This window comes from Streptomyces sp. NPDC041940 (assembly GCF_055589465.1).
Genome location: NZ_JBVJBP010000002.1, coordinates 177,397 through 291,084, shown reverse-complemented (window position 1 = coordinate 291,084; position 113,688 = coordinate 177,397). Strand labels below are relative to the sequence as shown.

Annotated in this window: 98 protein-coding genes, 4 pseudogenes and 1 riboswitch (1 of these 103 only partly in view); of the genes and pseudogenes, 42 read left to right on the top strand and 60 right to left on the bottom strand. The window is 71.4% G+C overall.

The genetic code is table 11. The annotated features are described in order from the left end of the window. Both ACZ6I3_RS05955 and ACZ6I3_RS05950 read right to left on the bottom strand, forming a co-directional pair. Positions 1-1,150 carry the 5' portion of a sensor histidine kinase gene (locus ACZ6I3_RS05955; RefSeq protein WP_469412083.1) on the bottom strand. The gene continues 758 nt to the left of window position 1, outside the view, so the window shows 1,150 of its 1,908 coding nt (coding positions 1-1,150); its start codon is at positions 1,148-1,150; its stop codon lies off the left edge, out of view. Positions 1,151-1,621: 471 nt separating this feature from the next. Next, a complete protein-coding gene (locus tag ACZ6I3_RS05950; RefSeq protein WP_469412080.1) occupies positions 1,622-2,887 on the bottom strand; it encodes an MBL fold metallo-hydrolase in 1,266 nt (421 codons plus the stop codon). 125 nt (positions 2,888-3,012) lie between these two features. On the opposite strand from ACZ6I3_RS05950, the gene ACZ6I3_RS05945 reads away from it, so the two are divergent. Both ACZ6I3_RS05945 and ACZ6I3_RS05940 read left to right on the top strand, forming a co-directional pair. Next, positions 3,013-4,191, top strand: coding sequence for a Glu/Leu/Phe/Val dehydrogenase dimerization domain-containing protein (locus ACZ6I3_RS05945; RefSeq protein ID WP_469412078.1), 1,179 nt, complete (start codon positions 3,013-3,015; stop codon positions 4,189-4,191). A 63-nt stretch (positions 4,192-4,254) separates the two neighbouring features. Beyond that, a complete protein-coding gene (locus ACZ6I3_RS05940; RefSeq protein WP_469412077.1) occupies positions 4,255-4,869 on the top strand; it encodes a TetR/AcrR family transcriptional regulator in 615 nt (204 codons plus the stop codon). A gap of 95 nt (positions 4,870-4,964) precedes the next feature. Here the strand turns inward: ACZ6I3_RS05940 and ACZ6I3_RS05935 are convergent, their stop codons facing one another. From ACZ6I3_RS05935 to ACZ6I3_RS05920, 4 genes are all read right to left on the bottom strand, one after another. Continuing rightward, positions 4,965-5,750: an SGNH/GDSL hydrolase family protein gene (locus tag ACZ6I3_RS05935; RefSeq protein ID WP_469412480.1), complete on the bottom strand. Its 786-nt coding sequence runs from the start codon at positions 5,748-5,750 to the stop codon at positions 4,965-4,967. Positions 5,751-5,895: 145 nt separating this feature from the next. Further along, complete coding sequence (locus tag ACZ6I3_RS05930; protein WP_469412076.1) at positions 5,896-6,612, bottom strand: DUF6250 domain-containing protein; 717 nt, start codon at positions 6,610-6,612, stop codon at positions 5,896-5,898. 178 nt (positions 6,613-6,790) lie between these two features. Further along, positions 6,791-7,714, bottom strand: coding sequence for a M23 family metallopeptidase (locus tag ACZ6I3_RS05925; protein WP_469412074.1), 924 nt, complete (start codon positions 7,712-7,714; stop codon positions 6,791-6,793). A gap of 4 nt (positions 7,715-7,718) precedes the next feature. After that, positions 7,719-7,875: riboswitch (cyclic di-AMP (ydaO/yuaA leader) on the bottom strand. Between the two features lie 312 nt (positions 7,876-8,187). After that, positions 8,188-10,281 (bottom strand): alpha-galactosidase, encoded by a 2,094-nt coding sequence (locus tag ACZ6I3_RS05920; RefSeq protein WP_469412072.1) that lies wholly within the window; start codon positions 10,279-10,281, stop codon positions 8,188-8,190. 179 nt (positions 10,282-10,460) lie between these two features. Between ACZ6I3_RS05920 and ACZ6I3_RS05915 the strand changes: the two genes are divergently transcribed. Further along, positions 10,461-11,258 carry a tyrosine-protein phosphatase gene (locus ACZ6I3_RS05915; protein WP_469412071.1) on the top strand — a complete coding sequence of 266 codons (798 nt, stop codon included), beginning with the start codon at positions 10,461-10,463 and terminating at the stop codon, positions 11,256-11,258. A gap of 19 nt (positions 11,259-11,277) precedes the next feature. On the opposite strand, the gene ACZ6I3_RS05910 is transcribed toward ACZ6I3_RS05915, so the two are convergent. The 20 genes from ACZ6I3_RS05910 to ACZ6I3_RS05815 form a co-directional block, all read right to left on the bottom strand. Next, entirely contained in the window at positions 11,278-11,397 is a 120-nt protein-coding gene (locus ACZ6I3_RS05910; protein WP_469412069.1) for a DUF6126 family protein, read from the bottom strand. Then, positions 11,394-11,999, bottom strand: a complete 606-nt coding sequence (locus ACZ6I3_RS05905; RefSeq protein WP_469412067.1) for a helix-turn-helix domain-containing protein — start codon at positions 11,997-11,999, stop codon at positions 11,394-11,396. Before ACZ6I3_RS05905 ends, ACZ6I3_RS05910 begins: the two co-directional genes overlap by 4 nt. A 67-nt stretch (positions 12,000-12,066) precedes the next feature. Beyond that, positions 12,067-13,482: an aspartate aminotransferase family protein gene (locus tag ACZ6I3_RS05900; protein ID WP_469412065.1), complete on the bottom strand. Its 1,416-nt coding sequence runs from the start codon at positions 13,480-13,482 to the stop codon at positions 12,067-12,069. After that, positions 13,479-15,374, bottom strand: coding sequence for a 1-deoxy-D-xylulose-5-phosphate synthase (gene dxs, locus ACZ6I3_RS05895; RefSeq protein WP_469412063.1), 1,896 nt, complete (start codon positions 15,372-15,374; stop codon positions 13,479-13,481). Before dxs ends, ACZ6I3_RS05900 begins: the two co-directional genes overlap by 4 nt. Positions 15,375-15,402: 28 nt before the next feature. Continuing rightward, entirely contained in the window at positions 15,403-16,560 is a 1,158-nt protein-coding gene (ispG, locus tag ACZ6I3_RS05890; protein WP_469412062.1) for a flavodoxin-dependent (E)-4-hydroxy-3-methylbut-2-enyl-diphosphate synthase, read from the bottom strand. Further along, on the bottom strand, positions 16,557-17,588 hold the full coding sequence (gene hpnH / locus ACZ6I3_RS05885; protein WP_399016807.1) for an adenosyl-hopene transferase HpnH: 1,032 nt from the start codon (positions 17,586-17,588) through the stop codon (positions 16,557-16,559). The genes ispG and hpnH overlap by 4 nt, the downstream gene beginning before the upstream one ends. Positions 17,589-17,593: 5 nt before the next feature. After that, positions 17,594-18,235, bottom strand: coding sequence for a 5'-methylthioadenosine/S-adenosylhomocysteine nucleosidase family protein (locus ACZ6I3_RS05880; RefSeq protein ID WP_469412059.1), 642 nt, complete (start codon positions 18,233-18,235; stop codon positions 17,594-17,596). Then, positions 18,235-20,268, bottom strand: coding sequence for a squalene--hopene cyclase (gene shc, locus ACZ6I3_RS05875; RefSeq protein WP_469412057.1), 2,034 nt, complete (start codon positions 20,266-20,268; stop codon positions 18,235-18,237). The genes ACZ6I3_RS05880 and shc overlap by 1 nt, the downstream gene beginning before the upstream one ends. Positions 20,269-20,390: 122 nt before the next feature. Then, positions 20,391-21,455, bottom strand: a complete 1,065-nt coding sequence (locus tag ACZ6I3_RS05870) for a polyprenyl synthetase family protein (protein WP_469412478.1) — start codon at positions 21,453-21,455, stop codon at positions 20,391-20,393. Positions 21,456-21,532: 77 nt separating this feature from the next. After that, a complete protein-coding gene (gene hpnE / locus ACZ6I3_RS05865) occupies positions 21,533-22,945 on the bottom strand; it encodes a hydroxysqualene dehydroxylase HpnE (protein ID WP_469412055.1) in 1,413 nt (470 codons plus the stop codon). Beyond that, positions 22,942-23,103 carry a DUF6380 family protein gene (locus ACZ6I3_RS05860; protein ID WP_469412476.1) on the bottom strand — a complete coding sequence of 54 codons (162 nt, stop codon included), beginning with the start codon at positions 23,101-23,103 and terminating at the stop codon, positions 22,942-22,944. Before ACZ6I3_RS05860 ends, hpnE begins: the two co-directional genes overlap by 4 nt. Before the next feature lie 173 nt (positions 23,104-23,276). Next, a complete protein-coding gene (hpnD, locus tag ACZ6I3_RS05855; protein WP_184588092.1) occupies positions 23,277-24,227 on the bottom strand; it encodes a presqualene diphosphate synthase HpnD in 951 nt (316 codons plus the stop codon). Then, positions 24,224-25,126, bottom strand: coding sequence for a squalene synthase HpnC (gene hpnC, locus ACZ6I3_RS05850; protein ID WP_469412053.1), 903 nt, complete (start codon positions 25,124-25,126; stop codon positions 24,224-24,226). The genes hpnD and hpnC overlap by 4 nt, the downstream gene beginning before the upstream one ends. Positions 25,127-25,485: 359 nt before the next feature. Beyond that, complete coding sequence (locus tag ACZ6I3_RS05845; protein WP_469412052.1) at positions 25,486-26,274, bottom strand: ABC transporter ATP-binding protein; 789 nt, start codon at positions 26,272-26,274, stop codon at positions 25,486-25,488. Then, entirely contained in the window at positions 26,267-27,196 is a 930-nt protein-coding gene (locus ACZ6I3_RS05840) for an ABC transporter permease (protein WP_469412051.1), read from the bottom strand. Before ACZ6I3_RS05840 ends, ACZ6I3_RS05845 begins: the two co-directional genes overlap by 8 nt. 106 nt (positions 27,197-27,302) lie before the next feature. After that, positions 27,303-28,175, bottom strand: a complete 873-nt coding sequence (locus tag ACZ6I3_RS05835; RefSeq protein ID WP_469412474.1) for a glycosyltransferase family 2 protein — start codon at positions 28,173-28,175, stop codon at positions 27,303-27,305. 5 nt (positions 28,176-28,180) lie between these two features. Continuing rightward, complete coding sequence (locus ACZ6I3_RS05830; RefSeq protein ID WP_469412049.1) at positions 28,181-28,960, bottom strand: CDP-alcohol phosphatidyltransferase family protein; 780 nt, start codon at positions 28,958-28,960, stop codon at positions 28,181-28,183. Beyond that, entirely contained in the window at positions 28,938-29,999 is a 1,062-nt protein-coding gene (locus tag ACZ6I3_RS05825) for an iron-containing alcohol dehydrogenase family protein (RefSeq protein ID WP_469412047.1), read from the bottom strand. Before ACZ6I3_RS05825 ends, ACZ6I3_RS05830 begins: the two co-directional genes overlap by 23 nt. Then, positions 29,987-30,739, bottom strand: coding sequence for a phosphocholine cytidylyltransferase family protein (locus ACZ6I3_RS05820; protein WP_469412045.1), 753 nt, complete (start codon positions 30,737-30,739; stop codon positions 29,987-29,989). The genes ACZ6I3_RS05825 and ACZ6I3_RS05820 overlap by 13 nt, the downstream gene beginning before the upstream one ends. Next, positions 30,736-32,541 carry a DUF5941 domain-containing protein gene (locus ACZ6I3_RS05815; protein ID WP_469412043.1) on the bottom strand — a complete coding sequence of 602 codons (1,806 nt, stop codon included), beginning with the start codon at positions 32,539-32,541 and terminating at the stop codon, positions 30,736-30,738. Before ACZ6I3_RS05815 ends, ACZ6I3_RS05820 begins: the two co-directional genes overlap by 4 nt. A 278-nt stretch (positions 32,542-32,819) precedes the next feature. Between ACZ6I3_RS05815 and galE the strand changes: the two genes are divergently transcribed. The 3 genes from galE to idi all read left to right on the top strand — a co-directional run bounded on the left by galE (position 32,820) and on the right by idi (position 35,771). Further along, positions 32,820-33,791, top strand: a complete 972-nt coding sequence (galE, locus tag ACZ6I3_RS05810; protein WP_469412042.1) for a UDP-glucose 4-epimerase GalE — start codon at positions 32,820-32,822, stop codon at positions 33,789-33,791. Between the two features lie 156 nt (positions 33,792-33,947). Beyond that, a complete protein-coding gene (locus ACZ6I3_RS05805) occupies positions 33,948-34,886 on the top strand; it encodes a cation diffusion facilitator family transporter (RefSeq protein WP_469412039.1) in 939 nt (312 codons plus the stop codon). 291 nt (positions 34,887-35,177) lie between these two features. After that, the gene (gene idi, locus ACZ6I3_RS05800; RefSeq protein ID WP_469412037.1) at positions 35,178-35,771 is read left to right on the top strand and encodes an isopentenyl-diphosphate Delta-isomerase; all 594 of its coding nucleotides are present in this window, start codon (positions 35,178-35,180) and stop codon (positions 35,769-35,771) included. A gap of 31 nt (positions 35,772-35,802) precedes the next feature. Here idi and ACZ6I3_RS05795 read toward each other — a convergent pair whose 3' ends face one another. Then, entirely contained in the window at positions 35,803-36,303 is a 501-nt protein-coding gene (locus tag ACZ6I3_RS05795; protein ID WP_469412473.1) for an ATP-binding protein, read from the bottom strand. 218 nt (positions 36,304-36,521) lie between these two features. Here ACZ6I3_RS05795 and ACZ6I3_RS05790 point away from each other — a divergent pair, with 218 nt between their 5' ends. Continuing rightward, positions 36,522-37,277, top strand: coding sequence for an enoyl-CoA hydratase/isomerase family protein (locus tag ACZ6I3_RS05790; protein WP_469412035.1), 756 nt, complete (start codon positions 36,522-36,524; stop codon positions 37,275-37,277). Here ACZ6I3_RS05790 and ACZ6I3_RS05785 read toward each other — a convergent pair. Next, positions 37,264-37,899 (bottom strand): DJ-1/PfpI family protein, encoded by a 636-nt coding sequence (locus ACZ6I3_RS05785; RefSeq protein ID WP_469412034.1) that lies wholly within the window; start codon positions 37,897-37,899, stop codon positions 37,264-37,266. The two genes, ACZ6I3_RS05790 and ACZ6I3_RS05785, sit on opposite strands and share 14 nt — an antisense overlap. 30 nt (positions 37,900-37,929) lie before the next feature. Further along, the gene (locus ACZ6I3_RS05780) at positions 37,930-38,889 is read right to left on the bottom strand and encodes a GlxA family transcriptional regulator (RefSeq protein WP_469412032.1); all 960 of its coding nucleotides are present in this window, start codon (positions 38,887-38,889) and stop codon (positions 37,930-37,932) included. Positions 38,890-39,025: 136 nt separating this feature from the next. Here ACZ6I3_RS05780 and ACZ6I3_RS05775 point away from each other — a divergent pair, with 136 nt between their 5' ends. From ACZ6I3_RS05775 to ACZ6I3_RS05765, 3 genes are all read left to right on the top strand, one after another. Further along, positions 39,026-39,895, top strand: coding sequence for an SCO6745 family protein (locus ACZ6I3_RS05775; RefSeq protein ID WP_469412030.1), 870 nt, complete (start codon positions 39,026-39,028; stop codon positions 39,893-39,895). Positions 39,896-39,976: 81 nt separating this feature from the next. Continuing rightward, the gene (locus ACZ6I3_RS05770) at positions 39,977-40,108 is read left to right on the top strand and encodes an LPFR motif small protein (protein ID WP_276327110.1); all 132 of its coding nucleotides are present in this window, start codon (positions 39,977-39,979) and stop codon (positions 40,106-40,108) included. Between the two features lie 106 nt (positions 40,109-40,214). Next, the gene (locus ACZ6I3_RS05765; RefSeq protein WP_469412029.1) at positions 40,215-42,629 is read left to right on the top strand and encodes a Tex family protein; all 2,415 of its coding nucleotides are present in this window, start codon (positions 40,215-40,217) and stop codon (positions 42,627-42,629) included. 75 nt (positions 42,630-42,704) lie between these two features. On the opposite strand, the gene ACZ6I3_RS05760 is transcribed toward ACZ6I3_RS05765, so the two are convergent. Then, positions 42,705-44,345 carry an ABC-F family ATP-binding cassette domain-containing protein gene (locus ACZ6I3_RS05760; RefSeq protein ID WP_469412028.1) on the bottom strand — a complete coding sequence of 547 codons (1,641 nt, stop codon included), beginning with the start codon at positions 44,343-44,345 and terminating at the stop codon, positions 42,705-42,707. 25 nt (positions 44,346-44,370) lie between these two features. Next, complete coding sequence (locus ACZ6I3_RS05755) at positions 44,371-45,393, bottom strand: oxidoreductase (protein ID WP_469412027.1); 1,023 nt, start codon at positions 45,391-45,393, stop codon at positions 44,371-44,373. A gap of 66 nt (positions 45,394-45,459) precedes the next feature. Here ACZ6I3_RS05755 and ACZ6I3_RS05750 point away from each other — a divergent pair, with 66 nt between their 5' ends. Beyond that, complete coding sequence (locus tag ACZ6I3_RS05750; RefSeq protein WP_469412026.1) at positions 45,460-46,434, top strand: FAD-dependent oxidoreductase; 975 nt, start codon at positions 45,460-45,462, stop codon at positions 46,432-46,434. A 139-nt stretch (positions 46,435-46,573) separates the two neighbouring features. Here the strand turns inward: ACZ6I3_RS05750 and ACZ6I3_RS05745 are convergent, their stop codons facing one another. From ACZ6I3_RS05745 to ACZ6I3_RS05735, 3 genes are all read right to left on the bottom strand, one after another. Beyond that, on the bottom strand, positions 46,574-48,298 hold the full coding sequence (locus ACZ6I3_RS05745) for a BCCT family transporter (protein WP_469412025.1): 1,725 nt from the start codon (positions 48,296-48,298) through the stop codon (positions 46,574-46,576). 81 nt (positions 48,299-48,379) lie between these two features. Then, a complete protein-coding gene (locus tag ACZ6I3_RS05740) occupies positions 48,380-49,657 on the bottom strand; it encodes a M14 family metallopeptidase (RefSeq protein WP_469412023.1) in 1,278 nt (425 codons plus the stop codon). Then, positions 49,654-51,609, bottom strand: coding sequence for a Xaa-Pro dipeptidyl-peptidase (locus ACZ6I3_RS05735; protein ID WP_469412021.1), 1,956 nt, complete (start codon positions 51,607-51,609; stop codon positions 49,654-49,656). Before ACZ6I3_RS05735 ends, ACZ6I3_RS05740 begins: the two co-directional genes overlap by 4 nt. A 199-nt stretch (positions 51,610-51,808) precedes the next feature. Between ACZ6I3_RS05735 and ACZ6I3_RS05730 the strand changes: the two genes are divergently transcribed. Both ACZ6I3_RS05730 and ACZ6I3_RS05725 read left to right on the top strand, forming a co-directional pair. Then, positions 51,809-53,332 carry a M1 family metallopeptidase gene (locus tag ACZ6I3_RS05730; RefSeq protein ID WP_469412020.1) on the top strand — a complete coding sequence of 508 codons (1,524 nt, stop codon included), beginning with the start codon at positions 51,809-51,811 and terminating at the stop codon, positions 53,330-53,332. Positions 53,333-53,428: 96 nt separating this feature from the next. Further along, positions 53,429-54,316 (top strand): arginase family protein, encoded by an 888-nt coding sequence (locus tag ACZ6I3_RS05725; protein WP_469412019.1) that lies wholly within the window; start codon positions 53,429-53,431, stop codon positions 54,314-54,316. A 46-nt stretch (positions 54,317-54,362) separates the two neighbouring features. Here ACZ6I3_RS05725 and ACZ6I3_RS05720 read toward each other — a convergent pair whose 3' ends face one another. Further along, entirely contained in the window at positions 54,363-55,829 is a 1,467-nt protein-coding gene (locus ACZ6I3_RS05720; RefSeq protein WP_469412018.1) for an amino acid permease, read from the bottom strand. A gap of 218 nt (positions 55,830-56,047) precedes the next feature. On the opposite strand from ACZ6I3_RS05720, the gene ACZ6I3_RS05715 reads away from it, so the two are divergent. Beyond that, a complete protein-coding gene (locus tag ACZ6I3_RS05715; RefSeq protein WP_469412016.1) occupies positions 56,048-56,776 on the top strand; it encodes a MerR family transcriptional regulator in 729 nt (242 codons plus the stop codon). Here the strand turns inward: ACZ6I3_RS05715 and ACZ6I3_RS05710 are convergent. The 4 genes from ACZ6I3_RS05710 to ACZ6I3_RS05695 all read right to left on the bottom strand — a co-directional run bounded on the left by ACZ6I3_RS05710 (position 56,762) and on the right by ACZ6I3_RS05695 (position 61,846). After that, complete coding sequence (locus tag ACZ6I3_RS05710; protein ID WP_469412015.1) at positions 56,762-58,948, bottom strand: 3-hydroxyacyl-CoA dehydrogenase NAD-binding domain-containing protein; 2,187 nt, start codon at positions 58,946-58,948, stop codon at positions 56,762-56,764. The two genes, ACZ6I3_RS05715 and ACZ6I3_RS05710, sit on opposite strands and share 15 nt — an antisense overlap. Positions 58,949-58,982: 34 nt before the next feature. Then, positions 58,983-60,197, bottom strand: coding sequence for an acetyl-CoA C-acetyltransferase (locus ACZ6I3_RS05705; protein WP_469412014.1), 1,215 nt, complete (start codon positions 60,195-60,197; stop codon positions 58,983-58,985). Positions 60,198-60,208: 11 nt separating this feature from the next. Next, positions 60,209-61,354, bottom strand: a complete 1,146-nt coding sequence (locus tag ACZ6I3_RS05700) for a CaiB/BaiF CoA transferase family protein (RefSeq protein WP_469412013.1) — start codon at positions 61,352-61,354, stop codon at positions 60,209-60,211. Positions 61,355-61,465: 111 nt separating this feature from the next. Continuing rightward, entirely contained in the window at positions 61,466-61,846 is a 381-nt protein-coding gene (locus tag ACZ6I3_RS05695; protein ID WP_435282654.1) for an MmcQ/YjbR family DNA-binding protein, read from the bottom strand. Positions 61,847-61,938: 92 nt separating this feature from the next. Here ACZ6I3_RS05695 and ACZ6I3_RS05690 point away from each other — a divergent pair, with 92 nt between their 5' ends. Then, positions 61,939-63,117 (top strand): saccharopine dehydrogenase family protein, encoded by a 1,179-nt coding sequence (locus ACZ6I3_RS05690; RefSeq protein WP_469412012.1) that lies wholly within the window; start codon positions 61,939-61,941, stop codon positions 63,115-63,117. Positions 63,118-63,130: 13 nt separating this feature from the next. Here ACZ6I3_RS05690 and mmpA read toward each other — a convergent pair whose 3' ends face one another. From mmpA to ACZ6I3_RS05670, 4 genes are all read right to left on the bottom strand, one after another. Further along, positions 63,131-63,277, bottom strand: a complete 147-nt coding sequence (gene mmpA, locus ACZ6I3_RS05685) for a morphogenic membrane protein MmpA (protein ID WP_469412011.1) — start codon at positions 63,275-63,277, stop codon at positions 63,131-63,133. A 93-nt stretch (positions 63,278-63,370) separates the two neighbouring features. After that, positions 63,371-64,063, bottom strand: a complete 693-nt coding sequence (locus ACZ6I3_RS05680; RefSeq protein ID WP_469412010.1) for an endonuclease V — start codon at positions 64,061-64,063, stop codon at positions 63,371-63,373. A gap of 75 nt (positions 64,064-64,138) precedes the next feature. Continuing rightward, positions 64,139-64,462 carry a plasmid stabilization protein gene (locus tag ACZ6I3_RS05675; protein ID WP_469412009.1) on the bottom strand — a complete coding sequence of 108 codons (324 nt, stop codon included), beginning with the start codon at positions 64,460-64,462 and terminating at the stop codon, positions 64,139-64,141. 69 nt (positions 64,463-64,531) lie between these two features. After that, the gene (locus tag ACZ6I3_RS05670; protein WP_469412008.1) at positions 64,532-65,635 is read right to left on the bottom strand and encodes a WD40/YVTN/BNR-like repeat-containing protein; all 1,104 of its coding nucleotides are present in this window, start codon (positions 65,633-65,635) and stop codon (positions 64,532-64,534) included. Positions 65,636-65,881: 246 nt separating this feature from the next. On the opposite strand from ACZ6I3_RS05670, the gene ssgD reads away from it, so the two are divergent. Beyond that, the gene (gene ssgD / locus ACZ6I3_RS05665) at positions 65,882-66,298 is read left to right on the top strand and encodes a spore wall synthesis regulator SsgD (RefSeq protein ID WP_469412007.1); all 417 of its coding nucleotides are present in this window, start codon (positions 65,882-65,884) and stop codon (positions 66,296-66,298) included. 4 nt (positions 66,299-66,302) lie between these two features. Here the strand turns inward: ssgD and ACZ6I3_RS05660 are convergent. Then, a pseudogene (locus tag ACZ6I3_RS05660) lies at positions 66,303-66,986 on the bottom strand (isocitrate lyase/phosphoenolpyruvate mutase family protein); the annotation flags it as partial. 15 nt (positions 66,987-67,001) lie between these two features. Beyond that, complete coding sequence (locus ACZ6I3_RS05655; protein WP_469412006.1) at positions 67,002-67,655, bottom strand: GOLPH3/VPS74 family protein; 654 nt, start codon at positions 67,653-67,655, stop codon at positions 67,002-67,004. A 293-nt stretch (positions 67,656-67,948) separates the two neighbouring features. On the opposite strand from ACZ6I3_RS05655, the gene ACZ6I3_RS05650 reads away from it, so the two are divergent. From ACZ6I3_RS05650 to ACZ6I3_RS05640, 3 genes are all read left to right on the top strand, one after another. Beyond that, positions 67,949-69,574, top strand: a complete 1,626-nt coding sequence (locus ACZ6I3_RS05650; protein ID WP_469412005.1) for an ABC-F family ATP-binding cassette domain-containing protein — start codon at positions 67,949-67,951, stop codon at positions 69,572-69,574. A 191-nt stretch (positions 69,575-69,765) separates the two neighbouring features. Further along, positions 69,766-70,542 (top strand): dimethylargininase, encoded by a 777-nt coding sequence (ddaH, locus tag ACZ6I3_RS05645; RefSeq protein WP_469412004.1) that lies wholly within the window; start codon positions 69,766-69,768, stop codon positions 70,540-70,542. A gap of 188 nt (positions 70,543-70,730) precedes the next feature. Further along, on the top strand, positions 70,731-71,711 hold the full coding sequence (locus tag ACZ6I3_RS05640; protein WP_469412002.1) for an acyl-ACP desaturase: 981 nt from the start codon (positions 70,731-70,733) through the stop codon (positions 71,709-71,711). Positions 71,712-71,788: 77 nt separating this feature from the next. Here the strand turns inward: ACZ6I3_RS05640 and ACZ6I3_RS05635 are convergent, their stop codons facing one another. Continuing rightward, positions 71,789-72,034 carry a WhiB family transcriptional regulator gene (locus ACZ6I3_RS05635; RefSeq protein ID WP_399016725.1) on the bottom strand — a complete coding sequence of 82 codons (246 nt, stop codon included), beginning with the start codon at positions 72,032-72,034 and terminating at the stop codon, positions 71,789-71,791. 222 nt (positions 72,035-72,256) lie between these two features. On the opposite strand from ACZ6I3_RS05635, the gene ACZ6I3_RS05630 reads away from it, so the two are divergent. Further along, the gene (locus tag ACZ6I3_RS05630) at positions 72,257-73,042 is read left to right on the top strand and encodes a VOC family protein (RefSeq protein ID WP_469412001.1); all 786 of its coding nucleotides are present in this window, start codon (positions 72,257-72,259) and stop codon (positions 73,040-73,042) included. Between the two features lie 304 nt (positions 73,043-73,346). Here the strand turns inward: ACZ6I3_RS05630 and ACZ6I3_RS05625 are convergent, their stop codons facing one another. Continuing rightward, on the bottom strand, positions 73,347-74,396 hold the full coding sequence (locus ACZ6I3_RS05625) for a LacI family DNA-binding transcriptional regulator (RefSeq protein ID WP_469411999.1): 1,050 nt from the start codon (positions 74,394-74,396) through the stop codon (positions 73,347-73,349). Between the two features lie 81 nt (positions 74,397-74,477). Then, positions 74,478-75,458: a multicopper oxidase domain-containing protein gene (locus ACZ6I3_RS05620; protein ID WP_469411998.1), complete on the bottom strand. Its 981-nt coding sequence runs from the start codon at positions 75,456-75,458 to the stop codon at positions 74,478-74,480. 189 nt (positions 75,459-75,647) lie between these two features. On the opposite strand from ACZ6I3_RS05620, the gene ACZ6I3_RS05615 reads away from it, so the two are divergent. Then, positions 75,648-78,125: a ThuA domain-containing protein gene (locus ACZ6I3_RS05615; RefSeq protein ID WP_469411997.1), complete on the top strand. Its 2,478-nt coding sequence runs from the start codon at positions 75,648-75,650 to the stop codon at positions 78,123-78,125. Between the two features lie 47 nt (positions 78,126-78,172). Continuing rightward, positions 78,173-80,314, top strand: a complete 2,142-nt coding sequence (locus ACZ6I3_RS05610) for an OmpL47-type beta-barrel domain-containing protein (RefSeq protein WP_469412471.1) — start codon at positions 78,173-78,175, stop codon at positions 80,312-80,314. Here the strand turns inward: ACZ6I3_RS05610 and ligD are convergent. The 5 genes from ligD to ACZ6I3_RS05585 all read right to left on the bottom strand — a co-directional run bounded on the left by ligD (position 80,301) and on the right by ACZ6I3_RS05585 (position 85,451). Then, positions 80,301-81,332, bottom strand: coding sequence for a non-homologous end-joining DNA ligase (gene ligD / locus ACZ6I3_RS05605; protein WP_469411996.1), 1,032 nt, complete (start codon positions 81,330-81,332; stop codon positions 80,301-80,303). The genes ACZ6I3_RS05610 and ligD overlap by 14 nt on opposite strands. 52 nt (positions 81,333-81,384) lie before the next feature. Continuing rightward, positions 81,385-83,145, bottom strand: a complete 1,761-nt coding sequence (locus tag ACZ6I3_RS05600) for a SpoIIE family protein phosphatase (protein ID WP_469411994.1) — start codon at positions 83,143-83,145, stop codon at positions 81,385-81,387. Positions 83,146-83,770: 625 nt separating this feature from the next. After that, positions 83,771-84,631, bottom strand: a complete 861-nt coding sequence (locus ACZ6I3_RS05595; protein ID WP_469411992.1) for a hypothetical protein — start codon at positions 84,629-84,631, stop codon at positions 83,771-83,773. Next, a complete protein-coding gene (locus ACZ6I3_RS05590) occupies positions 84,628-84,942 on the bottom strand; it encodes a PadR family transcriptional regulator (RefSeq protein ID WP_469411990.1) in 315 nt (104 codons plus the stop codon). Before ACZ6I3_RS05590 ends, ACZ6I3_RS05595 begins: the two co-directional genes overlap by 4 nt. 302 nt (positions 84,943-85,244) lie before the next feature. After that, complete coding sequence (locus ACZ6I3_RS05585) at positions 85,245-85,451, bottom strand: hypothetical protein (RefSeq protein ID WP_469411988.1); 207 nt, start codon at positions 85,449-85,451, stop codon at positions 85,245-85,247. A 154-nt stretch (positions 85,452-85,605) separates the two neighbouring features. Here ACZ6I3_RS05585 and ACZ6I3_RS05580 point away from each other — a divergent pair, with 154 nt between their 5' ends. The 3 genes and pseudogenes from ACZ6I3_RS05580 to ACZ6I3_RS05570 all read left to right on the top strand — a co-directional run. Continuing rightward, a complete protein-coding gene (locus tag ACZ6I3_RS05580) occupies positions 85,606-86,346 on the top strand; it encodes a DUF6879 family protein (RefSeq protein ID WP_469411987.1) in 741 nt (246 codons plus the stop codon). Positions 86,347-86,363: 17 nt separating this feature from the next. Further along, the gene (locus tag ACZ6I3_RS05575; RefSeq protein ID WP_469411985.1) at positions 86,364-87,206 is read left to right on the top strand and encodes a helix-turn-helix domain-containing protein; all 843 of its coding nucleotides are present in this window, start codon (positions 86,364-86,366) and stop codon (positions 87,204-87,206) included. 152 nt (positions 87,207-87,358) lie between these two features. Beyond that, positions 87,359-87,502, top strand: a pseudogene (locus ACZ6I3_RS05570) (N-terminal phage integrase SAM-like domain-containing protein); the annotation flags it as partial. 435 nt (positions 87,503-87,937) lie between these two features. Here ACZ6I3_RS05570 and ACZ6I3_RS05565 read toward each other — a convergent pair. Beyond that, positions 87,938-88,075, bottom strand: coding sequence for a hypothetical protein (locus ACZ6I3_RS05565; RefSeq protein ID WP_469412506.1), 138 nt, complete (start codon positions 88,073-88,075; stop codon positions 87,938-87,940). On the opposite strand from ACZ6I3_RS05565, the gene ACZ6I3_RS05560 reads away from it, so the two are divergent. Beyond that, the gene (locus tag ACZ6I3_RS05560) at positions 88,012-88,248 is read left to right on the top strand and encodes a tyrosine-type recombinase/integrase (protein WP_469411983.1); all 237 of its coding nucleotides are present in this window, start codon (positions 88,012-88,014) and stop codon (positions 88,246-88,248) included. The two genes, ACZ6I3_RS05565 and ACZ6I3_RS05560, sit on opposite strands and share 64 nt — an antisense overlap. Before the next feature lie 187 nt (positions 88,249-88,435). Continuing rightward, positions 88,436-89,500, top strand: a complete 1,065-nt coding sequence (locus ACZ6I3_RS05555; protein ID WP_469411982.1) for an ATP-dependent DNA ligase — start codon at positions 88,436-88,438, stop codon at positions 89,498-89,500. A 7-nt stretch (positions 89,501-89,507) separates the two neighbouring features. On the opposite strand, the gene ACZ6I3_RS05550 is transcribed toward ACZ6I3_RS05555, so the two are convergent. After that, positions 89,508-90,698, bottom strand: coding sequence for a zinc-dependent alcohol dehydrogenase (locus ACZ6I3_RS05550; protein ID WP_469411980.1), 1,191 nt, complete (start codon positions 90,696-90,698; stop codon positions 89,508-89,510). Between the two features lie 219 nt (positions 90,699-90,917). On the opposite strand from ACZ6I3_RS05550, the gene ACZ6I3_RS05545 reads away from it, so the two are divergent. Beyond that, positions 90,918-91,898: a DUF3048 domain-containing protein gene (locus ACZ6I3_RS05545; RefSeq protein ID WP_469411978.1), complete on the top strand. Its 981-nt coding sequence runs from the start codon at positions 90,918-90,920 to the stop codon at positions 91,896-91,898. Positions 91,899-91,921: 23 nt separating this feature from the next. Here the strand turns inward: ACZ6I3_RS05545 and ACZ6I3_RS05540 are convergent, their stop codons facing one another. Further along, positions 91,922-92,386: a MarR family winged helix-turn-helix transcriptional regulator gene (locus ACZ6I3_RS05540; RefSeq protein WP_399016704.1), complete on the bottom strand. Its 465-nt coding sequence runs from the start codon at positions 92,384-92,386 to the stop codon at positions 91,922-91,924. 207 nt (positions 92,387-92,593) lie between these two features. Here ACZ6I3_RS05540 and ACZ6I3_RS05535 point away from each other — a divergent pair, with 207 nt between their 5' ends. From ACZ6I3_RS05535 to pcaDC, 7 genes are all read left to right on the top strand, one after another. Further along, positions 92,594-93,349, top strand: a complete 756-nt coding sequence (locus ACZ6I3_RS05535) for a CoA transferase subunit A (protein WP_469411976.1) — start codon at positions 92,594-92,596, stop codon at positions 93,347-93,349. Beyond that, positions 93,349-93,993 (top strand): CoA transferase subunit B, encoded by a 645-nt coding sequence (locus ACZ6I3_RS05530; protein ID WP_469411975.1) that lies wholly within the window; start codon positions 93,349-93,351, stop codon positions 93,991-93,993. Before ACZ6I3_RS05535 ends, ACZ6I3_RS05530 begins: the two co-directional genes overlap by 1 nt. Further along, the gene (locus ACZ6I3_RS05525; RefSeq protein WP_469411973.1) at positions 93,990-95,192 is read left to right on the top strand and encodes a thiolase family protein; all 1,203 of its coding nucleotides are present in this window, start codon (positions 93,990-93,992) and stop codon (positions 95,190-95,192) included. The genes ACZ6I3_RS05530 and ACZ6I3_RS05525 overlap by 4 nt, the downstream gene beginning before the upstream one ends. 90 nt (positions 95,193-95,282) lie before the next feature. Beyond that, positions 95,283-96,056 carry a protocatechuate 3,4-dioxygenase subunit beta gene (gene pcaH / locus ACZ6I3_RS05520; protein WP_469411971.1) on the top strand — a complete coding sequence of 258 codons (774 nt, stop codon included), beginning with the start codon at positions 95,283-95,285 and terminating at the stop codon, positions 96,054-96,056. Positions 96,057-96,062: 6 nt separating this feature from the next. Further along, entirely contained in the window at positions 96,063-96,668 is a 606-nt protein-coding gene (pcaG, locus tag ACZ6I3_RS05515; protein WP_469411970.1) for a protocatechuate 3,4-dioxygenase subunit alpha, read from the top strand. Next, on the top strand, positions 96,665-97,957 hold the full coding sequence (gene pcaB, locus ACZ6I3_RS05510; protein WP_469411968.1) for a 3-carboxy-cis,cis-muconate cycloisomerase: 1,293 nt from the start codon (positions 96,665-96,667) through the stop codon (positions 97,955-97,957). The genes pcaG and pcaB overlap by 4 nt, the downstream gene beginning before the upstream one ends. Further along, a complete protein-coding gene (pcaDC, locus tag ACZ6I3_RS05505; RefSeq protein WP_469411966.1) occupies positions 97,954-99,075 on the top strand; it encodes a bifunctional 3-oxoadipate enol-lactonase/4-carboxymuconolactone decarboxylase PcaDC in 1,122 nt (373 codons plus the stop codon). The genes pcaB and pcaDC overlap by 4 nt, the downstream gene beginning before the upstream one ends. Here the strand turns inward: pcaDC and ACZ6I3_RS05500 are convergent, their stop codons facing one another. Continuing rightward, a complete protein-coding gene (locus tag ACZ6I3_RS05500) occupies positions 99,076-101,760 on the bottom strand; it encodes an ATP-binding protein (protein ID WP_469411964.1) in 2,685 nt (894 codons plus the stop codon). Between the two features lie 180 nt (positions 101,761-101,940). Here ACZ6I3_RS05500 and ACZ6I3_RS05495 point away from each other — a divergent pair, with 180 nt between their 5' ends. The 4 genes and pseudogenes from ACZ6I3_RS05495 to ACZ6I3_RS05480 all read left to right on the top strand — a co-directional run. Then, positions 101,941-103,242 (top strand): MFS transporter, encoded by a 1,302-nt coding sequence (locus tag ACZ6I3_RS05495; protein ID WP_469411962.1) that lies wholly within the window; start codon positions 101,941-101,943, stop codon positions 103,240-103,242. A gap of 4 nt (positions 103,243-103,246) precedes the next feature. After that, positions 103,247-104,401, top strand: coding sequence for an anhydro-N-acetylmuramic acid kinase (locus tag ACZ6I3_RS05490; RefSeq protein WP_469411960.1), 1,155 nt, complete (start codon positions 103,247-103,249; stop codon positions 104,399-104,401). A gap of 57 nt (positions 104,402-104,458) precedes the next feature. Continuing rightward, positions 104,459-104,542 (top strand): annotated as a pseudogene (locus tag ACZ6I3_RS05485) (DUF2510 domain-containing protein); the annotation flags it as partial. 648 nt (positions 104,543-105,190) lie between these two features. Next, positions 105,191-106,183 (top strand): annotated as a pseudogene (locus ACZ6I3_RS05480) (hypothetical protein); the annotation flags it as partial. 170 nt (positions 106,184-106,353) lie between these two features. Here ACZ6I3_RS05480 and ACZ6I3_RS05475 read toward each other — a convergent pair. Continuing rightward, positions 106,354-106,965 (bottom strand): TetR/AcrR family transcriptional regulator, encoded by a 612-nt coding sequence (locus ACZ6I3_RS05475; protein ID WP_469411959.1) that lies wholly within the window; start codon positions 106,963-106,965, stop codon positions 106,354-106,356. A 165-nt stretch (positions 106,966-107,130) separates the two neighbouring features. Here ACZ6I3_RS05475 and ACZ6I3_RS05470 point away from each other — a divergent pair, with 165 nt between their 5' ends. Next, positions 107,131-107,955 carry a phosphatase PAP2 family protein gene (locus ACZ6I3_RS05470; RefSeq protein WP_469411957.1) on the top strand — a complete coding sequence of 275 codons (825 nt, stop codon included), beginning with the start codon at positions 107,131-107,133 and terminating at the stop codon, positions 107,953-107,955. Next, positions 107,952-108,905, top strand: coding sequence for a DMT family protein (locus ACZ6I3_RS05465; protein WP_469411956.1), 954 nt, complete (start codon positions 107,952-107,954; stop codon positions 108,903-108,905). Before ACZ6I3_RS05470 ends, ACZ6I3_RS05465 begins: the two co-directional genes overlap by 4 nt. Here ACZ6I3_RS05465 and ACZ6I3_RS05460 read toward each other — a convergent pair. Continuing rightward, positions 108,895-110,946: a phosphocholine-specific phospholipase C gene (locus tag ACZ6I3_RS05460; RefSeq protein WP_469411955.1), complete on the bottom strand. Its 2,052-nt coding sequence runs from the start codon at positions 110,944-110,946 to the stop codon at positions 108,895-108,897. The two genes, ACZ6I3_RS05465 and ACZ6I3_RS05460, sit on opposite strands and share 11 nt — an antisense overlap. 169 nt (positions 110,947-111,115) lie before the next feature. Between ACZ6I3_RS05460 and ACZ6I3_RS05455 the strand changes: the two genes are divergently transcribed. Further along, positions 111,116-112,399 (top strand): MFS transporter, encoded by a 1,284-nt coding sequence (locus tag ACZ6I3_RS05455; RefSeq protein ID WP_469411953.1) that lies wholly within the window; start codon positions 111,116-111,118, stop codon positions 112,397-112,399. Positions 112,400-112,412: 13 nt separating this feature from the next. Here the strand turns inward: ACZ6I3_RS05455 and ACZ6I3_RS05450 are convergent, their stop codons facing one another. After that, positions 112,413-113,498 (bottom strand): hypothetical protein, encoded by a 1,086-nt coding sequence (locus ACZ6I3_RS05450; protein ID WP_469411951.1) that lies wholly within the window; start codon positions 113,496-113,498, stop codon positions 112,413-112,415. Between the last annotated feature and the right edge of the window lie 190 nt (positions 113,499-113,688).

Here is a 113,688-nt window from a genome sequence, read left to right as displayed (position 1 = left end):
GGAGGCGGACGTTGATGCCGTGCCGCCGGGCGAGCTGTGAGACCACGTAGAGGCCGATACGGCCGTCAGCGAGGAGCCGGGCGACGTTCACCTGGTCCGGGTCGGCGAGCAGGGCGTTCATCCGCGACTGCTCCTCGACGGGCATGCCGAGTCCGCGGTCCTCGACCTCGACGGCGAGCCCGGAGGTGACGAGGCCCGCGCGCAGCAGCACCTGGGTCTGCGGGGCGGAGAACACCGTGGCGTTCTCGACGAGTTCGGCCAGCAGGTGGATGACGTCGGCGACGGCGTGGCCGCGCAGGGTGCCCTCGATCGGCGGCACGAGTTTGACCCGCGAGTACTGCTCCACCTCGGCGATGGCCGAGCGCAGCACCTCGGTCATGGAGACCGGGTTGCTCCACTGGCGGCGGGAGACCGCCCCGCCGAGCACGGCGAGGTTCTCGGCGTGCCGGCGGATGCGGGTGGCGAGGTGGTCGACGTGGAAGAGCCCCTTGAGCAGCTCGGGGTCCTCCATCTCGTTCTCCAGCTCGTCGAGGATGGAGATCTCGCGGTGCACCAGTGACTGCAGGCGCCGGGCGAGGTTGACGAACACCTCGAGCTTCTGTTCGCTGCCCGCCTGGCTGGAGAGCTGTGCGGCCTCGACGACGGCGGTGAGGGCGCCGTCGTGCGCACGGGTCAGGTCGGCGGCGAGGAGGTCGAAGTCGTCGGCGTCCTCGGCGGGACCGCCGCGCTGCTCGTCGGGAGCGTGCCGCGGCTGGCCGTCGCCGCGGCGCAACGTCTCGACCAGGGCCCGCAGATCGGCCTCACGGCGCGTGGTGGTGCGGCGCAGGACGCCGATGCGGTCGTGCACGGACCGGGCGGCCCGGTTGGCGGCCACCGCGGCGACGACGATGCCGACGAGGGTCACCGAGACCGCCCCGGCGAGCACGGCCCACAGCGTGAGGCCCGGGCGCGCTCCGGTGGACCGGACGGTGAAGAGGACGGCGGCAGAGCCGCTGAGGGCGACGGCGATGGGCGGCAGCACGGCGAGACGCAGCAGTTGGGGCCGTATGTGGGTCTCGGGCAGCGCGGGTGCGGTGCGGGCGGCCGGCCGCCCGTGCCGCCCGCCCTCACGGCGGTCTGCGCGTGGGGCCGGGGCGCGGAGGTGAGACATCGGTGTCCTCGTGCTGGTCCGTCGGTCCGGGGTGCCAGGGGGGCTCGCGGGCGTGCGATCGGGCTCGCGTGGCCGCTTCCGCGCCCTCCGGGCCGGCTCCCCGGAGGCCACGGCCGTAGCCGTACCGGCGTCGGTGGTGCGTGGGCGGCGGGGATCCCCGTCGCGTCGACTCCCTCGTCCGCCTTGCGCCTGCACGTGCCGGTCCCCGCTCCCTGATCCGTCCTGTTTCCCGACGGCCACTGACAGTAGTCGTCAGCGCATCATGTGCGGTGGGCAGTTGACAAACTCATACGCTGAGCGTCCCGCCCTGGTATGAGGTCTCGCACGACAGCCCGATAATTCCGTCACGCGCTCGATCATGAACGGAAACAGTCCGATCCGACCTGGTCAGAAGCGGTCACACGGAAACAGCGAGGGCCGGGGAGCCTCTCGCTCCCCGGCCCTCGCCGACCGCCCGCCGTCCGCTCCCCGTCAGCCCGCCGGGAGCGTCTCGGGGTCCTCGGTGCCCTTGGCCGACCTCCCCGGCCCGTCACTCACCGTATTGGCCTGGGCCACGGCTGCCGTGTCCGACGCGGTCTTGACGGTGGCGTCGGCGAGGGCCTCCCCGGCCGGGAATCCACCCGCGGGAGCGAGCGCCACCCCACGCCACCACGGCTCTGACGGGACGGTTTCCGCCGTGGGCTCGAAGGGCTCGCCGGGGCGGGGCAGGGCGACCCGGGCGCCCACCGCGCGGGCGGCCGCGACCGTCCCCTCGCCGGGGTCCGCCCAGGGATGTGTCGCGAGGTTGAAGGTGGCCCAGTGGATCGGCAGCATCGGGCCGTGCTCCGGCCCGCCCTGGAGGTCGAGGTGGGCGCGCATGCCCTCCTCGGGGGTCATGTGGATGTCGGGCCAGAAGTCGGAGTACGCGCCGATCTGGATCATCGTGGCGTCGAACGGCCCGTGCTCGGCGCCGATCTCCTTGAAACCCTCGAAGTAGCCGGTGTCGCCGCTGTGGTAGATCCGGTGCTCCTCCCCGGCGACGACCCAGGAGGCCCACAGGGTGTGCTGAGTGTTGCGCAGGCCCCGGCCGCAGAAGTGCCGGGCCGGGGTGGCGGTCAGGGCGAGGCCGCCGATCTTCGTGGTCTCGTGCCAGTCCAGTTCGCGCAGCCGGTCGGCGGACACGCCCCAGTGCTCCAGGTGCGCGCCGACGCCGAGCGGCACGGCGAACAGCGTGTCCGTGCCGGCCAGGGCCTTGATGGTGGGCATGTCCAGGTGGTCGTAGTGGTCGTGCGAGATGACCACCACGTCGACCGGGCCGAGCGCGGCCAGCGGCAGCGGCGCCGGGTGCAGCCGCTTGGGCCCGGCGAAGGGGAACGGGGAGCAGCGCTCACCCCACACCGGGTCGAACAGGACGCGCCGGCCATCGATCTCCGCGAGCACGCTGGAGTGCCCCATCCAGGTCAGCCGCAGCCCCGTGGCCGGGGGCCTGGCGATGTCGGCGAGGGTGGTGGAGTGCAGCGGCACCGTGCCCTTCGGGCTGCGGCGGGGCCGGGTCTCCTTGTCGAAGAAGACCTTCGCGAAGTCCAGGGTGGAGCCCGAGGGCCGGGTCCGGGCGGGGCCGCCGGGGTTCTGGAAGACCCCGTCCTCGAAGTGGGGCGATCTGCGGATGCGCGCCATGCGCTCACCGCGCGGATCCGCGCCGAACGCCCCGGGCCGCAGCGCACGGAGCCCGGTGCTCAGGGAACGGAAACCGGCCACGGTACCTCCAGGTGGAGTCGGTCAGGCTTTCCATTATGGTCGGCCCCTCCGACAACACCGGGACACAGGGGTCCCTCCGAGGGTGATACTGACCGGTGATTCAGCAACCCGGCGAAGGAGCCCGCATGGCCAGCCCCCTGCTGTCCCTCACCTGGACCGACCACCTCACCGGTCACCAGGGTTTTCTGGTCGTCGACCGGCTGGTGCGCGGTGTCGCCAGCGGCGGTCTGCGGATGCGCGCGGGCTGCACCCTGGACGAGGTCACCGGCCTGGCCCGCGGGATGACCATGAAGGAGGCCCTGCACTACGACCCCGAGAGCCGCTACGTCCCGCTCGGCGGCGCGAAGGGCGGCATCGACTGCGATCCCCGGGACCCGGAGGCGTACGCCCTGCTCGTGCGCTATCTGCGCGCGATGCGGCCGTACATCGAGAGCTGCTGGACGACGGGCGAGGACCTCGGGCTCACCCAGGACCTGGTGGACCGGGCCGCCGCCGAGGCGGGGCTGGTCTCCTCCATACAGGCCGTGTATCCGCTGCTGGACGACGAGGCCGAGGCGCGGCGGCGGCTCGGGGACGCGTTCGCGGTCGAGGTGGACGGCCTCGGTCTCGACGAGCTGGTCGGCGGCTGCGGTGTGGCCGAGGCGGCCCTCACGGCCCTGGACCGGGCCGGCGTGCCGTACACGGGGACGCGGGTGGCCCTCCAGGGGCTGGGCACCATGGGCGGGGCGACCGCCCGCTTCCTCACGCGCGCGGGGCTCACGGTCGTGGCCGTCGCCGACCTCAAGGGCACGATCGCCAACGCGGCGGGCCTGGACGTCGAAGCGCTGCTCGCCGCGCGGGACGCCCACGGCACCGTGGACCGCTCCGCGCTGCGGCCCGGCGACCGCGACCTGCCCGGCGACGCGTGGCTGTCGGCCGACACGGACGTCCTGGTACCCGCGGCCGTCTCGTACGCGATCGACTCCGGGAACCAGGAGCGGATCACCGCCCGCTGGGTCGTCGAGGCGGCCAACATGCCCGTACGACCGGAGGCGGAGCTGCTGCTGGCCGCGCGCGGGGTGACCGTGCTGCCGGACGTGGTGGTGAACTCCGGGACGAACGCCTGGTGGTGGTGGACGCTCTTCGGGGACATCGGCGCCGACGCGGAGGAGGCGTTCGCCCACACCCGTGGCTCGATGCGGGCCCTGGTGGAGCGGATGCTGGCCCGTGCGCAGGCCGACGGGACGACACCGCGAGCCGCCGCCCACGCGATCGCGGCGGACCGGCTGCCGGTGATCGCGGAGCGCTTCGGCTGGTACCGCTGAGGGACCTCGAACCGGCCGAATCCACACGTCAGGAGGGTACACACGCGTGTGTAGGGTGACGGCGTGACGAGAGTCCGGTTGAGCGTGGCGGAACGGCGCGGTGATCTGCTGCGGGCCGCCGTCGAGCAGATCGAGGCGCGAGGCGTGACGGCGGTCAGGATCGCCGACATCGCCTCGGTGCTCGGTGTGAGCAACGCGCTGGTCCTCTATCACTTCTCGACGAAGGAACAGCTGGTGGCCGCCGCGTTCCGGCACGCGGCGGAGGGCGACCTCGCGCATCTGAGCAAGCTGCTGGGCCGTCGTACGTCGGCGCTGCGCCGGCTGCGGTCGGCCGTACGGTGGTACGCCCCGACGGGCCAGGCCAAGGGCTGGCGGCTGTGGATCGAGGGCTGGGCGGCGGCACTGCGCGAGCCCGCGCTGCGGGAGGTCGCCCAGGATCTCGACCGGCAGTGGAAGGCGGCCATCGCCGAGGTCATCGCGGAGGGCGTGGCGGCCGGCGAGTTCCACTGTCCCGACCCGCACGGCACGGCCCTGCGCCTCACCGCCCTGCTCGACGGGCTCGCCGTCCAGCTGACGTCCTACGAGGGCGCGGTGCCGCGGGCGCGGGCGCAGGAGTGGGTGGAGGACGCGCTGTCCCGCGAACTGGGCCTACGGTCGGCCACGTCGACCTCGCCGTAGGGTATGCGGCGTTGGTGCCGGGGCCCGGGGCGTTGCGCGGCTGCGCGAACCCGCACCCCCCGGCACGGCCCCGACCCACGACGAGACCGCAGGCGCTACGCCACCGCCCCGATCCGCATCCTGATGTCCTCCGGCGACAGCGCCCCCTTGGCCGTCACATGGTCCCCCGACGACTCCCCGCGCAACCGGCGCCCGATCCACGGCACCAGGAACTCCCGCGCCCAGTGGACATCGTCCCGCCGGACGTCGAGGGTGCCGCGGGGCGGCAGCGGGGGCCACTCCTGCTCGGGGTCGGCCGGCACCTCCAGGCCGAGCACCTGCCCCGCGCGGAGCGCCACGCGGGTGTGCCCGTCGGGCGACAGGTGCAGCCGGTCGGCGTCCCAGGCCCGGCGGTCCTGGACACTGCGCAGGGACCACAGGTCGAGCACCGGGCAGCCGTACCGGTCGGCGATGGCCCTGACATGCCCGTTGTACGTGGCGATCTTGCCGCGCAGATGTTTGAGCACGGGCACGCCACGGGTGTCGAACCCGGTCGTCACCATCACCGTGCCGGCCACCGCGGCCAGCTGGGCGATGGCCCGCTCGAACCGCTCGGCCACCTCGTCCGGGTCGGTGCCGGGCCGGATGATGTCGTTGCCCCCGGCGCAGAAGGAGACGAGGTCCGGGGCCATGTCGACGGCCCTCGGAAGCTGGTTCGCCACGATCTGGTCGAGGAGTTTTCCGCGTACGGCGAGGTTGGTGTACCGGAAGTCGCCTTCGGGCCTGCGGTCGGCGAGCAGCACGGCGAACCGGTCGGCCCAGCCGACGAACGCCCCTTCGGGGCCGGGATCGCCGACGCCCTCGGTGAAGCTGTCCCCCACCGCCACGTACGACCCGATCACTGCTCTGCTGTAACTCTTCGAATCGTCTGCCACAGCAGCTCATACTTCACCCTCGAATGTGACCTACGCGACCGTAGGAAAGGGTTGACGGGCGGTGAGATAAGCCACTCCTAAAGGGTTCGCCAACTCCGGAATAGGCCGTCCGTCAGGAATGTTGCGGGGTCAGTCGCCAGACCCGGAAGCCCGCGATCCGGAAGTGACTCCACACGGTTCGGAAGGCGAAGTGCCCGCTCGTGTACGGCTGTGGGTCGGTGTGGTCGAAGACGAGCCGCCCGTTGTTCCACCAGCGCACCGTCGACCCGTCGGAGACGATCCGGACCCGGTTCGGTTCGCCCGGGACCAGCAGCGGCCGGGTGTAGTCGTGGATCAGGGGACGCACACCGGCCTGGCCGACGTAACGCCGCAGCCGGGTCGTGGTGTTGTAGTTGGCGCCGTACCCGGCGTAGTACGTCGTCAGGTGGTCGTACTCCTCCAGCGCCCCGCCACGCGGTGTCGCGAAGAGGTCGTCCGGGGAGCGGACGTCGGTGGCGTTCCAGAAGTTGTTGAGGTCCGAGACCCGGTCGTTGGCCCCGCCCTCGGAGACGGGCGTGGCGGTGTACTCGAGGACGTACGGTCCTTCGAGGCGCCGCCGGAACCAGACGGTCGCTCCGCTCGGCACGTCGATGTCCAGGACGCCGCGTGAGGCCGTGACGGTGCCGCCGTTCTGGAGCTCGGTCGCCCACTGGGCGAGGCCGTGGCAGAAGTCGTCGTGGGCGATGAGGCGACGGTGGCGGGGTGCGGCGTTCGCGGTCGCCGTCGGGGCGAGGGCGGCCAGGGCGGCTCCGGCGGCCAGGGCTCCGAACGTTCTCCGGGTGGTCGGCACGGGACACAGCTCCTTCGGAAAGCGCTTGCGCTAACGACGGGATCACTGTGTCCCAACTGCCGCATCCTGTCGATCCCTTGAGGCGAAGGGCGTTCGACGCCCGCACACACCGAAGGCCGGACCCGGGGATCGGGGTCCGGCCTTCGGCCGCGTGTCAGGCAGGTGGTCGTGCGATCGGTCAGCCCACGGAGACGCCGTGCGAGCGCAGGTAGGCGACCGGGTCCACGTCCGAGCCGTAGTCCGGCGTGGTGCGGATCTCGAAGTGCAGGTGCGGTCCGGTCACGTTGCCGGTCGCACCGGACAGGCCGACCTGCTGCCCGGCCGTCACGGTCTGGCCGGCCGAGACGGAGAGCTGGGACAGGTGGGCGTACTGCGCGTACTTGCCGTCCTCGAGCTGGATGACGACCTGGTTGCCGTACGCGCCGCCCCAGCCGGCGGAGACGACCGTGCCCGCGCCGACGGCCTTGAGGGAGGTGCCGGTCGGGACGACGAAGTCGACACCGGTGTGGTAGCCGCTGGACCACATACTGCCGGACATGTGGTACGGGGTGCCGACGCCGGCTCCGTCCACCGGGAGGCTGAAGCCGGTGGCCTCGGCGGCCGGCTTGGCGGCGGCGGGCTTCGCGGCGGTGTCGGCCTTCGCGGACGACTCGGTGGCGGCCGACTTCTCAGCCGACGCCTTCGGCTTCTCGGCCGCCTTGGGCGCGGACGACTGCGTCTTGGGCGCGCTCGCCGCCTTCTCGCCGACCGAGAGCTTCAGACCCGGGTGGATCATCGACGGGTCGGAGCCGACGGCGTCACGGTTGTCGCTGTAGAGCTTCTTCCAGCCGCCGCTGACGTGCTGGTCGTCGGCGATCTTCGCGAGATAGTCGCCGGCCTTCACTGTGTACGTGTGGGCGCCCGTGGCCTTTTCGGCTGCCTTCTTCTCGGGTGCCGGAGCGGACTGCACGGCCTTTTCCGGAGCCGACTGCGGGGTGGCGGCGTGGGCGCCGGCGGCACCCATGAGCGGAAGGGCGAGGGCGGCCCCGCCGGTTCCGGCGACGGCGATGGAGCGGGTGAAACGCTGGGACTTCGGGCGGCGGTGCTTACCCTTCGCGGGCATGGCGAATTCCTCTCCGGCGCCTGCGAGGTGAGCTGTCGGGTGCGGGCTGGAGATGCCCGGCCGCGCCGAAGTGCGGCTGAACCCCAAGCCGTTCCGGGAACCGGAACAGGCGTCGTACCTGTGGGTCCCCCGCTCCTGCCATACACGGGTGAGTGTGTGGGGCTCCGGGCGGCGGCAGGATTAGGCGTCCGTCCGGATTGGTGTGGAACGTAAGCGACCGAGACGCAATGGGACAAGCTTGCGGTTCCCTGTGAGGGCGGTTCTCTTGACGCGTCGGCACATTTCCCGTCACCGAGCGTGGATTTCCGATCTCTGTTTTTCCGCAATGCCCCTGAATAGCGCAAGAATTACGTGAACATGACGACAACGCATCGTCACGAATATGACGATGGTCACGCACCCCGACCTCATCTCCTTTACGATCGGGGCACGTTATGCCGAAACACCTTAAGTTCCTTATTCGGACAGAAGGGCTACTTGCGCTTAAGGCGGACGACCGCGGCATCCAGGTCCCCGCGCAGGCCGACCCGCAGCCCGTGATGCGCCAGTACGGCCCCTCGGTGAACTTCGCCCGTTTCGAGGCATTCGTACGTCGCTGCCGGGTCGAGGCCCCGCAGCCGGAGCGCCGGAACGGGCTCGCCGTAGCGCTGCGCCTGGAGCCAGGCCAGGACGACGGCCTCGTCGCCGAGGACGTACTGCACCGCGCTCAGGCCGCCCTCCGGGGGCCGCAGCCGGTACAGGTCGCCGCGCTGCACCACGGGCCGGATCTCCTTGTAGAGCCCCACCCACTCGCGCGCCTCGGCGAGCTCCTCCGCCGTCCACCGCGTGAGGTCGCCGCCCACCCCGAGCACCCCGGCCATGGCGCTGACGAACCGGAACCGCAGGGAGCTGGCCCGCTGGTTGAGCATGGCGTTCGGGCTGTCGGTGACCCACGCGGCCATGACCCGGGCCGGATGGATCTGACTGAAGCCGTGCTGGATGGCGAGCCGGTCGAGCGGGTCGGTGTTGTCGGAGGTCCACACCTGGTCCGTGCGGCCCAGCACCCCGAGGTCGATCCGGCCGCCGCCGCCCGAGCAGGACTCGAAGGCCACCCCGGGGTGGGCCGCCCGCAGCCGGTCCAGCAGGGCGTACAGGGCGCGCACGTGGTCGACCCAGAGCCGCTGCGGGTAGGGGTCGTCCGGCCAGCCGGCGTCACTGAAGCAGCGGTTGAAGTCCCACTTGACGTAGTCGATCGGCGCGCTGGAGAGCAGCCCGTCGAGCTGCTCCCACAGATACTCCTGGACGTCCTCGCGGGCGAGGTTCAGCACGAGCTGATTGCGGAATTCCGTCCGCTTTCGTCCGGGTTGGTACTGCACCCAGTCGGGGTGTGCGCGGTACAGGTCGCTGTCCGCGTTGACCATCTCCGGCTCGACCCAGATCCCGAACCGCATGCCGAGGCCGTGCACATGGTCGGCGAGCGGCTTCAGGCCGCCGGGGAAGCGGTCGGGGTTGGGCGTCCAGTCACCGAGTCCGGCGCGGTCGCTGGTCCGGGCCCCGAACCAGCCGTCGTCGACCACGAACAGCTCCACGCCCATGCCGGCGGCCCGCTCGGCGAGCGCCCGCTGCTGCTCCTCGGAGATGTCGAACTCGGTGGCCTCCCAGGAGTTGAACAGCACCGGGCGGTCCCGGTCCGCGTCCGGGACGACGTGGGTCCGCTGGTAGGCGTGCCAGGCGCGGCTCGCCCCGCCGAAGCCGCCGTCGCTCCAGAGCCCGGCGAAGACGGGGGTCGTGTACGACTCGCCCGTGTCCAGCGTCAGCAGGCCCGAGTCGTCGTACCCGGCCCCGCCGGTGATCTGCACGCGCGCGTCCGGGAGTTGGGCCACCGACATCCGCCAGGACCCGGACCAGCCCAGGGCGCAGCCGTAGACCTCCCCGCGCTCCTCGGTCGCGTCGGTGTCGAGGGCGACCCAGGGCAGATGCTGGTGGGAGGTGTGGCCGCGGCGGCTGCCGATGATCTTCTCGCCGTAGGTGAGGGCCGAGCGCGTCAGCCGGGACTCGGCGCCCCAGCGGCCGTGCAGCTGGGACAGCCGCCAGGTGTCGCGGTCGGGCAGGGTCCAGGTGGCGGAGTCGGCGCGCAGCACCTCGACGGACGGTCCGTGGTTCTCCAGGGTCACCCAGCGCTCGACGACATCGGCCGCGGAGCGCATCCGGTAGTGCAGCGTGACGGCCAGGTCGCCGTCGCGGAAGCGGAGCCGCAGCTCACCGCCCTCGCCGCGCTCGGCGTCCCCCGCGTCATGGCCCTCGTAGCTCCACTCGGTGCCGCGCCGCTCGGCGGTGCGCACGGACAGGGCGGGCCGGGCGAAGCGGGGGCCGCCCTCGACCGGGTACTCCTCGCGTCCGTCGAGCGGGGACTCGAAGGCCCAGTAGTCCGGCAACGGCCGGACGGCCAGGGCCTCGGCGTCGGCGAGGCCGATCCGGGCGCCCCAGTGCAGGTGCAGCAGTTCGTCCCGGTCGGTGACATGGACGGCGTAACTGCTGGCCGGCCCCGAGAGCACCCACGTACGACCGTCTTCGGAGATCTCCAGCATCAGGCCCTCACAGATTCGAACAAGCCCGACCAGGTGCGACCAGGCACGAACATCATCAAGGGCTTCGGGGGCTTCCGGCAACGCCTGTGGACAACTCATTGCCCCTGGCAGGCATGTCGTATCGTCGAGTGGTGCCCGTCGACGAGCCGCGCCGACGGCGCCGTGTGGGAGGAGCCCCCGTGACGCAGCAGGTCCCCTCGACCGAACCCGAGCTCGCCGCAGTGCGCAATTTCCGTGATGTGGGCGGACTGCCGACCGTGGACGGACGGCGGGTGCGGCAGGGAGTGCTGTTCCGCAGCGGCCACCTCGCGCACGCGACGGGTGAGGACGCCGCCTTCCTGACCGGCCTGGGCCTGCACACGATCTTCGACTTCCGCAACGAGGCCGACCAGAAGCTCGAAGGGCCGGACGTCGAGCTGCCGGGCGTGCGCAATGTGAACCTGCCGCTGAGCGACCCCGCCGACGGCGCCGAGTTCTGGAAGCTGGTCCGCGACGGCGACCTGGAGCAGCTGCGGGCCATCCTCTCGGACGGCAAGGGAGCGGGCCGGATGATCGCCTCCTACCGCACGATCATCAAGCACCGCACCGCCGAGCACTCGAAGGTGCTGCACGCGCTCGCCGAGGACAGCGTCCCCGCGCTGATGCACTGCGCGGCGGGCAAGGACCGCGCGGGCCTGTCGGTCGCGGTGACGCTGCTCGCGGTGGGCGTCGAGCGTGAGGCGATCGTCGAGGACTACCTGAAGTCGAACGCCAAGCACCGCCGCTACAAGGTGCGGCGCAGCGGCTCCGCCGACTCGGCCTACTCCCCCGAGGTCATGGAGCTGCTCAGCCCTCTCTTCGACGCGCGCGCCGAGTATCTGACGGCCGCCTTCGACACTCTCGAGGAGACCTGGGGCGACGTCGACACCTACCTGGAGAAGGGGCTCGACCTCACTCCGGAGACCCGCGAGCGCCTGCGCGACCGGCTCCTCGACTGAGGAACGGGGCCGAACGGGGCTAGCGGGCCCCCGCCTCGAAGAGGAAGTAGACGAACGCGGCGAAGACATGCCCCAACACGAGGTAGACGAACAGCCGCACCCACAGGGCGCGCGGGAACTTGTCCTCGATGTCGCTCATGGCGTCTCTCCAGGGGTGGGGCCCAGGCACAGGGTGGCCGTCGGGCTCTGCATCAGGGTGTGGACGAACAGCAGCTCGACGCCGTCCTGGTCCTCGGCGGCGATCCGGTGCGGGGTGAGCGAGTCGAAGTGGGCGCTGTCGCCGGGCGCCAGCCGGTGGGTGGCGTCACCGAGGCGCAGCCGCAGCCGGCCTCGCAGCACATGGAGCCACTCCTCGCCCGGGTGGACGCGCACGATGTCGCCCTGGGAGCCGTACGGCACATGGACGCGCAGGGCCTGCATCCCGCGCCCGGAGGCGCCGGCCTGCCAGTACGTCCAGCCGCCCGCCGTGGTCGGTTCCATGTCGGCCGCGCGGACCACGGCGTCCCGGTCGGCGACCGTCTCACCGAGCAGTTCGGAGACGGTCGTACCGTAGACGCGGGCCAGCGCGAGCAGCATCGGCAGCGAGGGCTGGCGCTGTCCGGTCTCCAGACGGGAGAGGTGGGCGGGCGACAGCCCGGCGGCACGGGCCGCGGCCTCCAGCGTCAGGGAGGCCTGGCGGCGCAGCGCGCGCAGCTGTGGGGCTACGGCGGGCAGCTCACCAGGCTGTTCGGAGGAGCTCATGCCTCCATTCAGCCGGAGGCTTGCCCCAGCGGCAACTTTCTTGCCTCAGAGGCAAAACCGCCAGCGCCTACCGGTTGGCCACCGCCTGCTTGACCAGGGTCTTCCCGAAGTCCCACACCAGACCGCCGTTGTGCGCGTCGTCCATCACGGCGGTGAAGGCGTCGACGAACCGGTCCACCTCCCGCTCGCCGATGATCAGCGGCGGGATCAGCTTGATCACCTCCATGTGGTCGCCGGAGACCTGGGTGAGGATCCGGTGCCGCTGGAGCAGCGGCACGACGACCATCTGCGCGAACAGCCCCTTGCGCGCGGCCTGGAGCATGGCCCAGCGGCTGCGCAGCTTCAGCGACTTCGGCCGGCCGAACTCGATGCCGGTCATCAGCCCCCGGCCGCGGACGTCGGCGAGCATCTCGTACCGGTCCGTCAGCGCCGCCAGCCGGGATCTGAGCTGTTCCCCGGTGGCGCGGACGTTGGCCACCACCTGCTCGTTCTCCATCACCGACAGCACCGCCAGGCCCGCCGCCATGGCCTGCGCGTTGGAGCCGAAGCTCGCCGAGTGGACCAGGACCCGGTCCATGGACGAGTAGACCTTCTTGAAGATCCAGTCCTTGCCGAGCGTGGCGCCGACCGGCACATAGCCGCCGGAGAGCGCCTTGGCCACGCACACGAGGTCGGGTTCCACTCCGTCCTCGTGCTGGTAGCCGTAGAAGTCGCCGGTCCGGCCGAGGCCGGTCTGCACCTCGTCGGCGATGAGCAGCGCCTTGTGCCGGTGCAGCAGTTCCTGCGCGGCGAGCAGGTAGCCGGGCGGGGCGGCCAGCACGCCCTTGCCCTGGATCGGTTCGACGATCAGGGCGGCGACGTCGCCCTTCTTCAGCTCCTTCTCCAGCGCGTCGAGGTCGCCGAGCGGTACGGCCGTGTCGGGCAGCAGCGGGGCGAAGCCGTCGCGGAAGCCGGACTCGCCGTTCACGGAGAGGGAGCCGGTGGTCAGGCCGTGGAAGGCGTGCGCGCAGTACAGGATCCTGGGTCTGCCGGTGACGAACCGGGCGAACTTCAGCGCTCCCTCGACGGCCTCGGTGCCGCTGTTGCCGAAGAACACCCGGTCCAGGTGCGGGCTGTGTGCGAGCAGCTTCTCGGCCAGCAGGCCGGGCAGCGGCTGGCAGTCGAACCGGGTGAGGTCGGCGAGCCCGGCGTCCAGGACGTCGTGCAGGGCCTTGCGGACGACGGGGTGGTGGCGGCCGACGCCCATCACCCCGAACCCGGCGAGCATGTCGAGGTAGTCGTTGCCGTCCGCGTCGTAGAAGTAGGCGCCCTCGGCGCGCTCGTAGACCTTGTCGAAGCCGATGGTGCGCAGCATGCGCGGGAGCTGGTGGTTGAGGTACCTGGTGTGCAGTTCGTAGCGCTCGGCCGCGCGCTCGGCCAGCAGCTTGCCGAGGTCGAACTCCCCGGCCTGCGACGACTCCGACGCGGACTCGGCGGTTGTCATTCCAGTGGCTCCTTGGACAGCTCTTGCTTGACGGCCAGGCTCGCGCTGATCCGTCCGGCGATCTCGACGGGTGTCAGGCCGATGTCGGCGAGCACCTCGCCGCGCTTGGCGTGCGCGAGGAACTGCTCCGGGATGCCGAAGCGCCGTACCGGTACGTCGACGTCGGCGTCGCCGAGGGCCAGCGCCACGGCCGAGCCGACCCCGGCCGCGCGGCTGTTGTCCTCGACGACGGCGACCAGTCGGTGCTCGGCGGCGAGGCCCGGGAGCGCCGGGTCGACGGGCTTGACCCAGCGGGGGTCGACGACGGTGCAGTCGATGCCACGGGCTTCGAGCAGCTCGGCGGCCTGGAGGCAGACGGGCGCCATCACGCCCACGGCCACCAGGAGCACCTGAGGCTCCGGAGCACGGTGCAGCACGTCCAGTCCGCCCACCCGGTCGAGAGCCGGGACCGACGGGCCGACGGACTCCTTCGGGAAGCGCAGCAGGGTCGGGGCGTCGTCGACGGCCACCGCCTCGCGCAACTGGAGCCGTAGCTGGTCGGCGTCACGTGGTGCCGCGATCCTCAGACCGGGGACGACCTGGAGGACGGACATGTCCCACATGCCGTTGTGGGAGGCCCCGTCGACGCCGGTGACCCCGGCCCGGTCCAGGACGAAGGTCACCCCGCAGCGGTGCAGGGCCACGTCCATCAGGAGCTGGTCGAAGGCGCGGTTGAGGAAGGTGGCGTAGACGGCGACGACCGGGTGCAGGCCGCCCGTCGCCAGGCCCGCCGCGGAGACGGCCGCGTGCTGCTCGGCGATGCCGACGTCCCACACCCGGTCCGGGAACCGCTCGGCGAAGGCGCCGAGGCCGACCGGATGCAGCATGGCGGCGGTGATCGCCACCACGTCGTCCCGCTCCTCGCCGATCCTGACGATCTCCTCGCCGAACACGGAGGTCCAGGAGGGGCCGCCCGCCGGTGAGAGCGGCGCGCAGGTCAGCGGGTCCATGACGCCGACGGTGTGGAAGTGGTCCTCCTCGTGGGCGAGGGCGGGTTCGTAGCCGCGGCCCTTCTCGGTGCGGCAGTGGACGAGGACCGGCCCGTGGAACCGTTTCGCGCGCCGCAGGGCGGACTCCACGGCCCCGATGTCGTGCCCGTCGATCGGTCCTACGTACTTCAGGCCCAGGTCCTCGAACAGGCCCTGTGGGGCGAAGGCGTCCTTGAAGCCCTTCTTCGCGCCGTGCAGGGCCTCGTAGAGGGTGCGGCCGACCAGGGGCGTGCCCTGGAGCACGTCCTTGCCCCAGGCCAGGACCCGCTCGTAGCCGTCGGTCGTGCGCAGGGCCGCGAGGTGGTTGGCGAGGCCGCCCATGGTGGGGGCGTAGGAGCGTTCGTTGTCGTTGACGACGATGATCAGCGGCCGGTTCTTGGCGGCCGCGATGTTGTTCACGGCCTCCCAGGCCATGCCGCCGGTCAGGGCGCCGTCGCCGATGACCGCGACGACATGGCCCTTCTCCCCCTGCACCTGGCGGGCCTTGGCGAGCCCGTCGGCCCAGCCGAGGGCCGTGGAGGCGTGGCTGTTCTCGATGACGTCGTGCTCGGACTCCGCGCGTGAGGGGTAGCCGGACAGGCCGCCCTTGCCGCGCAGTTTGGAGAAGTCCTGCCGTCCCGTCAGAAGCTTGTGGACATAGCTCTGGTGGCCGGTGTCCCACAGGATGCGGTCGACCGGTGACTCGAAGACCCGGTGCAGGGCCACGGTGAGCTCCACCACGCCCAGATTGGGTCCCAGATGGCCGCCGGTCCTGGCGACCGCGTGCACCAGGAACTCTCTGATCTCCTCGGACAGTTCACCGAGTTCCGCCTCGGACAGCGCCTTCAGATCGCGTGGTCCCCGGATGCTCTCCAGAATCGTCACGTCGGGCCCCCTTCGGATTCCGTGCTGTTCAGCTCACGGTGACGGCGGGCTCCCCCGGCTCCGCGCCGTCCTGCTCCATCTGCTCGGCGATCTTCATCGCCTCTTCGATCAGCGTCTCGACGATCTTCGACTCGGGGACGGTCTTGATGACCTCGCCCTTCACGAAGATCTGCCCCTTGCCGTTGCCGGAGGCCACCCCCAGATCGGCCTCCCGTGCCTCGCCGGGTCCGTTGACCACACACCCCATGACGGCGACCCGCAGCGGCACCTCCATGCCGTCGAGTCCGGCCGTGACCTCCTCGGCCAGCTTGTAGACGTCGACCTGGGCGCGCCCGCAGGACGGACACGACACGATCTCCAGCCGGCGCTCCTTGAGCCCCAGGGACTGGAGGATCTGGATGCCGACCTTGACCTCCTCGGCCGGCGGCGCCGACAGCGACACCCGGATCGTGTCGCCGATGCCGCGCGACAGCAGCGCGCCGAACGCCACCGCGGACTTGATCGTGCCCTGGAACGCCGGGCCCGCCTCCGTCACCCCCAGGTGCAGCGGGTAGTCGCACTGCTCGGCGAGCTGCTGGTACGCCTCGATCATCACGACCGGGTCGTTGTGCTTGACGGAGATCTTGATGTCCCGGAAGCCGTGCTCCTCGAAGAGCGAGGCCTCCCAGAGCGCGCTCTCCACCAGCGCCTCCGGGGTCGCCTTGCCGTACTTCTGGAGCAGCCGCCGGTCCAGCGACCCGGCGTTGACGCCGATCCGGATCGGGGTGCCGTGGTCCTTGGCGGCCTGCGCGATCTCCTTGATCCGGTCGTCGAACTGCTTGATGTTGCCGGGATTGACGCGGACGGCCGCGCAGCCCGCCTCGATGGCCGCGAACACGTACTTCGGCTGGAAGTGGATGTCCGCGATCACCGGGATCTGCGATTTGCGCGCGATGGTCGCGAGCGCGTCCGCGTCGTCCTGGGTCGGGCAGGCGACCCGGACGATCTGGCAGCCGGACGCGGTGAGTTCGGCGATCTGCTGCAGGGTGGCGCCGATGTCCGACGTACGGGTCGTCGTCATCGACTGCACCGACACCGGGGCCCCGCCCCCGACCGCCACCGGACCGACCTCGATCCGGCGCGACGCACGCCGCTCGGCGATCGGCCGGGCCGGCACCTCGGGGACACCCAGCGAGATGGCGGTCATGGCATCTGCTCCCGGTTCCCGGAGACCGTCTCGCGCAGTGCGCGCAGGGACTCCTTCAGCGATCCCATGGTGGCGAGCACGGCGGTGGGCTCGTAGCCGCAGTGCGCCATGCAGTTGGCGCAGCGCGGGTCCTTGCCGCGTCCGTACTTGTCCCAGTCGGTGTCCTCGACCAGCTCCCGGTACGTCGGCACGTACCCGTCGCTCATCAGGTAGCAGGGGCGCTGCCAGCCGAACAGCGAGTAGTTCGGGATCGCCCACGCGGTGCAGGGGAAGTCGACCTTGCCCTCCAGGAAGTCCAGGAAGAGCGGGGAGTGGTTGAGCCGCCAGCGCCGCCTGTTGCCGCCCGCGAAGGCCTTCTTGAACAGCTCGCGGGTCTGCTCCACGCCGAGGAAGTGCTCCTGGTCGGGGGCCTTCTCGTAGGCGTAGGCGGGCGAGATCATCATCTCGTCGACCCGGAGGTCGTCGTTGAGGAAGTTCAGCACCTCGATGATGGTCTGCGGGGTGTCGGTGTTGAAGAAGGTCGAGTTGGTGGTCACCCGGAAGCCGCGCCGCTTGGCCTCCTTGATGGCCTCCACGGCCTCGTCGAAGACGCCCTCCTTCGCCACCGACTCGTCGTGCCGCTCGCGCAGCCCGTCGATGTGCACCGCGAAGGCGAAGTAGGGGGAGGGCTTGAACTTGTCCATCTTCTTGCGCATGAGCAGCGCGTTGGTGCACAGGAAGACGTACTTCCGCCTGGCCACCAGCTGACGCACGATCTCGTCGATCTGCGGGTGCATCAGGGGCTCGCCACCGGCGATGGACACCATGGGGGCACCGGACTCCAGCACCGCTCCGACCGCCTGCGCGACCGGCATCCGCTGCTTGAGCACCCCGGCCGGGTGCTGGATCTTGCCGCACCCCTCGCACTTGAGGTTGCAGGCGAACAGCGGCTCCAGCTCGACGATCAGCGGGAACTTGTCCCGCCGGCGGAGCTTCTGTTCAGCCAAATATGTAGCGACCTTGATGGACTGTCGAAGCGGCATGGCCATCTGGCTCACCTCCTGGGGAGCAGCAAGGAACGGTGCCATTCGAAGAAAGCGGGAAGGACGGAACGAAGGACACGGAAAGCTGATATTCCACCGCGCACCGTGCCGATCCGGACGAGTTCATGTTCTGGAGCGTCCACGACCACCCGGACGGCCGCAACCGGGCGCTCGCCCGCGCGTACGGCGCTCAGGAGCGTGACGGCGGATTCCATGTCGACCGCGATCGCGCCGGTGGCGCGGAGATCGGACCGTTCGGGACCGCGTACGACGTGGTCGGAGCCGGTGAGCGGCCCGGTGTGCACGGTCCGCCCGGGTACGGCCCGGGCCAGCTCCTTGACCAGCAGCTCGGTCCCGACGCAGACGGTCGTGCCCCGTGGGTCGCGGGTCTCCTCGGCGACGACCAGGTCACCGGGGTGCATGCCGGGCGCGAGGCCCGCGCAGAAGCCGGTGGCCAGGACGGCGGCGTCGCACAGGGCCGGCTCGGCGAGCATCCGGGTGACGGACCGCTCGGCCGCCACCGGGCCCATGCCCGTGCGCAGCACGGTGACCGGCCCGCCGGCGCCGCCTCGGTCGCCCGCGCGCAGGGCGAGCTGCTCGATGCCGAGCGCGCAGGCGATCAGCAGCGGGACCGGGGCGGGCTGGCTGCTCATCAGCTCCCCTTGGCCTTGGAGCAGGGCCTCCCGGCCTCCCCGCTGCCCTGGTGCCGGTCGGCGAAGGGCTCCCCGTGGACGTAGCGGCCGAGCGCGGTGAGCGGGAACACCTGCCGGTAGAGGTGGTAGTTGATCGAGAAGTCCCACGGGAAGCCCGTCCCCGTGAAGTACGGCTCGTCCCAGGAGCCGTCCGCCCGCTGGGTGGCGGCGAGCCACTCGACGCCGCGTTCGACGGCCTTGGAGTCCCGCTCCCCCGCCGCCAGCAGGGCCATCAGGGCCCACGCCGTCTGGGAGGCGGTCGAGGCGCCCTTGCCGCTCCACTCCTTGGCTTCGTGGTAGGAGCGCAGGTCCTCGCCCCAGCCGCCGTCGTCGTTCTGGACCGACTCCAGCCAGGTCACGGCCCGCCGGATCGCCGGGTGCGCGGCGGGGATGCCCGCGGCCACCAGGGCGGGTACGACGGACCCGGTGCCGTAGACGTAGTTGACGCCCCAGCGCCCGAACCACGAGCCGTCCGGCTCCTGTTCGGCGAGCAGCCACTCGATGCCGCGCCGGGTGCGCGGGTGGTGGGCGAGTCCTTCCACCGCGAGCATCTCGACGACGTGCGCGGTGACGTCGGCGGAGGGCGGATCGATGACCTCGCCGAAGTCGCAGAACGGCAGCCGGTTCGGGAAGGGGCTGGTGTTGTCGACGTCGAAGGCGGCCCACGCGCCGTTCCGCGACTGCATGCCGAGGGTCCAGCGCAGACCGCGCCCGATGGCCTTCTCCAGCCGCTCCGGGTCGTGGTGGGTGATCCGGCGCAGCGCGAGGATCACCTCGGCGGTGTCGTCGATGTCGGGGTAGTTGTCGTTGTGGAACTCGAACGCCCAGCCGCCGGGCGGAAGCTGGGGCCGCTTGACGGACCAGTCGCCGGGTCTGACGATCTCCTCGCCCAGCATCCAGTCCGCGGCCTTCACCAACTGGGGGTGGTCGGCGGGCAGTCCGGCGTCGGCGAGCGCGATCGCGGCGAGGCAGGTGTCCCAGACCGGTGACTGGCAGGCCTCGATCATCCGGGCCCCGTCCTCGCGCCACACGGCGAAGCGGTCCAGGGACGCCAGCCCCTCCCGCATCACGGGGTGCTGGAGGTCGTAGCCGAGCAGGTGCAGGGCGATGATCGAGTACACGGCGGGGGGCTGGATGCCGCCCCAGCAGCCGTCGTTCTCCTGCCGTTCGACGATCCAGCGGGCGGCGCTGTTCATGGCGGCCGCGCGCAGCCGGCGCGGGGCGACCTTCCGCAGGGCGTGCAGGCCCTTGTCCATCCGCTGGAATGCGCCGTCCCAACTGACCATCGGCGCAAGGGGCTTGGCGGGATTCGGGGTGGCCGGGTCGGTGTGCAGCTCGTCGAGCGGGAAGGGCGCGGGGCGTACCGGACGCTTCGCGGAGACGATCGTCAGGGGCACGATGGTCTGCCGGGCCCAGCAGCCGAAGTCGTAGATGTTGAGCGGCAGCCACTTCGGGAACCAGACGATTTCCGGCGGGAGTTCGGGCAGGTCCTCCCACTTCCACCAGCCGAACAGCGCGAGCCAGATCCGGGTGAAGACCCGGGCGGCCGCGATGCCGCCCCGCTCGCGGATCCAGGCGGAGGCCTTGGCCATGTGGGGCGCGTCGGGCGCGTCACCGGCCAGGCGGAGGGCGACGTAGGCCTCGATGCCGGCGGAGAGTTCGCCGGGGCCGCCGTGGAAAGTGGCCCAGGAGCCGTCGTCGCGCTGCTCGCCGCGGATGAAGAGGGCCGCGGCCCGGGTGGTCTTCTCGTCGCGGATGCCCAGGAACTGACGGAGCAGCAGGTCCTCGGCGTCCATCGAGACGTTGGTCTCGAGGTCGCCCTTCCACCAGCCCTCGGCGTCCTGGCGGGAGAGCAGGAAGTCGGTGGCACGCCGGGCGGCGCGTGCGGCGGCTTCTGGTACCCCGGCCGCCGCGGGGATGTCGGTGTCGTGTTCGCTGGCCGCGGCGGCGCGGGGTGGCAGGGCCCCGGTGCTTCCGTCGGTCGTCGCTGTCATGGCTTCCCCTTCGTGCAGTGGTGCAAGGTGTGCAGCTGCTGTGGGTCCGCCGTCGGCCGGTGCTCCGTGGTGCCTCGCGGCACCGGCCGGCGACTACGCGAGGGCTATTCGGCCGATAGTGATCATCTCTTTCGTACGACGACGAAGTCGGCGAGCGCCGCGAACTGGTCCCGCACCCGGTCGGGCATGTCGACGGCGTCAAGGGCTTCGATGGCGATGGTGTGCTGGCGGCGGGCCTCGTCGGCGGTCCACTCGCGCCCGCCCGCCTCCTCGATGAGGGCGGCGCGGGCCGCGAACTCCTCCTCGGAGAAGTTCTCGAAGTCGCTGCTCTTGGCGTCGGCGGCGAGGATCTCGCCGAGCCGCTCGGAGGCGGAGCCGCCCGCCGCGAGGGCGGCCACGACCGGCAGCGACTTCTTGCGCTGGCGCAGGTCGCTCCAGGTCCGCTTGCCGGTGGAGACCGGGTCGCCCCAGATGCCGAGGAGGTCGTCGACGGCCTGGAAGGCGAGGCCCAGGTGGTAGCCGTACTTCTCCAGCGTGTCGGCGGTGCGGTCGTCGGCGCCGCCGAGCACCGCGCCGATGGAGCTGGCGGAGGCGAGCAGGGCGCCGGTCTTGTTGCCCTCCATCTCCAGGCACTCCTCGACGGTGACGCGGTCGCGGTGCTCGTAGGAGATGTCCTGGGCCTGACCGTCGATCAGGGCGCGGGTGGCGGTGGTCAGACGGCGGGTGGCGCGGCCGGCCTCGACGGTGCCGAGTTCGAGGAGCACCTCGTTGGCGAGGGCGAACAGGGCGTCGCCGACCAGGATGGCCTGGGCGGGGCCGTGCACCTTCCACACCGTGTCGCGGTGCCGGCGCTGCTCGTCGCCGTCCATCAGGTCGTCGTGGAGGAGGGAGAAGTTGTGGACGAGTTCCACGGCGACGGCGCCGGGGATGCCGGTCTCGGGGGCGACGGACATGACCTCGGCGGACAGCACCGCGAGGGCGGGGCGTACGGCCTTGCCGCCGTCCCCCTCCGTGGGCCTGCCCTGGGCGTCGATCCATCCGAAGTGGTAGGCGGCAACAGTGTCCATGGGAGGTGCCAGGCGGTCGATGGCCGCCCGCAGTACCGGCATGGCCAGGGTCCGACCGCGCTCCAGGAGCGCGGCCACGTCCACCGCGGTCTCTCGAGCGGCCTTCGAGGCCGGGGGCACAGTGGGCACAGTCTCTCCTCTTGTTGCGGTACCGGAGGTGCGGGGGCCGCCTGCCGTGTGGTGCTGGTGATCGAGCATCACGCCGCCTCCTCGAACTCGAAGAGGTGGCGTGGGCGGGGCCGGCCCAGGGCGCCCAGCACGGCGTCCGCCGCGCCGACGCCACTGCGGACCGCACTCTCCATGGTCGCGGGCCACCCGGTGGCGGTCCACGCTCCGGCCAGGTAGAGGCCGGATGCCTTGGTGCGGGCACCGGGCCTGAGGCGCCCGACGCCGGGGGTGGGAGCGAAGGTCGCGGTGCGCTCCCGGGTGACGAAGAAGTCCTTCACCTCGGCGCCGCGGGTCAGAGGCAGCAGCCGCTCCAGCTCGGGCAGGTACCGCTCGCGCAGCACGGCCACGGGCTCGTCGATCTCGTCCTGGGCCGCCGACTGGGACAGGGCGAGGTACTGCCCCTCGCGCAGCCCGGACGCCTCGGTCCGGTCGAAGACCCACTGCACCGGGGAGCCGAGGGCGGTGAGGAACGGCCGGGCGAGCACCTTGCGGTCGTACACCACATGGACGTTGAGGATCGGCGCGGTGCCGATCTCCAGAAGCCGCTCGGGGGCGTCCAGGGCCCCCTCGGGCAGCAGGTCGTAGGCCTCGCGCTGCGGTACGGCGAACACCACCGCGTCCGCCTCCAGCGTCTCGCCGGGAACCTGGACGCTCCACCCGCCGTTCGTGTTCTCGACGACGGAGGTGACGCGCGTACGGAGCTCGGTGCGGACGCCCGCGGAGTCGAGGGCCGCGCGGGCCAGCCGGTCGTGCAGCTCGCCGAGCGGTACGTGCGCCCAGCCGATGTCGGCCGCGCCCGGGTCGGACAGCAGTCCGGTCTTGAACACCATCGCGGCGAGCGCCAGGGAGGCGTCGCCCGCGACCGCGTTGAGGGTGGCGACCCCGACCAGGTCCCACAGGGCCTCGACGGCACGGGCCGACTGGCCGTGCGCGGCCAGCCAGCTGCCGAAGTCCTGGGCGTCCAGCGCCGGATCGGCCAGGTCGAGACCCTTGAGCGCGAGCGCGGCCCGGCCCACCTTGGCGCGGTCGGCGAGCGACAGGTGCGGATAGGTGGCGAGGCTGCGTCCCAGATGCAGGGGCACGGGCAGCGCGTCGCGCCGCAGCCGGCCGAGCCGGCGTCCCTCGGGCCGGGCGACGTCCAGGACGGGTACGTCGAGCCGGTCCTGCAGCGGAGCCAGGGCCGCGCCCTCGATGCGGTCGAGGAACCAGCGGTAGGCGGTGCAGCAGCGCAGGTACACATGCTGTCCGTTGTCGACGGTCAGCTCGCCGCGCTGGAAGGAGAAGGCCAGTCCGCCGAGTCTCGGCCTGCCCTCCAGCAGGGTGACCCGCACTCCGGCGTCGGCGAGCGCGAGCGCGGTGGTGATGCCGGCGAGCCCGCCGCCCACCACGACGGCGTGCCGCCCGTCCGTGACCGGCCCGTGGGACCGTGTGCCGTGGGTCATCGCGCACCCTCCCCTGCGCGGCGGCCGTGCGCCGAGAGCGGTGCGGGACCGGCCGTCTCCGTCTGGGACGCGACGAGGCGACGGAGGGTTGCCCACCGCTTGTCTCCGACGGTGTGGCGGAGAGGGGCGCTGTACCCACGCCGGGCGGCCGCACCCACACCGGCGGGACCGCCGCCGGATCCCCGGCGGCGGGGGGAAGGCCCCGGCCGAACCTTCCGCACAGCACGCGGGTCGCGCGCCGCGACGGCACCGAAGGCGTCCAGCCCGCCACGGGGCTCCCGCCAGGCATGCGCCTCGTCGCCGGCGGCCTCCTCCTGGTCCTGTTCCCTCGTCACGCACGCCTCCTGACGGCCCGTCGCGTCACGTGCCGGGCGTCCAGGCCGGACAGGCCGCGTACGGCGACGTAGGCCTTCTCCCGGCCGGGGAGGGAGACGCGGCCGCGCAGCACGGCCTCCGGGTCGCGCTCGATGCGGTCGAGGAGGCGGCGGTAGATGCCGGCCATGGCGGCGACACAGGCGCCGCTGCGCCGGTCGAGCATGGGGAGCAGCCGGTAGCCCTCGGCGAACAGAGCGCGGGCCCGTCGCACTTCGAAGTGCACGAGGCCCGCGAAGTCGGAGCCCTCCGGTGGCCGTGGCCCGCTGAAGCCGGCCGAGCAGCCGAACTTGGCGAGGTCGTCGGCGGGCAGGTACGTGCGCCCTCCCACGGCGTCCTCGCGGACGTCCCGCAGGATGTTGGTGAGCTGGAGCGCGAGCCCGAGCGTGTCGGCATACTCGGGCGCGCGGTCGACGCCGCGCGCCCCCGGCTCCGTGCCGAACACCCCGAGCGAGAGGCGCCCGATGGCGCCCGCGACACAGCGGCAGTAGACCTTCAGGTCGTCCCAGGTCTCGTAGGTCTCGCCGCGGACGTCCATCAGGACGCCGTCGATGAGCTCGTCCAGACCGCCCAGCGGGATCGGGAAGGCCCCGGCCGCGTGGGTGAGCGCGACGGCGACGGGGTCGATGTCGTCCTCGTCGACCTCGCCCTCACGGATCCGGGTGAGCAGCGCCCGGGTCTCCTCCATCCTCGCGACCTTGACATCGTGGGCGAGCGCGCCGTCGCCGATGTCGTCGACCCGCCGCGAGAACGCGTACAGCGCCGACATGGCACGGCGCTGAGGCGTCGGCAGCAGCCGGATGCCGTAGGCGAAGTTACGGGCCTGCCGCCCGGTGACGGCCTCGCAGTAGCTGTAGGCGGCGAGTACCGGTGGGGACGCGTGTGGTTCCGACTCCACGGTCCGGATCACCCCTCTCCTCGCAGAGTCACGCCCACCTCACGCAGCAACCGGACCTTGCCGGGCTTGGGCGGGCCGGGAAGTACGTCGTATTCGGCGGCGGCGATCGCGTGGACGGCCGCCCTTCCCCCCGCCACGAACCCCGCGAGCAGCAGCTTCAGCCTGCCGTGGACGCTACCCACCAGGGGGGCGCCTTCATTCAGGAGATCCCGGGCCCTTTGCGCTTCGTACGCAATCAACGCACGGACCGACGCTCCGGCGGATTTCGTGGCGAGGTCCGCCTCCTGGACGTGAAATCGCTTCATGTCGGCGGCGGGCAGGTAGACACGGTCGCGGCCGAGGTCCTCGGCCACGTCCTGGAGGTGCTCGACGATCTGCAGGGCCGTGCAGATCATGTCGGAGCGGCGGATCCGCTCGGGCGTCGAGGTTCCGGTGACGGCGAGGACGAGACGGCCCACGGGGTTGGCCGACAGCTCGCAGTAGGCGAGGAGGTCGTCGTAGGTCTCGTACCGGCTGACGAGCTGGTCCTGGCGGTTGGCGGCGATCAGGCCGAGGAACGGCTCCGGGGTCAGCGAGCAGCGGCGGACGGTGGGCTGGAGGCGGCGGAGCAGGGGGTGGCGCGGGGTCGAGTCGAAGACCCTGCGCAGGTCGCCCTCGAAGGCGTCCAGCAGGACCAGCCGGTCCTCGGCGTCCTGCGGGGACAGGCCGAGCAGCCGGGCGTCGGCACCACCGGGGGCCAGGTCGCCGTCGCCGATGTCGTCGACCAGGCGGGCGAAGCCGTAGACGGCCATGAGGTCGGTGCGCCAGGCCCGGGGCAGGAAGAAGGGGGCCACGGGGAAGTTCTCGCCCGCGGCCTTGTCGAGGGTGCCGCGCTCCGGGTCGAGGACGCGCGCCGTGCCGGTTCCCGTCACCGCCGGCTGCCCGGCGCGGGGACGGCACGTGCTGCGTGGAGCTGGGGAGTATCCGTAGCCATCGCCGTCACATCTCCCGTTCTACACTGCCGACCCAATACACACTATTTCGGACACGCCGCCCAGCCGTCCGCACGGCTGCCCGACGAGCGGTGTCGCGCATTATCGCCCTGATTGCCGTGTTTCGGGACCTGTACAGCTTACGTTGTACAACGTGTCGCGGTCCGCCAGGGTGTCCCGCACATCACGAGAACACACCGATTGGCCCCAAGCTTCCTGAGATGGACCGGAGTTGACGTTTCCTTTGCAGACGCGGGGCCCCGCCGGAACAGTTGCGGCGGGGCCCTGGCCGATCCGGTCTACTTGCCGGTGAACTTCTCGTACTCCTTGAGCACCTCGTCGGTGGGGCCGTCCATCCGCAGCTCACCGCGCTCCAGCCACAGGACGCGGTCGCAGGTGTCGCGGATCGACTTGTTGTTGTGGCTGACCAGAAACACCGTGCCGGCTTCCTTGCGCAGCTCCCGGATGCGGTCCTCGGAGCGCTTCTGGAACTTGCGGTCGCCGGTGGCCAGGGCCTCGTCGATCATCAGGACGTCGTGGTCCTTGGCCGCGGCGATGGAGAAGCGGAGCCGGGCCGCCATGCCGGAGGAGTAGGTGCGCATGGGCAGCGTGATGAAGTCGCCCTTCTCGTTGATGCCGGAGAAGTCGACGATCTGCTGGTAGCGGTCCTTGATCTCCTCGCGGGACATGCCCATGGCGAGCCCGCCCAATATGACGTTCCGCTCGCCGGTGAGGTCGTTCATCAGGGCCGCGTTGACGCCGAGCAGCGAGGGCTGGCCGTCGGTGTAGACCTTGCCCTGCTCGGCGGGCAGCAGACCGGCGATGGCGCGCAGCAGGGTCGACTTGCCGGAGCCGTTGGAGCCGATCAGGCCGATGGCCTCGCCGCGGTACGCCACGAAGGAGACGCCGCGTACGGCGTGCACCTTGCGCACGCCCCGCGCCGTGTCGTCGGAGCCCCGCTTCAGGATGCGGCTGAGGGCGGCGGTGGCGCTGCCCTTTCCGGACTTGGCGCCGTTGACGCGGTAGACGATGTGGAGGTCGTCCGCGACGACGGTGGGGATCTTGGCGTCCTGCTTCTGCTCAGCCACGGCCGTACCTCTCCTCCGCCTTCCAGAAGTACACGAACCCACCGAGGGCGAAGAGCACGGCCCAGGCGCCCGCGGCCGCCCACACATGGTCGGGCAGGTACTTGGAGCTGTAGTCGTCGATGAGGGAGAAGCGCATCAGGTCCATGTAGATCGCGGCCGGGTTCCACTGCAGGACGTTCGAGATCCAGGCCGGCTTGGACTCGAGGAAGATCGGGATGGAGAACATCACACCGGACGCGTACATCCACGTCCGCATCACGAACGGCATCAGCTGCGCGAGGTCCGGGGTCTTGGCGCCCGCACGGGCCATGATCAGCGCGAGGCCGGTGTTGAAGCAGAACTGCAGGAGGAGCACCGGAACGATCAGCAGCCAGGACAGGTCGGGGTAGTGACCGAAGCCGATCGTGATGGCGAACAGCACGATCATCGAGAACAGCAGCTGCTGGAGCTGCTGCAGCGCGAACGAGATCGGCAGGGAGGCGCGCGGGAAGTGCAGGGCGCGGACCAGGCCGAGGTTGCCGGAGATCGCGCGCACTCCCGCCATCACCGAGCTCTGCGTGAAGGTGAACACGAAGACGCCCGTGACCAGGAACGGGATGTACACGTCGCGGGTCATGCCCCGGTCGGCTTCCAGGAGCAGGCCGAAGATGAAGAAGTACACGGCCGCGTTCAGCAGCGGTGTGGCCACCTGCCACAGCTGGCCGAGCTTGGCCTGGCTGTACTGGGCGGTCAGCTTCGCGCGGGAGAAGGCGAGGATGAAGTGCCGCCGGTCCCAGAGCTGACGGACGTACTCGACGAGGGACGGCCGGGCGCCGCTGACGCTCAGTCCGTGCTTGGCGGCGAGCTCCCTCGCCGTGAGTCCCTCGTCGGGCGCCGCGGACGCGCTCACCGCGACCGGGGCATCGTGCGTTGTCTCACTCACTAGTGGAAACTTTCGTCTTCGAGATGCGTGGCCTGTGCGGGCCTGCATGAGCCGGGGGCCAGGGTACGGCCCGGGTGCTCCCGGATACTCCCGGACTACGAGCTTGTCAGATGACGGGGGGCCGGCCCAGCCGGGTCAGCCGCCACACCGTACGCCACTTCATGGGCCGACGGGGTCCGCACGGGGTCGTCCAGCCTTCGCGGAATCCGCCGAACCAGGCCCGCAGGGCGGGGCGGGAGGGGCGGCGCAGCAGGGTGAGCAGCAGCCACACGCCGAGGTAGACCGGGACGAGCGGTGCGGGGAGGTTTCTGCGGGCCAGCCAGACGCGGTTGCGGGCGACCATGCGGTGGTAGACCGCGTGCCGCGAGGGAGCGGTCGTCGGGTGGTAGAGCACCATGTCGGACCGGTAGTCGATCATCCAGCCCGCGTCGAGGGCCCGCCATGCCAGGTCGGTTTCCTCGTGGGCGTAGAAGAACTCGTCCGGGAGCCCGCCGACGTCGGCGAAGACCCGGGTGCGGACGGCGTTGGCGCCGCCGAGGAACGTGGTGACGCGCGAGGAGCGCATCGGGTCGGCGGCGCGCAGCCGGGGCACGTGGCGGCGCTGGGTGACGCCGGTCTCCGGGTCGGCTATGCGAAAACTCACGATGCCGAGCTTCGGGTCGGCCTCGAAGGCCTTGCGGCACAGCGCGGCGGTGTCGTGGCTCGCGAGCAGGCCGTCGTCGTCCAGGAACAGCAGGACGTCGACGGCCCGGCCGGCCGGGCCGAAGGCCTCGATGCCGACGTTGCGGCCGCCCGGGATGCCGAGGTTCTCGGGCAGCTCGATGGTGCGGACGCCCTCGGGGACGTCCGGGACGGGCGAGCCGTTGCCGACGACGACCACCTCGACGGGGTCGCCGTCCTGCTTGGCCACCGAGTCGAGGAGGGCGCGCAGCTCGTCGGGGCGGTTGCCCATGGTGATGATGACGGCGCCGACCTTCATGCCGCTCACTTCAGCCTGCTCGAAGCGAGGATGGACACGAGGTGCAGCAGGGTCTGCACCAGCGCGATGCCCGCCATCACCGCCACGCCGAGCCGGGTGAAGAACAGGTCACCGCGGGCCTGGTCGACGATGGCCAGCACCAGGATCACCAGGGACGCCTCGATGCCGAGGATCAGCCGGTGGAAGTTCAGGGCGGCGGCGGCCTTGCGGGCCAGCGCCATGCCGGAGGAGCGCATCTCGGAGGCGGCCTCCTTGACCGGCGGCTTCCCCGACTGGTGCCGGGCGACGCCGACGAGGTCGGTCTCGGCCTTGATCAGGATGGCGCCGAGGGCGGCCAGGGTGCCGAGGAAGGCCCACAGCCAGTCGATCCGGCCGCTGCCCCACAGGTCGGCGGCGCGCAGGCCGAAGCCGACGAGCACCGCGGCGTCGGTGAGGTAGGCGCCGACGCGGTCGAGGTAGACGCCGTTGAGCGAGTACTGCTTCTTCCAGCGCGCGATCTCACCGTCGACGCAGTCCAGCAGGAGATACATCTGGACCATGACGACGCCGAGCACCGCGCCCGCGATCCCCGGCACCAGCAGGGCCGGGGCCGCGAGCACACCGAAGACGGTCATCAGGTAGGTGAGCTGGTTGGGCGTGACCCTGGTGTTGACCAGGTAGCGGTCGACCCGCAGGGACACCTCACGCATGTAGAGGCGTCCCATCCAGTGCTCACCGCTGCGCCGGTCCTTCACCCCCGCGGGGTGAACGACGGGGCGGAGTTCAGCTACCGATGGCCTTGACATAGTCGGCGTAGATGTCCTTGATCTGTTCGGTGTTCAGGTCGAGGTGTTCGATGATGGTGTAGCGGCCGGGCCGGGTCTCCGGTGCGAACTCGACGGCCCTGACGAACTCGTCCGTCGTGAAGCCGATCTCGTCCGGCAGCACGGGCAGCCCGTGCCGGCGCAGCACCTCGGCCATGTAGGCCGACTCTTCGTGCGCTCCGCGCAGCCACATGGCGAAGGCCGCGCCCAGTCCGCACTGCTCGCCGTGGGCGGCGGCCCGCTTCGGGTAGAGCAGGTCGAAGGCGTGGTTGATCTCGTGGCACGCCCCGGAGGACGGCCGTGAGTCGCCCGACACCGACATGGCGATGCCGCTGAGGACCAGCGCCTCGGCGAGCACCTGGAGGAAGTCGTTGTCGCCGATGCCGCCGGGGTGCCGGAGCACCGCCTCGCCGGCCTGGCGGGCCATGGCGGCGGCGAGGCCGTCGATGCGCTCGCCCTTGACGCGGTTGGCCAGCTCCCAGTCGGCGATCGCCGAGATGTTGGAGACGGCGTCACCGATGCCGGCGCGGACGAAACGGACCGGGGCCTCACGGATGACGTCCAGGTCGATGACGACCGCGATCGGGTTCGGCACACCGTACGAGCCGCGGCCCGCGTCGTTGTCGAGGGTGGCGACCGGCGAGCACAGACCGTCGTGCGCGAGGTTCGTCGGGACGGCGACCAGGGGCAGGCCGACACGTGCCGCGGCGAACTTGGCGCAGTCGATGATCTTGCCGCCGCCGAGGCCGACGACCGCGTCGAAGTGGCCGGCCTTTATGTCGCTCGCCAGCCGGACCGCGTCGTCGAGGGTGCCGCCGCCGACCTCGTACCAGGTGGCGCCGGGCATGCTCGGCGAGATGCGCTCGCGCAGCCTGGCGCCGGAGCCGCCGCTGACGGCGACGGCGAGGCGGCCGGAGTGCGAGATGCGCTCGTCGGCGAGGACGCAGGCCAGGTCGTCGAGGGCACCCGGGCGGATGTCCACGACGAGCGGGGAGGGGATGAGCCGGGTCAGTACTGGCACGCGATCTCCCGTCCGCGGGCGAGATCGTCGTGGTTGTCGATCTCCACCCACTTGACGTCGCCGATCGGCGCCACGTCGATACGGAAGCCGCGGTTCACGAGCTCCTGGTAGCCGTGCTCGTAGAACTGCTGCGGGTCGGTCTCCCACACGGTCTTGAGCGCGTCGGCCAGCTCGGCGGCCGCGTCGCCCTCGATGAGGGTGACGCCGATGTACTCGCCGGTGGCCTCGGCGGGGTCCATCAGCTTGGTGATCTTCGTCATACCCTTGGCGGGGTCGACGACGACCTTCATCTCCTCGTCGGCCAGGTCCTTGACCGTGTCCAGGGCGAGGATGATCTTCTTGCCGTCGCCGCGGGCGGCGAGCAGCGTCTTCTCGACGGAGACCGGGTGGACGGTGTCGCCGTTGGCGAGGATCACCCCGTCCTTGAGGGCGTCACGCCCGCACCACAGGGAGTAGGCGTTGTTCCACTCCTCGGCCTTGTCGTTGTCGATGAGGGTGAGCTTGACGCCGTACTTCTGCTCCAGCGCTTCCTTGCGCGCGTACACGGCCTCCTTGCGGTAGCCGACGATGATGCCGACCTCGGTGAGGCCGACCTCGGCGAAGTTGGCGAGGGTCAGGTCGAGAACCGTCGGTTCGCCCTCTATGCCCGCAGGACCCACCGGCACCAGAGCCTTGGGAAGGCTGTCGGTGTAGGGGCGCAGACGCCGTCCGGCGCCGGCCGCCAGCACGAGGCCGATCATGCGGGTTCTCCTTCATCGTGTACGGCGGGCGCCCCTGCGGACACCCAGAAGCGGATGCTCTCGAAGAGCACCACCAGGGCCACGGCCACGGCGAGGACCGTGAGCGCGACCGTGAACTGCGAGGCGGTGAGCAGCGCGGCGAGGACGGTGACGAGCAGCGTCCGTCCCTCGTGCCCCCCGATGGAACGCACCAGCCAGGCCGGGGACGCTCCGGCGTTGCCGCGGATGCGGTACACCGTGTCGTAGTGATGGTAGGCGACCGCGGCGACCAGCCCGAAAGCCGCGGGAAGGGCTCCGTTCACGTCGGCCTTGGCGGCGAGGACGAGGACGGTGCCGTACTCGGCGGCGCGCAGGAACGGCGGGACCAGCCAGTCGAGGGCGCCCTTGAGGGGGCGGGCGACGGCGAGGCCCGAGGTCAGGACGTAGGCGACGGCCGCGACGATCACCCAGGGTCCGCCGAAGCCGGTCAGGGCGGCCGTGAGGACGACGGCGAGAGCGCCGAGGAGGGCGATGACGGGGGCCGTGAAGCCCGGCAGCTTGCGGGCCGGCTTCTTGAGCGCCTCGGCGAGGCCCTGGGCGAGCGGCCCGCTGTCCGCGAGGTCGGCCAGCGCCTGCGCCGCCCGGTCCGTCCGCCGTGCCTTCCGCGTCAGCGACCGCAGCACCCGCCCCGCCGTCGTGTACGTCGCCGCGAAGGCGCAGCCGATGAGCAGCGCGTAGAAGGTGATGCGCGGAGTCGTGGCCGCCGTGAGGACCGCGATCATCGCCCAGCGCTCGCCGATGGGCAGGACGATCATGCGGCGCACCCAGACCGTCCAGCCGACGCTGTCGAGCTTGCCGGAGAGGGCGGCGGTGGGGCTGGTGTTGGCGGTGGCGTCGTGGTTGGCCTCGTTGAAGGAGAAGTCGACCACGTGCCGGCAGGTCTGCAGGATCATCGCGCCGAGGGCGAGGGCCCAGACGTCATCGCCGCCGCGGGCGGCGCCCAGGGCGAGGCCGGCGTAGTAGGCGTACTCCTTGGCCCGGTCGAAGGTGGCGTCGAGCCAGGCGCCGAGCGTGGAGTACTGCAGGGAGTAGCGGGCGATCTGGCCGTCGACGCAGTCCAGGACGAAGGACGCGATCAGCAGGACGCCGGCCGCCACGAAGCCGCCGCGGGTGCCGGTGGCCGCGCAGGTCGCCGCTATGAGGGCGGTGATGAGCGAGGCGGTGGTGACCTGGTTCGGGGTCAGGCCGCGGCGGGCGCACCAGCGGGCGATGTAGCGGGAGTACGGGCTGATGCAGTAGGTGGTGAAGAAGCCGTCGCGGGACTTCACGGCCGACTTCAGGCGTACGGCCTCGTCGTCGATGTCCGCCACCGACTGCCGCGCCTCGTTGCGGGCCTGCGGGTCGGCGGGGACGGCGGCGACGAGGCTGCCCAGCTCGGGGCGGTGCACCTCGGTGCCGTCGGTGTCCAGGGCGGTGAGGATGCGGTCGGCGAGGCTGTCGACCAGGGTGGTGCCGCCGCCCGCGGAGTTCTCGCGGGCCATCGCCCGGGTGAGGGCCTGGCGGCCGGCGTGCTGGGCGGTGACGGCGCCGGGGATCGCGGCGAGCGGGAAGCGGGGGTCGGTGAGACCGAGCCGCAGCGCGTGCACATGCCCCACGAACCGGGCGTCGACCAGGGCGACCCGCTCCTCGCCCGGCACCGCGGCGAGCAGGGTCTCGGCCTCGGCGGTGTCGGCCGCGCTCCGCACGTCGAAACCGAGGGACCGCAGGTCGGCCTCGATCGACGATCCGGGGACCGGCTGACCGGTGAGGATGGCGGTCGACAACCGAATTCACTCCCTGGTACCCGACGCGTCCGCGCCAGTGCTGTGCTGGGTGGGGGCGCCCGCTCCGGTGGCTCCCGGGCGGCGTGTCGGCAGAGGCTATCGGATACCGGGAAGGCCACGTTCACCGCCTGTTCGGCAGATCGATCAACGTGGTTCGCACAAGCCTTTGCCGCGATCATCATCGTGGATCCGGGGCCCGCCCCACAAACCGCGCCCCCCAGACCGGACATCGGGGACATCGCGTGGGGCCCGGTCGTGGCGGCATAGGGTGGGCGACCATGACTTGGCTGATCACAGGCGGGGCCGGCTACATCGGAGCACATGTGGCGCGGGCCATGACCGAGGCCGGGGAGCGCGTCCTCGCGCTGGACGACCTCTCGGCCGGGGTGCCCGCGCGGCTCCCCGGCGACGTCCCGCTCGTGGAGGGGTCGTCGCTCGACGGTGAGCTGCTCAAACGGGTGTTCGCCGAGCACAATGTGACGGGTGTGGTGCATCTCGCGGCGCGCAAGCAGGTCGCCGAGTCCGTCGACCAGCCGACGCGGTACTACCGGGAGAACGTCGGGGGCCTGGCGACCCTGCTGGACGCGGTCGCCGGGGCCGGTATCGAGCGCTTCGTGTTCTCCTCGTCGGCGGCCGTGTACGGCGATCCGGGTGTGGACCTCATCACGGAGGACACGCCCTGCGCGCCGGTGAACCCGTACGGCGAGACGAAGCTCACCGGTGAGTGGCTGGTGCGGGCGGCGGGCCGTGCGCACGGAATCTCCACCGTATGTCTGCGGTACTTCAACGTGGCGGGCGCTGCCGCGCCGGAGCTGGCCGACACGGGTGTCTTCAACATCGTCCCGATGGTCTTCGACCGGCTGACGCGCGACGAGGCGCCGAGGATCTTCGGCGACGACTATCCGACCCCGGACGGCACCTGCGTCCGTGACTACATTCACGTCGCCGACCTGGCCGAGGCGCATCTCGCGGCGGCCCGGCGGCTCGCCGGCGGGGACGTCGCGGGCGATCTGACGGTCAACATCGGCCGCGGTGAGGGTGTCTCGGTGCGCGAACTCATCACGGTCATCGGCGAGGTCACCGGCGACCGGCGAGCACCCCTCGTCGAGGAGCGCCGCCCCGGGGACGCCCCGCGGGCGGTGGCCTCGGCGACCCGGGCGGCCGAGGAACTCGGCTGGACCGCGCGGCGCGGGGTGCGTGAGATGGCCGAGTCGGCGTGGCGCGGCTGGCTGCTGCACCACGGCTCCTGACGCCCTGAGGGCGCCCTGACCTGCACATCGTTTCCGCAGGTCAGGGCACATGACAACGGTGTTCAGTGCCGCGTTGCACATACCCCCTCCCCGTAGTTCACTGGGGTGCCCGGGCACGAGCGGACAGACATCGGGCAGACACAGGAGGCGGCTTTCATGGGGGCTGGGCACGATCACGGGCACACGCACGGGGCGCCGGCCGGAGGTACGGCGACCTCGGCATACCGCGGCAGACTGCGGATCGCGCTGGCGATCACGCTCGGCATCGTGGTGGTCCAGATCGTCGGCGGGCTGCTCGCGGACTCGCTCGCGCTCGTCGCGGACTCGGCGCACATGGCGACGGACGCGCTGGGTCTCGGCATGGCGCTGCTCGCGATCCACTTCGCGAACCGGCCGCCCAGCGACCGGGCCACGTTCGGCTACGCGCGCGCCGAGATCCTCGCGGCCCTGGCCAACTGTCTGCTGCTGCTCGGGGTCGGCGGGTACGTCGTGTACGAGTCGGTCCAGCGCTTCATCACGCCGGCGGACACCGAGGGCGGGCTCACCGTCGTGTTCGGTGTGATCGGCCTGGTCGCGAACATGGTGTCGCTGGCGCTGCTGATGCGCGGCCAGAAGGAGAGCCTGAACGTGCGCGGCGCGTTCCTGGAGGTGGCGGCGGACGCTCTGGGCTCCGTCACGGTGATCGTCTCGGCCACGGTGATCATGCTCACGGGCTGGCAGGCCGCCGACCCGATCGCCTCGCTCGTCATCGCGCTGATGATCGCGCCGCGCACCTGGAAGCTGCTGCGCGAGACGCTGGACGTCCTGCTGGAGGCGGCGCCCAAGGGTGTCGACATGGCGGAGGTACGGGCCCACATCCTGGCGACCGACGGGGTGGAGGACGTCCACGACCTGCACGCCTGGACGATCACCTCGGGCATGCCGGTGCTCTCGGCGCATGTGGTCGTCAGCCCGGAGGCGCTGAACGCGATAGGCCACGAGAAGATGCTCCACGAGTTGCAGGGCTGCCTCGGTGACCACTTCGACGTGGAGCACTGCACGTTCCAGCTGGAGCCGACCGGGCACGCGGAGCACGAGCCCCACCTCTGCCACTGAGGTGTGGCTGATGAGGTGTCCGGGGCTGGTGGGGCGCATTCCGATTTGAGTGCGCCGGGGGATGCAGCGCTACGGCGCACGCCCACGCCCTGCCCCTCCCCGCACCGGCAGGGACGATTTTCGGCCCATCGCGACGGGCACGATCTGCTCCTGGGTCCCTCTTCCGGCGTCGAGCGGCGCCGTCCGCGCTCCGCGCTGTCGCGCGGGGACATGCGGGCACGCCGCGAAGTGCCGGGAGTGCCGGATTCGTACGGCAGACTTGGGGCGCGAAGACCGATGTGAAGGATGGGTATGCCGATCACACCTGCCACCGCGACGCACAACCCGTCGAACGGCACCGCAGACGCGATTTTGCTGGAACTGGTCGACGAGGACGGCGTGACGATCGGCACCGCGGAGAAGCTCGCCGCCCATCAGCCACCCGGACAGCTGCACCGCGCGTTCTCCGTGTTCCTCTTCGACGAGTACGGCCGGCTGCTGCTCCAGCAGCGCGCGCTGGGCAAGTACCACTCCCCCGGTGTGTGGTCCAACACCTGCTGCGGCCATCCCTACCCCGGTGAGGCGCCCTTCGCGGCGGCGGCGCGGCGGACCTTCGAGGAACTCGGCGCCTCCCCGTCGCTGCTGGCCGAGGCGGGCACGGTCCGCTACAACCACCCGGACCCGGAGTCCGGTCTTGTGGAGCAGGAGTACAACCACCTCTTCGTCGGCATGGTGCAGGCCGTGCTGCGGCCGGATCCGGAGGAGGTGGCGTCGACGGCGTTCGTGACCCCGCCCGAGCTGATGGAGCGGCATGCCAAGGACACCTTCTCGTCCTGGTTCATGACGGTCCTGGACGCGGCCCGGCCGGCGATCAGGGAGCTGACGGGCACGTCGGCCGGCTGGTGACGAGGGCCCCGGCCGCAGGGCCGGGCAGACCCTAGGAGAACGGTGCGGGCTTGAGCGGCAGGGCGGCCCAGATCACCTTGCCGCCGCTCGCGGTGTATTCGACCTCACACCTGCCGCCCGCCTCCCGGGTGACCTCGCGCACCAGGAGCAGCCCGCGGCCGCCGGTCCGGCCGTGGTCGGCCTCCAGGGCGGTGGGCCGGTACGGGTGGTTGTCCTCCACGGACACGCGCAGCCACGCCGCCCCGACGGCCACCTCGACGGCGACGGTGGGCGACAGCACCGCCGCGTGCTTCACGGCGTTCGTCACCAGCTCCGAGACGATCAGCAGCAGTCCCTGGGCCAGGTCGTCAGAGACCGGCACGCCCTGACGCAGCAGCAGGTCCCGTACGGCGTGCCGCGCCTGCGGGACCGAGGCGTCGACCGCCGGCGCGGTGAACCGCCAGACCCCCTCGTACGGCAGCGGATCCGCGGGCCCGAGGGGCACCGCGCCGCCCTGTGGACGTGGGCCGGACCCACGCCCCTCGTCGTCCATCGTCCGGTCGCCACCCTCGCGCTCGATTGTCGCCACGTCTCGAGTGTTGGTAACGATGCGCTCCGCACCCCAGGGCTGAACAGAAGTCAGCAAGTATCGAGCACTTCTGACCGTTGGCGTATGACACGGTCAGTTGTGGGACTGGTCCTGTCCCTGTTGTGCCGTCTCGGCGAACTATTCGGGTTGTACGGGTTTGCCTTCCGGATAGCATCCGGCGCATGGAGCCGCAGTTGCTGTACAGCGTGACCGACTCGGTCGCGACGGTCGTCATCCGTCATCCGGAGAAGCGCAACGCCATGACGGCCGCGATGTGGCGCTCGCTGCCGCCGCTGCTGGAGGGGCTTGCCGGGGATCCGGTCGTGCGGGCGCTGGTGCTCACCGGCGAGGGCGGGACGTTCTGCGCCGGGGCCGACATCTCGACGCTCCGGGGCTCGCCGGAGGAGGCCCAGGGTCTGGCCGTGCGGGCCGAGGAGGCGCTCGCCGCGTTTCCGAAGCCGACGCTGGCCGCGGTGCGCGGACACTGCGTGGGCGGCGGGGCGCAGCTGGCGGCGGCCTGTGATCTGCGGTTCGCCGAGGAGGGCGCGCTGTTCGGTGTGACGCCCGCGAAGCTCGGCATCGTGTACCCGGCGTCCTCGACCAGGCGGCTGGTGTCCCTGGTGGGCCCGGCCACCGCCAAGTACCTGCTGTTCTCCGGTGAGCTGATCGACACGGATCGGGCGCTGCGCACCGGTCTGGCCGACGAGGTGCTGCCCGAGGGCGAACTCGGCAAGCGGGTCGCCGAGTTCACCCGGATCCTGGTGTCCCGTTCGCAGCTGACGCAGGCGGCGGCGAAGGAGTTCGCGAACGGCGGTACGGACCGCGACGCGCACTGGGCCGGTCAGGCGCGCGCCAGCGGCGACACCGCGGAGGGCGTCGCCGCGTTCCTGGAGCGCAGGCAGCCGCGGTTCGGCTGGAGCGTGCCTACGCCTGGCTGACGTCGGCGTAGGACCGGAGCCGTTCCACGACGTGCGCGGGCGCCTTCTGCGGTGATCCGGCGTCGTAGGGCGGCTGGGGGTCGTACTCGGTGAGGAGCTGGACGAACCGGGCGTGGTCGTCGCCCGCGATCCGGCCGAGCAGGGTCAGCCCCATGTCGATGCCGGAGGAGACGCCGGCCGCGGTGACGTACTTGCCGTCGGTGACGACCCGCTCCCCCGTCGGCTCGGCGCCGAAGCGCTTCAGCTCCTCCAGGGCCAGCCAGTGGGAGGTCGCGCGGCGGCCTCGGAGGAGTCCGGCGGCGGCGAGCAGCAGGGAGCCGGTGCACACGGACGTCGTCCAGGTGGTGCCCGCGTCGGCGGCGCGCAGCCAGTCCAGGACTGGCTCGTGTTCCATCTGCGTCACCTGGCCCGGTCCGCCGGGGACTACGACGATGTCCGGGTTCGGCACGTCGGCCAGGGTACGGTCGGCGGTGAGCGCGAGGTTCCCCGACTCGTTCCGTACCGGGCCGGTCCGCTCCGCCACGAACACGGTCTGCGCGTCCGGTACCCGGCCGAGGGTCTCGTACGGTCCTACGGCGTCGAGGGCGGTGAAGCCGTCGTAGAGGACGATGGCGATCTGCATGGGATGGTCCCTTCCGGTCGGGTGCGGAGCTCAGGGCGTGGTGGCGGGGCGGAAGCGGCGGCGGTACTCGGCCGGGGGCGTCCCGAGGGCCTTGCCGAAGGCCCGGCGCATGGCCTCGGGGGTGCCGTAGCCGCTGGTGCGGGAGATCTCCTCGATGCCGTCGGTGGTGTCCTCCAGGAGACGGCGGGCGTGTTCGAGGCGGACCCGGTCCACGTACCGCCCGGGCGTCATACCGGTCTCGTCCCGGAAGGCGCGGGCGAAGTGGCGGGGTGAGAGGCGGGCCCGGGCGGCGAGTGTCTCCACGGAGAGGTCGGCGTCCGGGCGTTCGTTGATGAACCGCTGGACGTCCCGGAGGGGTTCGCGGTGAGCGGTCTGGGCTTCGAGCTGGGCGCTGAACTGGGCCTGGTTCCCCGGGCGGCGCAGGAAGACCACCAGGTGGCGGGCGATGGCCAGGGCGGCGTCCCGGCCCAGGTCCTCCTCGACCAGGGCCAGGGCGAGGTCGATGCCGGCGGTGACTCCGGCCGAGGTGGCGATGTGCCCGTCGCGTACGTAGACGGGGTCGGGGTCGATCTCGACGGCCGGGTGGTCGCGGGCCAACTGGTCGCAGTACGCCCAGTGGGTCGTGGCGCGGCGGCCGTCCAGGAGCCCGGCCTCGGCGAGTACGGCCGCACCGGTGCACACGGAGACCAGACGCACGGCACGCGGCCCGTGCTCGCGCACCCAGTCGACCAGGCGCGGGTCGGGGTTCAGGGAGCCCGGGCCGCCGGGGACGAGCAGGGTGTGCGGGTCGGACGCGCCGTCCAGGGACTCGTCGGGTACGAGGGTCAGACCGCTGGAGGTCCGCACGGGCGCGCCGCCCGGGGAGGCCGTGCGGATCCGGTACGTCCCCGGGGAGAGCAGCTCCGCGCCCGCGAAGACCTCCACGGGCCCCGTGACGTCGAGACTCTGCACGCCGTCGAAGAGGACGGCGAGAACGGTGCGCTGGGCCATGCCGTTGATTCTTCGCGGGCGCGGAGTGGGGCCGCAATGACGAGTTTCCCACCTTTCCTGCCATGAGATGCCATGGGTGCGCCCTGGGTCGGTGCGGCCATGGAGTGCATACCAAGCGGTTGGTAACCTGCCGGGCATGACGACTGCCGCCCTTGAGCCGCTCGCCGGCCGCCGCTGCCAGAACGTGCTCAACTCCCTGCACGCGACGCACTACTTCTCGCCGGATCTGGGACGGGAGGTGGGCGCTGCCGGGATCACCCATCCCCACGCCGTGAACTTCGCCGTGCGGGCCGCCGCCCTCGGACCGGTCGGGCCCGGTGCGGTGACGGCGGCCTTCTACAACTACAAGTACGAGCTGGTGGCCCGGCATGTGCCGGCGGTGTGGGAGAGCGCCGCACCCGGCCAGGTGCTGGCGGCACGCGCGCGTGCGGTCGACGCGACCCTGCGCCGGCTGCTGGGCGAAGAGGCCCTGGCGTCGGCGGAGATGGCCGAGGCCGCGCGGCTCGCGCTGCGCGCCACGGAGGCCTGTTCGCGCGGCGCGCGGCCGCTGTACGCCGCCCATGCCGACCTGCCTGTCCCCGAGGAGCCGCACCTCGCGTACTGGCACGCGGCGACCCTGCTGCGCGAGCACCGGGGCGACGGGCACCTGGCCGCCCTGATGGCCGCGGGCCTGGACGGCCTCGAGGCGATGGTGACCCACACGGCGACGGGCAAGGGCATGGCGCCGAAGTGGGTGTTCACCACCCGGGGCTGGAGCCAGGAGGACTGGGACGCGGCGACGGACCGGCTGCGTGAGCGCGGGCTGCTGGACGCGGCCGGCGAGCTCTCCGAGCGGGGCGTCGCCCTGCGCGAGGAGATCGAGCGGGAGACGGACCGGCTCGACCGGGCCCCGTACGAGCACCTGGGCCCGGAGGGCGTGGCCCGGCTGACCGAGCTGGGCGCCGGTTTCGCGCAGGCCGCGTTCGTGGCCGGGGCCTTTCCGGCGGATCTGATCGGCAAGGGCTGAGGATGTGACGCATGGTGAGGCGCTGGTGAGGTACCCGGCCTCTCCCGATCGGTGCGGTCGGGAGAGGAAAGGGGAAACACCGTGTTCCGTGCTATCGCAGACGTGCTGCGCCAGATCGGCGGCGCCATCGCCACCGTCGTGACCCTGCCCTTCCGGGCCCTGGCCCGGCTCTTCGGCGGGGCCTCGTCCGCCACCCGCAGCCGCAGGGCCTGACCCAGGGCCGGCGGCGACCTGCCGGGGGTACCGCCCTGGACCCCGAGTGTCGGTGTCACCTGCCACAATTGCCGCGCAACCTCAGTGGAGAAGGCGGTACGGGATCGTGACGACACCCGGGTCCAACGGGTCCATCAACGCAGGGACCATCGAAGGCAGGATCGCCGAGGAGCTCGGCGTACGGGAGCGGCAGGTCAGGGCCGCCGTGGAACTGCTCGACGGCGGTTCTACGGTGCCCTTCATCGCTCGCTACCGCAAGGAAGCGACCGAGATGCTCGACGACGCGCAGCTGCGCACCGTCGAGGAGCGGCTGCGCTATCTGCGGGAGCTGGAGGAGCGGCGGGCGGCGATCCTGGAGTCGGTGCGCGAGCAGGGCAAGCTCACCGAGGAGCTGGAGGCACGCATCCGGGGCGCCGAGACGAAGGCGCGCCTGGAGGACGTCTACCTCCCGTACAAGCCCAAGCGGCGCACCAAGGCGCAGATCGCCCGCGAGGCGGGTCTCGAACCGCTGGCGGAGGGGCTGCTCGGTGACCCGGGTGTCGAGCCCCTCGCCGCGGCGGCCGCGTTCGTCGACGCGGACAAGGGCGTGGCCGATCCGCAGGCCGCCCTCGACGGCGCCCGGGCGATCCTCACCGAGCGGTTCTCGGAGGACGCCGACCTGATCGGCGAGCTGCGCGAGCGCATGTGGGTGCGCGGGCGGCTCGCTGCCAAGGTGCGGGACGGCAAGGAGGAGGCGGGCGCGAAGTTCGCCGACTACTTCGACTTCGCCGAGCCGTTCACCGAACTCCCCTCGCACCGCGTGCTGGCCATGCTGCGCGGCGAGAAGGAGGAGGTGCTCGAGCTCGCTCTGGAGCCCGAGGAGGCCACTGACGGCCCCTCTTCGTACGAGGGCATCATCGCGAACCGGTTCGCGATCGCCGACCGGGGCCGCCCCGGGGACAAGTGGCTGAAGGACACGGTCCGCTGGGCCTGGCGCACCCGCGTCCTCGTGCACCTCGGCATCGACCTGCGGCTGCGGCTGCGCACGGCCGCCGAGGACGAGGCGGTGCGGGTCTTCGCGGCCAACCTGCGTGACCTGCTGCTCGCGGCCCCGGCGGGCACGCGCGCGACGCTCGGCCTGGACCCCGGCTTCCGTACGGGTGTGAAGGTCGCCGTCGTGGACGCGACCGGCAAGGTCGTCGCCACGGACGTCATCTATCCGCACGTCCCGGCCAACCGGTGGGACGAGGCCGTCGCCAAGCTGGCCCGGCTCGCGAAGGAGCACGCGGTCGAGCTGGTCGCCATCGGCAACGGCACGGCGTCCCGCGAGACCGACAAGCTCGCCGGGGAGCTGATCACCAAGCACCCGGAGCTGAAGCTCACGAAGGTGATGGTGTCCGAGGCCGGCGCCTCCGTGTACTCGGCGTCCGCCTTCGCCTCGCAGGAGCTGCCCGACATGGACGTGTCGCTGCGCGGCGCCGTGTCGATCGCGCGCCGGCTGCAGGACCCGCTGGCCGAGCTGGTGAAGATCGACCCGAAGTCCATCGGTGTCGGCCAGTACCAGCACGACCTGTCCGAGCTGAAGCTGTCGCGTTCGCTGGACGCGGTGGTGGAGGACTGTGTGAACGGCGTGGGCGTGGACGTCAACACGGCGTCGGCCCCGCTGCTCGCCCGGGTCTCCGGCATCACCTCCGGGCTCGCCGAGAACATCGTGGCGCACCGGGACAGCAACGGGCCGTTCACGTCCCGGGGCGGGCTGAAGAAGGTGGCGCGGCTCGGTCCCAAGGCGTACGAGCAGTGTGCGGGCTTCCTGCGGATCCGCGGCGGTGACGACCCGCTGGACTCGTCCAGCGTGCACCCGGAGGCCTACCCGGTCGTGCGGCGCATGGTGAAGACCAGCGGCCAGGAGGTCGCCGCGCTCATCGGCAACACCGGTGCGCTGCGCTCGCTGAAGCCGCAGGACTTCGTGGACGAGACGTTCGGTCTGCCGACCGTCACCGACATCCTGAAGGAGCTGGAGAAGCCGGGCCGCGACCCGCGTCCGGGCTTCAGGACGGCCTCCTTCCAGGACGGCGTGGAGAAGATCGCCGACCTGTCGGCCGGGATGGTCCTGGAGGGCGTCGTGACGAACGTCGCCGCCTTCGGGGCGTTCGTCGACGTCGGCGTGCACCAGGACGGCCTGGTGCACGTCTCGGCGATGTCGAAGACGTTCGTCAAGGACCCGCGGGACGTGGTGAAGCCCGGGGACATCGTCAAGGTGAAGGTCCTCGACGTGGACATCCCGCGCAAGCGGATCTCGCTGACGCTGCGGCTGGACGACGAGGCGGCGGCCTCCCAGGGCCAGGGCGGCGGTTCCGGTGAGCGCCGGCAGCGAGGCGGGCGTCCGCCGCAGCAGCGGCAGGGCGGGCGTGGTGGTGGCGGCGGCCGTAGCAGCGGTGGCGGTGGCGGTGGCTCGCGTCAGGCGCCGCCGCCCGCCAACAGCGCGATGGCCGACGCGTTGCGCCGTGCGGGCCTGGCCGATCCGAAGAACGGTCGTCGCTGACGGCTTCGCCGGGAGGCCGTGGGGAGCTGCGGGGCCGTTGTGGCTGGTCGCGCAGCTCCCCGCACCCCTGCCCCGTCAGCGCTCGGTCACCTTGCCGTCCGCGACCTCCAGGCGGCGCGTCACATGGACCGCGTCCAGCATGCGGCGGTCGTGCGTGACCAGCAGGAGCGTGCCCTCGTAGGCGTCGAGGGCCGACTCCAGCTGCTCGATGGCGGGCAGGTCGAGATGGTTGGTCGGCTCGTCGAGGACCAGGAGGTTGACGCCCCGGCCCTGAAGCAGGGCCAGGGCGGCCCTCGTGCGCTCGCCCGGGGAGAGGGTCGCCGCGGGGCGCAGGACGTGTTCCGACTTGAGGCCGAACTTGGCCAGGAGGGTGCGGATCTCGGCCGGTTCGGTGTCGGGAACGTCTGCGCGGAAGGCGTCGAGCAGGGCTTCCTGGCCGTGGAAGAGCTTCCGGGCCTGGTCGACCTCGCCGAGCAGCACACCCGAGCCGAGCGCGGCATGTCCGGCGTCGAGCGGGACACGGCCGAGCAGGGCGGCGAGCAGTGTGGACTTGCCGGCGCCGTTCGCGCCGGTCACCGCCACCCGGTCCGCCCAGTCGATCTGGAGGGACACCGGGCCGAGGACGAAACCGCCGCGGCGCACCTCGGCGTCCCGCAGGGTCGCGACGACGGCGCCCGAGCGCGGGGCCGACGCGATCTCCATCCGCAGTTCCCACTCCTTGCGCGGCTCCTCGACGACGTCCAGCCGCTCGATCATGCGCTGGGTCTGGCGGGCCTTCGCGGCCTGCTTCTCGCTGGCCTCGCTGCGGAACTTGCGGCCGATCTTGTCGTTGTCGCTGCCCGCCTTGCGGCGCGCGTTCTTCACGCCCTTGTCCATCCAGGACCGCTGCGTCTGAGCGCGGTCCTGGAGGGCCGCCTTCTTGTCGGCGTACTCCTCGAACTCGTCGCGGGCGTGCCGGCGGGCCACGTCCCGCTCCTCGAGGTAGGCCTCGTAGCCGCCGCCGTAGAGGTTGATCTGCCCTTGGGCGAGGTCGAGTTCGAGGACCTTGGTGACGGTGCGGGTGAGGAACTCGCGGTCGTGGCTGACGACGACCGTGCCGGCGCGCAGGCCGCTCACGAAGCGTTCGAGGCGTTCCAGGCCGTCCAGGTCGAGGTCGTTGGTGGGCTCGTCGAGGAGGAAGACGTCGTAGCGGGAGAGGAGCAGGGAGGCGAGGCCGGCGCGGGCCGCCTGGCCGCCGGACAGGGACGTCATGGGCTGGTCCAGGTCGATCGCGAGGCCCAGTGAGTCGGCGACCTCCTCGGCGCGTTCGTCGAGGTCGGCGCCGCCGAGGCCGAGCCAGCGCTCCAGGCTGGTGGCGTAGGCGTCGTCGGCGCCCGGGGCGCCGTCGACCAGGGCCTGGGTCGCCTCGTCCATGGTCCGCTGCGCCTCGGCGACGCCGGTGCGGCGGGCCAGGAACGCCCGGACGGTCTCTCCGGGCCGGCGCTCCGGCTCCTGTGGAAGGTGTCCGACGGTGGCGGTCGGCGGGGACAGGCGCAGTTCGCCCTGCTCGGGTGCGGTGAGTCCGGCGAGCATCCTGAGCAGGGTGGACTTGCCGGCGCCGTTGGCTCCGACCAGGCCGATCACATCGCCGGGCGCGACGACGAGGTCGAGCCCGGTGAACAGGGAGCGGTCGCCGTGGCCGGCGGCGAGGTTCTTGGCGACGAGGGTGGCAGTCATCAGGTCGCTGATTTTAATGGGCCGCTCAGTGGGTCACCGCCGTCACCAGGACCCTTCCGGAGGTGCGCGCCACGACGTAGGACCGGCCCTTCACCGCCCTGGCGTCGAGGGAGACGCGGTGACGGCCGGGTTCGAGGACGCCGTCGAAGACCTCGTGGGTGTGGGTGCGGGAGAGCCGGTCGAGGCGGTACGCGGTGAGGGTGACCCGGCAGGCGGAGGTGACCTCGATGTCGGCCCCGCCGTCGGTGGCGGTCAGGCCGGTGAGGCGGTGCTGTGCCACCGGGCCCTGGTCCAGGGCGTGTTCGATCTGGGCGACGAGCAGGGGGACGATCGGGGCGAGGCCGTCGACGTAGACGACGGGGACCTCGGCCTCCTCGAAGGCGCGGCGGACCGCGGCACGGTCCCGCTCGCCGGTCGCGCGGCCGAAGGCGACGGCGCCGTAGCCGCGCAGTTCGTCGGCGGGCACTCCGTCGGCGTCGTGGGCGATGTCCGCGCCGACGCCGATGGTCCGTAACGCCGCGGCGAGCTTGGCCAGGACGGCGACACGGGCGCCGATCAGCAGGACGCGGCGGCGGGTGTCGGGGGCGGAGCCGTTCAGCAGGGCGCTCAGGGCCGTCCGGTACTCGGCGCCGCGGAAGCGGAACGGGCCGATACCGTGGTAGCCGTTGAGGTCGAGGTCGGCGTGTTCGTCGGTCTGCCAGGCGAAGTCCCGCCAGATGAAGTCCTCGTCGTCCCGCCGGATGACCGCGGTGACGGCTCCGCAGGCCAGGTCCTCGCACTCGGGGCAGCCGTAGACGACGTAGCGGCCGCCGGGCAGGGGTGCCGGGCTCTCCAGGAGCAGGCTGCGGACCTGCGCGGTGAAGATCGCGGGCGGGATGTCGGAGGCGAGCGGGGAGACCGCGTCGAGGTCGGAGAGCCGGAACAGCAGCGGGCGTCCGTCGACGATGAAGTCCACGAAGTCCCGGTGGACCTGGTAACCACCGTCGTGGAGAACTCCGCCGGCCCGCATCGCGGGTGCCAGGCCGAAGGTCGCGTATTCGGCACACATGCTGTGAGTATCCCCATACTGCGCGTGATGTGAGCACGGCATGACACATTCCGCTACGGTCCCGGCATGGCGGGCGAGGGAAGTGACGAGATCCTGGTGGTCGGTGGCGGGGTCGTCGGGCTGACGACCGCGGTGGTGCTGGCCGAACGCGGGCGTCGGGTGCGGGTGTGGACGCGGGACGCCGTGGAGGCGACCACCTCAGCGGTCGCGGGGGCGCTGTGGTGGCCGTACCGGATCGAGCCCCTCGCGCTCGCGCGTGCGTGGGCGCTGCGGTCGCTGGAGATCTACGAGGAGCTGGCGGCGCGGCCCCGACCGACCGGCGTACGCGTGGTCGAAGGGGTACTGGGCGAGACCCGTCTCGACGAGGTCGACGGGTGGCTGGCGGGGCGGGTGCCGGGGCTGCGGCCTGCCACGGCCGGGGAGTACGCGGGGACGGGTGTCCGGGCACGGCTGCCGCTGATCGACATGCCGGCTCATCTGCCGTGGCTGCGGGAGCGGTTCGTGACGGCCGGCGGGGTGGTCGAGGCTCGTACGGTGTCCTCGTTCGCGGAGGCCGACGCGCCGGTCGTGGTCAACTGCACGGGGCTGGGGGCGCGTGAGCTGGTGCCGGATCCGTCCGTGCGGCCCGTGCGCGGGCAGCTGGTGGTCGTGGAGAACCCCGGGATCGACACCTTCCTCGTCACCACCGACGCGGCCGGGGACTACGCGTACATGTTTCCGCAGCCGGGCGGGCTCGTCCTCGGCGGTACGGCGGAGGAGGACGCGTGGTCGCCGGAGCCCGATCCCGCGACGGCCGAGGCGATCGTCCGCCGCTGCGCGGCGCTGCGGCCGGAGATCGCCGCCGCCCGCGTCCTGGAACACCGGGTCGGGCTGCGCCCCGCTCGCCCCGCGGTCCGGCTGGACCGTGACGCCCTGCCGGACGGCCGGCTCCTGGTGCACAACTACGGCCACGGCGGCGCGGGCGTCACGGTGGCATGGGGGTGCGCGGAGGAGGCGGCGCGGCTGGTGTGCGACGGAGGGGACGGGCCGCAGCCCGGCTGACCGCCCTACGGCCGGGGCGAAGGCAGCCGGGGAGCCCGAAGCACCCCGGCCGGCAAAGGCGGATGCCCCCGCCGGAGGCATCGGAGCCGTCGGGCTCCGACGCCCCGGCCGGGGGCATCCGGCAGGGCGGTCGATCGGGTCAGTGCTTGCCGATGGGGTCGCCCTCGACGTCCGGGCCGACGCCCGGGCCGACGCGGAACTCGAAGTCGCCGTCGTACTTCTCGTGGCCCGCCATGACGGCCATCTCGATGGCCTCGGAACCCATCTGCTCACGCACGATCACCGGGTCACGGCGCAAATCGCGCATGAGGGCGACGCACATGAAGGTCATCACGACGACGAACGGCGCCGCCGCGAGGATGGTGAGGTTCTGCAAGCCTGTCAGCGCGTCGCCCGAGCCGCTGCCGACGAGGAGCATGATCGCGGCCACCGCACCGGTGACGACGCCCCAGAACACCACCACGAGGCGGCCGGGTTCGAGCGCGCCCTTCTGCGAGAGCGTGCCCATGACGATCGACGCCGCGTCGGCACCCGAGACGAAGAAGATGCCGACGAGGACCATCACCAGCAGGCTGGTGGCGGTGGCGATGGGGAACTGCTGCAGCACGTCGAAGAGCTGGCCCTCGGGGGTCGCCTCCTTGCCGAGCCTCCCCTCCTCCTGCATCTTCATCGCCGAGCCGCCGAAGATCGCGAACCAGACCAGGCTGACCGTGCTGGGCACGAGGATGACGCCGCCGATGAACTGGCGGATGGTCCGGCCCCGGCTGATGCGGGCGATGAACATGCCGACGAACGGCGTCCAGGAGATCCACCACGCCCAGTAGAAGACGGTCCAGCTGCCCAGCCAGTCCGCGACGCCCTCCCCGCCGCTGGCCTCCGTACGGCCGGCCAGCTGGGGCAGGTCGCCGAGGTAGGCGAAGACCGACGTCGGCAGCAGGTCGAGGACGATGATGGTCGGGCCCGCCACGAACACGAACAGGGCGAGGACCAGCGCCAGCACCATGTTGGTGTTGGACAGCCACTGGATGCCCTTCTCCACACCGGAGATCGCGGACGCGACGAAGGCCAGGGTCAGCACCGCGATGATCGCGACGAGCAGCCCGGTGCTCACCTTGTCCATCCAGCCCAGCTCCTGTACACCGGAGCCGATCTGGAGCGCGCCGAGCCCCAGTGAGGCGGCGGAGCCGAAGATGGTCGCGACGATCGCGAGGATGTCGATGACCCGGCCGGCGGTGCCGTTGGCGTGCTTCTTGCCGATGAGCGGGGTGAAGACGGCGCTGATGGTCTGGCGGCGCCGCCTGCGGAAGGTGCTGTAGGCGATGGCGAGGCCCACCACGGCGTAGATCGCCCAGGGATGGAGCGTCCAGTGGAACAGGGTGGTGGCCATGGCCGTCTCCATGCGTTCACCGGAGTCGGCCGGGTTCGTGCCCGGCGGGGCCGTCGAGTAGTGCGACAGCGGTTCGCTCACGCCGTAGAACATCAGGCCGATGCCCATGCCCGCGCTGAACATCATCGCGACCCAGGACACGGTGCGGAACTCGGGCTCCTCACCCTCCGCACCGAGGTGGATACGGCCGTAACGGCTGATCGCGAGCCAGAGGGCGAACACGACGAAGCCGGAGGCGGCGAGCATGAACGCCCAGCCGCCGTTGTGCATCAGCCCGCTGAGCATGCTGGTGGAGACGGATTCGAGCGAGTCGGTCGCCGTGGCCCCCCAGATCACGAAGGCGAGGGTGAGCGCCGCCGTGACACCGAACACGATCCGGTCGGTCTGGGGCCCCGCCTGACCGGGGAGACCGGCTTCCGAACCCGGCAGCGCGCCTCCCCCATGGGGATCGTTCTCGCTTGGTCGGTCGTGTGTCACAGGCGGCACCTTTCATTGAACGTAGGAGGAAGGTAAATCCTCCGTAACGCCCCTACCACGTGTGGCGCAATTACACCCCTCTCAACATTGCGTTTCGGACTCGGTCTCGGTCAGGTGGTACGTGGCTCGCCCGTCGAGCAGCAGCGGGACGAGCGCCCGCAGGGGCTGACGCAGGGGTACGAGCACGCCCTCGGCGTCCCGTCGTACGCGCACACCGTGCAGCGCGAGCTCGTCGCCGACCTCGGCGTACTGCTCCGCGGTGAGCCGGTAGCCGCAGGGCGGGTTCTGGATCACCTCGGCGGGTTCGGGCGTGTCGTTGTCGGCGCCGCCGACGTAGACCGGGCCGGTGTCCCGGTAGCCGGCGAGCCGGGCCTGGGCCGTCGTCGCCTCGATCCGGCCCCGGCGCTGGTCGGTGTACCCGAACAGGCCCTTGAGCGCATCCAGCTGGGAGGTGACCCGGCGCCGGTTGTTCAGTGCCTCGTCCGCCTTCTCCGCTTCGGTGAGCGGGTCCACACGGCTCTCGATGAGCAGTCCGACCGAGTGCTTTATACCGGACATATTGCGCAGAATGCGCTCCTGCCCGTCTCCGGCGACCTGTTTGACCGGTTCGCCGGTTTCGGGGTCGGTCCAGATGCCGTAGGTGCCGGTCGAGTGGCCGGCCCGCCGCGCCGCGGGGCGGACGTAGGCCTCGGAGAGGGTCTTCGCCTCGTCGTGGACCGCGTCGTGGGTGTTGAGGTTGCGCGGCCACAGGTCGAAGAGGGCTTTGTCGTAGTACTGGGGTGTCGCTCCGTATTCGTGCAGGTCGTAGATGATGTCGGGGCGCTGGTCGCGGATGAGCGCGGCCAGGGCGCGGCCCTCGGCGGTCTTGAGGGCGAGGTGGTCGCGGTTGATGTCGACGCCGTCGCTGTTGCCGCGCGTGTTCGCGGCCCGGCCGTCGGGGTTGGCGGTGGGCACGACGAGGACGGTGGTGCGATCCAGGAAGCGCCGGGTGCGACTGTCGCGGGCGTGGGCGAGGTCGCGGACGGTGGTGAGGCAGGCTTCGCGGCCGGAGGGTTCGTCGCCGTGCTGGCTGCACACGAGGAGCACCTTGTTCGGGCTCGGGCGGTTGCCGATCCGCACGAGCTGGAGCGGTCGGTCCTGCTTCGTCGTACCGAAGCGGGTCAGGGAGACCCGGCTGCTCGAGCGGTCGACGGCCCTGAGGAACTCCTGCTCCTCGGGCTGGGTGGTCCAGCGGGCTCCGTCGGTCCGCTCGAAGCCGGTGCGCGGCGGGGAGCCGGTGGCCGTGGCCGTCTGGGCGGGGACGGCGACCAGGGACGCGGCGAGGGCGGCGGTCAGGGTCAGGGCGCGGACGCGGTTCACTGGGTTCCCTCCGGGACGCGGTGGGTGGTGCGCGGTTCCCGTACGCCGTCCAGGAGCGCGGCGACGGGCGCGGTGAGCGCGGAACCCGCGGTGGCGCGGGCGAAGGCGGCGGGTCCGCCGACGAACGGCACGTCGGCCGAGGTGCGGGAGAGGTCGAGCGAGAGCTTCGGCGTGTCGGCGGGAGGGTCGATGAGGCCCTGGTCGGTGCCCGCGACGATCAGCGCCAGGCGGTGGCCCTTCGGGACGACATGGTCGGTCGCCGCCAGGTCGAGGGTGATCGTGTACCGCTTGCCGGGGGTGAGCGGGGAGCCCTTGTCGTCCGAGGCGTGGTTGCCGAGGTCGGCCCAGCCGCGGCTGACGACCGTGTAGTCGACGTCGGCGGTCTTGGCCTTCGCCTCCTTGAAGCAGGAGCTGTCGCCGGTGGTGCTCGCGCCCCAGCAGGTGCGGTTCGGGAGGGTGGTGACGCCCTCGCCGGCGTCGGCGTAGTCGCGGATGGTGTCGGGGCCTACGTCCACGAGGACGGCGGAGAGATGGGCCGTCGGGGTGGAGGGCGTCGCGGTGACCGTGACCTCGGAGGAGCCGGACAGGCGCAGGCTCCGGGTGAGCGGCCCGGTGACGAAACCGGCCTTCTCCGGTGTCGACTTGTCGATCCGGGCGGCCCAGTCGGTCTCACTCAGCTTCGGGTCGTCGGTGAAGGTCTCGGTGCCGTGGCCGCGGTCAAGCCCGAGGGTGCCGACGCCGGGCTGCGTTCCCCGGTCGGGGCGCAGGGTGGTGGCCCGGGTGCCGGTCGGCGGCCAGACCTTGGAGGTGCTCCACTGGTCGGGCCGGCGTTCGATGTCGGCCATGGGCTCGCGGTCGATGCCGTTGTCGTAGCCCATGAGTTCGTGGTCGAACCAGCGGTGCAGGGTGTCGACCCAGGTGGCGCGGCGGAAGTCGAAGGGGTCGACGTGGCCGGTCTGGGAGAGCCAGATCTTGCGCTCGACGCCGTGCTTCGCGAGGGCGTCCCACCACTGGCCCACGTGCTTCATGCGCACGTTGAGGTCCTGCGTGCCGTGGATCAGGAAGACGCTGGCCCTGACCTTCTTCGCGGCCTTCACGTAGTCGCGCTCGGTCCACAGCGGGGTCCGGTCACCGGTGCGCGGGGCGCCGTCGACGAGCTTCTGCTGGACGGCGGCGCACTTCTCGCGGGCGTCGGGGCTGTTGACGTAGTCGGACAGCCACTCGGGGCCGGAGTCGTAGAGCGGGGCGCCCTGCTGGAAGTAGTAGTCGTACCAGGAGGAGATGGCGCTGATCGGGACGATGGTCTTCAGGCCCTTGACGCCGGTGGCCGCGACGCCGTTGGCGATGGTGCCGTCCCAGCTCTTGCCGATCATGCCGGTGCGGCCGTTGGTCCAGGCGGCCTTGGCGCGGGTGGTGCCGGTGCGGGTCGTGTAGGCCTTGGCGCGGCCGTTCAGCCAGTCGACGACGGCCTTCGCCGACTGGATGTCGGAGCGGCCGCCGACGTCGTCGCAGCCGTCGGAGCGGTTGGTTCCGGCCAGGTCGACGCCGACGAAGCCGTAGCCGCGGGGCACGAAGTAGTTGTCGTAGTACAGCGGCATCTGGACGACGTCGCCGTTCGCGTCGTACGTCTTGCGCTGGCTCTCGTTGCCTCGCCCGCAGCAGGAGTAGTACGGGCTGGCGTCCATGATGACGGGGATCTTGCGGCCCTGACGGGCGGGTTCGCGGGGGCGGACGATGTCGACGGCGACCCGGTCGGCCTTCCCGTCGCCGTCTCCGTCGAGTCCGGTGTCCACCCAGACGGCCTCACGGACGGCCTTCTCGTACGAGTAGACGGGTTCGCTCCCGCGCGGCGTGGCCTGCGCCGCGGCCGGGGTGAGCAGGGTGGCCAAGAGGGCGGCCGTGGCCGCCGTCGCGAGCGGTCTCCAGGTCGTGAAGCGCGTGCGTTTCGGCATGCGCCGGACGCTACATCGGTGAACTCCTGTTCAGAAGAGGGCAGCTGACGGACCGGCGTGTCCCGGAGGGGCCCGCGGGGCGGGTGTCGCATGTCGGCCGAATGGCGATCGTGTGACAGCAGGGGCCATGGACATGACCACGGGCACAAGGATCAATAGGCTCCGAACAGACTTCGGGACCTACGACTTGGAGCCTTGCGTGCACCGCAGAATCATCGCGCCGGGAGCCCTGGCAGCGGCCGTTCTCCTGCTGGCGATCCCGGCATCGGCCGCGCCCCACTCCCCCGGCGCGCCGGGTATCGGCGACCCCTACTACCCGGCCTACGGGAACGGCGGCTACGACGTCTCCCACTACGACCTCCGGCTGAAGTACCAGCCGGCCACGGACGAACTGGAGGGCACGGCGACCCTCGTGGCCCGTACCACGCAGGAGCTGTCGAGCTTCAACCTGGACTTCCTGCTGGACGTCGGCGAGGTGCGCGTCAACGGCGCGAAGGCCTCGTTCAGGACGTCGGGCGAGCACGAACTGGAGATCACGCCGAAGACACCGCTGGCCAAGGGCACGTCCGTCACGGTCGTCGTCCGCTACCGCGGGGTGCCGTCGTCGAAGCAGGCCTACGGTTTCACCAGCTGGCACCGCACTCCGGACGGCGGTGTCGCGGCGAACGAGCCCGAGGCCGCGGCGTGGTGGTTCCCGGGCAACGACCACCCGCTCGACAAGGCCACCTACGACGTGTCCGTGCTGGTCCCGGACGGCACCCAGGCCATCTCCAACGGCACGCTCCAGTCGACGAGTTCACGCCTCGGCTGGACCCGTTGGAACTGGCGCTCGAACAAGCCGCAGGCCACGTACCTCGCCACGCTCGCGGTCGGGAAGTTCGACATCACGACGAGCACGACCGAGAGCGGCATTCCGGTCCTCAACGCCTACAGCAAGGACCTGGGCGACCACGCCGGCGCGGCACGGGCGAGCATCGAACGGACCGGGGAGATCGCGGACTGGCTGTCCGGGTACTTCGGGCCGTATCCCTACAACGCGCTCGGCGGCTACGTTCCGAACACCACCACGGGCTATGCGCTGGAGACGCAGACCCGCCCGTACTACAGCCCGCGGCAGTTCGCGAACGGGTCGAACGTGTCCCTCGTCGTCCATGAGATCGCCCACCAGTGGTACGGGGACGACGTGTCCCTCAAGCGCTGGAAGGACATCTGGATCAACGAGGGGTTCGCGCGCTACGCGCAGTGGCTGTGGTCCGAGCACGAGGGCGAGGGCACGGCGCAGGAACTCGCCGACTACGTGTACGCCTCGCATCCGGCGGACGACTCGTTCTGGACGGTGAAACCCGGCGACCCGGGTCCGGAGAACCAGTTCGACGCGGCGGTCTACGACCGGGGCGCGCTGGCCGTCCAGGCGCTGCGCAACGAGATCGGCGACGAGGCGTTCTTCGCGATCCTCCAGGGCTGGCCGCGGAAGTACGCCCATGGCAACGCGTCGGTCGCCGACTTCCGGCGCTACGCCGAGGAGGTGTCCGGGAAGCCGCTGGCCGCGTTGTTCGACACGTGGCTGTTCGAGGCGTCCAAGCCGGCGTCGGCGGCGGCCAGGACCGCGTCCGTCGCGAAGGCCGGCGGGGCGGTGTCGCAGCCGAGGTCGTGGAAGAAGATCGCCACGACGAACGGGGCGCACGAGCACGCGCGGCACGGGAGCGAGGAGCACAAGCACTGACGCGCCTGTTCCCGCACGGCGGTCTACGGTGGGCCCATGCGCGTCCGGCGCATGGGCCCGGGCGACGCGTAGACCGGCGGGTGAAGGGAGCCGGGCGTGCGGGACGCGGCGATCATCGAGGCACCGTCCGTGCTGGGGCTGCGGCCTACCGGGGTCGAGGAACTGCCGGAGGCGCTGCTCCGGGCCGGGCTGGCCGAGGGCCTGGGCGCGGTGCGGGCGGGCCGGGTGGAGCCGCCGGCGTACGACCCGGAGCGGGATCCGGACAGCGGGGTGCTCAACCCGGGCGGTATCGCCGGGTACTCCGTCGCGCTGGCCGATGCCGTCGGCCGTGTCCTGGACACCGGCCGGTTCCCTGTGGTGCTGGGCGGCGACTGCAGCGTGCTGCTGGGCAACCTGCTCGCGCTGCGCCGCCGGGACCGGCACGGGCTGCTCTTCCTCGACGGGCACACCGACTTCTACCAGCCGTCGGCGGAACCGGCCGGTGAGGCGGCCTCCATGGAACTCGCCCTGGCCACCGGGCGCGGCCCGCGCGTCCTGGCCGACCTGGAGGGCTTGGGCCCCCTCGTGCGGGACGAGGACGTCGTCGCCCTGGGGTTCCGGGACACGGAGGAGTCCGCGTCCTACGGCATGCAGCCGCTGCCGACCGCGCTGCACGCGATGGATCTCGACACCGTGCGTGCCCTGGGGGCGGCCGAGGCGGCCCGGCACGCGGTCGGGCTGCTGACCGGCGACGGCGCGGGCGCCGGGTACTGGATCCATCTCGACGTCGACGTACTGGACGACGCGGCCATGCCCGCCGTCGACTACCGGCTCCCGGGCGGCCTGACCTGGCAGGAACTGGAGACCGTCCTGCGCACGGCACTGTCCGACGGCGAAGCCGTGGGCCTCGACGTCGCGATCTTCAACCCCCGGCTGGATCCGGACGGCTCGATCGCGGGCCGTCTGACCGAGTGCCTGCTGCGGGGCTTCGACGGGCAGGGCTGAGGCGGGCCCGCATTCCCGCTACATCGAGACGGGCCCGCACTCCCTGTTACTTCGTGAGCTGGGACAGTTCCTGGTCGGCCGTCGCGGACACCCGGCGGCGGATGCCGAACCAGCCCGCGACCAGCATGGCCGCGATCACGGGGACGAGCAGGAGTGTCTTGCGGCCGACCTCGGGGTCGTTCCACATCATGCCGAGGCAGGCCAGCAGGAAGACGATCGTGGTGATCTCCGTGACCGGGCTGCCGGGGAGGCGGAAGGAGGGGCGGTCGACCAGGCCCTCCTTGGCGCGGCGGACGAAGACCAGGTGGCAGATCATGATGATCACCCAGGTGCTGATGATGCCGAGGGAGGCGATGTTCAGCACGATCTCGAAGGCCTGGGCCGGCACGAGGTAGTTCAGGCCGACGCCGAGCACACACACCGCGCAGGTGAGCAGGATGCCGCCGTAGGGGACCTGGCTGCGGTTCATGCGGGCGGTGAACTTCGGCGCGGAGCCTGCCATCGCCATGGAGCGCAGGATGCGGCCCGTGGAGTACAGGCCCGAGTTCAGCGAGGACATGGCGGCCGTCAGGACCACCAGGTTCATCACGTCGCCGGCCGCCGGGATGCCGATCTTCGACAGGACCGTGACGAAGGGGCTCTGGTCGGCCGAGTAGACCGAGCCGGGCAGGAGCAGGGCCAGCAGGACGACCGAGCCGACGTAGAAGAGCCCGACCCGCCACATGATCGAGTTCACCGCGCGCGGGACGACCTTCTCCGGCTCGGCGGTCTCACCCGCGGCGACACCGACCAGCTCCAGCGCGGCGTACGCGAAGATCACGCCCTGCATGACCAGGACCACGGGCATCATGCCGTGCGGGAAGACGCCGCCGTTCTCCGTGATCACGCCCAGGCCCGGGGTCTGGCCGCCCACCTTGTGCTGCGTGGCGAGCAGGAAGATGCCGATGAGCATGAAGCCGACGAGCGTGGCGACCTTGATGATCGAGAACCAGAACTCCATCTCGCCGAAGATCTTCACCGAGATCAGGTTCACGGCCAGCACGACCGCGAGGGCGGCGAGCGCGAGCACCCACTGCGGGATGTCGGTGAACAGGCTCCAGTAGTGCGTGTAGAGGGCGATCGCGGTGATGTCGGCGATGCCGGTGGTCGACCAGTTCAGGAAGTACATCCAGCCGGCGACGTAGGCGCCCTTCTCCCCGAGGAACTCCCGCGCGTACGACACGAAGGAGCCCGAGGAGGGGCGGTAGAGCACGAGTTCGCCGAGGGCCTTCACGACGAAGAAGGCGAAGATGCCGCACACCAGGTAGGCGATCGCCAGCGCCGGGCCCGCGTTGTGCAGCCGCCCGCCGGCACCCAGGAAGAGTCCGGTGCCGATCGCGCCACCGATGGCGATCATGTTGACGTGGCGGGGCTTGAGGTCCTTGCTGTAGCCGGCGTCGCCCGCGTCCGCGGGCACCTGGGCCGCATCGCTGCGGGATGCGGCTGCTGCCGTGTTCACGGCGTCCTTGCTCACGGTGGATCCACTTCTCTGGTGCGCCCGAGCGGGTCCCGCTCGGCTGTCCGGACGTACATAAGGTCTGGGCCCTCGGTAAGGGCACAGACCGAGGGCCACCTTCCCCGCCGAGAGCGACTCACGCGGTGGCATACGTCACAGAGCGCTACTTCTCACAGAATCGTCACCTCGGCCGCCAGAGGTTTCACAGCACTGGTGAGACAGCGATACTGCTGCACATGACAACCGACGCCGAGGAGCCGACCCTCACGATCGACGAGCTGGCCGCCCGGGCCGGTGTCACGGTGCGCACGGTCCGCTTCTACGGCACGAAGGGGCTGCTGCCGCCGCCGGTGCTCGGCCCCCGGCGGGTGGGGCACTACGGGCGGGAGCACCTGGCCCGGCTGGCGCTGATCGAGGAGTTGCAGCGGCAGGGCATGACGCTGGCGGGCATCGAGCGCTATCTGCGGCAACTGCCGCCGGACCTGAGCGCGCACGACCTCGCCATCCACCGGGCCGTGGTGGCCTCCTGGGCGCCGGACACCGTCGAGACGGTCACCCGGCAGGAGCTGGAGCGGCTGGCCGGGCGGCCACTCGGCGCCGAGGACGTCGAGCGGCTGGTCGCGATGGGCGTGGTCCGGCCCGGGGACGACGGGTACGAGGCCGACCTCGGTCTGCTCCGGCTGGGCGTCGGGCTGCTGGACGTGCCGCTCTCCCAGGAGGCGATCTTCGCGGCGCGCACGGTGCTCATCGAACACGCGCGCGCCGCGGCCCGTGAACTCTCCCAGCTCTTCCGTGGCGAGGTCGCGGAGCGTGACGCCCGGGACGTGCGGTCCCTGTCGGCGCACATGCACCCCCTGGTGGTGCAGGCGCTCCTCACGGCCTTTCAGCGGTCGCTGAAGGAAGAGCTGGGCGAGTGGCTCACGGAGCCTTCGGCAGAGCCCTCAGGGGGGTCAGCCGCGGGCTGAGTCGCTGAACTGCTCCCCCTTCTCCGCCTTGTCCACCAGCAGCGCGGGCGGGGTGAAGCGGTCGCCGTAGCGCTCGGCGAGTTCACGCGCGCGTGCCACGAACCCCGGTAGACCGCCCTCGTAGCCGTTGATGTACTGGAGCACGCCGCCGGTCCAGCCCGGGAAGCCGATGCCGAAGATGGAGCCGATGTTGGCGTCGGCGACCGAGGTCAGCACGCCCTCCTCCAGCAGCCGGACGGTGTCCAGCGCCTCGGAGAAGAGCATGCGCTCCTTCATGTCCGTGAAGGGGATCTGGTACCCGGGCTTGGTGTAGTGCTCGCGCAGTCCCGGCCAGAGTCCGGCGCGCTTGCCGTCGTCGCCGTAGTCGTAGAAGCCGGCGCCGCCGCTGCGGCCCGTGCGGCCGAACTCGTCGACCATGCGGTCGATCACGGCCTCGGCGGGGTGGGCCGTCCAGGTGCCGCCCGCCTCCTCCACGGCCCGCTTCGTCTCGCCCCGGATCTTGCGGGGCAGCGTCAGCGTCAGCTCGTCCATCAGGGACAGCACCTTGGCCGGGTAGCCGGCCTGGGCGGCGGCCTGCTCGACCGACGCGGGCTCGATGCCCTCGCCGACCATGGCGACGCCCTCGTTGATGAAGTGCCCGATGACGCGGGAGGTGAAGAAGCCGCGCGAGTCGTTGACGACGATCGGGGTCTTGTTGATCTGCCGGACCAGGTCGAAGGCGCGGGCCAGGGCCTCCTCGCCGGTGCGCTCGCCCTTGATGATCTCGACGAGCGGCATCTTGTCGACGGGCGAGAAGAAGTGCAGCCCGATGAAGTCGCTCTGGCGCTCGACGCCCTCGGCGAGTGCGGTGATGGGGAGGGTGGAGGTGTTGGAACAGAGCAGCGCGTCGGGCGCCACGACGTTCTGGATCTCCTGGAACACCTTGTGCTTCAGGGAGGTGTCCTCGAAGACCGCCTCGATCACGGCATCGCAGCCGGCCAGGTCCTGCGCCTCGGCGGTGGGCGTGATGCGGGCGAGCAGCGCGTCGGCCTTCTCCTGGGTCGTACGGCCCTTGGAGACGGCCTTGGCGCACAGCTTCTCGGAGTAGCCCTTGCCCTTGAGGGCCGACTCCAGGGAGACGTCCTTCAGGACGACGTCGATGCCGGCGCGGGCGCAGGAGTAGGCGATGCCGGCGCCCATCATGCCGGCGCCGAGGACGGCGACCTTGCGGACCTTGCGGGGCTCGATGCCCTTGGGGCGGTTGGCGCCGGAGTTGACGGCCTGGAGGTCGAAGAAGAAGGCCTGGATCATGTTCTTCGAGGTCTGCCCGGCCGCGAGGTCGACGAAGTAGCGGGCCTCGATGACCTGGGCGGTCTCGAAGTCGACCTGGGAGCCCTCGACGGCGGCGGCGAGGATGTTGCGCGGCGCCGGGTAGGGGGCGCCGCCCGTCTGCTTGCGCAGGTTCGCCGGGAAGGCGGGCAGGTTGGCGGCGAACTTGGGGTTGGCGGGTGTGCCGCCCGGGATCCGGTAGCCGGGCTTGTCCCAGGGCTGCTGGGACTCCGGGTTGGCGTCGATGAAGGCGCGGGCCTTGGCCAGCAGTTCTTCCTGAGTGGCGGCCACGTCGTCCACGAGGCCGTTCTCCTGGGCGCGGCGCGGGCTGTACTGGGTGCCCTGGAGGAGGACCTTCAGCAGGGCGTCGGTGATGCCGAGCAGGCGGACGGTGCGGACGACGCCGCCGCCTCCGGGGAGCAGGCCGAGGGTGACCTCGGGGCAGCCGATCTTCGAGCCGGGCGCGTCGAGCGCGACGCGGTGGTGGCAGGCCAGGGCGATCTCGTAGCCGCCGCCGAGGGCCGCGCCGTTGAGCGCGGCGACGACCGGCTTGCCGAGGGTCTCGATGCGGCGCAGGTTCCGCTTGATCGCCATGCCGCCGTCGAACAGCTCCTGGGCCGTCTCGGGGGTGACGCGGATCAGGTCGCGCAGGTCGCCGCCGGCGAAGAAGGTCTTCTTCGCCGAGGTGATGATGACGCCCCGGATGGAGTCCTTCTCGGCCTCCAGGCGGTCGGTGACGGCGGCGAGCGAGTCGCGGAACGCCTGGTTCATGGTGTTCGCGGACTGGTTCGGGTCGTCGATGACGAGGGTGACGAGGCCGGTGCGGTCCTGTTCCCAGCGGATGGTGGTGGATTCAGTGCTCATGTGGAGGTGCTCCGTGTGATCCGTCGGGAGGGGGTCAGATGCGCTCGACGATGGTGGCGACGCCCATGCCGCCGCCGACGCACAGCGTGGCGAGGCCGTAGCGCTTGTCCTGGCGCTCGAGTTCGTCGACGAGCGTGCCGAGGATCATCGCGCCGGTCGCGCCGAGGGGGTGGCCGAGCGCGATCGCGCCGCCGTTGACGTTGACCTTGTCCAGGGACAGGCCCATGTCCTTCACGAAGCGCAGCACGACCGCCGCGAACGCCTCGTTGATCTCGACGAGGTCGATGTCGTCGATGGTCAGTCCGGCCTTGGAGAGGGCCTTGCGGGTGGCGGGGGCGGGCCCGGTCAGCATGATGGTCGGCTCGGAGCCGGACACGGCGGCGGAGACGATCCGGGCGCGCGGGGTGAGGCCGTAGCGCTCGCCGACGTCCTTGGAGCCGATCGCGACGAGCGAGGCGCCGTCCACGATGCCGGAGGAGTTGCCCGCGTGGTGGACGTGGTCGATCTTCTCCACCCAGTGGTACTGCTGGAGCGCGACCGCGTCGAAGCCGCCGAGTTCGCCGATGTCGGCGAAGGACGGCTTGAGCTTGGCCAGGGAGTCGGCGGTGGTGCCCGGGCGCGGGAACTCGTCGTGGTCGAGGACGACGAGGCCGCTGCGGTCCTTCACGGGGACGACGGACCTCTCGAAGCGGCCGTCCTTCGTCGCGGTGGCCGCCCGCTCCTGGGAGAGGGCCGCGTACTCGTCGACGTCCCGCCGGGAGAAGCCCTCGATGGTGGCGATGAGGTCGGCGCCGATGCCCTGCGGCACGAAGTTCACATCGAGGTTGGTCATCGGGTCGTTGAACCAGGCGCCGCCGTCGGAGGCCATAGGCACCCGGGACATCGACTCCACACCGCCCGCGAGGACGAGGTCCTCCCAGCCGGAACGCACCTTGGCGGCGGCCAGGTTGACGGCCTCCAGGCCCGAGGCACAGAAGCGGTTCTCCTGCACACCGGCCACTGTGTCGGGCAGGCCCGCCGCGATGGCGGCGATCCGGGCGATGTCCGAGCCCTGGTCGCCGACCGGGCCGACGACGCCGAGCACGATGTCGTCGACGGCGGCCGGGTCCAGGTCCGGGAAGCGGGCGCGGATCTCGTGGATGAGTCCGACGACCAGGTCGATGGGCTTGGTGCCGTGCAGGGAGCCGTTGGCCTTGCCGCGACCGCGCGGGGTGCGGATCGCGTCGTACACGTACGCTTCGGTGCTCACGGGAGGGCCTTTCACTGAGGGTTGCGGAACGCTGGGAGGAGCCCGGGGACGTCCCAGTCCCGGGCGACGTCCGCCGTGTCTGCGCCCGGCCGCGCCGGGCCGGTGCGGACGGAGGTCGGGGTCGCGGAGAAACGGGGGGCCGGGGCGGGCTGGGTGATACCGCCGTGGTCGGTGAAGGTGCCGCGCGCGGCGAGATGCGGGTGGTGCGGGGCCTCGCGCAGGGACAGAACGGGCGCCACGCACGCGTCGGAGCCCTCGAAGACGGCCGTCCACTCGTCCCTCGTCCGGGTCTTGAAGCGGACCGCGATCTGTTCGCGCAGTTCGCCCCACCGGGTGACGTCCTTGCGGGCCGAGACGTGGTCCTCGATGCCGAGGAGGCTCAGGAACTCCTCGTAGAACTGCGGCTCCAGGGCGCCGACGGCCATGTGCAGGCCGTCGGCCGTCTCGTACGTCCCGTAGTACGGGCAACCGCCGTCCAGGAGGTTGGCGCCGCGGCGGTCCTGCCAGCCGCCGGCGGCGAGCATGCCGTGGATCATCGTGGCGAGGTGGGCGGTGCCGTCGACGATGGCGGCGTCGACGACCTGGCCGGTGCCGCTCGCGCGGGCGTGGTTCAGGGCGGCCAGGACTCCGACGACGAGGTACAGGGAGCCGCCCGCGTAGTCGCCGAGCAGGTTGGCCGGGACGGCCGGCGGCTCGTCCGGCCGTCCGATCATGCCGAGCGTGCCGGTGGGGGCGATGTACGCGATGTCGTGCCCGGCGCGCTCGGCGAGCGGGCCGTCCTGCCCCCAGCCCGTCATCCGGCCGTAGACGAGACGAGGGTTGCGGGCGTGGCAGGCCTCGGGGCCGACGCCCAGGCGCTCGGCGACACCGGGGCGGTAGCCCTCGACCAGGATGTCGGCGCGGGCGGCGAGGTCGAGCACCCGGCCGGGGCCGTCCGGGGACTTCAGGTCGACGACCACCGAGCGCTTGTTGCGGTTGGTGACGTCGTACGCCGGGTCGATCGCGAGTCCGGGGCCGCCGGGGCGGTCCACGCGCACGACGTCGGCCCCGAGGTCGGCCAGGAGCATGGCGGCGAACGGGCCGGGCCCGATGCCGGCCAGCTCGACGACGCGTACGCCGGTGAGCGGGCCGTGTCCTGGCGTCCTTGCCGTGGTCATCCAGCCCCCAGTGCTGTGACACAACCGATGTAACACCAGTGATGCTAAGAACGCGTTCCGATCGGCACAAGACCTGAAGAGAGCAAGCGCTTAGTAATCTGCCTGACGGAGTCAGTCCCCGTCCAGTTCCGCTATCAGCCGTTTCGGCGCGATCACCCGGTAGCTCTCCTCCACCCAGTCGCAGAGCATCTCCGCGGCCGGGGCGCCCTGCCGCTCCAGGGGGATGCTCACCCAGCCGGCCTTCCCCAGGCCGTAACCGGCGGGCTCGGCGCCAGGGCTGGACAGGGCGTGGGCGTGGGCCGTCTCGTCCTTGAGCTTCACCGTCACACCCAGGGGGTAGCTGCCGTCCTGGACGCCGAGGAAGACGAACACCTTCTTGTTGACCTTCGCGACGGACTCGCCCCACGGGAACTCCTCGACGGCACCCGGCAGCCCCAGCGCGAACTCGCGCACTTTCTCCCACTTCTTCAGGGCATTCCTGGGCACGGCCATCGTCGTTCCTCCGGGCTCGTCGTCGGGCACCGCACCCCTCACGCTAGCCTCGGCCACCGACAGCGGCACGGGCTGCACGACCGAGGGGTGTCATGAGCAGGCTGAACAGGACGGACCGTCCGTACGACATCGTGCTCTTCGGAGCCACCAGTTTCGCCGGAGCGCTCACCGCCGAATATCTGGCCGCGCACGCGCCGGACGGGCTGCGCTGGGCGATCGCGGGACGCAGCGCGGAGAAGCTGGAGCGGCTACGGGAGGGGCTGCCGGGCGATGCGAAGGTGGACGTGCTGCGGGCGGACGTCACCGACCCGGCCTCGCTGCGCGCTCTCGCCGAGCAGGCGCGCGTGGTGGCCACGACGGTCGGCCCGTACGTGACCTACGGCGAGGAGCTGGTCGCCGCCTGCGCGGACACCGGGACGGACTACCTCGACCTGTGCGGCGAGCCGGAGTTCGTGGACCTGATGTACGTCCGGCACGACGCACGCGCGCGGGAGACCGGGGCACGGCTGGTGCACGCCGCCGGCTTCGACTCGATCCCGCACGATCTGGGCGTGTACTTCACCGTCCAGCAGCTGCCCGAGGACGTGCCGCTGACCGTGGACGGCTTCGTGACCGCCGACGCGGCCTTCTCGGGCGGCACCTTCAACTCGGCCCTGAACCAGTTCGCGCGGCAGCGGGAGATGGCGGCGGCCGTGCGGGACCGGCGGCGGCACGAGCCGCGGCTGGTGGGACGGCGGGTCTCCGCGCCGACGGGTACGCCTCGGTTCGCCAAGGAGGTCGGCGCCTGGGCGCTGCCGATGCCGACCATCGACCCGCAGATCGTGCGGCGTTCGGCGGCCGCCCTCGAGCGGTACGGCCCGGACTTCCGCTACCGGCAGTACGCGGCCGTCCGGCACCTGCCCATAGCGGTGGGCGGGGTCGCGGCCGTCGGAGCGCTGGTCGCGGCGGCCCAGGTGCCGCCCGCGCGGCGCTGGTTGTCGGACCGGCTCAAGCCCGGGGAGGGGCCGAGCCCCGAGAAGCGGGCGAAGAGCTGGTTCTCCCTGCGCTTCGTGGGCGAGGGCGGCGGCCGGCGGGTGTACACGGAGGTCTCGGGCGGCGATCCGGGGTACGACGAGACGGCGAAGATGCTCGCCGAGTCGGCGCTGTGCCTGGCCTTCGACGAGCTGCCGAAGACGGCGGGCCAGGTCACCACGGCGGCGGCGATGGGCGACGCGCTGATCGACCGGCTGCGCGCGGCGGGCATCCGCTTCCGCGTCGCGTCGGCCCGCTGAGACGGGTTCGGGTCTACAGCGGCCACTCGGCGATGGTGTAGATCATCCCGGCGATCCAGGCGAGACCGGCCAGCACGGCGAGGACCAGCCCGACCGTGACGGCCCGCTCGACCGTCTGGGTCGGTCCGGCAACAGGCTTGGGAGCGCGGTGCGTTGTCATGCGCCCCAGCCTGCCGACCCCGGCGGGGGCCGGACATCCGTACGGGTACTCAGAGCCGGTACTCAGATCACACCGCCGCAGTCGTGCGGGCGGTCAGGACGAGCAGGTCTCCCGCAGGGCCTCGCGGCAGAGGGCGTCCGCTCTGCGGGTGGTCTCCGGGAGGCGGTACTCGGGGGTCAGGGCGAGGGTGTGGGCGCAGGCGCCGTCGAGTGTCACGCGGTGGCCGACCGAGACGAAGACCGGCTTGACGGCCTCCCGGGTGCGCAGAGCGCGGCCGACCTCCTCGGAGCCGGCGAGCAGCGCGGAGACACTGCCGCGCGGGGTGTCCGGGTCGTCGTAGGCGAAGGTGAACGGGTTCTTGGCGACGCCGATCGTGGGGAGGCCGGTCAGGACGCCGAGGTGGCTGGCGAGGCCGAAGCGGCGGGGGTGGGCGAGGCCGTAGCCGTCGCAGACCACCAGGCCCGGCGGGACCGGCAGGGCGTCGAGGGCGGCCAGGACCGTGGGGATCTCGCGGAAGGCGAGCAGACCGGGCACATAGGGGAAGGAGACGCGGCCCACCGCCGTGGCCTGCGCGACGACCTCGAGGCTCGACGCGTCCAGGACGACCGCGGCCGCCGCGACGACGTCCCGTTCGTCGTCGTAGGCCACGTCGACCCCCGTCACATGGCCTGTTCCCGGCGGCGGTCCGGATTCGTCGAGGATCACGCGCTCGCGCAGTTCGTCCTGGACGGCGCGGGCCTGTTCCTCGTTCGCGGGCCAGTCTTCGGGGATGCGTACGGTCGTCATGGTGGGCCCGAGCCTACGGGCAGCGCGAAGGCCGGCGGGGCCAGGGAGTCCGGCCGGCCTCGGGAGGCACGCGCCTCACTTGTTCAGTGCGCGCTGCAACTGGCTCTTGTTCATGCTCGAACGGCCCTCGACGCCCTTGCGCTTGGCCTCCTGGTAGAGCTGGTCGTAGGTGGGCCCCTGGGCGCCCTTCCCGGACCGCTGGCCGCCGCGCTTGCCGGAGGACATGTCCTCCGTCGAGGTGCGGCTGGCCGTCTTCGACTCGCCGGAGCGGGCGCGTTCCTTGTTCACCGTCCGCGCGGCGATCTCCTCGGCGCGGCCGGTGCTCTCGCCCCGGTCCCGCGCACTCTCCTTGATGTGCTCGTACTGACGCTCCCGCTTGGGGCTCGAACCGCGTGGCATCACCGCTCACTTCCTTTCACGACAGTGAACGGGTACCCACGTTGCCAACGATCAGGGCGGTCCGCATGCTCAGTGCTCCAGGCGGGCGGCCCGGCCCTTCTCGCCGGCGGCCCAGCAGCCTCGGTCGGGGGTGCAGTCGACGGTGTCGTAGGAACCGGTATCGACCGTGCGCCAGGTGCGGCCGCCGTCCGTGGTGAGGTCGGTGCCGGTGGGGCCGACGGCGAGGGCGGCGGTGCGGCTGTGCGGGAGCCAGGCGACGCCGGAGCGGTAGGCGGGCGGGGGTGTGGCGGCGGGGCGCCAGGTGCGGCCGCCGTCGGGGGTGCGAGCGGCGGCCTGCGGGGAGGGCTGGTCGGGGCGGAAGTCACCGCCGACGGCGAGGCCGTGGGCGCGGTCGCGGAAGGCCAGCGCGAAGACACCGCGGGCCGGGTCGCCCGCCGGGAGGGCCGTGTCGGTGGCCGTCCAGGTGTGCCCCCGGTCGCCGGAGTGCAGCACCCGCGCGCGTGCGGCCCCGCCGGTGGCGAGCCAGACGTCCTTCGGCCCGGAGGTGACCAGACACTGGCCGCTCGCCGCGAATCCGGCCTCGCCCTCCTGCGCGGCCGGCATGCCCGCGTTCGGCAGCACCTTCCAGGTACGGCCGCCGTCACCGGTCGACAGGATGCGGAACTTCCCGTCCACCGGGTCGCTCATGGCGAGGCCGTGGCGGGGGTCGAAGAAGGCGAGGCAGTCGTAGAAGGCCTTCGGGTCGGTGTTGCGGAACGACTCCGTCCAGGTCGCCCCGCCGTCGTCGGTCCGGTACACCCGGGACGCCTCGCCCTCGCCGATGGCCAGGACCACGGCCCGGCGCGCGTCGAACGCCTCGACGTCCCGGAACTGCAACTCCGCCGCGCCCGGGGGCGAGACGTTCCGCCAGCTCGCCCCGCCGTCGGTGGTGCGCAGGACGGTGCCGCCGGTCCCGGCGAGCCAGGCGGTGTTCCGGCTGACGGCGGCGAGGCCGCGGAACCGTGTCTCCGGGGTGCCGGTGTCCTTCAGTTCCCAGTGCGGCACCCGGCGCTCCGGCTCGTGCGCCTGCGCCGGTACGGCGGTCAGGGCGGCAAGTGCCGCCGCGCACGCCGCCGCAGCGGTCACCCTGCGCCGTGTTCGTCCCGTACGTCGCGTGCTCCCCAAGCGCCTCATGGCCGGGGAAGCTAGCCCACGGTCCGGTCGCCGTCCAGACGGCCTCACGGAGGCGGCGGGTGTTCCGGTGGGCGCCACAAGTGCCCGCCGTGGCACATGAGGAGAGTCACGTCACTCCGGTGCATGAACGCGGTGACGGAGGTCACTCGCACTTCATGTGCACGGATTGGCTGAATCCGGCGTCTCTTCCAATGCCCGGCCTCATCCGGCCGGAAGTCCGTCCAGCCGTCACAAGGGAGCAAGGCGTTGTCCATCGTCATCGAGCAGCCCGTGGAGGCCCGTCTCGTCGCCGCCGCGCCGCGAATGCCGAGCATTCCCGCGACGCTCCACTACGACCGACGTGACCCGTTCGCCGTCCGCATGACCTTCCCCGCCCCGGCCACGCTGGAGGGCGTCGAGGTCTGCTGGACGTTCTCCCGCGAGCTGCTCTCCGCGGGCCTGAAGGAGGCCGAGGGACACGGGGACGTGCGGGTGCGGCCGTACGGGTACGACCGCACCGTGCTGGAGTTCCACGCCCCCGAGGGCACCGCCGTCGTGCATGTCCGCTCCAGTGAGGTGCGCCGGTTCCTGGAGGCCACGAGCGAGCTCGTGCCGGTCGGTCTCGAGCACCTCCAGCTGGATCTGGACCACGGCCTCGCGGAGCTGATGCGCGACGCGTGCTGAGCTGACGCCCCTGCTCCAGCAGGGCGTTGACCTCGCCGTAGTCCCGAGCGTCCGCGAGTGACCCGTATGTCCCCGTGTTCAGCAGCTCCCGCGCGGCTCGGCGGACCAGGGCGTGGGCGGCCTGGGCGAGGCCCGAGCCCACACTGACACGAGCCACTCCCAGGGCGGCGAGTTCGGCGACCGGCTGTGCGCCAGGGCCCGCCATGACGTTCAGCGGCCTGTCGACGCCGTCCACGAGTTCCTTCACGATCCCCGGGTCGACGGCCCCGGGGACGAAGATCCCGTCGGCACCGGCGGCACGGTACGCGGCGGCGATCCGCTCGGCCTGCCCTTCCACGTCCCGCAGCGGACCACCCGCGCCGGCGCCGTACAGCGCGTCCTCGATGTTCACCCCCACCGCTCCCGCCGCGAGGACCGCCCGGACGGTGGCGGCGACGCCCGCGGCGTCGTCGGCGGCGTCGTCGGCCCAGCCGCTCTCGATGTCCGCGGTCACGGGGACGGTGGCGGCGCCGGTGATGCGGGCGACCGCTTCGAGGGCCGTGTCGCGGTCCACCCGTTCACCGTCCGGCGCGCCCAGCGCCCAGACGAGCCCAGCGCTGGTCGTCGCCAGGAAGGCCGAGGCGCGGTCGTTCTGGTTCGTCATGAGGGCAACCCGAGCAGCGGGACGGGGACCGTGGCCGGCAGGAATCCGACCTGCACGTGGTCAGGGCAGAGCGGACGCCGTCACCGTGGCGGCCACCGCCGTACGCACCTCGCGCACGATCTTCCGCAGCCCGGGCGCTGCCGCCCCGGCGCGCTCGGTCAGCTCCTCGACGCGCTGCTCGTGGGCGCGGACGTCCGGCTCGGACAGCAGGTCCGCCGCCGCGGCGAGGGCGACGAGCGCCGCGTCGCACCAGGAGGTCTCGGCGACGGGTGACGGTCCCCGGAGGATCCGCCGCACCTCCTCCCGCAGCGCCTCCACGGCGGTGACCCGCTCCAGGGTGTGGTCGACGGAGGGGAACACGCCGAGGACCCGCCTCTTCTCCGCCCGCAGATACCCCCCGGCCACGAGCTGCTCCCGTACGGCGTCGAGGGTCACCCGGGCCCGCAGGGTCACCCAGGTCCGCCAGGAGTGCGGGCACGACTCGCGGACCAGTTCCAGCAGCCCGTCGAGGACCGCGTCACCGGCGCGCGCGTCGAGGTCGACCGGCGTGGCGATGCCGTCCTCGTCGGTGAGCAGGCCGCGCTGGGCCAGTTCGGTGAGGGCACCGGCCCGCACCAGGCCGGCCAGGCGGCCGGCGTCGGCGGCCGGCGGACACGCGGAGTCCCAGGCCAGCAGGCAGAGCCGGGCCGGCAGCGAGAGCGGGCCGTCGGTCACGGGGCCTCCTCGGGGCGCTCGGGCCGCACGTTAATTCGTTGACAGGCCCGAGGACCCCTCGTAATTTGGAAAGCGTCCTGTTGCCGCCGATAGGAGAAGGACGTTGCTCGTCTGAGGTCCTGAGACACCGCGTCACACACATCAGGTGTGTGCGCTGCGTGCGACCTCGGCGACTGAGCCGTCCTCCGGTGCAGGGCTTTTCTCATGCCTGTGGAGTCCCTCCTCCCTGGTCGCAGGTGTCTCGATACGCGTTTGCCCCTGACCGCATCAAGCAACCGCGAAAGAGGCCCCGCATGCCTATTTCCATCACTGCCGCCTCCCTGTCCTTCACCTGGCCCGACGGTTCCTCCGTCTTCGAGGGCCTGGACGTCGCGTTCGGCCCGGGCCGGACCGGCCTGGTCGGCGTCAACGGGTCGGGGAAGTCGACCCTGTTGAAGCTGATCGCCGGTGAGCTCGCACCCGCCGACGGCGCCGTCCGGGTGGCCGGCGAGGTCGGCTACCTCCCGCAGAACGTCACGCTCGACACCACCCTGCGCGTCGACCAGGCGCTCGGCATCGCCGCACAGCGGGCCGCGCTGCACGCCATCGAGGCGGGCGACGTGGCCGAGGCGCACTTCGAGACCGTCGGCGACGACTGGGACGTCGAGGAGCGCGCCCTCGCCACCCTGGGCGAACTCGGGCTCGGGCACGTCGAGTTGGACCGCACCGTCGGCGAGGTCTCGGGCGGCGAGTCGGTCCTGCTGCGACTGGCCGCGCTGCTGCTGCGCCGACCCGAGGTGCTGCTGCTGGACGAGCCGACCAACAACCTCGACCTGTACGCGCGCAGGCGGCTGTACGCGGCCGTCCAGTCCTGGCCGGGTGTGATGGTCGTCGTCAGCCACGACCGTGAGCTCCTGGACCTCGTCGACCAGATCGCGGATCTGCGCTCCGGGGAGATCACCTGGTACGGGGGCAATTTCTCCGACTACGAGGAGGCCCTGTCGGTCGAACAGGAGGCGGCCGAGCGCATGGTGCGCGTCGCCGAGTCCGACTTCCGCAAACAGAAGCGCGAACTGGCCGACGCCCAGGTCAAGCTGGCTCGCCGCAAGCGGTACGGACAGAAGATGTTCGAACAGAAGCGCGAGCCGAAGATCGTCATGGGGGCGCGCAAGCGCGCGGCGCAGGAGTCCGCGGGCAAGCACCGCATCATGCACGAGGAGAGGCTCGCCGAGGCCAGGGAGCGGCTCGACGAGGCGGTGGAGGCCGTACGGGACGACGACGAGATCCGTGTCGACCTGCCCTACACGGCCGTGCCGCCGGGGCGTACCGTCCTCACCCTCCAGGATCTCGGGCTCCGGTACGGCGCCCGTGTGGAGGGCGGCTTCGACCTGCGCGGTCCCGAGCGGGTCGCGCTGATCGGGCGCAACGGTTCGGGCAAGACCACGCTGCTGCGCACGATCACCGGCGAGCTGGATCCGGAGTCGGGCGACGTACGGACGCATGTGCCGTTGCGGTTCCTGCCACAGCGGCTCGACGTTCTCGACGGGGAGCTGACCGTCGCCGAGAACGTGGCCCGGTTCGCGCCGGACGCCACCAACAACCGGATCCGGGCGCGGCTGGCCCGCTTCCTGTTCCGGGGCGCCCGGGCCGACCAGAAGGCGGCGACGCTGTCCGGCGGCGAGCGCTTCCGGGCGGCGCTGGCCGCGCTGATGCTGGCGGAGCCCGCCCCGCAGCTGCTCATGCTCGACGAGCCGACCAACAACCTCGACATGGCGAGCGTGCGGCAGCTGACCACGGCCCTGGAGTCCTATGAGGGGGCGCTGATCGTGGCCAGTCACGACCTGCCGTTCCTCGAGTCGATCGGCATCACACGCTGGCTGCGGCTGGAGGACGGAGAACTGAAGGAGATCACGCCGGAGGCTGTCGGTTTTCCCGCCTAGCTCCGGTGGCATGAGGATGCGACACGCAACGTCGCCGCGTCCGGTCAGGCATCCCCTTCCCTTCGGGGAGGGGTGTCGTCCGGCCGGATCGCCCTGCATCATGGTCGGCTGACGCCCGACGCGTTCCGGTCGATCCCGGGGGCCCCGTCGGTGCGGTCCCGACACGTCCCATCCGATACGGAGTCACGCTCGTGCCCAGCAAGAAGGCCCTCGTCCGCCGCCCCAGCCCACGTCTTGCCGAGGGGCTGGTGACGCACATCGAGCGGGAGAGGGTCGACGCCGACCTCGCGGTCGAGCAGTGGGAGGCGTACGTGACGGCCCTGCGCGCGCACGGCTGGGACACCATCGAGGTGGATCCGGCCGACGACTGCCCGGACTCGGTGTTCGTCGAGGACACGGTCGTGATGTACCGGAACGTGGCGCTGATCGCGCGCCCGGGCGCCGAGTCCCGGCGTGCGGAGACCGCCGGGGTCGAGGAGGCCGTGGCCGGTCTGGGCTGCTCGGTGAACTGGATCTGGGAGCCGGGCACCCTGGAGGGCGGCGACGTCCTGAAGATCGGCGACACCGTGTACGTGGGCCGGGGCGGGCGCACCAACGCCGCCGGGGTCCAGCAGCTGCGGGCCGCGTTCGAGCCGCTGGGCGCGCGGGTCGTCGCCGCACCGGTGAGCAAGGTGCTGCACCTGAAGTCGGCGGTCACGGCGCTGCCCGACGGCACGGTCATCGGGCACATCCCGAAGATGGACACGCCGTCGCTGTTCGCGCGCTTCCTGCCGGTGCCCGAGGAGGCCGGCGCGCACGTGGTCCTGCTCGGCGGTGACAAACTGCTGATGGCGGCGAGCGCACCGAAGACCGCGGAGCTGTTCTCGGATCTCGGGTACGAACCGGTCGTCGTGGACATCAGCGAGTTCGAGAAGCTCGAGGGATGTGTGACATGCCTCTCGGTGCGGCTGCGGGAGTTGTACGCCTGACCGGGTCGGCGACTCACTCTTCCGGACCTCGACCTGCGGGTCCGGGGAGGTCGCCGGGCGCACGAGCGACCCGCTGATCAGCGGCCTTTACAGCGTTCTTAACCTACGGCCTCGTAACCTACGGAAACGTAGCCTACGATTCCGTAAGTTACCGCTCGCCGCTCGTACGCACGTCCCCTGGAGAGTCCATGACGATCGCCACTCCCCATCTCGGCAGCCCCGCCGGCGCCTGGACCGACGCCCAGCTGCTGTACGCGCTGGAGGAAGTGGTCGAGAAGGAACTCAACCGGCATCTGCAGGTCACCAAGGACTGGATGCCGCACGAGTACGTGCCGTGGAGCGACGGGCGCAACTTCCCCGGCTTCTTCGAGGACGGCGAGGCGTGGGAGAAGGAGCAGTCCCAGGTCACCGAGATCGGCCGCATCGCACTCATCGTCAATCTTCTGACCGAGGACAACCTCCCCAGCTACCACCACGAGATCGCCTCGCTCTTCGGCCGTGACGGCGCCTGGGGCACCTGGGTGCACCGCTGGACGGCGGAGGAGGGCCGGCACGGCATCGTGATGCGGGACTACCTGCTCACCTCGCGCGCCGTGGACCCGGACAAGCTGGAGCAGTTCCGCATGTCCCACATGAGCGAGGGCTTCGAGTCGGACAACCGCCACTCGATGCTGCACTCCATCGCCTATGTCGCCTTCCAGGAGCTGGCCACCCGCATCTCGCACCGCAACACCGGCCACCAGTCCGGTGACCCGGTCTGCGACCGCATGCTGGCCCGTATCGCGACCGACGAGAACCTGCACATGGTCTTCTACCGCAACCTGCTCAAGTCGGCGTTCCAGCTCGCGCCCGACCTGACGATGCAGGCGGTGCGGGACGTGGTCGTGAACTTCCGGATGCCCGGTCACGGCATCCCCGGCTTCGAGCGGGCCGCCGCGCAGATGGCGATCGGCGAGGTCTACAACATGCGCATCCACCACGACGACGTGCTCCAGCCCGTGCTGCGCTTCCTGAAGATCATGGAGATCGACGGCCTGGGCCCCGAGGGCCGCAAGGCGCAGGAGGAACTGGGCCTGTTCATGGGCGGCCTGGACTCCGAGGCGTCGAAGTTCGACGAGAAGCTGGCCGCGCGCAAGGCCCGCATGGCGGCCCGGGCGGCCGGGGCCTGACCCGGTAGACCGATCCACACGCCGTGCCCCCTGGCAGGACGTCCTCTGCCAGGGGGCTCTCGCGTGCGACCGGCCTGCTAGCTCGACCTGCGCCGCAGCTCCAGCCGTTCCTTCTCCGACATGCCGCCCCAGACGCCGAAACGCTCGTCGTTGTCCAGCGCGTACTCGAGGCACTCCGTACGGATCGGGCACAGGCCGCAGATCCGCTTCGCCTCCCGCACCGAACTGCCCGGTTCGGGGAAGAAGAAGTCCGCCCCGGTCTGCGCACACAACGCTTCCTGCTGCCAGGCGAGTTCGGGCGAGGTGATGGTGTCGATGTGCATGACCAGAAGCCTCGCGGGCGGCGAAAAACGTTCGATCAACGCGGGATCAACACCGCGTTCATGCCCCGGCCGCTCCGATCATCACCTCTTCGACGAGCCGACGCACGGCGGCGCGCGGGAACGTCGCGCACCACGCCCCGGCGGGTGCTCCGGCGGCGGTTGTCAGTGGGCGGTGCGAGACTCGGCAGAGAGACGACGGGACCCTGTGCGAGGAGGGCGGCCATGCTCACCACCCGTTATGTCACCGGCGCTCCGAACTGGATCGATGTCGGCACCCCCGACATCGACGGTGCCGCCGCCTTCTACGGGGACCTGTTCGGCTGGGCGTTCCAGCCGGGCGACCCCGAGGTCGGAGGGTACGGTCTCTTCCAGCTCGGCGGCAGAACCGCCGCCGGCGGCATGCAGACCACGCCGGAGCAGGGCCCGCCCTCCTGGACGGTGTACTTCCAGGCCCCGGACGCGGACGCCACGGCGAAGGCGACCGGGCAGGCGCGCGGCTCGGTGCTGGTGCGGCCGATGGACGTGCTGGACCTGGGGCGCATGGCGATCCTCGCCGACCGGGCGGGGGTCTCGTTCGGCCTGTGGCAGCCGGGCCGGAACAAGGGCCTGGACGTCGTCCAGGAGCACGGTTCGCTGTGCTGGGTGGAGCTGTACACCGCCGACGTCCCCGCCTCGGCCGCCTTCTACCAGTCCGTGCTCGGCCTGGAGACCTTCGGCGTCGAGTTCCCCGGCGGCGCCTACACCACCTTCGTCCCCGCCGGAGAGCCCGAGGACGCCATGTTCGGTGGCGTCGTGGCGCTGGCCGACGACCCGGTCGAGGAGGAGGCGTACTGGCTGCCGTACTTCGAGGTCACCGACCCTGACGCCCTCGTCGCCCGGGCCCGGGAGCGGGGCGCCACGATCCGCCTGCCCGCCACGGACCTGCCGGGCGTCGGCCGCCTCGCCAAGCTCGCCGACCCGTACGGGGCGCGCTTCGCGGTGATCCGCAGCGAGCCGCACGTGACCTGAGGCCGACCCCTGGCGTGATTCCGGTCGCGCCCCGGCCGAACCATGTCCTGGGCGCGGTGCCGGTCGCCCCGGGCCATCCCGTCCCCCGGCGAGGTGCCGGCCGGCCCGGGCCACCGGCTCTTGGCGTGGCGCCACCCGCACCGGGAGCCGGACCTTGACCGCGCGCGGTGCCGGCCGGCCCGGGCCACCCCGCCCCCCGGCGAGGTGCCGACCGACCGGCGCCGCTCCGCATCCCGGAGTGACGCAGGCCGGCCCGGCTCCCGGCGCGGCTGGGGCAGCCCCGTTCCCCCACCGCGCCGACCGGCTACGCCGACGCCCGCCGGACCAGCGTCGTCGGCAGGACCACGCTGGAGGGCGTGTCTCCGGCGCCCTCGTCCGAGGCCGGGTGTGGGGTGCCTCGGTCGAGGTCGCGCAGCAGCAGGCGGGCCATCAGGCGGCCCATCTCCTCGATGTCCTGACGGACCGTCGTGAGGGGCGGGTCGGTCTGTTCCGCGACGGGCAGCATGTCGTCGAAGCCGATCACCGCGATGTCGTCGGGGACGCGGCGGCCGGACTCGCGCAGGACGCGCAGGGCACCGGAGGCGGTGAGGTCGTTGGCGGCGAACACCGCGTCCACGTCCGGGCAGCGGTCGAGGAGTTCGCGCATCGCGCGCTCTCCCCCGGCCGGGGTGAAGTCGCCCTCGGCGATCAGCCGCGGGTCGGCGTCGGCCATGACGTCCCGGTAGCCGTCGAGCCGGTCCGCCGCCGAGGTCTGGTCGAGTGCGCCGGTGATGTGCGCGATCCGGGTGCGGCCGAGGCCGGCCAGGTGGCGGACGGCGTCGCGGGCACCGCCGCGGTTGTCGCTGTCGACGTACACCACGCCCTGCCGGTCGCCGCTCCAGCCGGGCCGGCCGCCGAAGACGGTGGGAATGCCCGCCCGCTGGATCAGCTCCGGCAGCGGGTCGTCGAGATGCAGGGAGAAGACGAGGGCCCCGTCGACATGCCCGCCGGCCAGATACCGGCCGACCCGGGCATGATCGTCCCGGCCCTCCGTGAGCAGCAGGACGAGCTGGTTGTCGTGGGCCGTGAGCTCCTTGCTGATGCCGCGCAGCTGGAGCGCGAAGAACGGGTCGGCGAAGACCCGGGTCTCCGGTTCGGCGACGACGACCGCGATCGCGTCGTGCCGCCGGGTCACCAGGGAACGGGCGGCCTGGTTGGGCACGTACCCGAGTTCGTCCACGGCCTTGCGGACCCGCTCCACGAGAACGTCCCGCACCCCGTCCCCGCCGTTGACCACGCGCGAGACGGTGGCCCGCGAGACACCGGCCCGGGCGGCCACGGCCTCCAGAGTGGGACGCGGCGCGGTGTCGGTCACTTCGGGGCTCCTCATCTGCGGTTGCGGATCAGGATAGCCCCGGGAGCGAGAGGTGGTGAGAGCGCTCTCGCCCCGCGTCCCTCAGTGCTCGTGCGCCTGCTGCTCCCCTTCGTGTCGCCCGTGCTCGTGCGGCTCGTACCCGGGGATCGTCCCGTCCGGCTTCTTCACGAGGAACAGCCCCACCATTCCCATGTCGGAGTGGCTCTGCACATGGCAGTGGTACATCCAGGCCCCGGCGCCGACCCCCTCCCCCGCGATCACCTGGAAGCCGAAGGAGTCGGCCGGTCCGGTGATCTTGTTGTCGATGACCTGGCTGGGGTCGTCTGGGCCGGTCAGCATGCCGGTGCGGTTGTCCGCCCAGCGATGACCGTGCATATGGAACGTGTGGTAGAACTCGCCGTGCGTGATCACGGCGAACTCGACGCGATCCCCCACCGTGGCCTCGAAGTTCGGCCCGGAGTGCGGCGGCTTGTTGTTGATGCGCATGTCGTTGAAGACGACCGTGTGCGTCCGGTCGGGCAGGACGTCTCCCTTGCGGCGGACGATGACGGCGCCGAACAGGCCTTTCTGCAGTCCCACCGTGCCGTGTTCCGTGCCGACGACATGGTCGTGGTAGTGCCAGTAACCCGCGCTGCCCGCCCGCCAGGTGCCGTCCTTGCGGCGGCCGGGGGCGTGGGTGCGCCAGGTGTAGGTGCGGGTGCCACCCGGTTCGACATGGCTGCGGTTCATCTTCGTGCCGTCGCTGGTGATCTCGTAGTCCAGGCCGTGGACGTGCAGACTCACCGCCACGTCCATGGTGTTCTCGAACTCGACGTGCAGGGTGTCGCCTTCGTTGAGCTCGATCAGCGGGCCGGGGACGCTCGCCTTGCCCTGCTCCAGGCCGTAGCCCATCTGGCCGTCGGCGAGCTTCTCGGCGTACAGCTTGATGCGCTTCACCTCGCCGCCGGCGGGTGCCGTCTTCGCCGGTCCGTCGACGCTCACGGCCTCCGGCGCCACCGACAACGATGTCGCGACGGCCGCGCCGCCCAGCAGGACCCGCCGGTTGAAGCTGCGTCTGTCCATGCGGAACTCCCCACCCTGGTAAGGCTTTTACAGAGGCGTACCTGTGATGAACCTGTGCGACGGTACCGGCCGCGCTCCCGTTTATCCACACTCAAGACAAAGTTGGAGCCATCCCGGTCATAGGTATTGGCGAGCCGAGCAAAGGGGTTTAGCTTCCTTGGCGGTGTTGCTGTGACCGAGGAGGTGCCCATGCACTTACGAGGGTTGAGCAAGGGAAGACGTGTCTGGGCGGCCTCCGTGGCCGCCGGAGTCGTGACCGCCGGACTGCTGTCAGGGCCGGCCGCGAACGCGAGACCGTATCCGGAACCCCCGCTGACAACGATGTCGATCAAGTCGCCGCCGGGCGGCGCGAATGTACGAGTGCTGCTCTTCCACGGTTCCGCGGCGGCCGGGGAGGAGTCCCCGGTCGTGAACGCCGGGATCGAGGCGATCGAGAAGATCGGGCTCTCGGGCCCGGCGAACCGCCGCTTCAAGGTCCAGGCCACGGCCGACGCCTCGGTGTTCACCGACGAGACGAGGCTCGGCCGCTTCAACACGATCGTGTTCCTGACCGGCGGGGGCGATGTCCTCGACGCGGAGCAGGAGGCGGGCCTTGAGGCGTACATGGAGGCCGGCGGCGGGTTCGTCGGCCTTCATGACGCGGCGCGCGCGGAGCCGTACTCCGACTGGTTCACCGGACTGGTGGGAGCCCGCCCGGCCGCGTCGAGCCCCTCGGCCGCGCAGCGGGCGACCGTCGAGGTCGGCGACCGCAGGCACCCGGCCACCAAGGACCTGCCGGTGCAGTGGAAGCACCCGGACAAGTGGCTGAACTGGGCGAAGAACCCGTCGGGTGACGTGCATACGGTGGCCCGGGTACGGGAGTCGAGCTACCAGCCCGGGACGGGCGCCAACGGCTGGGACCACCCGGTCAGCTGGTGCCGTGACTACGACGGCGGCCGCTCCTTCTACACCGGCATGGGCGGCACGGTGTCGTCGTACGACGAGACCGACTTCCGTGCCCATCTGCGCGGCGCGCTGCTGTGGACGACCCGGCTGGAGCAGGCCGACTGCAAGGCGACCATCAACGCCAACTACCAGGCGGAACGGCTGACCAAGCCCAACCAGCCGGGGCAGAACGACCAGATCGGCGAACCGCACGGGCTGGTCACCGCGCCCGACGGCCGGGTGTTCTACATCGGCCGGGGCGGCGCCGACTCCTCGCAGCCGGTGGTCACGGACTGGAACAACCCCGACATCGGCAAGGGCAAGGGCGAGATCCACGTCTACGACCCGAAGACCAAGCAGGTCACGCTCGCGGGTGCGCTCACCGTCTTCGGCAACAAGGGCGGCGGCGACGAGCTGATCAAGGTCGAGGAAGGGCTGCTCGGTATCGAGCTGGACCCGGGGTTCGCGCAGAACGGCTGGGTGTATCTCCACTACACGCCCCACTCCGGGATCAACCGCGACACCCGGATGGCCGAGCGTCGCGTCTCCCGCTTCACGCTCGACCAGGCCACCAACAAGCTGGACCTGGCCAGTGAGAAGGTGCTGCTGAAGTGGCCGGTGCAGATTCACAGTTGCTGCCACTCGGGCGGCGGGATGGCCTGGGACTCGAAGGGCAATCTCTACATCGCCACCGGTGACAACAACTCCAGCGGGTTCAGCTCCGGTTACTCGGGCAACAACCCTCAGCCGAACTACAAGGGCGTCTCCTTCGCGGACGCGCGCCGTACCGCCGGCAACACCAACAACCTCAACGGCAAGATCCTGCGCATCCACCCGGAGCAGGACGGGACGTTCACGCTTCCCGAGGGCAACCTCTTCACCGGGAAGGAGACCGACGAGGGCGGCGGCAAGACCCGCGGCGAGATCTATGTGATGGGGGTCAGGAACCCCGCGCGTATCTTCGTCGACAAGTCGACCGACGTGCTCTACGCGGGCTGGGTCGGCCCGGACGCGGGCGCGCCCTCGACGACCTGGGGTCCGGCCAAGTACGACACGTTCGCCGCCATCACCAAGGCGAGCAACCGCGGCTGGCCGTACTGCATGGGCAACAAGCAGCCCTACCGCGACCGCAATCTGCCCGATCCGTCCAAGCCGCTGGGCTGGTACGACTGCGACCGCCCGAAGAACGAGTCGCCGAACAACGACGGCCTGGTCAATCTGCCGCCCGTCACCGGCAACAACATCTGGTACTCGCCGCAGGGCGGGGCGCCGGACTACCCGAGGGACGCGAACGGTGTCCCCTCGTACAAGCCGGAGGAGGCGACGTACCGGCTGCCCTGGCTGAAGGGCGGCGGTCAGGCCGCGATGAACGGGCCGGTCTACCGGTACGACGCCGGCAGCACGAGCGCGGCCAAGTGGCCCGCGTACTGGGACGGCAAGTGGTTCGTCGGTGACTTCTACGACGCCGACCAGCCGCGCAACGCGGTGGTCATGGACCCGAAGACGCAGGGCGACGGCGGTCTGCCGGTGCACTCGGAGTCGCTGAAGAAGATCGTGCCGATCGGCAACGACGGCATCAAGAACCTCATGGACTGGAGGTTCGGTCCGGACGGTGCGCTGTACGTCCTCGACTACGGCCGCGGCTTCTTCACCTCGGACTCCAGGTCGGCCCTGTGGCGGGTCACCTACAAGGGCGGCGGGCCGACCCCGGCCGCCGACCAGCTGGCGAGGGGGACCGAGTGATCCGGCACCGAAGAATCTGGGCCGCCCTGCTGGCCGCCCTGCTCGTGATGCTCGGCGTGCAGGCGATGCCGGCGTCCGGGCAGCCGAAGGCGAAGGCCGCCGAACAGGTCCTCACCTGGACGGCCGGCAACGACATCGACAAATACCTCTCGGCGCCGAAGACGGCGGTCGCGGGCACGGCCACGATCGTGTTCGAGAACAGCGTGGCCACCGGCAACACCACGGGCATGCCGCACACGCTGACGTTCGTGACGAGCGATCCCGAGTTCAACGACGACGTGCAGCTCAACATCATGGCCAACCCGAACGACGCCCAGGGCGGCAAGTACACCGCCCAGGTCACGCTCACGCCCGGCCGGTACTTCTACCACTGCACGATCCCCGGCCACGGCCAGATGCAGGGCATTCTCACCGTGACCGAGGGCACCGGCGAGGACACCACGGCGCCCGAGGCGTCGGCCCATGTGAGCGGGACGCAGAACACGCAGGGCGAGTACGTCGGCTCGGCGAGCGTGGCGCTGCACGCGACCGACGAGGGCGGCTCGGGCGTCGAGAGGATCGAGTACGCGATCGGTGACACGGGTGCCTGGCAGCCGTACACCGCGCCGGTCGTCGTCGACCAGGTCGGCGCCCACAAGGTCCGCTATCGCGCCTTCGACAAGGCGGGGAACGTCTCCACCGAGAAAAGCGCCGTGTTCACGGTCGTGGCGCCGCAGTCGGACGACACCACCGCGCCGGAGACCTCGGCGACGGTGAGCGGTGAGCGCGATCCCGACGGGGCGTACATCGACATGGCGACGGTCACCGTCTCCGCCTCCGACACGGGTTCCGGCGTCAACACGATCGAGTACGCGGTCGGCACCGGCGCCTGGCAGCCGTACACCGCGCCGGTGATGGTGCACCAGGTCGGCACCCACACCGTCCGCTACCGCGCCACCGACAAGGCGGGCAACGTCGCGGCCGAGAAGAGCGTGCAGTTCAAGGTCGTCGCGGCACCGCCGCAGGACACCACGCCGCCGGTGACGGGTGTGACCGTGGACGGTACGAAGAATTCCGCCGGGGCGTACGTCAACAGCGCGCGGGTGACCGTCACGGCGACCGACGCGCACGGCTCGGGCGTCGAGAGGATCGAGTACTCGCTCGACGGCGGGCCGTATCTCGTCTACTCGGCCCCCGTGGTGGTCGACCGGGCCGGCGGGCACACGGTGGCCTACCGGGCGAGCGACAAGGCCGGCAACACCGCGGCGGCGCGCACCGTGACCTTCACGGTCGTCTCCGGGCAGGTCCCCGCGCCCGACTGCCCGGAGTACGACGAGCGGTTGACGGTGATCGTCGGCTCGGTCGACTCCGGAGTGCGCAACCGGGTGACCGATAACCGGTGCCGGATCGGCGAGCTGATCGAGGACGAGAAGGAGTGGACGTCCCACGCGCTGTTCCTCAAGCATGTGACGTCCGTCCTCGACGCGCTGCTCAAGGAGGGCGTGCTCGACCAGCGCGAGTACAACGCCGTCCGGAAGGCCGCCCGCCAGTCCGGCATCGGCAAGCCGGGGCAGACCGAGGGCTATCGCGCGCTCTTCGACGGCAGCGCGGAGTCGCTGGCCAAGTGGCGCCAGGTGGGCGGCGGTTCGTTCGGGCTGAACGCCGACGGGACGATCACCTCCAGCACCACCACGCCCGGCATGGGCATGCTGTGGTTCCCGGAGCGCAAGTACGGCGATTTCTCGCTGAAGCTCCAGTGGCGTGACGACGCGCCGGGCACGGGCAGCGCCAACTCCGGTGTGTTCGTGCGCTTCCCCTGGGTCCACGACCACCCGGAGGAGTCACGGCCGGAGTGGGTCGCCATCAAGTACGGGCACGAGGTGCAGGTGCTCGACCGGCCCGACGGCGACATGTACAAGACGGGGTCGGTCTACGGCTTCGACCGGGTGGGGCTCGCCGGTGCCGGCGTGACCCAGAAGGGCACCTGGAACGACTACGAGATCCGGGTGGTCGACCAGCACTACTCGGTGTACCGCAACGGTGTGCTGATCAACGAGTTCGACAACACCGGCGGCCAGGCGTTCACCCCGCCCCGCTCGGACGACCCGGGCACGGACGGACGGCGGTTCGCCTCCGGCTACCTCGGGCTCCAGGTGCACGGCACGACGGATGTGGTGTCGTACCGGGACATCCGGATCAAGGAGTTGTAGGCCCTTCGGGCGCCTTCCTGGCCCTGCTCGGCTGTACCCGCCTCGGTTCTCCCGGCATCTTCGGATACTCGGGCGGGTACGGCAGGTCCCCCAGCCCGTGGTCGTGCTCGTCGCGGCGGGCGAGGTCGAGCAGGGTCTCCAGCGAGTAGCGGTGGTCGTCCATGTCCGCGTGCACGTCGCCGAGTTCGGCGAAGCGCGCGGGCATGGTCGCGAGGTCGAAGTCCTGGGGGTGCGCGACCCCCACCTCGTCCCAGCTCAGGGGCGCGGAGACGGGGGCGTGCGGGCGGGGCCGTACCGAGTAGGCGGAGGCGATCGTGCGGTCGCGTGCCGTCTGGTTGTAGTCGACGAAGATGCGGCTGCCCCGCTCCTCCTTCCACCACTTGATGGTGACCTGGTCCGGCATGCGCCTCTCCAGCTCCCGGCCGACGGCGATGGCGGCGCGCCGGACCTGGGTGAAGGTCCAGCGCGGTTCGATGGGCACGAAGACGTGCAGGCCCCGGCCGCCCGAGGTCTTGGGGAAGCCGCGCAGTCCGCCGAACTCGTCGAGCACCGCCCTCAGTTCGTGGGCGGCGCGGGCGGCGTCGTCGTAGTCGGTGCCGGGCTGCGGGTCGAGGTCGATGCGGAGTTCGTCCGGGTGGTCGACGTCGTCGCGGCGAACCGGCCAGGGGTGGAAGGTGAGGGTGCCGAACTGGGCGGCCCACACCACCGCTCCGACCTCGGTGGGGCACATCTCGTCGGCGCTGCGGCCGCTGGGGAAGGTGATGTGCGCGGTCGGGATCCAGTCGGGCATGTTCTTGGGCGCCCGTTTCTGGAAGAAGTTCTCGCCGTTCAGCCCCTCGGGGTAGCGCTCCAGGGTCGTGGGCCGGTCGCGCAGGGCGCGCAGGATGCCGGGGCCGACGGCGATGTAGTAGCGGGCGAGGTCCAGCTTGGTGAAGCCGCGCTCCGGGAAGAACATCTTGTCCGGGCTGGACAGCCGTACGGTCCGGCCTCCCGCCTCCAGTTCCACCGCGTCACCCATGCTCGCCACGGTAGGCGCAGCGCGTGGGCCTCGCATGCGGAGCGTTCGGGCGTCACCGGGCGCGCAGACGGGTGGCGAGCAGGGTGACGTCGTCCTCGGTGGTGCCGTGCACGAGGCGGGCGAGGAGCGCGTCGACGACGCTCTCCAGGGAGCCGTCGAGGTCGAGGCGCAGATGGGTCAGGCGGCGCAGCGAGGCGTCGATGTCCCTGCGGCGGTCCTCGATCAGACCGTCGGTGTACATGAGCAGCACGGTTCCGGGCCGCACCGGAAGGGTCACTGCCTCGTAGCCGCCGATGTCGGTGCCGAGGGGCGGCCCGGTCGGGACGTGCACGAGTTCGGCCGGGGCGTCGGGGTGCAGCAGCACGGGCGGCGGGTGTCCGGCGCCGGCGAAGGTGCAGGTGCCCCGGCCGGGGTCGACGAGGGCGAGCAGACAGGTGGCCACCCGGTCGAGGCCGATGCTCGCCAGCCGGTGGTCGGCCTCCTGGAGGATCCGTTCGACGGGGGCTCCGGAGGCGGCGATGGTGCGCAGCAGGGAGCGGTACTGGCTCATGGCGACGGCGGCGGTGAAGCCGTGGCCCATGACGTCGCCCATCACCTGGAGGGTGCGGCCGCAGGGCAGGGCCATCGAGTCGAACCAGTCCCCGCCGACGAGGGCGCGCTGCCCGGCGGGGAGGTAGCGGGAGGCGGTCTCGATGTCGGGGTGGGGGCCGCCGGGCTCGGACAGCAGGGCGCGTTGGAGTTCCAGGGCCATGCTGTGTTCGAGGGTGTACTGCCGGGCGTTGTCGATGGCGACGGCGGCACGGGCGGCCAGTTCCTGGGCCACCACCACGTCCTCGTCGGTGAACGGCGCGGAATCGCCGGCCCGGAGCAGGTACAGGACACCGACCGGGTGCTCCCGTGTCGGCAGCGGGACCACGACGATGGAGTGGACCCCGAGTTCGCGGACCACCTCCAGGTCGAGTGGTGTGCGCAGCATCTTAAGCAGCACGTCGTCCGAGGCCAGGTTCCCGACCCACGGGCGGCCGGTGTCCAGGCAGCTCCGGACCGGCGAGTCGCGCGGGACGTCGAAGTAGTAGCCGCTCTTCGCGGTCAGTCCGATGCGGGCGACGATGTCCGGGCCGCCCGCCGAGGCCATGATGCGCAGCCGGAGGACGCCGGGAGCCGGCGGCGGCAGGTCGTCGGCCCCCTCCGTGTCCACGATCCGCACGGACGCCCGGTCGGCCAGGCTCGGCACGACGAACTCGGCCAGCTCGGTACAGGTCTTCTCGACACACAGGGTCGTTCCCACCCGTGTGGTGGCGGTGTCCAGCAGGGCCAGCCGCTGGTGGTCCCGCTCCAGGTCGTCCAGGTACTGGCGCAGTCCGCTGACCTCCACCGCGATGCCGCACAGCCCGAGAACCCGGTCGCCGTCCTGGAGCCGGTGGTACACCGCGCTCCACTGCCGGCGTCTGAACGGCGAACTCACGTACGTCGTGCCGGTGACGGACAGCGTCCGGGGCCGGCCGTCGCCGAGGATCATGCGCAGGGTGTCCTCCGACCGGTGGATGTCCGGCAGGACCTCGGCGATGGTCCGGCCGTGGAACGCGTCGGGCGGCACTCCGCTCATCCGGGCCATGGCGTCGTTGACGTACCGATAGCGCAGCCGTTCGTCCAGGATGGCCACCGCGGCGGACGTGCCGTCCAGGACATTGCGGAGGATCTTGTACTCGTGGGCTTTCTCGACGGCCTCCGTCGGCGCGTCGGACACGATCGACAGCAGGGCGTCGTCGGCCCCCGAGAAGAGCCACGTCGGCGGATGCTGGTCGAAGCCCATGCGGCTCCTCCTCGTCCCCCTCCCTGATCGGAACACGCCACGGTCCAGTGTGTCGCCCGGGTCGGGGCCGCGCATCCGCAGCTCCCCGGGATCTCGCCCTGACCTGCGGCTTTCGTAGCCCGCTCAACAAGCGGAGCCAGCGGGCGGCTCTTAGAGTCAAGGCATGGATCTCCCGGTGATGCCCCCCGTGCTGCCCATGCTCGCCAAGTCCGTGGCCGCGATCCCCGCCGGTATGCAGTACGAGGCGAAGTGGCAACATACCCACTCCGACCTGCAAAGGTAGGCTTACCGGGTGACCCTCAGGGCACTTCCAGGGCACACAACACAAGGGGCTCTCCTACCCCATCGGCGGAGGAGGGGCCCGCCTAGGTCTGGGGCGCTACTCCTCTCGCTGAAGCGCTTCCTGGCGGGGTTGCACGCGCCGAGCCTGCCCGAGGCGGCCTGGCGTGCGCGGCGGGGCGGGCGGGGGCCGATGTAAGGCCTTCGGGTTCGGGATCCCGCCGCTCATGGCCGGACCGGGTCGCGTAGATCGGCGAACCGGCGGGACTTAGTCAAGCTGACCTAGGCAAGCCCCTCGGCCTGCGCAGGAGAGCAATCTGTGTCGAGCCACATTTTCTTCGCGGCTCTACTCCTCTGATGGAGGGCTCGTGGCCGCGAGTTCGATGCCGCGCACCCGGCGCAGCCATCGGGCCACGACGTAGAGGCCTGCGCCGAGGATGCCGCACGGTTCCCAGACCTCCGTCACGAGGGCCGGAAGGCCGCCGTCACCCACGATGTAGATCGCCTGTGCGCCGACCACGGTGGCGATAACGCCGTTCGTCCGCGAGTCCTTCGAGAGCAGCCAATCGACCGGGTGCCACAGCGGCCGGACCAGATCGTGAAGGCGCATCTTGAGAGCTGCAAGAACGAAGCCTCGGGCAAGGCGTCGCTGCTCACCCGGGAGAAGCGAGACATCGGAGTCGGTGCCAGAGGACAGAATGGCCGTCCACTCATCGCGGAGATGCGGTCGCCTCGGCCCTGCGATCGCTGCAGCAAGCCCTGCCAACCGCTGAGCACGTACCGATGATCGCGACTTCAGCGTCCGAAAGATGGAGCCCAGCCAGAAGAGCAGCACTGCGAAGAATCCAGCAGCGCCATACCGCCACTCGATCAGCTCCATGAGCGTCACCGCTAGGGCCGCCATCCCGAGGAAGATGCCCGCAAAACGGATATTGCGGACGGTTACCGCTCGACTGAACTTCCTCCACTGCGCGCGCCAGTCGATGCCACGCAGCCAGTCATAGATACTCCTACGCTCAGACCAGACGCCCCATGCGACCATCAGCCCCACAAGCAGTATCGGTGCAAAGTCGATCCAGAAGACCCCCGTGGAGAATTCAAGGATCTTCGAAGTGGAGTTGACCGCCTGAGTGATCGCTGGCGAGGCCTCCATCGCCAACAGCAGTGCTGGCCCAGAAGCGGCCACAGCCGAACCAATGCGCTTCAAAGCGCACCCCCAGCAAAGCCCAGGCGGGCCTGACGCTTGCGGCGAGCGTCAAGCGCGGCAACGGCACTCGCGCGACCCGCCCCAGTAAGCTCGTAGTAGCGGCGCGGCGGGCGAGCGGGGTGCGGTTCCGACTCTGCGTAGCTCGCTACCCAACCACGCTCCAGCAGGCGATCCAAGATCGGGTACACGGTGCCGGAGCCGAGGTCCGCGTCACGGCAGATACTCAGCCCCCATGCGGGGGCGTCGTCCGTCGCGGCCAGCAGCACCTCCAGCACGGCAATGGTCGGCTTCGTAAGCCTGGGAGCGGTCATGACTCCATTGGAGCATATGTCGAGTACGACACACCGTCATTTTCTGAAATGCGACTCGGGCGTTGACAGTCCTGGACCTCGTCACGAGTGAACGCCACCGGCATGGTCGCGGACGGCCGTGGCATGTCTGGCAGCCTGGGCGATGCTGCCTGCGTTCTTCGCAGCGTTGAGCTTCCGCCACTCGGACTGACACGTCTTGCAGTCCTTCACGGGCGCGCAGTCCAGCAACCACGCATTGAAGCCCACAGGCAAGACCACGGGGATCGGATCGGGATACGTCTGCCGTCGCTCCCTGTACGCCATCAGAGGATCTCTCCCCGGCTCCGCGCGTTGGCCTCCGCCACTTTCTCGCTCATCCGCGTGAGCGGAGGCAGGTCGGCGCCTTCGGCTGGGATGCCGCCCGGATCGTCGGGGTCCTTGAAGACGCACAACCGCCCGTCAGCGCCGAACAGCTCGATCGCCTCGGCCAGCCGTGCCCTCGCCTCGCTTGTCTGCTGTCGTCGCTCCATGGACTGGACGCTAGAGAGGGAGCGTTGAGGGCCGCGAGGCGATATTCCCGTTTATTCTCTCGCAGAGGCTGGGCATGCATCGACTTTCCCGTACGGCACACGACACGCTGTAGCCCGACAGGTCATCCTTCCATTGAGAGAGGTTGGACGCCCCATGACGCGACGGCTGCGCTTCAACGGCACTGGCTCCGGGAACGACGGCTGCCCTGCCGTACACGAGGACTTGGACACTGGGGAGGTCATCGTCCATGGACCGCCGCTCACCGATCCGGAAGACGTCGCCCGGCTCCGACACCTCGGCGAGGGTGAGGTACCGATCGTTGTACCGCGAGAGCTGCTGGTGGACTGGGGACCCAAGGACGTGACCCGCGAAGCGAAGATCATCGACCTGGACGCCTTCGGCGAGCTGTTCACCACCTTCCAGCACACCGCATGGCGTCTGGAGACCCGGCACCGGTACGCGAGCGACGAAACCACCGACACCTACGCCCAGTTCGTCGAGACCGGCGCGGCACGGTGGGATCTTGACGACCCCTGGTGCGAGAACCGGCGCAGGCAGGCCTCCGAGGGCAAGCGCGTCGAGCGCGTCCGTGTCGTCGACGATCCACCCACCACGGGGCAGCTCTACCTTCTCGACAACGCGAAGCGGAACAGCGCCGTCGGCGAGGAGATCCGGAACCTGTCGCGGGCGGAGGCTCTGCGCCTTCAGCTCCCCGACGAGGACTTCTGGATCTTCGACTCGCGGCTGGTCGCCCTGCTCAACTTCGACGACGCCGACCACCTTGTCGACGTGGAGCTGATCACCGAGCCAGCTGAGGTGGTGCGGTACGCCCAAGTGCGGGACGCCGCCTGGCACTATGCGATGCCGTTCGAAGAGTTCGCGGCAGGACTGTAAGCGTCGAGCGGGTACCGGTGAGCACAGACTTCCAACGGGCGCGGGCGGCCCTCGGCGACAGGCTCCGCGAACTCCGCCGAGCCTGCCCGGACGGCTGTCTCACCGGTACCCAGCTCGCGGAGCTACTGGGCTGGACCCAGTCAAAGGTGTCCAAGCTGGAGAACGGGCGGCAGACCGCGACAGCCGAAGATCTGCGGGCATGGGCCGAGGCGACGGGCAACCCCGAGGCGGCCGGCGAACTGACCGCGCGCTTGAAGGGCCTTGAATCCGACTACCGGTCCTGGCGTCGTCAACTGGCCGCAGGACACCGGCCGGTACAGGACACCTTGAACGCCGAGCATGCCCAGACCAAGGTCTTCCACGCCTGGCAGGGCGCCATGGTCCCAGGTCTTCTCCAGACAGCCGACTACGCTCGGTCGATCTTCACTCGGTACGCCGAACTGCACCGCTCCAAGCGGGACACCGAGGAGGCCGTGCGCGCCCGTTTGAAGCGGCAGGAAGGCTTGTACGACTCCGGCAAGCGGTTCAATATCCTCGTCGGCGAGGCCGGGCTCCGGTCCCTGATATGCCCGCCTTCCGTGCTGGCCGCCCAGCTCGACCGCCTGACGGGGATCGTCGGTCTCGACACCGTGCACCTGGGCGTCATCCCGTTCTCAGCGTCGCTGAAGATCCCGCCCGCGAACGGGTTCGTGATGTACGACGAGCGACTCGTGATCGTCGAGGACTGGCACGCGGAACTGTGGATCAACGACCAGGACAGCGTCTCGACGTACACGCGGGTGTGGACGACCCTGCGCGAGTCGGCCGTGTACGGAGCCGACGCCCAGCGGGTGATCAGCCAGGCGCGACAGGCCCTGTAGCCCCCCCACATACGGGGGCTCTGTGGCCCGTTGCTGCCGCTCGACGCCCCTGGGCTGGGCCTGTCGTGGCACGCACATGACTCAGCCCCCGGCGTGGAGGCAAATGCGCTACCTTCCGGGAAGTCGCCGCCAAATGGCAGACTGCGAGCGGAATACAGCACCGTCCTTCAACGCTCGCGAACACCGACCGCGCCCTGAAGCTGCACATCCTTCCGGCGTTCGGCAACCTGGAAATCGGGGCCATCCGCAAGCCAGACATACAGGCGTGGGTGACCGACCGGGCCGCCGTCCTCGCCCCTTCCACACTCGAAGTCGTGGACGGAACGCTGCGAGCCGTGTTCGCCTGGGCCGTCGGTGAGTACATACCGCTGTCCCCTTGCGACTCCAGAGGCCGCGCGGACCGTGTCCGGCTGCCGACCGTACCGGCGAAGGAGATCGTTCCCCTGTCGGTCGCCCAGGTGTCCGCGCTGGCTGATGCCGCACCCGATCGGTACCGGGCTCCGATCCTGCTGACGGCGGCGTCGGGCTTGCGGCAGGGTGAGCTGTGCGGACTCGAACCGGGGCACGTCCGGGACGGGGAGATCGTCGTACGACAGCAGGTGTCCGTGATCGACGGGAAGGGCGTCTACATCGCTCCTGTGAAGTCGTCCGGTAGCCGCAGGGTGGTACCGGTGCCGGTGGCCGTCACGGACCGCCCTGAGCGCCCACCTGAAGAGGTTCCCGGCACGTTCTCAGGCCATGGCCGACACGACCGACGGCAATCGGCGGGAGCGCCGGGTACGGCTGGTGTTCACGACGGCCGCGGGTGAGCCGGTGCAGCGGTCGCCGTGGGCGAGGACATGGCGGAAGATGGTGGGCGACGCGAACAAGATCCTTGCCGATCAGGGCACAGAGCAGATTCCGGCAGGGACCACGCCTGCATACGCTCCGCCACACGTACGCCTCACTGCTGATCAAGCACGGAGAGTCCGTCAAGGTCGTCCAGAAGCGGCTTGGCCACGCGTCGGCAGCCGTCACGCTGGACGTGTACGGGCATCTGTAGCCCGAACTCGGACGAGTCGACCAGGGCGGCCGTTGAGCAGGGACTGAGCGGCCTCCTCGGGGACGGAACTCGACAAGATCAGGGCACGGATGGAGGCACTCCCCAAGCGGAATCCACCGGAATGGACGACAAAAAATGAGAACGAACTCCCGGGTCACCCTCAGTAGTAAGGGGAGGTGAATGCACCATGGACCTGCCGGTGATGCCCCCCGTGAAGCCGATGCTCGCCAAGTCGGTCGCCAAGATCCCGCCGGGCATGCAGTACGAGGCGAAGTGGGACGGGTTCCGGGCGATCGTGTTCCGCGACCGGGACGAGGTCGAGCTCGGCAGCCGTACGGGCAAGCCGCTGACCAGGTACTTTCCCGAGCTGGTGACGGCCGTGCGGGAGCTGTTGCCGGAGCGCTGTGTGGTGGACGGGGAGATCGTGATCGCGCGGGAGGGGCATCTGGACTTCGACGCGCTGACGGAGCGGATCCATCCGGCGGACTCAAGGGTGCGGATGCTGGCGGAGCGGACGCCGGCCTCGATCGTCGCCTTCGATCTGCTGGCGCTGGGGGACGAGTCGCTGATGGACGTCCCGATGACGGACCGGAGGGAGCGGCTGGCCGGGGAGCTGGCGGAGGTGACGGCGCCGGTGCACCTGGCGCCGGCGACCACCGACATCGAGGTGGCGCGGCAGTGGTTCGAGCAGTACGAGGGGGCGGGCCTGGACGGTGTCATCGCCAAGCCTCTGACGGTGCGCTACCGCCCGGACGAACGCGCGATGTTCAAGATCAAGCACGAGCGCACGGCGGACGTGGTCGTCGCCGGGTACCGCCTGCACAAGAGCGGCCCCGTCGTGGGCTCGCTGCTGCTCGGCCTCTACGACGACCGGGGCACCCTCCAGCACGTGGGCGTGTCCGCGGCCTTCCCGATGAAGCGGCGTGCCGAATTGGTGGAGGAGTTGGAGCCGCTGCGGCTGGACGACGCGGCGGGGCATCCGTGGGCGGCCTGGGCCGAGGAGGCCGCGCACGAGAAGGCCCGGCTGCCCGGGGCGCCGAGCCGCTGGTCGGGCCGGAAGGATCTGTCGTGGGTGCCGCTCAGGCCGGAGCGGGTCGCCGAGGTGGCGTACGACCACATGGAGAACGGGCAGCGTTTCCGGCACACCGCCCGCTTCCGCCGCTGGCGCCCGGACCGGACCCCGGAGAGCTGCACCTACGCGCAACTGCAGGAGCCGGCCCGCTACGACCTGGCGGAGATCCTCGGGGTCTGAGCGAGGCTCAGGGCTGCATCAGCACCTTGACCGCGCCGTCCTGCTTGCGCTGGAACATCTCGTACGCGTGCGGGGCCTCCGACAGCGGCATCCGGTGGGTGGCGAAGTCCTCGACGCCGAGCGGGTCCTCGTCGGTCAGGTACGGGACGATGTCGTCACTCCAGCGGCGGACGTTGGCCTGGCCCATCCGGATCTGGACCTGCTTGTCGAACAGGGTGAGCAGCGGCAGCGGGTCCGCAGTGCCGCCGTAGATGCCGGACAGGGAGATGGTGCCGCCGCGGCGGACCAGGTCGATGGCCATGTGGAGGGCGGCGAGACGGTCGACGCTGAAGCGTTCGGCTATCGGACCGCTCAGCTTGTGGGGCAGGATCGTGGCGGCGTTCTGCACCATGCGGGCGGCCGCGCTGCCGTGGGCCTCCGTGCCGACCGCGTCGATCACGGCGTCGGGGCCGCGGCCGTCGGTCTCGTCGCGGATCGCGGCGACGAGTTCCTTCTCGTCGTCGAAGGACCTGAGGTCGAACGTCTCCACGCCCCGTGCCTTCGCCCGGCGCAGTCGCTCCGGGACCAGCTCCACGCCGAACACCCGTCCGGCGCCCCGGAGCCGGGCGACGCGGCAGGCCATGTCGCCGATGGGCCCGAGGCCGAGCACGGCGACGCTGCCGCCCTGCGGGACCTCGGCGTAGGCGACCGCCTGCCAGGCGGTGGGCAGGACGTCGGAGAGGTAGACGAAACGGTCGTCCGGCGGGCCCTCCGGGACCTTGATCGGGCCGAACTGCGCCTGTGGGACCCGCAGGTACTCGGCCTGGGCACCGGGCACGGCGCCGTACAGGCGGGTGTAGCCGAACAGGGCGGCGCCCATACCCTCACCGCTGACCTGGGTGGTCTCGCACTGGGTGGGCAGGCCGGTGAGGCACATCCAGCAGTTGCCGCAGGCGATCTGGAACGGCACCACGACCCGGTCTCCGGCCTGGAGGTCCGGCACACCGGCGCCGACCTCCTCGACGATGCCCATGGGCTCATGGCCGAGGATGTCCCCCGGTGTCATGAACGGCGTGAGCACTTCGTACAGATGCAGGTCGGACCCGCACAACCCGGTGGAGGTGATGCGGATGATCGCGTCCGTCGGCTCCTGGATCGTCGGATCGGGCACGTTCTCCACCCGCACGTCCCGCTTGCCCTGCCAGGTCACTGCCCTCATCGCCCCGCGCTCCCTCCGTCGGCGTGCGCGTCGGTCGTTTCGGCTCGGCCGTTTCGGAGAGGCCCGGGTACCCGGGTGCCCCGCACTGAACCTTGAGCCGATCGACGGACGCGACAAGGACACCGTCCGCCCAGAAACAATCGGACATGGCCATCAATGCTCAGATAAGCGCACAATCAGAACAAGAAGCTGACATGAGGCGCGGTGGCGACGGTGGGCATGGGACGAGATGCGCGCGGACGGCGGTCCGCGGCGACGGCGGCGCTGCTGGCCGCCACGGTGACGGCGGCCCTGGCGGCGGGCTGCACGAGCGGGGGCGGGCCGCCCGACGACGGGCGGGGCTCGGGCGGCGCGTCGGAGCGCGGCACGTCACCCACGCCGACCGACGGCTCCGTACTCGCCGTCAAGATCGACAACGCCGCCTCGGCCCGCCCGCCCACGGGTGTCGACGCCGCGGACGTGGTGTACGTGGAGCAGGTCGAGGGCGGACTGAGCCGCCTGATGGCGGTGTACGCGACCAAGCTGCCGAAGGCGGTCGGTCCGGTGCGCAGCGCCCGTGAGTCGGATCTGGAGCTGCTGCGCCAGTTCGACCGGCCCACACTCGCCTTCTCCGGCGCCCAGACGAAGCTCCTGCCGCTGATCGACAAGGCACCGCTGCGAACGGCGACGCCGGGCAGCGCCTCCGACGCCTTCTTCCGCGACCCCGACCGGTCCGCCCCGCACAACCTCTATGTGCGGCCCGAGCGGATCGTGCCGCAAGCCCCGGGCCGGTCCGCCCTGACCACCGGCTTCCGCTACGGCTCCGCCCCGGCGGGCGGCACCACGACGGCCTCGCAGACGGTGCGCTATCCGGCGGCCCGCTTCACCTTCACCTGGTCGGACTCCGGGGACCGCTGGCTGGTCGGCATGGACGGCACGCCCGCCACTACGGCGGACGGCAAGCGGATGGCGGCCGCGACGGTCGTCGTGCAGTACGTGAAGGTGCGCGACTCCGCCTTCCGGGACTTCCTCGGCAACAACACGCCGTACACCGAGACGGTGGGCTCGGGAAAGGCGAAGGTGCTGCGCGACGGGCGCGCCCACGACGTGAACTGGGAGCGCGAGGACGCCACGGACGGTACGGCGTTCACCACCCGCGACGGCACACCGGTGAACTTCGCGAAAGGCCAGGTGTGGGTGGTGTACGCCGAGGCGCCCTGACCGGCCCGCGCGGGCCGCGCCGGTCAGCGGGGCGCCACCAGGGACTCCCCCGGGTTGCGCAGCCCTTCGGCCGCGTCCGACACACGCCGGATGAGGTCGAAGAACACCGTCTGCTCCTCGGCGGTCAGCGGCGCGAGGAAGATCTGGTTCATCCGGGCGGTGCGCACGGTCAGCTTGCGGTGGGTGCGTACGCCCTCTTCCGTGAGACGCAGCAGGAAGCGGCGGCCGTCCTGCGGGTCACGGACCTTGTCGAGCAGTCCGCGCCGGATGAGCCGGCTGATCACCTCGGCGATGGTGGACCGGTCGAGTCCCACCCGCTCCCCCACCGTGCGCTGGTCCAGCCCGGGTTCGGCGACGAGTGTGTTGAGGACCGCGTACTGGGGCGAGGTGATCTCCTCGGAGACCATCGTGTTCCACAGCAGGTAGTGCGCCTGCTGGAGCCGCCGGGCCAGGTGCCCGGGGTGGGTGGTGAGGTCGGCCGCCGCCATGTGCACCCCTCGGTCGTTTTCGTTGGTGCACTGAACAATACCGACCCGCTCCCCGGCTGTCTGCCGACTGCGCAGGCGACCGGAGGCACATACTCCGAGGTCTTGACGCCCCGCTGTGGCGATGGCAGCGTGAAAGGAGCTTCACGGAAATACTCAGTGCGCTGACTAATTATGGTCGAGGCGCTCGGAAGAGATGGGGCTTCCCGGATGGACAAGGTGGTCGCCACAGCCCTGGAGGCGGTGGCCGATGTGCCGGACGGTGCGTCGCTCGCGGTGGGCGGTTTCGGGCTGAGCGGTGTGCCGAACGTGCTGATCCAGGCGCTGTACGAGCGCGGGGTGGCCGGGGTCTCGGTGGTCTCCAACAACTGCGGGGCGATGGAGTCGGGCCTCGCGGTCCTGCTCGCCGCGGGCCGGATCGCCCGGGTGACGGGCTCCTACATCGGTGCGAACAAGGAGTTCGCGCGGCAGTACCTGGCCGGGGAGCTGGAGGTCGAGCTGATCCCGCAGGGCACGCTGGCCGAGCGGCTGCGGGCCGGCGGTGCCGGGATCCCCGCCTTCTACACCCCGGCCGGGGTGGGCACCCAGGTCGCCGACGGCGGTCTGCCGTGGCGCTATGACGGTGAGGGCGGGGTCGCGCTGGCCTCGCCGCCCAAGGAGGTCCGGGAGTTCGACGGTACGGAGTACGTGCTGGAGCGCGGGATCCGTACCGACTTCGCCCTGGTCCGGGCGGCGAAGGGCGACCGGCACGGCAACCTGGTCTTCAACAAGTCCTCCCGCAACTTCAACCCCCTCGCCGCGATGGCCGGGCGGGTGACGATCGCCGAGGTGGAGGAACTGGTGGAGCCCGGCGAGATCGATCCGGACGCGGTGCATCTGCCCGGCATCTTCGTGCGGCGGGTGCTCGCGCTCACCCCTGAGCAGGCGGCGGACAAGAAGATCGAGCGGCGGACGGTGAGCGACTGATGGCCTGGACGCGTGAACAGATGGCCGCGCGGGCCGCGCGCGAGCTGCGGGACGGCCAGTACGTCAATCTCGGCATCGGCCTGCCCACGCTGATCCCGAACTACCTGCCGCCGGGCGTGGAGGTGGTGCTGGAGTCGGAGAACGGCATCCTGGGCACCGGCCCCTACCCCACCGAGGACACCGTCGACCCGGACCTGATCAACGCCGGCAAGGAGACCGTGACGGTCCTGCCGGGCGCGTCCTTCTTCGACTCGGCGCTGTCCTTCTCGATGATCCGGGGCGGGCACATCGACGTCGCGGTACTGGGCGCCATGCAGGTGTCCGAGCGGGGCGACCTGGCGAACTGGGCGATCCCCGGCAAGCTGATCACCGGTATCGGCGGGGCCATGGACCTGGTGCACGGCGCCCGTACGGTCGTCGTCGTCATGACCCACACCGCCAAGGACGGCTCCCCCAAGATCCTCACCGAGTGCGCCCTGCCGCTGACCGGCAAGGGGTGCGTGAACCGGATCATCACCGACCTCGGCGTCCTGGACGTCACCGAGGACGGGCTCGTCCTAGTCGAGACCGCACCGGGTGTGAGCGCCGGGGAGATCGTCACCAAGACCGACGCCGAACTGACCGTGCCGGAGGGCCTGAAGTGAAGGACGTCTACATCGTCGACGCGGTCCGCACGCCGATCGGCCGCTACAACGGCGGCCTCGCCTCGGTGCGCCCGGACGACCTGGGCGCGCACGCGATCCGCGAACTCCTCGCCCGCACACCCGAGTTGGACCCGTCGCGGATCGAGGACGTGTACTTCGGCAACGCCAACGGCGCCGGTGAGGAGAACCGCAACGTCGGCCGCATGGCCGCCCTGCTGGCGGGCCTGCCCACCTCGGTGCCGGGCGTGACCGTCAACCGGCTGTGCGCGTCCGGGCTGGAGGCGGTCATCCAGGCGGCCCGCGCGATCGCGGTCGGGGACGCCTCCATCGCCCTGGCCGGTGGCGTCGAGTCGATGACCCGGGCCCCCTATGTGCTGCCCAAGTCCGACAAGCCCTTCCCGGCCGGGCACACCGAGCTGCACTCCACCACTCTCGGCTGGCGGATGGTCAACCCGCGCATGGAGCCGCAGTGGACGATCCCGCTGGGCGAGAGCGCCGAACTCATCGCCGACAAGCACAAGATCGGCCGCGAGCAGCAGGACGAGTTCGCGCTCCGCAGCCATGAGAAGGCGGCCGAGGCTCAGCGGGCCGGTCTGTTCGAGACCGAGTTGGCGGCCGTGGCGGTCCCGCAGCGCAAGGGCGAGCCGGTCTCCTTCGCCGCCGACGAGTGTGTCCGTCCGGATGCCTCCCTGGCGACGATGGCCAAGCTGAAGCCGTCGTTCCGGACGGAGGGCGGCACGGTGACGGCGGGCAATGCCTCACCGCTCAACGACGGGGCCGCCGCGTTGCTCCTCGTCGACGAGGAGGGGCTGAGAGCCACGGGTCGCGAGCCGCTGGCCCGGATCTCCGCGACCGGCGTCAACGCCCTCGACCCGGACTACTTCGGGCTCGCTCCCGTCGAGGCCGTCAACCGGGCGCTGGCCAAGGCGGGCAAGGGGTTCGGTGACCTGTCCGTGCTGGAGCTGAACGAGGCGTTCGCGGCGCAGGTGCTGGGGTGTGTGGCCGAGTGGCCCGAGTTCGATCCCGCGATTCTCAATCCGCAGGGTGGGGCGATCGCTCTCGGGCATCCGCTGGGTGCGTCCGGGGCCCGGCTCACCGGGACGGTTGCCCATCAGCTTGCCCGGCGGGGCAGTGGCGTTGGTGTCGCCACGCTTTGTATCGGCGTGGGCCAGGGGCTTGCGCTTGTTCTGGAGCGTTGAGCGTTCGGCCGCGGGCCGTATGTGGCTCGTCGCGCAGTTCCCCGCGCCCCTAAGGGGGCGAGAACCCCACGAACCTTTTCAGGGAACCCCATGACTCTCACTCAGCACGACATCGATCAGGAGATCGCGGCCGAGCGCGCCGCGTACGAGAAGCGGCTCGCCGAGGGCGGGCCCGTCGAGCACCAGCCGCGGCGGGACTACGCGCCGTACCGCTCCTCGGTGCTCCGGCACCCCAAGCAGCCGCCGGTCACCATCGACGTCAGCAAGGATCCGGAGCTGGTGGAGCTGTCCTCCCCGGCGTTCGGGGAGCGGGACATCACCGAAATAGACTGTGACCTCACTCGGCAGCACGACGGTGAGCCGATCGGTGAGCGCATCACCGTCTCCGGCCGGCTGCTGGACCGCGACGGCCGCCCGGTGCGCGGCCAGCTCGTGGAGATATGGCAGGCCAACTCGGCGGGCCGCTACGCCCATCAGCGTGAGCAGCACGACGCCCCGCTGGACCCGAACTTCACCGGCGTGGGCCGCACGCTGACCGACGCCGAGGGCCACTACCGCTTCACCACCGTCCAGCCGGGCCCGTACCCGTGGCGCCAGCACGTCAACGCCTGGCGGCCGGCCCACATCCACTTCTCGCTCTTCGGCTCGGCGTTCACCCAGCGGCTCGTGACGCAGATGTACTTCCCGAGCGACCCGCTGTTCCCCTACGACCCGATCATCCAGTCGGTGACGGACGACGCGGCCCGGCAGCGGCTGGTCGCGACATACGACCACAGCCTGTCGGTGCCGGAGTTCTCGATGGGCTACCACTGGGACATCGTGCTCGACGGGCCGCAGGCCACCTGGATCGAAGAAGGGCGCTGACCTGCCATGACGAAGATCGACACCAGCAGGCCCGAGAGCGTGCTGCCCACCCCCTCGCACACCGTCGGCCCGTTCTACGGCCACGCCCTGCCGTTCCGCGGCGGTGAGGACATCGCGCCCGCCGGGCATCCGGACACGGTCACCGTGCACGGGTACGTCCTCGACGGCGAGGGCAATGCGCTGCCGGACGCCCTGATCGAACTGTGGGGGCCGGACCCGGACGGCAACCTGGCGACGGCCGACGGTTCGATGCGGCGCGACCCGGCGTCGGGCGGCTTCCTGGGGCGCAACGGCGTGGAGTTCACGGGCTGGGGACGGATCCAGACCGACGCGAACGGCCACTGGTACGCACGCACCCTGCGGCCCGGCGCACGCGGGCGGAACGCGCCGTACCTCAGCGTGTGCGTCTTCGCGCGTGGGCTCCTGCTGCATCTGTACACCCGGATCTATCTGCCGGGCGATGTGGCCGTGCTGGCCGCCGACCCCTTGCTGTCCCAGCTGGAGGACGGGCGCCGCGACACGCTGATCGCCGTGGAGGAGGCGCGCGGCACGTACCGTTTCGACATCCGCCTTCAGGGCGAAGGCGAGACGGTCTTCCTGGAGTTCCAGTGACAGCTGCGCACGGCGACACCGGCCTGCTCGCCCCCGGGTGGGCCGATTCGGCGGCCGCGTCCGCGACGAGTGACCAGGCGTATCTGCGGGCGCTGCTCGACGCGGAGGCCGCGCTGACCCGGGCCCAGGCCTCGCTGGGGCTCGCCCCCGCCGAGGCGGCGACGGCGGTGACCGAGGCGGCTACGGGTTCCTTCGACGTAAGGACCCTCGCCGAGCGGGCCCGCTCGGGCGGCAACCCCGTCATCCCGCTGGTCGCTGAGCTGACGAAGGCCGTCGGCGAGGAGTACGGCCCCTACGTCCACCGGGGCGCGACCAGCCAGGACATCATGGACACGGCGACGATGCTGGTCGCCGCGCGGACCCTGGACCCGGTCCTCACCGACCTCGGACGCACCGAGCGGGGCCTCGCCCGGCTGGCCGCCGAGCACCGCGACACCGCGATGCCGGGGCGGACGCTCACCCAGCACGCCGTACCGACGACCTTCGGGCTGAAGGCGGCCGGATGGCGGGCGCTGGTCCTCGACGCGCGGGACCGCACGACGGCCGTACGGGACTCACTGCCCGCCCAACTCGGCGGCGCGGCAGGCACGTTGGCCGCCTTCGGGGCGTACGGCGCGAGCGATCCGACCGGACTGCCGACGGTGTACGCCCGTGAACTCGGCCTCAGGGCACCCGATCTGCCCTGGCACACCCTGCGGACGCCCGTCGCCGATCTCGCCGGGTGCCTCGCCTTCACGGCGGGCGCGCTCGGCAAGATCGCCGTGGACGTCCTCACCCTGTCGCGCACCGAGATCGCCGAGGTCGCGGAGGGCAGCGGCGGGGGCTCGTCCGCCATGCCGCACAAGTCCAACCCCGTACGGTCCACCCTCATCGCCTCCGCCGCACGCCGGGCCCCGCAGCTCGCGGCCACGCTGTACGGCTCGCTGGCCGCGGAGGACGAGCGGCCGGCCGGGTCCTGGCACGCCGAGTGGGAACCGCTGCGGGATCTGCTGCGGCTGGTCGGCGGGGCCGCCCGGGACGCGGTGGAGCTGGCGGAGGGACTGCGGGTCAGGTCCGAGGTCATGCGTGAACACCTGGACCTGACCGGCGGGTTGATCGTGTCCGAGCGGCTCTCCGCCGAGCTGGCCCCGGTGCTGGGACGCGCCCGCGCCAAGGAACTCCTCACCCGGCTGGCCGCCGAGGGGCGCCCGCTCTCCGAGGCACCGGAGCTGGCGGACGTCGACCTCGACCCCACCCACTACACCGGCTCCGCCGGAGCCCTCACCGACCGTGCTCTGGAGCGACGTTGACACTCCTGAACCATCACACCGAAGGGCCCGCTTCCGCTCCCCCGCTGCTGCTCGGCCCCTCCCTCGGCACGTCGTACGCCCTGTGGGACAAGGTGGCGCCCGAGCTGTCGATCACCCATCGGGTGGTCCGCTGGGATCTGCCGGGGCACGGCGGTTCGGCGGCCGAGCTCATCGGGGCGGGCGCGACGGTCGCCGACCTCGCCGGTCCGGTGCTGGCGCTCGCCGACTCGCTCGGCATCGAACGGTTCGCGTACGCGGGTGTGTCGCTGGGCGGGGCCGTGGGGCTGCATCTCGCGGTGCACCATCCGGAGCGGCTGTCGTCGCTCGCCGTGATCTGCTCGTCGGCGCACTTCAACGGCCGCGGGCCGTGGGAGCAACGAGCCGCGCTGGTACGGCGGGAGGGGCTGGCCGAGCTGGCGGACGGCGCGGACGCGCGCTGGTTCACGTCCGGGTTCACCGTGCCGGAACTGGTGCGGGACCACCGGGACGCCGACCCGGACGCGTACGCCGCGTGCTGTGACGCGCTCGCCGCGTTCGATCTGCGGGACCGGCTGCCCGAGATCGCCGTACCGACGCTGCTGGTCGCCGGCCGCGAGGATCCGGCGACGCCGCCCGCGCATCTGCGGGAGATCGCCGACGCGGTGCCGGGCTCGACGCTCGTGGAACTCCCGGGCGCCTCGCACCTGGCGCCGGCCCAGTGCCCGGAAGCGGTGCTGACCGCGCTGCGGGCCCACTTCGGCGGGCCCGCCGGACGCGGGATGGAGGTGCGGCGCGAGGTGCTCGGCGACACCCACGTCGACCGCGCCCAGTCCAGGCAGACGCCCTTCACCGCACGCTTCCAGGACTTCATCTCGCGCTACGCCTGGGGCGAGATCTGGACCGACCCGACGCTGTCGCGCCGCGAGCGCAGCATGATCACCCTCACCGCGCTGGTCGCGCACGGCCACTACGACGAGCTGGCCATGCACGTCCGGGCGGCCCGCCGCAACGGGCTCACACCCGAGGAGATCGGCGCGGTGCTGCTGCAGACGGCCGTGTACTGCGGGGTGCCGGCGGCGAACTCGGCGTTCGCGACGGCCCAGCGGGTGCTGGCCGAAGAGGACCCCGCCGGAGGGTAGCTACGCCGGTCCGACGCCGGCCTCGATCACGGCCCGCGCCCGCTCCGCCAGTCCGTCCGCGCCGCACGAGACCGCCAGGTCCAGACCGCGTTCGAGGTCGCTCACCGAGCGGGCGGCGATGCCGTACTCGATGCGGGCCGCCGCGTGCTCGTACTGGCAGGGCGACGCCTCCAGGTAGGTGACGGCCTGAGCGGCGAGCCGGACCGCGCGCTGCCCGGTCTCCAGGGCGGCGGCGCAGCGCAGGGCCTCGCCGATTGCGGTGTCCGTGCCGAAGCGCTCCGCCTGCCGGCGGACGTCGACGGCGAGCCGGGCGGCACGGGCCGGGTCCTCGGTGCTGAGGGCCCGGGCGAGGTCCGCCGCCCACGGGACGAGCACGGGGTTGAGGTGGCCGCGTGCCGCCGCCGCCTTCTCGGCGGCCTCCAGTTCGTTGACGCCGTCCTTGGTGCGGCCGACGGCCAGCAGCAGCCGGCCGCGCACCGAACGCGGGTCCGGCAGGACGATGGTGGAGGGGTAGGGCGGGGCGAAGCCGTACCGTTCGGCGACCTCCCAGGCCTCCTGGACATGGCCGCGGGCGAGCAGCGTGTCGACGAGGTTGCAGGTCGCGGACCAGTACAGCGGCAGCCCGCGGCCGACGCGCTCGGCGAGGCGCAGCGACTCGCGCAGGGACGACTCCGCCTCCTTCAGACGGCCCCGCCTGCGGTGGCCGAGTCCGACGTAGGCGTGGGCGAGGGCGAGGTGGCCGCCGCTCCAGCCGGCCGTCTCGTAGGCGCGCAGGGCCTCGTTGTAGAGGGTCTCGGCGCGGTCGAGGCGGTCGGTGAAGGCGTACGCGTTGGCCAGCATCAGCAGCAGTTCGATGCCCCACTCGGTGTCGGTCCAGCCGAGCCCGGGGGCCAGGCGGCCGTTGACGAGGGCGCGGTCGCACAGTTCGGCGACCTCCTCCGCGTTCTCGCCGTGCATGAGGGCGTCGAAGCCGCGCAGCATGAGCAGCGCGCGTTCGGAGTTGTCCCGGCCGGTGCAGGTGGCGGCGAGGTCGGCGAGCCGCCGGGAGCGGTCGGGCGAGGTGGCCTCGCCCGCGTGGAGGCCCTCCCACATGAAGTGCACGGCCTGGAGACGCATTCGGGCGGGCCCGGGCCTCAGCCGGGCGGCCTCCGCCTCGACCGTGCGGACGGCCTCCTCCAGCTGGTCGTTGTGGAGCAGCGCCTGGGAGAGCCGGAACACGGCGTCCACCCGCTTGTCCCCGCCGAGGCCGGGCATGCCGAGCGCGGTCCGCAGATGGCCGATGGTGCGGGCGGGCGCGGTCAGGAAGGTGGCCTCGGCCAGTTCGTACAGCACGTGCGGGAGGGACTCGGGCCGGGGCGGTTCCGCCAGGGCGCGCTCCAGGCAGCGGCGGGCCGCGTCGGGGGCGCCGACGGCGAGGTGCTCGCGGGCTGCTTCGCGAAGCTGCCCCACGAGTTCCTCGTCGTCGTCCGGGTGGACCTCGAGGAGGTGGCGGGCGGCCGCGGCGGCGCCGCGTCCCTCGTCGGTGACGATCCGGGCGGCTATGCCGTGCATGGCGGTGCACAGGGCGTCGGGTATGGAGTTGTAGACGGCGGTGGCGATCAGCGGGTGGACGAACTCCAGGTCGCCGTCGGCGCTGCGGCCGGTCGCGGGGTCGGGTGTGGTGAGGATGCGGGCGGTGCGCAGCAGTTCGGCGCAGCGGCGGGCTTCGCCGGGGCCCAGGGTGGCGAGCTTGGCGACCAGGCCGGTGGAGATGCCGGTGCCGAGGATGGCGGCGGCCCAGGCGAACCGTGTGGCGTCGATGCCGAGTTCCTCCAGGCGGGCGACGAGGCCGCCGCCCCGGGCCGAGCGGTTCAGTTCGCGCAGTTCCCCGGCCCGGGCCTCGACCGGTTCGAGTTCGCTGTCCTGGACCTTGGCGAGGAGTTCGACGGTCTCGTAGGGGTTGCCCGCGGTGACGGCCCAGACCTCGCGGCAGAACGCGGCGTCGGCGTGCGGGCCGAGGGTGGCGCGGGTGAGTCCGGCCGTCGCGTCCGGGGTGAGGGCGCTCAGGGTCGCGACGGGTCCGTCCGCGGCGGCGGCGACGGTGTCGAGGTGGCGGGCGCTGGTGCCGGAGACCTCGCCGGGTCGGCGGGTGACCACGACCAGCACGGACATCTCGTCGAGGCGCTCGGTGAGCCCGGCGAGCCAGTGCAGGGTCTCCTGGTCGGCCCAGTGGGCGTCGTCGATCAGCAGCACCAGCGGCCAGTCCCGGCGGGCGAGCCGGCGCACGGCGACGACCAGTCCGTCGCACACGCCCTGCGGGTCGGCCTGCCGGTCGCCGGGTTCCGCGATGCCGAGGGCGGGGCCGGCGATGTCGTACCAGTCGCCGAGGTATTCGCGCGCCTCCTCCGGCAGCATCGACACCAGTGCCGGCTGCAGCAACTGCCGTACCACGTTGAAGGGGACCGACCGGAGGGTCTCTCCGCCGCGGGCCGACCAGACCGTGCAGCCGCGGGCCTCGGCGATGCGGCGGGTTTCGGCCAGCAGCGTGGTCTTGCCGAGTCCGGCCTCGCCCCGGAAGACCAGCAGTCCGCCGGACGAGGAGCGGTCCGCGCACAGGCTCTCGACCGCCCGCGCGACGGCGGCGACTTCCTCGTCGCGCTCCCAAAGGGAAGCCGAGGGGCCGGCCGTGGGCCGTACCTCCGTCATCCCGCTACCTCCCCAAGTCGCCCGAACGACGTACAGACGTCGAGCGTAGCCGTCCGATTGCCTGAGTGGAGGACGGTCCGGGCACCTGTTGCCGTGACGGGTGAAGCCGACGGTGACCCGACGACGCAATCGGCCCGTCACCAGCCGCCTTCGGGTCAACAGGGCACAACGGTACGGGAGGTGACGTTCATTCACCAGGGACGGGACACACGGCGCGGCCGGCGGGCGCTGGTCGCGGGGTCGGTGGGGAATCTCATCGAGTGGTACGAGTTCGGCGTCTACGGCTACTTCGCGACGATCATCGCGGCGCGGTTCTTCACGCCGGAGGGCGGCAGCGAGATCGAGGCTCTGGTGAAGACGTACGCGTCGTTCGCGCTCGCGTTCTTCTTCCGACCGGTCGGGGCGGCGCTTTTCGGCCGTCTCGGGGACCGCGTCGGCCGTCGGCCGGTGCTGGTCCTGGTGATCACGCTGATGACGGTGGCGACGACGCTGATCGGCGTGCTGCCGACGTACGCGCAGGCGGGTGCGCTCGCGCCCTGGCTGCTCACGCTCCTGCGAGTGCTCCAAGGGCTGTCGGCCGGTGGGGAGTTCGGCGGGGCGGTGTCGGTGATGACGGAGTTCGCTCCGCCGGGGCGGCGGGGGCTGTACGGGTCGTGGCAGTCGTTCACGGTCGCACTGGGGCTGCTGGGCGGTGCGGGCGCCGCGGCGCTGCTCGCCACCGTGCTGACCGAGGAGCAGCTCGGCGCGTGGGGCTGGCGGCTGCCGTTCCTGCTGACGCTGCCGCTGGGGCTCGGGGCGCTGTGGCTGAGACTGCGGCTGGACGAGACACCGGAGTTCGTGGCGGAGCGGTCGCGGGAGAGGCCTCCCCCGGGCGAGGTCGCGAGGGCGATCCTGCTGGGCGCGGGGCGGATCATGGGCTGGGCCGCGGCCGGCTACACGTTCCTCGTCGTGCTGCCGTCGTATCTGCAGGGTTCGCTGGGCGCGACCTTCCAGCAGGCGCTGGTCGCCACCGTGCTGGCCAATCTGGGCTTCGCGGTGACGATCGTGCCGGCGGGGCTGCTCAGTGACCTGCTCGGCCGGCGGGCGGTGATGCTGACGGGCGCGGTGCTGGTCGTGGCCCTCTCGGTGCCGTTGCTCAACCTTCTGCAGGATCCCGGCGTTTCGAACACCGTGAAGGGTGTGGCGGTGTGCGGCGCGGGTGCCGTGGTGGGACTGATGGCGGGGCCGGGCCCGGCGATGCTGTCGGAGATGTTCCCGGCGCGGGTGCGGTACACGGGCCTGGGACTCGCCTACGCGCTGTCCAATGCGGTGTTCTCGGGGTGCGCCGGGCTCATCATCACGGAGACGATCGAGCGGACGGGGAGTGTGGACATCCCCGCGTACTACGTGGCGACGGCGTGCGCGGTGAGCGTACCGGCCCTGCTCACGCTGCCCTCGCGGCGGGTGCGCGGGGCGAAGGCGGTGGAGGAGAGGACCGGTTGAGGCGATGCGGGTGATCGGCCTGATGTCCGGCACGTCGTACGACGCGATCGACGCGGCGGCGGCCGAGCTGGACCTCGTCGGTGACAGCCTGGTGCTGAAGCCGCTCGGCATGGTGAGCGAGGCGTACGACGGCGCACTGCGCGAGACCCTGTCGGCCGCCCTGCCGCCGGGGACCACCACCCTGGGCGAGGTGTGCCGACTGAACACCCGGATCGGGCAGGCCTTCGCGGCGGCGGCGCTCCGGGCCGACCGGGAACTGTGCGAGGGGCGGGCCGAGTCGGTGGCCTCGCACGGGCAGACCGTGTACCACTGGGTCGCCGAGGGGGAGGTCCACGGCACGCTCCAGCTGGGGCAGCCGGCCTGGATCGCCGAGGCGACCGGGCTGCCGGTCGTCGCCGACTTCCGGCCGCGTGACATCGCCGTCGGCGGGCAGGGCGCGCCGCTGGTCAGCCTGGTCGACCAGCTGTGGCTGCGCGGCCGGCCGGGCCGGCCCGTGGCACTCAACGTCGGCGGTATCGCCAACCTCACCGCGCCCGACGGGACCGCCTACGACACCGGGCCGGGCTGCGCGCTGATCGACGCGGCGGCGCGGGGGTTCAGCGGCGGGGCGCTGTCCTACGACACGGACGGGGCCCTGGCCGCTCGCGGCCGGGTGCACGGGCCGCTGCTGGAACGGCTGCTCCAGGAGCCGTACTACGCGCTGCCCGCGCCCAAGACGACGGGCAAGGAACTCTTCCATCTCGGTCATCTGCGGGACGCGCTGGCCGGGTTCGGGACGCTGCCCGCCGAGGACGTCGTCGCCACGCTGACAATGCTCACGGCCCGGACCGTGGCGGACGCCGTGCGGGCGGTGGGCGCGACGGAGGTGATCGCCTCCGGCGGCGGGACGCGCAACCCGGTGCTGATGAGGATGCTCGGGGAGCTGCTGCCCGGGGTTCCGGTGCGCGCCTCGGACGAACTGGGGCTGCCGTCCGGGGCGAAGGAGGCCTACGCCTTCGCCGTCCTGGGGTTCCTGACCCTGCACGGCCTGCCGGGCACCTCGCCCGCGAGCACCGGTGCGCTGCATCCGAGCGTGCTCGGTTCGGTGACCCCGGGCCGGGACGGACTGCGCCTGCCACCACCCGCCCGCCTTCCGCCGACCCGCTTGATCCTGGAATGACCGATCCTGGTCGACTCCTCTCATGCCTCTTTCACCGACGCCTCATACGGTGGGGGCATGACGCAGGAGACTCCTTCCGGGTGGTACCCGGACCCCGGCCAGAAAAGTGACGGGCCCGCCACCGAACGCTGGTGGGACGGCAAGGCCTGGACGGCCAGCATCCGTCGGGCCCAGCCGCCGACGCCTCCGGCGGCCGAGGAGGGTTCGGCTTCCGCGGGAGACCCTCGCGAGCACGCCGGTTCGGCCACCACGAGCGAACCCACCGCACCGGAGCCTGCGGCTGCGACGAACTCGGGCGCCACGGGCCCTGCCGGGGGCTCGGCCGCCACGGACAGCTCGGCCGCTGCGGGCGATCACGCCCCTACGGCGGGCTCGGGCGCTCCGAGCCCTGCCGGGAACCTGGGCACCACGAACGGCCCGGCTCCCGCCGCAGACTCCGCCGCGAGGATTCCGCCCGCCGCAGAAGGCTCTGCCCCTGCGGGGGCCGCAAGCGCCGCGGACAGCTCGGCCGCTGCGGGCGATCACGCCCCTACGGCGGGCTCGGGCGCTGCGGACAGCCCGGCTCCCGCCGCAGACTCCGCCGCGGGAACTCCGGCCTCCGCAGAAGGCTCTGCCCCTGCGGGGGACTCAGGCACCGCGGACAGCTCGGGTGGCGGGGGTGATTCGACCCCGGCGGGGGATCCGACTACTGCCGCACCTCCGGACGCTGCCGCCCATGGCAGCGCCGCCGGGCACCCGGGACCTCCCGGATACCCAAGCACCAGCGGACAACCGAGCGCCCTCGGACAACCGGGCGCCACCGGACACCCCGGCGCCACCGGACACCCCGGCGCCACCGGACACCCGGGCGCCACCGCATACCCGGGGGCCACCGCATACCCGGGCACCCCCGGACAACCCCCAGGTCCGGCCCACTACCCGAACACCCCCGGATACCCGGGCGTCGGCGCATACCCCGGCTACCCCGCCGCACCCCCGGCCGCCCGGGGCAGCCGGCTGCGGATCGGGATCGCGGTCGCGGCGGCCGTCGTTGTTCTCGCGAGCATCGGTGTCGGCGTGTACGCGCTGACCGACAACGGCGGCTCGGGCGGCGGTTCGGCCACCTCGCAGGGGCCGGGCGGCCCGGGCGGAACCGGTGGTCAGGGTGGGCCGTTCGGTGGGCCGGGCGGGTCCGGAGGCAATGGCGGCTCCGGAGGTTCCGGCGGTTCCGGTGGTCAGAGCCCGTCTCCCAAGCAGTCCGAGCCGCCGAAGATCAGGAGCGGGTCGGTGACCGACTCCGTCAGCGGGATCAGCATGCCGATCCCGGAGGGCTGGTACGGCCAGGAGATCACGGTCGGCGCGCAGGTCACCTCCGACGACTCCTACAAGTGCCCCGGCGACACCTCCTCGACCTGCACGAAGGGCGGAGCCTACTCCGCACCGGCCCTGGCCCTCGGCGCCAAGGGCAGCACCGCCGAGGAGATCGCCAAGGCGGACATCTCGGCCAACGCCGAGGAGTCCTACGGCGGCAAGTCCTACGGCGGGATCACCTCGCACGACGTACTGGCCTCCAAGGCGGTGACCGTGGCCGGGCAGAAGGGCTACCTGGTCCGCTGGAAGGCCGTCACCACCAAGGGCGCCGACGGCATCGTGGAGTCGCTCGCGTTCCCCTCCCCCGCGAACGCGAAGCAGATGGTCGTCGTCCGGTTCGGCGTGGACGCCGACCAGAAGGAGTCCGTCCTCGACGACATCGCCAAGGGCATCAAGGTGTCGACGGGCAGCGGCAACGGCCAGGACGTCTGACCAGGAGCACAAGGGAACGAACGCCCCGCCCGTAACCGGTCGGCCGGGTGGGGCGCCCCCGCCGCTCACAGGGGAACCCCACCCGGCCGGGGGGTGCGCGCCGCCCCCGTCCCCACGGGTCGGCGCGGTCGGGTCACCGTCCTGTCATCCGACGGACGGCGACCCGGGTCTCATCTCAGGCCCAGAGCCGGCAGCACGGCGGCCTCCACGAACCGGACCAGATAGTCCGGGTCGGCCCACTCGCCCTCCAGGACGGGCCGTACCCGCAGGACGCCGAACATCTGTGCAGGGATGTACTCCAGCGCCGGGTGATCGGCGGGCACCTCTCCCCGCTCGACCCCGCGCCGGATGATCTCCTTCAGCGCGGCGATCTCCGGTTCGACCAGCGCCTCGCGCAACGCGCGCTGCAACTCCGGGTCCTGGGGGGCCGCGTGGGCGAGCGCCTGGAGAAGCCTGGTGTCCCGGCCCGACAGCTCCCCCGCCGCCCGGGCGGCCTCGCGCAGGTCGTCCGCGAGCGAACCGGTGTCGATACAGCGCGTCCGCCGGTGGGAGCGCAGCGCCGCCGCCACGAACTGGGGCTTGGTCTTCCACTGCCGGTAGAGCGTGGACTTGCTGCAGCGGGTGCTGGCGGCGACCCCCTCCATGGTGACGGAGTCGTAGCCGCACTCGCGGAGCTGTTCCAGCACGGCCTCGAAGAACTCCTGCTCACGCTCGGGCGTGATCTTGGAGCGGCGTGTGGCACCGACCGGCTCGGGTCGGTCGTCCGCAGCCTGCGACGTCATGGCCGTGCTCCTGGCTTCCCTCGGGCGGCCGAGAAATTCCGGCCGGCGGTGTGTTCTACGTCTATCGATACGCCAGTGTACCGGAACGCGACCGTATCGGTACACTGGCGTATCGGTACGCACTCGTACCGATAACAGCACCACCGTCACCGAGGGGGCCGGGGGATGAATGCCCGCACCGAGCCTGCGCCGGCGGGGTCCGACGCGACAGCGCGACCGCCGCACGTCATAGCCCGACCGCCGCTCGTCCGGGAGCTGCTGCTCGTCGCGGGGCTCTTCCTCGTCTACAAGTTCGGCCGACAGCTGGCCACGGGCCACACCGGCGAGGCCTTCCACAACGCGCACCGCGTGTGGGACTTCGAGCGGGCGGTCCAGCTGCCCGGCGAGGGAGCGGTGCAGTCCCTGCTGCTGCACGGCGACGGCCTGGTGCACATCGCGAACACCTACTACGCGGCCGTCCACTTCCCGGCCACCGTCGCCTTCCTGGTCTCGCTCTATCTGCGCCGCCCGGCCCACTACGTGTGGGCCCGCCGGGTCCTGGCCGCCGTCACCGCCGCCGCGCTGGCGCTGCACCTGCTGTTCCCGCTCGCCCCGCCCCGGATGCTGGCCGCGACCGGTCTGGTGGACACGGCACGGGTGTACGGGCCGTCGGTCTACGGCGACCCCGCGACCGACTCCCTCTCGAACCAGTTCGCGGCGATGCCGTCGCTGCACTTCGGCTGGGCCCTGATGGTGGCGATCGGCCTGATCGTCGCGACCCGCTCGCGATGGCGACCGCTCTGGCTGCTGCATCCGCTGCTGACGCTGCTGGTGATCGTCGGCACCGCGAACCACTACTGGCTGGACGCGATCGCGGCGACGGCCCTGCTCGGTCTCGCGCTCGCGGTGATCCCCCTGCCGCACCGCACGGCGACCACGGCCGGCCGGGCGCGGGGCAGCCTCGTACCGGCTCAGCGGGACGAGCGGGCACTCGCGGGAGCCGGCCGATGAACGCCGTCGTCGTCGCCGTCGCCCTGTCCCTCGTCTCCGCCGTCGCCTACGCGGCAGCGGCCGTCTCCCAGGAGCGGCTCGCCTCCCGCTCCCCCGGCTCGGGCGTGCTGCGGCTGCTCGGCAGCGGCGCCTGGTGGTGCTCGGTCGGACTGAACGCGTCGGCCGCGCTGCTGCACGTCGTGGCCCTGAGGTACGGGCCGCTGACCGTGGTCCAGCCGCTCGGCGCGCTCACCCTGGTCGCGGCGGTGCCCATGGGGGCGCGGCTCGCGGGACGGCGGGTGAGCGCGGTCGAGTGGAAGGGCACCGCGCTGACGCTGCTCGGACTGGGCGCGATCCTGGTCACGGCGTCCGGCCCGGCGCCCGACGATGTGCTGAGCGTTCCCGAGGCCCTGGCCGTGGCTGGTGCCACCGCAGCCCTCATCGGGATGCTGTCCCGGCCGGGCGCCCGCCCCGGGCTGCGGCACGCGAGCGCGTCCGGCATCGCGTCGGGAGTCGCCTCGGCCCTCACCCAGACCGTGACGGTGGCCGCGACGGACCGGTCGGGTCCGCTGCTGAGCGTCCAGGTGGTCGGGGTGGCGCTGCTCGTGGCGGCCTTCGCGGCCGGCGGGCTGCTGCTGTCGCAAGTGGCGTACCGGGGCGGTCTTGGCGCCCCGCTCGCGATGGTGACGCTGGCCAACCCGCTGGCCGCCGCGGTGATCGGGCTGTCGCTGCTGGGCGAACGACTGCAGGGCGGCCCGGCGGGCGTGCTGCTCGCGCTCGCCGGGGCCGGCCTGGCGTCCTGGGGCGTGGTGCTGCTCAGCAGGGCGACGCCCGTGGACCACGATCGTCCGGCGGACGACGACCATCCGGTGGCCGCCGTCCTGGCCCTGGAACCCGGCTCGGCCACGGCCGAACCGGCTTTGGTGCCCCGGCCGCACGATCCGGGGCACCTCTTCCCGGCTACCCGGTGATGATCGCCGGGTCGCTCACCCCCGGCCGGCCGTTCTCGACGTGCCCCGCGAACCGCCGCAGGAACGCCGCGTCGCCCTCGACGGTGACGGTCAGGTCGTACCAGCGGCGGCTGCGGTCGAGGTCGACGGTCCGCCGTACCGTCGCGCCCGGGCGGACGGTGACGGTCGAGGGCTTGGCGCCGTAGCGGTCGGAGAGCTTCAGCCGTGCCGTGCCGGAGCCCTTGTTGGTGAAGGTCAGTTCCACGTCGTCACCGGTGTGGCGGGCGGTGACCTCGCAGCCGGCCTTCTTGTTCGACCCCTTGAAGACCCGCACGAAGCCGTTCGGGCCGTGCACGGTCAGGTCGTAGGAGCCCGCCGAGTACGCCGAGTTCCAGGTGTCCGAGAGGGACTTGCCGGCCTCGGTGGTGTACATCCAGGGGCCGTCGGCGCGGTTGCCGGACGTGATGTGGAAGGCGGCGCCGGCCTTCCGCCCGGAGGCGAAGGCCAGGGTGAGCTTCCCGGCGGCGGCGTCGACCGAGGCGTCCACGTGCGGGGCGTACTTCAGCGGCCTGGTGCGCCGCGAGCCGCGTTCCTGCCGGGGCATGCGCGGGTCGGCGGGCGGGGCCGGCTTGTAGTCGGGGTGGCGTTCGCGGTCCTGCGGCTCGTACTCGTCGGTGCCGGGCAGCGGGACCGGCCGCGTGTCCTTGCGGGAGAAGTCGAACGCGGCCGTCAGATCACCGCAGACGGCCCGGCGCCAGGGCGAGATGTTGGGCTCGCGCACCTCGAAGCGGCGTTCCATGAACCGCAGGATCGAGGTGTGGTCGAGGGTCTCGGAGCAGACGTAGCCGCCCTTGCTCCACGGCGAGACGACCAGCATCGGGACCCGGGGCCCGAGGCCGTAGGGGCCGGCCGTCTTCTTGCTGTCGCCCGGGAAGAGGTCGAGGGAGACGTCGACGGTGGACAGGCCCCGGGAGGCGTCCTTCGGGGGCAGCGGCGGCACCACGTGGTCGAAGAAGCCGTCGTTCTCGTCGTACGTGATGAACAGGGCGGTCTTCGACCAGACCTCCGGGTTGGAGGTGAGGGCGTCCAGGACCTGGGCGATGTACCAGGCACCGTAGTTCGAGGGCCAGTTGGAGTGCTCGGAGAAGGCCTCGGGAGCGGCTATCCAGGAGATCTGCGGCAGCTTGCCCGCCTTGACGTCCGCCTTCAGCACGTCGAAGTAGCCGTCACCGGCCTTGGCGTTCGTGCCGGTGCGGGCCTTGTCGTACCAGGGGTCGCCGGGCTTCGCGTTGCGGTACTTGTTGAAGTACAGCAGCGAGTTGTCACCGTAGTTGCCGCGGTAGGCGTCCTCGATCCAGCCCCAGGAGCCCGCGGCGTCGAGGCCGTCGCCGATGTCCTGGTAGATCTTCCAGGTGACGCCGGCCTGCTCCAGGCGCTCGGGGTAGGTCGTCCAGCCGTAACCGAGCTCGGCGTTGTCGAGGACCGGGCCACCGCCGGTGCCGTCGTTGCCCGTGTAGCCGGACCACATGTAGTAGCGGTTCGGGTCGGTGGAGCCGATGAACGAGCAGTGGTAGGCGTCGCAGACGGTGAACGAGTCGGCGAGGGCGAAGTGGAAGGGGATGTCCTCGCGGGTCAGGTACGCCATGGTCGTGGTGCCCTTGGCCGGCACCCACCGGTCGTACTTGCCGCCGCGATAGGCCTGCTGGCCGTCGGGCCACGAGTGCGGCAGGCCCTCCAGGAACTGCATGCCGAGGTCGTCGGCGTCCGGGTGGAACGGCAGGAGCTCCTTGCCGTCCTTCTCCTGGTGCCAGACCGGCTTGCCGTTGTCGAGCGCGACCGGACGCGGGTCGCCGAAGCCGCGGACGCCTCTCAGGGTCCCGAAGTAGTGGTCGAAGGAACGGTTCTCCTGCATCAGGACGACGATGTGCTCGACGTCCTCGATCGACCCGGTGCGGTGGTTCGCCGGAAGCGCGGCGGCGCGCTGGATGCTGGCGGACAGCGCACTGAAGGCCGTGGTGGCACCCGCGACTTGAAGAAAGCGGCGCCGGTTTACTTCGGACATGAAGGACAGACCTCTCATCCTGAAGTGCTGGATGGCCGGAACATGACGGAATCTGCGCGGAAGGAGTGTTTCAGGGACACCAAACGCCAAGGAAGGGGCGCGTGACACTCATGTGAAAGTCGCCGGTACGGAAGGTGTGCCCGGGCGTTGGCAGGGGAGGGTGAGGGGCGTGACAGAGACGCAGACGGTTTCCCCGCCGACGAAACGGCCCGTCCGCCAGCTCCTCGCCGCCTCCGTGGGCAACGCCGTGGAGTGGTACGACTGGTACGCCTACACGTTCCTGGCGACCTTCATCGCCGACCAGGTCTTTCCCAAGAGCGCCGACAACTCGCTGGTGCCACTGCTGTCGACGTTCGCCGTGTTCGCGGTGGGCTTCTTCATGCGGCCGGTCGGCGGGCTGCTGATGGGCGCGGTCGCGGACCGGCGCGGGCGGCGGGCCGCGCTGACGGTCACCATCCTGCTGATGGGCGGCAGCAGCCTGCTGGTCGGGCTCACCCCGACCTACGCCTCGGTGGGCGTGCTGGCTCCGGTGGTCCTCGTCCTCGCCCGGCTGTTGCAGGGCCTGTCCGTGGGCGGCGAGTTCGCGGCCTCGACGACCTTCCTGGTGGAGTCGGCGGGCCCGGGCCGGCGCGGGCTGTTCTCCAGCTTCCAGTACGTGTCGACGACCGTGGGGCAGCTCGTCGCCTCCGGCATCGCCGCGCTGCTGGTGGGCACGCTGAGCGTCGGGCAGATGGACAGCTGGGGCTGGCGGGTCCCGTTCGTGCTCGGGGCGGTGCTGAGCCTGGTCGGCTTCTGGATCCGGCGGGGTGCGCAGGAGACCCGCAGCGCCGAGCAGCGGGAGGCCCCGCGCCCGGGCCTGTTCGAGGCGCTGCGCCGGCACCCGCGCGAGTCGCTCCTGATCTGCGGCATCACGGCGGGCGGCACCATCGCGTATTACACGTGGACGTCGTACCTCCCGACGTACGCCGAACTCAACGCGGGTCTCCCGAAGTCGGACGCGCTGCTCGCGGGCACGATCTCACTGGCCTTCTTCGCCCTGCTGCAGCCGCTCGGCGGGCTGCTCTCGGACCGCTTCGGCCGCCGCCCCCTGCTGCTCTTCTTCGGCCTGGGCTTCGCCCTGCTCACGGTGCCGCTGCTGCACAGCCTGCGCGACTCGTTCGCCGTGCTGCTGCTCGTGCAGTGCGCGGGCATGGTGCTGCTGACCGGTTTCACCTCGATCAGCGCGGCCGTGAACGCGGAGATCTTCCCGCCCCGGGTGCGCGCGGCCGGTATCGGCTTCCCCTACTCGCTGACGGTGGCCCTCTTCGGCGGCACGGCTCCGTACGTCGGCACCCTGTTCAAGGAGCTGGGGCACTCGGGGTTGTTCCCCTGGTATGTCGCGGTGATCTGCCTGCTGTCGTCGCTGGTGTATCTGCGGCTGCCGGAGACGGCGCACACTCCGCTGCGGCGGTGAGCGGACGGTCCGGTCATGACCAGGGTGGCCGGCCCGGCTCCCCCGCCCGCTCCTCCTCGCGCGTGCCCTCCCTGGCGCCTTCGAGAGGCCCTTCGTACTCTCCGTTGCCGGACCGGTCGGCGGCCGGCGGTCCGAGGGCCGCGGGCTCTCCCTCCGCGACCATCTCCTTGACGGCCGCCCGCTCCGGGTCGGCGACGGCGTCTGTGGGGCTGCCGACCTCCTCCAGTGTCATCTGGGCGCGGTCGTCGACGAGTCGGGTCACCAGGTGCTGGGCGGCGCCGAAGGCCGCGGCCCAGCCGAGGACCTGCGCCCTGCTGTCGAGATCGCTCAGCCCGGGGACGAAGGCGCCCCGGATCAGCAGCAGCCCGAGGAAGGCCGACAGGGCGCCGGTGGGGAACTTCAGCACCGCCGACGCCAGGGGCAGCATGTAGGGCGAGTCGGTGCCCCGGATGCGCCGCAGCGAGGCGATGACGGTGAGGGCCGCGCCGGCGAGCCCGGCGATCTCGACGGTGAGGATGTCGCGCGGCTTGGCCAGGCTGCTGGCGTCGGTACCCGCTTCGACGCCGTGGTGCTCCGCGGTGGGGCAGACGACGGTGATCTGCTCCGAAGCGCTGGGACCGGTCTGGGGCGTGAAGCACAGGCTGAGCGAGCCGGGTGAGAACCAGCCGTAGAGGGCGAGGCCCGTCACGCCGAGCAGGACGAGGAAGGTCGCGGTCCACAGGATGTTGCGCAGGCTGCGCACCCGGGCCAGTTCGTCGTCCAGGGCGCTGTACGCGGCGTCCAGGGCTCGGACCAGGAGATCCCGGTCGCTCGGTGTGATGTCGCCGGCGACGATGGGGCGCAGTCGCCGGGCGAGTCTGACGCGCCGGGGATCGTCGATGTCCAAATGCTGCTTCACCAGCGCCATGACCTCACTGGAACGGCCCGCCGCCTCCTCGTCGGAGACCAATTGAAGCAGCATCACCTCCGCGCTGCGCACATTCGACCAGACGCCCTCACGGGCCGCCGATCCCGACCACAGCCGCCGCCATCCGAAATCCTCGTCGGCGGCCGAGCGTGCCCTTTCGAGATGCCCCCGCATTCCCTCGACAAGCGTCATCCGGTCTTCCGGACAGGGCCTGCATCGTTCGTATTCCAGCTGTGCTTCGAGATAGGCGATCCGCGTCTTGGCCCGTGCGCGCCACGCGGACCGCGGCGGGTTTTTTGGCTGGGGTGCCAGGGGGGGGCGGGGGTTTTTTTTTTTTCCCTCCCAACAAGTTGGCCGCGGCGCTCTCCTCCCTCCCTCCCCT

Bases quoted from the DNA above. Each gene is read 5' to 3' on its own strand.
- ACZ6I3_RS05680 (WP_469412010.1), bottom strand. From the start codon at position 64,063: ATGACGACCGTACGCATCCCCGAAGACTGGCCCGCGAACGAGGAACAG.
- ACZ6I3_RS05610 (WP_469412471.1), top strand. From the start codon at position 78,173: ATGCTCGGCGTGCAGGCGATGCCGGCGTCCGGGCAGCCGAAGGCGAAG.
- ACZ6I3_RS05675 (WP_469412009.1), bottom strand. From the start codon at position 64,462: ATGCCACGCGGTTCGAGCCCCAAGCGGGAGCGTCAGTACGAGCACATC.
- ACZ6I3_RS05630 (WP_469412001.1), top strand. From the start codon at position 72,257: ATGCTCACCACCCGTTATGTCACCGGCGCTCCGAACTGGATCGATGTC.
- ACZ6I3_RS05905 (WP_469412067.1), bottom strand. From the start codon at position 11,999: ATGAGCTCCTCCGAACAGCCTGGTGAGCTGCCCGCCGTAGCCCCACAG.
- ACZ6I3_RS05805 (WP_469412039.1), top strand. From the start codon at position 33,948: ATGGGGGCTGGGCACGATCACGGGCACACGCACGGGGCGCCGGCCGGA.
- mmpA (WP_469412011.1), bottom strand. From the start codon at position 63,277: ATGACAACGCACCGCGCTCCCAAGCCTGTTGCCGGACCGACCCAGACG.
- ACZ6I3_RS05910 (WP_469412069.1), bottom strand. From the start codon at position 11,397: ATGAGCGACATCGAGGACAAGTTCCCGCGCGCCCTGTGGGTGCGGCTG.
- ACZ6I3_RS05820 (WP_469412045.1), bottom strand. From the start codon at position 30,739: ATGATCGGCCTCGTGCTGGCGGCCGGCGCCGGACGGCGTCTGCGCCCC.
- hpnH (WP_399016807.1), bottom strand. From the start codon at position 17,588: ATGGCCATGCCGCTTCGACAGTCCATCAAGGTCGCTACATATTTGGCT.
- ACZ6I3_RS05620 (WP_469411998.1), bottom strand. From the start codon at position 75,458: ATGGACAGACGCAGCTTCAACCGGCGGGTCCTGCTGGGCGGCGCGGCC.
- ACZ6I3_RS05790 (WP_469412035.1), top strand. From the start codon at position 36,522: ATGGAGCCGCAGTTGCTGTACAGCGTGACCGACTCGGTCGCGACGGTC.
- ACZ6I3_RS05470 (WP_469411957.1), top strand. From the start codon at position 107,131: ATGAATGCCCGCACCGAGCCTGCGCCGGCGGGGTCCGACGCGACAGCG.
- ACZ6I3_RS05540 (WP_399016704.1), bottom strand. From the start codon at position 92,386: ATGGCGGCGGCCGACCTCACCACCCACCCCGGGCACCTGGCCCGGCGG.
- ACZ6I3_RS05945 (WP_469412078.1), top strand. From the start codon at position 3,013: ATGGCCAGCCCCCTGCTGTCCCTCACCTGGACCGACCACCTCACCGGT.
- ACZ6I3_RS05590 (WP_469411990.1), bottom strand. From the start codon at position 84,942: ATGACCGCTCCCAGGCTTACGAAGCCGACCATTGCCGTGCTGGAGGTG.
- galE (WP_469412042.1), top strand. From the start codon at position 32,820: ATGACTTGGCTGATCACAGGCGGGGCCGGCTACATCGGAGCACATGTG.
- ACZ6I3_RS05555 (WP_469411982.1), top strand. From the start codon at position 88,436: ATGGACCTGCCGGTGATGCCCCCCGTGAAGCCGATGCTCGCCAAGTCG.
- idi (WP_469412037.1), top strand. From the start codon at position 35,178: ATGCCGATCACACCTGCCACCGCGACGCACAACCCGTCGAACGGCACC.
- ACZ6I3_RS05780 (WP_469412032.1), bottom strand. From the start codon at position 38,889: ATGGCCCAGCGCACCGTTCTCGCCGTCCTCTTCGACGGCGTGCAGAGT.
- ACZ6I3_RS05535 (WP_469411976.1), top strand. From the start codon at position 92,594: ATGGACAAGGTGGTCGCCACAGCCCTGGAGGCGGTGGCCGATGTGCCG.
- ACZ6I3_RS05760 (WP_469412028.1), bottom strand. From the start codon at position 44,345: ATGACTGCCACCCTCGTCGCCAAGAACCTCGCCGCCGGCCACGGCGAC.
- ACZ6I3_RS05700 (WP_469412013.1), bottom strand. From the start codon at position 61,354: ATGACCACGGCAAGGACGCCAGGACACGGCCCGCTCACCGGCGTACGC.
- ACZ6I3_RS05690 (WP_469412012.1), top strand. From the start codon at position 61,939: ATGAGCAGGCTGAACAGGACGGACCGTCCGTACGACATCGTGCTCTTC.
- ACZ6I3_RS05775 (WP_469412030.1), top strand. From the start codon at position 39,026: ATGACGACTGCCGCCCTTGAGCCGCTCGCCGGCCGCCGCTGCCAGAAC.
- ACZ6I3_RS05835 (WP_469412474.1), bottom strand. From the start codon at position 28,175: ATGAAGGTCGGCGCCGTCATCATCACCATGGGCAACCGCCCCGACGAG.
- ACZ6I3_RS05670 (WP_469412008.1), bottom strand. From the start codon at position 65,635: ATGAGGCGCTTGGGGAGCACGCGACGTACGGGACGAACACGGCGCAGG.
- ACZ6I3_RS05925 (WP_469412074.1), bottom strand. From the start codon at position 7,714: ATGCCCGCGAAGGGTAAGCACCGCCGCCCGAAGTCCCAGCGTTTCACC.
- ACZ6I3_RS05460 (WP_469411955.1), bottom strand. From the start codon at position 110,946: ATGTCCGAAGTAAACCGGCGCCGCTTTCTTCAAGTCGCGGGTGCCACC.
- ligD (WP_469411996.1), bottom strand. From the start codon at position 81,332: ATGGGTGACGCGGTGGAACTGGAGGCGGGAGGCCGGACCGTACGGCTG.
- ACZ6I3_RS05585 (WP_469411988.1), bottom strand. From the start codon at position 85,451: ATGGAGCGACGACAGCAGACAAGCGAGGCGAGGGCACGGCTGGCCGAG.
- ACZ6I3_RS05710 (WP_469412015.1), bottom strand. From the start codon at position 58,948: ATGAGCACTGAATCCACCACCATCCGCTGGGAACAGGACCGCACCGGC.
- ACZ6I3_RS05635 (WP_399016725.1), bottom strand. From the start codon at position 72,034: ATGCACATCGACACCATCACCTCGCCCGAACTCGCCTGGCAGCAGGAA.
- ACZ6I3_RS05795 (WP_469412473.1), bottom strand. From the start codon at position 36,303: ATGGACGACGAGGGGCGTGGGTCCGGCCCACGTCCACAGGGCGGCGCG.
- ACZ6I3_RS05750 (WP_469412026.1), top strand. From the start codon at position 45,460: ATGGCGGGCGAGGGAAGTGACGAGATCCTGGTGGTCGGTGGCGGGGTC.
- ACZ6I3_RS05530 (WP_469411975.1), top strand. From the start codon at position 93,349: ATGGCCTGGACGCGTGAACAGATGGCCGCGCGGGCCGCGCGCGAGCTG.
- ACZ6I3_RS05785 (WP_469412034.1), bottom strand. From the start codon at position 37,899: ATGCAGATCGCCATCGTCCTCTACGACGGCTTCACCGCCCTCGACGCC.
- ACZ6I3_RS05900 (WP_469412065.1), bottom strand. From the start codon at position 13,482: ATGACAACCGCCGAGTCCGCGTCGGAGTCGTCGCAGGCCGGGGAGTTC.
- ACZ6I3_RS05490 (WP_469411960.1), top strand. From the start codon at position 103,247: ATGCGGGTGATCGGCCTGATGTCCGGCACGTCGTACGACGCGATCGAC.
- ACZ6I3_RS05920 (WP_469412072.1), bottom strand. From the start codon at position 10,281: ATGCTGGAGATCTCCGAAGACGGTCGTACGTGGGTGCTCTCGGGGCCG.
- ACZ6I3_RS05450 (WP_469411951.1), bottom strand. From the start codon at position 113,498: ATGACGCTTGTCGAGGGAATGCGGGGGCATCTCGAAAGGGCACGCTCG.
- ACZ6I3_RS05550 (WP_469411980.1), bottom strand. From the start codon at position 90,698: ATGAGGGCAGTGACCTGGCAGGGCAAGCGGGACGTGCGGGTGGAGAAC.
- hpnE (WP_469412055.1), bottom strand. From the start codon at position 22,945: ATGACCCACGGCACACGGTCCCACGGGCCGGTCACGGACGGGCGGCAC.
- ACZ6I3_RS05475 (WP_469411959.1), bottom strand. From the start codon at position 106,965: ATGACGTCGCAGGCTGCGGACGACCGACCCGAGCCGGTCGGTGCCACA.
- ACZ6I3_RS05465 (WP_469411956.1), top strand. From the start codon at position 107,952: ATGAACGCCGTCGTCGTCGCCGTCGCCCTGTCCCTCGTCTCCGCCGTC.
- ACZ6I3_RS05880 (WP_469412059.1), bottom strand. From the start codon at position 18,235: ATGAGCAGCCAGCCCGCCCCGGTCCCGCTGCTGATCGCCTGCGCGCTC.
- ACZ6I3_RS05830 (WP_469412049.1), bottom strand. From the start codon at position 28,960: ATGTCAAGGCCATCGGTAGCTGAACTCCGCCCCGTCGTTCACCCCGCG.
- ACZ6I3_RS05640 (WP_469412002.1), top strand. From the start codon at position 70,731: ATGACGATCGCCACTCCCCATCTCGGCAGCCCCGCCGGCGCCTGGACC.
- ACZ6I3_RS05580 (WP_469411987.1), top strand. From the start codon at position 85,606: ATGACGCGACGGCTGCGCTTCAACGGCACTGGCTCCGGGAACGACGGC.
- ispG (WP_469412062.1), bottom strand. From the start codon at position 16,560: ATGACCGCCATCTCGCTGGGTGTCCCCGAGGTGCCGGCCCGGCCGATC.
- ACZ6I3_RS05545 (WP_469411978.1), top strand. From the start codon at position 90,918: ATGGGACGAGATGCGCGCGGACGGCGGTCCGCGGCGACGGCGGCGCTG.
- ACZ6I3_RS05650 (WP_469412005.1), top strand. From the start codon at position 67,949: ATGCCTATTTCCATCACTGCCGCCTCCCTGTCCTTCACCTGGCCCGAC.
- ACZ6I3_RS05615 (WP_469411997.1), top strand. From the start codon at position 75,648: ATGCACTTACGAGGGTTGAGCAAGGGAAGACGTGTCTGGGCGGCCTCC.
- ACZ6I3_RS05600 (WP_469411994.1), bottom strand. From the start codon at position 83,145: ATGGGCTTCGACCAGCATCCGCCGACGTGGCTCTTCTCGGGGGCCGAC.
- ACZ6I3_RS05715 (WP_469412016.1), top strand. From the start codon at position 56,048: ATGACAACCGACGCCGAGGAGCCGACCCTCACGATCGACGAGCTGGCC.
- pcaH (WP_469411971.1), top strand. From the start codon at position 95,283: ATGACTCTCACTCAGCACGACATCGATCAGGAGATCGCGGCCGAGCGC.
- ACZ6I3_RS05500 (WP_469411964.1), bottom strand. From the start codon at position 101,760: ATGACGGAGGTACGGCCCACGGCCGGCCCCTCGGCTTCCCTTTGGGAG.
- ACZ6I3_RS05755 (WP_469412027.1), bottom strand. From the start codon at position 45,393: ATGTGTGCCGAATACGCGACCTTCGGCCTGGCACCCGCGATGCGGGCC.
- shc (WP_469412057.1), bottom strand. From the start codon at position 20,268: ATGACAGCGACGACCGACGGAAGCACCGGGGCCCTGCCACCCCGCGCC.
- ACZ6I3_RS05735 (WP_469412021.1), bottom strand. From the start codon at position 51,609: ATGCCGAAACGCACGCGCTTCACGACCTGGAGACCGCTCGCGACGGCG.
- pcaG (WP_469411970.1), top strand. From the start codon at position 96,063: ATGACGAAGATCGACACCAGCAGGCCCGAGAGCGTGCTGCCCACCCCC.
- ACZ6I3_RS05695 (WP_435282654.1), bottom strand. From the start codon at position 61,846: ATGGCCGTGCCCAGGAATGCCCTGAAGAAGTGGGAGAAAGTGCGCGAG.